This window comes from Nostoc sp. DedVER02 (assembly GCF_034530675.2).
GTDB lineage: Bacteria > Cyanobacteriota > Cyanobacteriia > Cyanobacteriales > Nostocaceae > Nostoc.
Window position 1 is genome coordinate 115,344 of record NZ_JAVRCP020000003.1, and the last position, 115,343, is coordinate 230,686.

The 115,343-nt window shown below is 40.6% G+C and carries 85 protein-coding genes (2 of these 85 cut by a window edge); 38 read left to right on the forward strand and 47 right to left on the reverse strand.

From position 1 onward, the window contains the following. From RMZ41_RS06135 to RMZ41_RS06195, 13 genes are all read right to left on the reverse strand, one after another. Positions 1–2,499, reverse strand: the 5' portion of a protein-coding gene (locus tag RMZ41_RS06135) for an amino acid adenylation domain-containing protein (protein WP_322643287.1). 981 nt of this gene lie to the left of the window's left edge; only the first 2,499 of its 3,480 coding nucleotides appear in the window; the start codon lies at positions 2,497–2,499; its stop codon lies beyond the left edge, outside the window. Then, on the reverse strand, positions 2,496–5,243 hold the full coding sequence (locus RMZ41_RS06140; RefSeq protein WP_322643288.1) for an amino acid adenylation domain-containing protein: 2,748 nt from the start codon (positions 5,241–5,243) through the stop codon (positions 2,496–2,498). Before RMZ41_RS06140 ends, RMZ41_RS06135 begins: the two co-directional genes overlap by 4 nt. Positions 5,244–5,301: 58 nt before the next feature. Next, a complete protein-coding gene (gene ectB / locus RMZ41_RS06145; RefSeq protein ID WP_322643289.1) occupies positions 5,302–6,552 on the reverse strand; it encodes a diaminobutyrate--2-oxoglutarate transaminase in 1,251 nt (416 codons plus the stop codon). Positions 6,553–6,614: 62 nt separating this feature from the next. Further along, positions 6,615–7,505 (reverse strand): cupin-like domain-containing protein, encoded by an 891-nt coding sequence (locus RMZ41_RS06150; protein ID WP_322643290.1) that lies wholly within the window; start codon positions 7,503–7,505, stop codon positions 6,615–6,617. A 205-nt stretch (positions 7,506–7,710) separates the two neighbouring features. Beyond that, the gene (locus tag RMZ41_RS06155) at positions 7,711–9,126 is read right to left on the reverse strand and encodes a condensation domain-containing protein (RefSeq protein ID WP_322643291.1); all 1,416 of its coding nucleotides are present in this window, start codon (positions 9,124–9,126) and stop codon (positions 7,711–7,713) included. An 11-nt stretch (positions 9,127–9,137) separates the two neighbouring features. Continuing rightward, positions 9,138–13,667 carry a polyketide synthase gene (locus RMZ41_RS06160; protein WP_322643292.1) on the reverse strand — a complete coding sequence of 1,510 codons (4,530 nt, stop codon included), beginning with the start codon at positions 13,665–13,667 and terminating at the stop codon, positions 9,138–9,140. Positions 13,668–13,810: 143 nt separating this feature from the next. Beyond that, the gene (locus RMZ41_RS06165) at positions 13,811–14,881 is read right to left on the reverse strand and encodes an HAD-IIIC family phosphatase (protein ID WP_322643293.1); all 1,071 of its coding nucleotides are present in this window, start codon (positions 14,879–14,881) and stop codon (positions 13,811–13,813) included. 3 nt (positions 14,882–14,884) lie between these two features. Beyond that, positions 14,885–16,069: an acyl-CoA dehydrogenase family protein gene (locus tag RMZ41_RS06170; protein ID WP_322643294.1), complete on the reverse strand. Its 1,185-nt coding sequence runs from the start codon at positions 16,067–16,069 to the stop codon at positions 14,885–14,887. A gap of 162 nt (positions 16,070–16,231) precedes the next feature. Continuing rightward, entirely contained in the window at positions 16,232–17,110 is an 879-nt protein-coding gene (locus tag RMZ41_RS06175) for a cupin-like domain-containing protein (RefSeq protein ID WP_322643295.1), read from the reverse strand. A gap of 61 nt (positions 17,111–17,171) precedes the next feature. Then, positions 17,172–17,423 (reverse strand): acyl carrier protein, encoded by a 252-nt coding sequence (locus tag RMZ41_RS06180; protein WP_322643296.1) that lies wholly within the window; start codon positions 17,421–17,423, stop codon positions 17,172–17,174. A gap of 16 nt (positions 17,424–17,439) precedes the next feature. Beyond that, positions 17,440–18,345, reverse strand: coding sequence for a 3-hydroxyacyl-CoA dehydrogenase family protein (locus tag RMZ41_RS06185; RefSeq protein ID WP_322643297.1), 906 nt, complete (start codon positions 18,343–18,345; stop codon positions 17,440–17,442). Positions 18,346–18,397: 52 nt separating this feature from the next. Beyond that, positions 18,398–19,801: an acyltransferase domain-containing protein gene (locus RMZ41_RS06190; RefSeq protein WP_322643298.1), complete on the reverse strand. Its 1,404-nt coding sequence runs from the start codon at positions 19,799–19,801 to the stop codon at positions 18,398–18,400. 31 nt (positions 19,802–19,832) lie between these two features. Continuing rightward, a complete protein-coding gene (locus RMZ41_RS06195) occupies positions 19,833–25,328 on the reverse strand; it encodes a non-ribosomal peptide synthetase (RefSeq protein WP_322643299.1) in 5,496 nt (1,831 codons plus the stop codon). A 615-nt stretch (positions 25,329–25,943) separates the two neighbouring features. Here RMZ41_RS06195 and RMZ41_RS06200 point away from each other — a divergent pair. Together RMZ41_RS06200 and RMZ41_RS06205 are read left to right on the forward strand one after the other, a co-directional pair. After that, complete coding sequence (locus RMZ41_RS06200; RefSeq protein ID WP_322643300.1) at positions 25,944–28,730, forward strand: TonB-dependent siderophore receptor; 2,787 nt, start codon at positions 25,944–25,946, stop codon at positions 28,728–28,730. 80 nt (positions 28,731–28,810) lie between these two features. Beyond that, a complete protein-coding gene (locus RMZ41_RS06205) occupies positions 28,811–29,884 on the forward strand; it encodes an iron-siderophore ABC transporter substrate-binding protein (protein WP_322643301.1) in 1,074 nt (357 codons plus the stop codon). A 399-nt stretch (positions 29,885–30,283) separates the two neighbouring features. On the opposite strand, the gene RMZ41_RS06210 is transcribed toward RMZ41_RS06205, so the two are convergent. From RMZ41_RS06210 to RMZ41_RS06225, 4 genes are all read right to left on the reverse strand, one after another. After that, positions 30,284–32,095: an ABC transporter ATP-binding protein gene (locus RMZ41_RS06210; RefSeq protein ID WP_322643314.1), complete on the reverse strand. Its 1,812-nt coding sequence runs from the start codon at positions 32,093–32,095 to the stop codon at positions 30,284–30,286. A gap of 253 nt (positions 32,096–32,348) precedes the next feature. Next, a complete protein-coding gene (locus tag RMZ41_RS06215) occupies positions 32,349–33,167 on the reverse strand; it encodes an ABC transporter ATP-binding protein (RefSeq protein WP_322643315.1) in 819 nt (272 codons plus the stop codon). A 91-nt stretch (positions 33,168–33,258) separates the two neighbouring features. Further along, positions 33,259–34,299, reverse strand: coding sequence for an iron ABC transporter permease (locus tag RMZ41_RS06220; RefSeq protein WP_322643302.1), 1,041 nt, complete (start codon positions 34,297–34,299; stop codon positions 33,259–33,261). Next, positions 34,296–35,327 carry an iron ABC transporter permease gene (locus RMZ41_RS06225; protein ID WP_322643303.1) on the reverse strand — a complete coding sequence of 344 codons (1,032 nt, stop codon included), beginning with the start codon at positions 35,325–35,327 and terminating at the stop codon, positions 34,296–34,298. The genes RMZ41_RS06220 and RMZ41_RS06225 overlap by 4 nt, the downstream gene beginning before the upstream one ends. 313 nt (positions 35,328–35,640) lie before the next feature. On the opposite strand from RMZ41_RS06225, the gene RMZ41_RS06230 reads away from it, so the two are divergent. Then, the gene (locus RMZ41_RS06230) at positions 35,641–37,749 is read left to right on the forward strand and encodes an acylase (RefSeq protein WP_322643316.1); all 2,109 of its coding nucleotides are present in this window, start codon (positions 35,641–35,643) and stop codon (positions 37,747–37,749) included. Between the two features lie 185 nt (positions 37,750–37,934). Here the strand turns inward: RMZ41_RS06230 and RMZ41_RS06235 are convergent, their stop codons facing one another. The 3 genes from RMZ41_RS06235 to RMZ41_RS06245 form a co-directional block, all read right to left on the reverse strand. Then, entirely contained in the window at positions 37,935–38,174 is a 240-nt protein-coding gene (locus tag RMZ41_RS06235; protein WP_322643304.1) for a hypothetical protein, read from the reverse strand. 48 nt (positions 38,175–38,222) lie between these two features. Then, the gene (locus RMZ41_RS06240; RefSeq protein ID WP_322643317.1) at positions 38,223–38,438 is read right to left on the reverse strand and encodes a DUF2945 domain-containing protein; all 216 of its coding nucleotides are present in this window, start codon (positions 38,436–38,438) and stop codon (positions 38,223–38,225) included. Positions 38,439–38,626: 188 nt separating this feature from the next. Next, positions 38,627–39,415: a M3 family metallopeptidase gene (locus RMZ41_RS06245; RefSeq protein ID WP_322643305.1), complete on the reverse strand. Its 789-nt coding sequence runs from the start codon at positions 39,413–39,415 to the stop codon at positions 38,627–38,629. Positions 39,416–40,495: 1,080 nt separating this feature from the next. On the opposite strand from RMZ41_RS06245, the gene RMZ41_RS06250 reads away from it, so the two are divergent. Then, on the forward strand, positions 40,496–41,056 hold the full coding sequence (locus tag RMZ41_RS06250; RefSeq protein ID WP_322643306.1) for a nitrate transporter: 561 nt from the start codon (positions 40,496–40,498) through the stop codon (positions 41,054–41,056). Between the two features lie 3 nt (positions 41,057–41,059). Here RMZ41_RS06250 and RMZ41_RS06255 read toward each other — a convergent pair whose 3' ends face one another. After that, positions 41,060–42,463, reverse strand: coding sequence for a collagen-like protein (locus tag RMZ41_RS06255; RefSeq protein ID WP_322734368.1), 1,404 nt, complete (start codon positions 42,461–42,463; stop codon positions 41,060–41,062). A 476-nt stretch (positions 42,464–42,939) separates the two neighbouring features. Here RMZ41_RS06255 and RMZ41_RS06260 point away from each other — a divergent pair, with 476 nt between their 5' ends. From RMZ41_RS06260 to RMZ41_RS06310, 11 genes are all read left to right on the forward strand, one after another. Further along, complete coding sequence (locus RMZ41_RS06260) at positions 42,940–43,653, forward strand: (2Fe-2S)-binding protein (protein WP_322640325.1); 714 nt, start codon at positions 42,940–42,942, stop codon at positions 43,651–43,653. Then, on the forward strand, positions 43,640–44,623 hold the full coding sequence (locus tag RMZ41_RS06265; RefSeq protein ID WP_322640324.1) for a xanthine dehydrogenase family protein subunit M: 984 nt from the start codon (positions 43,640–43,642) through the stop codon (positions 44,621–44,623). The genes RMZ41_RS06260 and RMZ41_RS06265 overlap by 14 nt, the downstream gene beginning before the upstream one ends. Further along, a complete protein-coding gene (locus RMZ41_RS06270; protein ID WP_322640323.1) occupies positions 44,620–46,833 on the forward strand; it encodes a xanthine dehydrogenase family protein molybdopterin-binding subunit in 2,214 nt (737 codons plus the stop codon). Before RMZ41_RS06265 ends, RMZ41_RS06270 begins: the two co-directional genes overlap by 4 nt. A gap of 151 nt (positions 46,834–46,984) precedes the next feature. Further along, positions 46,985–47,893 carry a cation diffusion facilitator family transporter gene (locus tag RMZ41_RS06275; RefSeq protein ID WP_322640322.1) on the forward strand — a complete coding sequence of 303 codons (909 nt, stop codon included), beginning with the start codon at positions 46,985–46,987 and terminating at the stop codon, positions 47,891–47,893. A gap of 429 nt (positions 47,894–48,322) precedes the next feature. After that, positions 48,323–49,393, forward strand: a complete 1,071-nt coding sequence (locus RMZ41_RS06280; RefSeq protein WP_322640321.1) for an aldo/keto reductase — start codon at positions 48,323–48,325, stop codon at positions 49,391–49,393. 419 nt (positions 49,394–49,812) lie between these two features. Next, the gene (locus tag RMZ41_RS06285) at positions 49,813–50,700 is read left to right on the forward strand and encodes an NAD(P)-dependent oxidoreductase (protein ID WP_322640320.1); all 888 of its coding nucleotides are present in this window, start codon (positions 49,813–49,815) and stop codon (positions 50,698–50,700) included. A gap of 33 nt (positions 50,701–50,733) precedes the next feature. Beyond that, positions 50,734–51,297, forward strand: coding sequence for a type 1 glutamine amidotransferase domain-containing protein (locus tag RMZ41_RS06290; RefSeq protein ID WP_322640319.1), 564 nt, complete (start codon positions 50,734–50,736; stop codon positions 51,295–51,297). A gap of 271 nt (positions 51,298–51,568) precedes the next feature. Further along, positions 51,569–52,234, forward strand: coding sequence for a DUF4142 domain-containing protein (locus RMZ41_RS06295; protein ID WP_322734370.1), 666 nt, complete (start codon positions 51,569–51,571; stop codon positions 52,232–52,234). Between the two features lie 267 nt (positions 52,235–52,501). After that, the gene (locus RMZ41_RS06300) at positions 52,502–53,821 is read left to right on the forward strand and encodes a Gfo/Idh/MocA family oxidoreductase (protein WP_322640317.1); all 1,320 of its coding nucleotides are present in this window, start codon (positions 52,502–52,504) and stop codon (positions 53,819–53,821) included. Positions 53,822–53,974: 153 nt separating this feature from the next. Further along, positions 53,975–55,129, forward strand: coding sequence for an XdhC family protein (locus tag RMZ41_RS06305; RefSeq protein ID WP_322640316.1), 1,155 nt, complete (start codon positions 53,975–53,977; stop codon positions 55,127–55,129). A gap of 207 nt (positions 55,130–55,336) precedes the next feature. Continuing rightward, on the forward strand, positions 55,337–55,963 hold the full coding sequence (locus tag RMZ41_RS06310) for a nucleotidyltransferase family protein (protein ID WP_322640315.1): 627 nt from the start codon (positions 55,337–55,339) through the stop codon (positions 55,961–55,963). A 61-nt stretch (positions 55,964–56,024) separates the two neighbouring features. Here the strand turns inward: RMZ41_RS06310 and RMZ41_RS06315 are convergent, their stop codons facing one another. Continuing rightward, positions 56,025–56,249 (reverse strand): hypothetical protein, encoded by a 225-nt coding sequence (locus tag RMZ41_RS06315; RefSeq protein ID WP_322640314.1) that lies wholly within the window; start codon positions 56,247–56,249, stop codon positions 56,025–56,027. A 358-nt stretch (positions 56,250–56,607) separates the two neighbouring features. On the opposite strand from RMZ41_RS06315, the gene RMZ41_RS06320 reads away from it, so the two are divergent. Beyond that, positions 56,608–58,950 carry a glycoside hydrolase family 31 protein gene (locus tag RMZ41_RS06320; RefSeq protein ID WP_322640313.1) on the forward strand — a complete coding sequence of 781 codons (2,343 nt, stop codon included), beginning with the start codon at positions 56,608–56,610 and terminating at the stop codon, positions 58,948–58,950. 254 nt (positions 58,951–59,204) lie between these two features. On the opposite strand, the gene leuS is transcribed toward RMZ41_RS06320, so the two are convergent. Beyond that, positions 59,205–61,823, reverse strand: coding sequence for a leucine--tRNA ligase (gene leuS, locus RMZ41_RS06325; protein ID WP_322640331.1), 2,619 nt, complete (start codon positions 61,821–61,823; stop codon positions 59,205–59,207). Between the two features lie 172 nt (positions 61,824–61,995). Between leuS and RMZ41_RS06330 the strand changes: the two genes are divergently transcribed. After that, positions 61,996–62,439, forward strand: a complete 444-nt coding sequence (locus RMZ41_RS06330) for a gamma-glutamylcyclotransferase (RefSeq protein WP_322640312.1) — start codon at positions 61,996–61,998, stop codon at positions 62,437–62,439. Between the two features lie 5 nt (positions 62,440–62,444). Here the strand turns inward: RMZ41_RS06330 and RMZ41_RS06335 are convergent, their stop codons facing one another. The 3 genes from RMZ41_RS06335 to RMZ41_RS06345 form a co-directional block, all read right to left on the reverse strand. Continuing rightward, positions 62,445–63,059, reverse strand: coding sequence for an anti-sigma factor family protein (locus RMZ41_RS06335; protein ID WP_322640311.1), 615 nt, complete (start codon positions 63,057–63,059; stop codon positions 62,445–62,447). A gap of 157 nt (positions 63,060–63,216) precedes the next feature. Next, the gene (locus tag RMZ41_RS06340) at positions 63,217–63,873 is read right to left on the reverse strand and encodes a sigma-70 family RNA polymerase sigma factor (protein ID WP_114082966.1); all 657 of its coding nucleotides are present in this window, start codon (positions 63,871–63,873) and stop codon (positions 63,217–63,219) included. A 368-nt stretch (positions 63,874–64,241) separates the two neighbouring features. Further along, a complete protein-coding gene (locus RMZ41_RS06345; RefSeq protein WP_322640310.1) occupies positions 64,242–64,394 on the reverse strand; it encodes a hypothetical protein in 153 nt (50 codons plus the stop codon). Between the two features lie 690 nt (positions 64,395–65,084). On the opposite strand from RMZ41_RS06345, the gene RMZ41_RS06350 reads away from it, so the two are divergent. Further along, positions 65,085–65,717, forward strand: coding sequence for a L,D-transpeptidase (locus tag RMZ41_RS06350; protein ID WP_322640330.1), 633 nt, complete (start codon positions 65,085–65,087; stop codon positions 65,715–65,717). Positions 65,718–65,792: 75 nt separating this feature from the next. Here the strand turns inward: RMZ41_RS06350 and RMZ41_RS06355 are convergent, their stop codons facing one another. From RMZ41_RS06355 to RMZ41_RS06365, 3 genes are all read right to left on the reverse strand, one after another. Then, positions 65,793–66,332, reverse strand: a complete 540-nt coding sequence (locus tag RMZ41_RS06355) for a late competence development ComFB family protein (protein WP_322640309.1) — start codon at positions 66,330–66,332, stop codon at positions 65,793–65,795. Positions 66,333–66,453: 121 nt separating this feature from the next. Continuing rightward, positions 66,454–67,389, reverse strand: a complete 936-nt coding sequence (locus RMZ41_RS06360; RefSeq protein ID WP_322640308.1) for a M23 family metallopeptidase — start codon at positions 67,387–67,389, stop codon at positions 66,454–66,456. A gap of 648 nt (positions 67,390–68,037) precedes the next feature. After that, positions 68,038–69,813, reverse strand: coding sequence for a pentapeptide repeat-containing protein (locus tag RMZ41_RS06365; RefSeq protein WP_322734371.1), 1,776 nt, complete (start codon positions 69,811–69,813; stop codon positions 68,038–68,040). 668 nt (positions 69,814–70,481) lie between these two features. On the opposite strand from RMZ41_RS06365, the gene RMZ41_RS06370 reads away from it, so the two are divergent. The 3 genes from RMZ41_RS06370 (at position 70,482) to RMZ41_RS06380 (ending at position 75,531) form a co-directional block, all read left to right on the forward strand. Further along, on the forward strand, positions 70,482–73,472 hold the full coding sequence (locus tag RMZ41_RS06370; RefSeq protein WP_322640306.1) for a zinc-dependent metalloprotease: 2,991 nt from the start codon (positions 70,482–70,484) through the stop codon (positions 73,470–73,472). Between the two features lie 1,056 nt (positions 73,473–74,528). Beyond that, positions 74,529–74,843, forward strand: a complete 315-nt coding sequence (locus RMZ41_RS06375; RefSeq protein WP_322640305.1) for an S-layer protein — start codon at positions 74,529–74,531, stop codon at positions 74,841–74,843. A 166-nt stretch (positions 74,844–75,009) separates the two neighbouring features. Next, entirely contained in the window at positions 75,010–75,531 is a 522-nt protein-coding gene (locus RMZ41_RS06380; protein ID WP_322640304.1) for an NUDIX hydrolase, read from the forward strand. On the opposite strand, the gene RMZ41_RS06385 is transcribed toward RMZ41_RS06380, so the two are convergent. Both RMZ41_RS06385 and aroB read right to left on the reverse strand, forming a co-directional pair. Further along, entirely contained in the window at positions 75,517–76,095 is a 579-nt protein-coding gene (locus tag RMZ41_RS06385) for a Uma2 family endonuclease (RefSeq protein WP_322640303.1), read from the reverse strand. The two genes, RMZ41_RS06380 and RMZ41_RS06385, sit on opposite strands and share 15 nt — an antisense overlap. Positions 76,096–76,188: 93 nt before the next feature. After that, the gene (gene aroB / locus RMZ41_RS06390; RefSeq protein ID WP_322640302.1) at positions 76,189–77,280 is read right to left on the reverse strand and encodes a 3-dehydroquinate synthase; all 1,092 of its coding nucleotides are present in this window, start codon (positions 77,278–77,280) and stop codon (positions 76,189–76,191) included. Positions 77,281–77,495: 215 nt separating this feature from the next. On the opposite strand from aroB, the gene petL reads away from it, so the two are divergent. Beyond that, positions 77,496–77,591: a cytochrome b6-f complex subunit PetL gene (gene petL / locus RMZ41_RS06395; protein ID WP_109007553.1), complete on the forward strand. Its 96-nt coding sequence runs from the start codon at positions 77,496–77,498 to the stop codon at positions 77,589–77,591. Positions 77,592–77,740: 149 nt separating this feature from the next. Here petL and RMZ41_RS06400 read toward each other — a convergent pair whose 3' ends face one another. After that, entirely contained in the window at positions 77,741–78,646 is a 906-nt protein-coding gene (locus RMZ41_RS06400) for an EamA family transporter (RefSeq protein ID WP_322640301.1), read from the reverse strand. Positions 78,647–78,747: 101 nt separating this feature from the next. Here RMZ41_RS06400 and RMZ41_RS06405 point away from each other — a divergent pair, with 101 nt between their 5' ends. Beyond that, on the forward strand, positions 78,748–79,242 hold the full coding sequence (locus tag RMZ41_RS06405) for a MarR family transcriptional regulator (RefSeq protein WP_322640300.1): 495 nt from the start codon (positions 78,748–78,750) through the stop codon (positions 79,240–79,242). A gap of 114 nt (positions 79,243–79,356) precedes the next feature. Here RMZ41_RS06405 and bioB read toward each other — a convergent pair whose 3' ends face one another. Beyond that, positions 79,357–80,364 carry a biotin synthase BioB gene (bioB, locus tag RMZ41_RS06410; RefSeq protein WP_322640299.1) on the reverse strand — a complete coding sequence of 336 codons (1,008 nt, stop codon included), beginning with the start codon at positions 80,362–80,364 and terminating at the stop codon, positions 79,357–79,359. Between the two features lie 325 nt (positions 80,365–80,689). On the opposite strand from bioB, the gene RMZ41_RS06415 reads away from it, so the two are divergent. Both RMZ41_RS06415 and RMZ41_RS06420 read left to right on the forward strand, forming a co-directional pair. After that, positions 80,690–81,265: a GNAT family N-acetyltransferase gene (locus RMZ41_RS06415; protein ID WP_322640298.1), complete on the forward strand. Its 576-nt coding sequence runs from the start codon at positions 80,690–80,692 to the stop codon at positions 81,263–81,265. Positions 81,266–81,513: 248 nt separating this feature from the next. Then, positions 81,514–81,972 (forward strand): hypothetical protein, encoded by a 459-nt coding sequence (locus RMZ41_RS06420; RefSeq protein WP_322640297.1) that lies wholly within the window; start codon positions 81,514–81,516, stop codon positions 81,970–81,972. A gap of 31 nt (positions 81,973–82,003) precedes the next feature. Here RMZ41_RS06420 and RMZ41_RS06425 read toward each other — a convergent pair whose 3' ends face one another. Further along, entirely contained in the window at positions 82,004–82,663 is a 660-nt protein-coding gene (locus RMZ41_RS06425) for an SMI1/KNR4 family protein (RefSeq protein ID WP_322640296.1), read from the reverse strand. Between the two features lie 130 nt (positions 82,664–82,793). On the opposite strand from RMZ41_RS06425, the gene RMZ41_RS06430 reads away from it, so the two are divergent. Together RMZ41_RS06430 and RMZ41_RS06435 are read left to right on the forward strand one after the other, a co-directional pair. Next, complete coding sequence (locus RMZ41_RS06430; protein ID WP_322640329.1) at positions 82,794–84,251, forward strand: protein adenylyltransferase SelO; 1,458 nt, start codon at positions 82,794–82,796, stop codon at positions 84,249–84,251. A gap of 425 nt (positions 84,252–84,676) precedes the next feature. After that, positions 84,677–85,870 (forward strand): toll/interleukin-1 receptor domain-containing protein, encoded by a 1,194-nt coding sequence (locus RMZ41_RS06435; RefSeq protein WP_322640295.1) that lies wholly within the window; start codon positions 84,677–84,679, stop codon positions 85,868–85,870. A 315-nt stretch (positions 85,871–86,185) separates the two neighbouring features. Here the strand turns inward: RMZ41_RS06435 and RMZ41_RS06440 are convergent, their stop codons facing one another. From RMZ41_RS06440 to RMZ41_RS06450, 3 genes are all read right to left on the reverse strand, one after another. Further along, complete coding sequence (locus RMZ41_RS06440; RefSeq protein ID WP_322640294.1) at positions 86,186–86,824, reverse strand: histidine phosphatase family protein; 639 nt, start codon at positions 86,822–86,824, stop codon at positions 86,186–86,188. Between the two features lie 488 nt (positions 86,825–87,312). Beyond that, positions 87,313–89,037 carry an ABC transporter ATP-binding protein gene (locus RMZ41_RS06445; RefSeq protein ID WP_322640293.1) on the reverse strand — a complete coding sequence of 575 codons (1,725 nt, stop codon included), beginning with the start codon at positions 89,035–89,037 and terminating at the stop codon, positions 87,313–87,315. Between the two features lie 810 nt (positions 89,038–89,847). After that, a complete protein-coding gene (locus RMZ41_RS06450; protein ID WP_322640292.1) occupies positions 89,848–90,066 on the reverse strand; it encodes an Hfq-related RNA-binding protein in 219 nt (72 codons plus the stop codon). Positions 90,067–90,136: 70 nt separating this feature from the next. On the opposite strand from RMZ41_RS06450, the gene dapF reads away from it, so the two are divergent. Beyond that, positions 90,137–90,976: a diaminopimelate epimerase gene (gene dapF / locus RMZ41_RS06455; RefSeq protein WP_322640291.1), complete on the forward strand. Its 840-nt coding sequence runs from the start codon at positions 90,137–90,139 to the stop codon at positions 90,974–90,976. A 322-nt stretch (positions 90,977–91,298) separates the two neighbouring features. Here the strand turns inward: dapF and RMZ41_RS06460 are convergent, their stop codons facing one another. Genes RMZ41_RS06460 through ada form a run of 3 tightly spaced genes read right to left on the reverse strand, consistent with a single transcriptional unit; the run spans position 91,299 to position 94,068 of the window. Beyond that, positions 91,299–92,300, reverse strand: coding sequence for a DMT family transporter (locus tag RMZ41_RS06460; RefSeq protein ID WP_322640290.1), 1,002 nt, complete (start codon positions 92,298–92,300; stop codon positions 91,299–91,301). 48 nt (positions 92,301–92,348) lie between these two features. Beyond that, a complete protein-coding gene (locus tag RMZ41_RS06465) occupies positions 92,349–92,999 on the reverse strand; it encodes a DNA-3-methyladenine glycosylase (RefSeq protein WP_322640289.1) in 651 nt (216 codons plus the stop codon). Next, the gene (gene ada / locus RMZ41_RS06470) at positions 92,965–94,068 is read right to left on the reverse strand and encodes a bifunctional DNA-binding transcriptional regulator/O6-methylguanine-DNA methyltransferase Ada (RefSeq protein WP_322640288.1); all 1,104 of its coding nucleotides are present in this window, start codon (positions 94,066–94,068) and stop codon (positions 92,965–92,967) included. Before ada ends, RMZ41_RS06465 begins: the two co-directional genes overlap by 35 nt. A 203-nt stretch (positions 94,069–94,271) precedes the next feature. Here ada and RMZ41_RS06475 point away from each other — a divergent pair, with 203 nt between their 5' ends. The 4 genes from RMZ41_RS06475 (at position 94,272) to RMZ41_RS06490 (ending at position 100,649) form a co-directional block, all read left to right on the forward strand. Further along, complete coding sequence (locus RMZ41_RS06475) at positions 94,272–95,363, forward strand: hypothetical protein (protein ID WP_322640287.1); 1,092 nt, start codon at positions 94,272–94,274, stop codon at positions 95,361–95,363. 526 nt (positions 95,364–95,889) lie between these two features. Beyond that, a complete protein-coding gene (locus RMZ41_RS06480) occupies positions 95,890–96,075 on the forward strand; it encodes a hypothetical protein (protein ID WP_322734372.1) in 186 nt (61 codons plus the stop codon). Next, a complete protein-coding gene (locus tag RMZ41_RS06485; protein ID WP_322640285.1) occupies positions 96,066–98,711 on the forward strand; it encodes a PAS domain S-box protein in 2,646 nt (881 codons plus the stop codon). Before RMZ41_RS06480 ends, RMZ41_RS06485 begins: the two co-directional genes overlap by 10 nt. A 63-nt stretch (positions 98,712–98,774) precedes the next feature. After that, entirely contained in the window at positions 98,775–100,649 is a 1,875-nt protein-coding gene (locus RMZ41_RS06490; protein ID WP_322640284.1) for an ATP-binding protein, read from the forward strand. A gap of 369 nt (positions 100,650–101,018) precedes the next feature. Here RMZ41_RS06490 and RMZ41_RS06495 read toward each other — a convergent pair whose 3' ends face one another. After that, the gene (locus RMZ41_RS06495) at positions 101,019–102,128 is read right to left on the reverse strand and encodes a sulfonate ABC transporter substrate-binding protein (protein WP_322640283.1); all 1,110 of its coding nucleotides are present in this window, start codon (positions 102,126–102,128) and stop codon (positions 101,019–101,021) included. 763 nt (positions 102,129–102,891) lie between these two features. Here RMZ41_RS06495 and RMZ41_RS06500 point away from each other — a divergent pair. From RMZ41_RS06500 to RMZ41_RS06515, 4 genes are all read left to right on the forward strand, one after another. After that, complete coding sequence (locus RMZ41_RS06500) at positions 102,892–103,248, forward strand: hypothetical protein (protein WP_322640282.1); 357 nt, start codon at positions 102,892–102,894, stop codon at positions 103,246–103,248. Between the two features lie 322 nt (positions 103,249–103,570). Beyond that, positions 103,571–103,930 carry a hypothetical protein gene (locus RMZ41_RS06505; RefSeq protein ID WP_322640281.1) on the forward strand — a complete coding sequence of 120 codons (360 nt, stop codon included), beginning with the start codon at positions 103,571–103,573 and terminating at the stop codon, positions 103,928–103,930. Positions 103,931–104,165: 235 nt separating this feature from the next. After that, a complete protein-coding gene (locus RMZ41_RS06510; protein WP_322640280.1) occupies positions 104,166–106,334 on the forward strand; it encodes a peptidase domain-containing ABC transporter in 2,169 nt (722 codons plus the stop codon). 38 nt (positions 106,335–106,372) lie between these two features. Beyond that, positions 106,373–107,746, forward strand: coding sequence for an HlyD family efflux transporter periplasmic adaptor subunit (locus RMZ41_RS06515; protein WP_322640279.1), 1,374 nt, complete (start codon positions 106,373–106,375; stop codon positions 107,744–107,746). Positions 107,747–107,987: 241 nt separating this feature from the next. Here the strand turns inward: RMZ41_RS06515 and RMZ41_RS06520 are convergent, their stop codons facing one another. The 6 genes from RMZ41_RS06520 to RMZ41_RS06545 all read right to left on the reverse strand — a co-directional run bounded on the left by RMZ41_RS06520 (position 107,988) and on the right by RMZ41_RS06545 (position 113,654). Next, positions 107,988–108,749, reverse strand: a complete 762-nt coding sequence (locus RMZ41_RS06520) for a class II aldolase/adducin family protein (RefSeq protein ID WP_322640278.1) — start codon at positions 108,747–108,749, stop codon at positions 107,988–107,990. Further along, positions 108,733–109,401 carry a hypothetical protein gene (locus RMZ41_RS06525; protein WP_322640277.1) on the reverse strand — a complete coding sequence of 223 codons (669 nt, stop codon included), beginning with the start codon at positions 109,399–109,401 and terminating at the stop codon, positions 108,733–108,735. The genes RMZ41_RS06520 and RMZ41_RS06525 overlap by 17 nt, the downstream gene beginning before the upstream one ends. 40 nt (positions 109,402–109,441) lie before the next feature. Beyond that, positions 109,442–109,657, reverse strand: coding sequence for an RRXRR domain-containing protein (locus tag RMZ41_RS06530; protein WP_322640276.1), 216 nt, complete (start codon positions 109,655–109,657; stop codon positions 109,442–109,444). Positions 109,658–109,790: 133 nt separating this feature from the next. After that, the gene (locus tag RMZ41_RS06535) at positions 109,791–110,912 is read right to left on the reverse strand and encodes an LLM class flavin-dependent oxidoreductase (RefSeq protein WP_322640275.1); all 1,122 of its coding nucleotides are present in this window, start codon (positions 110,910–110,912) and stop codon (positions 109,791–109,793) included. Positions 110,913–111,533: 621 nt separating this feature from the next. Continuing rightward, positions 111,534–113,216 (reverse strand): RluA family pseudouridine synthase, encoded by a 1,683-nt coding sequence (locus RMZ41_RS06540; protein WP_322640274.1) that lies wholly within the window; start codon positions 113,214–113,216, stop codon positions 111,534–111,536. Between the two features lie 135 nt (positions 113,217–113,351). Continuing rightward, on the reverse strand, positions 113,352–113,654 hold the full coding sequence (locus RMZ41_RS06545; protein WP_322640273.1) for an acylphosphatase: 303 nt from the start codon (positions 113,652–113,654) through the stop codon (positions 113,352–113,354). Between the two features lie 286 nt (positions 113,655–113,940). Here RMZ41_RS06545 and RMZ41_RS06550 point away from each other — a divergent pair, with 286 nt between their 5' ends. Both RMZ41_RS06550 and RMZ41_RS06555 read left to right on the forward strand, forming a co-directional pair. Further along, a complete protein-coding gene (locus tag RMZ41_RS06550) occupies positions 113,941–114,318 on the forward strand; it encodes a DUF1823 family protein (protein ID WP_322640272.1) in 378 nt (125 codons plus the stop codon). Between the two features lie 508 nt (positions 114,319–114,826). After that, positions 114,827–115,343 carry the 5' end (the start) of an alpha-amylase family glycosyl hydrolase gene (locus RMZ41_RS06555; RefSeq protein ID WP_322640271.1) on the forward strand. Its footprint extends 1,142 nt past the window's final position, so 517 of the gene's 1,659 nt are visible here — the first part of the coding sequence; the start codon lies at positions 114,827–114,829; the stop codon falls past the right edge of the window.

Below are 115,343 nucleotides of genomic sequence, written 5' to 3' on the forward strand. Positions count from 1 at the left end.
TGTAATGCCGTACATATTGACTAACTGGGGAATGCCATCGCCGTGACGCTCAAACCAAGGTCTTAAGCTTTCCAGTTGCAACGCTTCTCCACCAAAGATTACCAATCGCAGATTTAGCCCTTCGGCAGTTCCCAAAGATTCATCTACCTGTATGAGTTGAGAAAAAGCGGAAGGCGTTTGGTTAAGTACCGTCACTTGCTGCTTTAACAACAATTTGTAAAAGTCTTCCGGCGAACGACTTAGCCAGTAAGGTACTACAACTATTTTGCCGCCATACAGCAGCGCCCCCCAGAGTTCCCAAACGGAAAAATCAAAGGCTATGGAATGGAACAGTGTCCAAACATCATCTTGATTAAATTTATACCAGTCTTCCGTTGCTGCAAACAGACGAACTACATTGCTGTGATTGACTAACACGCCTTTGGGTTGACCCGTTGAGCCGGATGTATAAATGATATAAGCCAAGTTATCATTTGTACATCCACTGATTGGATTTTGCGGGCTTTGCTGAGTAATCCTTTCCCAGTCAGTATCTAAACAAACAACATTAGTTTGATATTGTGGCAAATTCTCTATGAAATGCTGCTGTGTTAGTAATACTGAAACCTGAGCATCCTGCAATATGAAAGCTAAACGTTCTGGTGGATACGCTGGGTCAAGTGGTACATAAGCACCACCCGCTTTGAGGATGGCTAATATTCCAATAATTGTAGATAGGGAACGTTCTACACAAATCCCCACCAATACCTCTGGCTTTACTCCTAACTTTTGCAAGTAATGGGCCAATTGGTTAGCTTTGGTGTTGAGTTCGTGGTAAGTTAACTGTTCATCTTCAAATACCACTGCTACTGCATCGGGTGTTTGTTCTACTTGCAGTTCAAATAACTCATGAAGACATTGCTGTTGAGGATATGCAACCTCTGTATTATTCCATTCCAGCAATAATTGATGTTTTTCAGGTTCTGTTAGGAGCGATAATTCTGAAACCCGTAGCTCTGAATTAGCAACAATACTTGTGAGCAAGGTCTGTAAATGCCCCACCATCCGAGTAATTGTGCTGTCATTAAATAAATCAGTATTATATTCTAAAGCTCCAACTAATCCCTCTTCCGTCTCCTTCATATCAAGCGTTAAATCAAACATTGCCGTGTTTGCGTGATTCTCTAGGAAATTCAAAGTTAAACCCGATAGTTCTAACGCAGACATCGGGGTATTTTGAAGAACAAACATTACTTGAAACAGAGGCGCATGGCTTAAATTTCGCTGTGGCTGCAATTCTTCAACTAACAAATCAAAAGGTATATCCTGGTGGCTGTATGCTTCTAAAGTTGTCTCACGTACACGTCTCAACAATTCTTTAAAAGTGGGATTGCCAGTAAAATCAGTACGTAGCACCAGGGTATTGACAAAAAACCCGATTAGTGATTCTATATCTTTGGAGTTACGATTTGCGATCGCAAAACCAACTAAAATATCTTCTTGACTGCTGTAGCGATGTAATAAAGTTTTAAACCCTGCTAACAAGGTCATGAAAAGAGTAGTATCTTGATTACGGCTGAGTGTCTTTAACGCCTCAGTTAAATCAGTGGATAAAGAAAATAATTGTCTTTTTCCTCGAAAAGTCTGAATTGGTTGTCGTGGATAATCTGTAGGCAATTGCAAGACAGGGAGATTACCACTAAGCTGTTTTTTCCAGTACGTGAGGAGATTGTCCAGAACTTTTCCCTGCAACCCTTGGCGCTGCCAAACAGCAAAATCTGCGTATTGAATAGGTAATTCTGGAAGCAGAGAAGGTTGATTTAGAGAAAATGTTTCATAAAGTGCTGCTATTTCCTGAATAAGTACTCCCATTGACCACCCATCAGAGATTATATGATGCATGGTAAACATGACTACATACTCTTCTTCAGCTAATTTCAAGAGAGTACATCGCAGCAATGGTGTTTGAGCTAAGTTGAAAGATAGTGAGGCTTCCTCAAGCATAAATCTTTTTACTTCAGCTTCTTGCTCTAGTTGCGGTAATTCTTGCAAATTAATAATAGGTAAACTTAAAGTCAAACTGGGATGAATGACTTGAATTGGTTGCCCTTGTTGTGAAATAAAAGTAGTTCTTAAAACTTCATGTCGTCGGACAATTTCATTAAGAGTATTTTCCAGTACCGCTATATTAAGTGAGCCTTTAATATGAAGTGCCGCAGGTAAATTATAAAAGTTACTATTTGGTTGCAACTGGTCAATAAACCAGAGTCTTTGTTGAGCAAAGGATAGAGGTAAATTACCCTCACGTGGTACTGGATTAATCAGTTGATTCTGAGAATTGATACCTACATTATTCTTACCAAGAAAAGCAATAATTTCTTCTTTACGTTCAGCTAACTCTGCTTTCATAGCTGATGTCAGCACATCTTTAGGAGCGCTACAACGCAGGCGGTTTTCTTCAACCCACAGCTTGATATCGAGACGACAAAGTTCAGATAAAAACTCTTCAATAGTTTTCATATTTCTATCTCCTCGCGCTCTTGGTGTACCGCATCCAGAGAAACTATCTGTAGCTGTTGAACTGTCAGCATTTTCTCGATTCGCTCTACCATTTCAGCTACAGTAGATCCTTCAAATAAACTCCGTAAAGGTAACTCTATCTTAAATACTTCTCGTAATCGAGAAATAACTTGAGTCGCCATTAAAGAATGTCCACCTAAATCAAAGAAGTTATCATGAATGCCTATATGCTCTCGCTTTAATATTTGCATCCAGATATCAGCAACTATTTGCTCCGTGGGAGTACGAGGTGCAACAAAACTGACTTCAAATTCATTCTGAAAATTTGGTATAGGTAATGCCCGACGATCTACTTTCCCACTTGGGCTGATCGGCAAAGCTTCAAGCGCTAAAATAGCAGAAGGAATCATATAAGCTGGTAGCTTTTGTTTAAGTAAATCGCGTAATTCTTGGACTAGTTCGCTACTGGTTTGCTCATTTTGATCCCACTCCTGACTAGGAACAACATAAGCCACTAAATATTTATCATTAGGATTTTCTTCTCTAACTACAACCACAGCTTCTCTAACAGCCTGGTGCTGACCGATAAATGTTTCAATTTCTCCAAGTTCAATCCGAAAACCACGAATTTTTACTTGATGGTCAATGCGCCCGAGAAATTCTATATTTCCATCAGGAAGCCATCTCCCTAAATCTCCAGTTTTATAGATTAAATCTCTGCGATTTCCTGGTAATTTCTGACTAGCATCTGTAAAAGGATTAGGAACAAAACTTAAATTGGTTTTTTCTTGATTTTTCCAGTATCCAGCACCTACACCAATTCCCGATACACAAATTTCTCCAGCAGCACCAATAGGTAATAGTTGCATTTGCTTATCAAGAATGTAGAGATTTAAGTTTGCTAATGGCTTACCTATTGGAACTGTTCGCTGATTTTCATCAAAAGGCTTGTCAACAATAAACTGGGTGATATCATCAGCAGCTTCAGTCGGGCCATAGGCGTTAACAATTTTGATAGAGGGGTATATCTTCAGCCACTTATTTACCCAACTAACCGATACTGATTCTCCTACAACCATCATCCATTTCAAATCAGGTAATTCTCTTTCGCTAATTGGTAGCTGGGAAGTATATTCAAGTAAGCTCCCAAATAATGCTGGTACTAATTCAACAACTGTAATTTTTTCTGATTTTAGTACTTGAAATAGCTTATCAGGAATGGCAACGGTTTCAATATCTACTATTACCGTCTTTCCCCCAATTAAAAGTGGGGCTAAAAATTGCCATACAGAAATATCTGTAGAAGCAGGAGCGCTTTGAAGAAAACAAAAATCTGACTTTAAATCTAACTCATCAAATTGGGCATAGATATGATTTACTGCACCATCATGTCTGACAATTGCCCCCTTTGGTAATCCTGTAGACCCTGAAGTATAAAGCATATAAGCTGGGTCAACAGCATCATTAATATGTTGGATGTTATCAATCGTTAAATTATCAAAATCAAGCTTATTATATACCTTTAACCCTGTTTTATTTATAGGTTTTATCTGGTCAGATAAAATATCATCTAAACAAATAATTGATTCTAATTTTAGACAATCCTCTACTAAGCCAGGTAATAAATTTATTAATGAGTAATCTGTGGCAATAAATCTAACTTCGCTATTAGATAGCATATATTTAATTCGATTTGGTGGGTAAGTACTATCAATGGGTACATACGCTCCACCTGCCTTATATATCGCCAGGATAGCAATGAGAAAATTGATATCTCGGTCTTTAAAAATTCCAACAAACTCTCCTTTTTGGACTCCTAATTTTCGTAAAAACTCTGCTAGCTGATTAGCTTTATTGTTAAGTTCCTGATAAGTAAATTTAGTTTCTTGATGAATTACAGCTATATTATTTTGATTTTGAGATACTTGTTTTTCGAACAACTCATTTATTGTCTGATCAACTGGATATGTTTTAACTTTATTGTTGTATTCTTTGAGAAGTTGATGCTTATCATCATCTTGCAATAAAGCAATATCCGATATTTTAGTACTAACATTATGAATAATATTTTCAAGCACATTAATATAATATTTACTCATCAATCTTATATTTTCGGCTTGAAACAGTTTTTCACTATATTCAATGGTAGCACTAATAACTTTATCATCAGCCTTAAAAGAAATTGTTATGTCATTATTGATATCAGATAAATCTGTTTGATAATGAATATTTTCTAATAAAATTACTATGTCAAAAATTGCAGAACGGTTAGGATTTTTTAGTATCTCTAACAAATTAATTAATTCATCAAAATCATAGTTTTGATGACTGTAAGCACCTATTATAGAACTTTGGACTTGAAAAAGAAAATCTTTGAATGAAATTTCAGGTGTAACCTGATTACGTAAGGGAAGAACCTTAGTATTTATGCCATTATTAGCAATTTTGTCTAATAAAGGTATTCCGATAATAACATCATCATTACCAGTATATTTTTGCAAAAATATATTTAATGTAGATACAAGTATTATATAGATTGATAAGTAAGAACCTTTACATAGCTTAATAATTGCTTGAGATAAATCCTTTGTTAACTCAAAGCTAAAAGATTGATTTTTACCACCATAAACTAAAGGTCTTACATAGTCGAGCATGAGATTTGTTTCTGGCAGTTCTCCCGATAGTTGGTTTATCCAATAAATTTTTTGGTTAAATAAGTTAGTTGGCTCTAAATCTCTGCTCATACCTTTCCTTAAATTTAATTTATTATCGAATGATAAATACTAGTACCTCAATATATTTTTATGCACATTCATTAAAAGCTCTTTCAAGAACTGAACAACCATTTTGTAATGTAGACATATCAATTACTAACGGAGGCAGTATTTTAATGACAGTATCATTTCTACCTGCTAATTCAACTATTAATCCTAGTTCAAAACAACGCGATGTTATGCTTCTAGCAAAAGTATTACCACCAAAATTTTTTACATCAATCCCCCAAATCATGCCGATTCCCCGGATTGTTATGTTCTCACTAATTGATGCTATTTTTTGAGTAAGAAAGTTTTTCAAAAAAAGCTCTTTATTTTTGACCTCCTGTTCCAGATTACTACTTTCTCTGTACTCTAAAGCCGCAGTCGCTCCAATAAATGCTAATTGATTACCTCTAAAAGTACCATTATGCTCACCCGGTTCCCATATATCACACTCTGGCTTAATTAATAATAGTGACATAGGAAATCCATAACCACTAATAGATTTAGAGAGTACTACTATATCAGGAACTATACCTGCTCTTTCAAAAGAAAAGAAAGACCCTGTTCGGCCACAGCCAACTTGAATATCATCACAAATTAATAAGATATCATGCTCGTTGCATAACTTTCTAAGCCGTTGCATCCATTCAATAGGAGCTACAACAACTCCACCTTCAGCTTGCACTGTTTCAAAGATGATTGCTGCTGGTTTTTCAATTCCCGAATTTACATCATTTAATACTGTTTCTATATATTCTATTGTGTCAAAACTTTCCATAAATCCATAGGGATAAGGCATGAAAGTTACATTACTTGCTGTACCAATTGCCCCTGCTCGAATTCCAGTATTGCCACTAATGGATAGGCTACCTAAAGTCATTCCATGATATGCCCCCATGAAGGAGAATATACCCGATCTTTGCTTAACTTTTCGTGCTAACTTTAAAGCTGCTTCAACCGCATTTGTTCCTGTCGGCCCACAAAATTGAATGCGATAATCTAATTTTTTAGAACTTAGTACTAACTCATCAAACTTAGCTAAGAATTTCTCTTTAGCTGAAGTATACATATCCAAGCCATGTGCGATTCCATCGGCATCTAAATATGACATGACTTTTTGTTTTATATAGTCATGATTATGCCCATAATTTAAAGCCCCTGCTCCGGCAAAAAAATCAATATACTCTTTACCTGAGTCAGAATAAATGATAGAACCTTTAGCTCTATGAAATATATCAGGAAAATTACGACAATAGCTTCTGACGTTGGATTCACACTTCTCAAATATATTCATGAGATTCTTTTATTGGAATTACAAATTGAGCATGTACGCTTCATATCTTTGGCATAGCCTTTTTAAGAAACATAATTTAGATAAGATTTATAGAATTTAAAAATAATCTGAGGAGGTACTTTGAATACTAAACCCATAGTTAGTAAAAAGTTATAGTATAAGTTTTGAACTGGCATACCTTTTGTGATAGCTGCTATAGCCTTCAACGAACTCTTTTTAGTATGCCAATCGATATTAAAAGAAATTGACATGTCTAAACTTCTAACATGGTGTAGCGTTCCAGGTGGCATATATAAAATATCGCCAGGATTTACAATAAATTTAATCGGATTGGCATTTTTATAGTCAGGATATTTATTAAATTCTGGATTTTCTGGATTCACCAAAAACCACCGCCAGCCTTTGCGATAACAATATTTACTATCTTCAGCTAGTAATATGGTAAATTCTTTCCGTCCAACAAGTTGAAAAAAGATATTATTAGTCAGGAGACAATCAAAATGTAGTGGAGTAAGGCTATTAGAAGCACCAATAAAAAATTGACAGTAACGCCACCATTTGTACCAATACCATTTTGGTAAATAATCTAAAAGGAATGGTTGAACATCTTCTATTAATGAAGGTATTAAGCTAAATAGTGGTAAGTCATGACAATAGGGTGGTAAATTAGTTTTTTGATTGCTTTCTTCATATTGTTTAATTAATTCTACATATTTTTCCATTGTCAAACTGCATAATTCAATTCCCTTCTTGCTACTGAATTTTTTTGCATATATTTTTAAATCAGGAGATAAGTTTTGGAAGTATTCTAAAGACCATTTATCAAAGCTCTCCCAATTTTTGATTGCTCCTGATATGACAACTGGTTTTCCACAGTTAACATAATTTGACTTAAATTCCTGACTTGTTAGCTTATATCTTCGCTCTATTTTATTTTCATTTGAGATGATCATACTTCCTATCTTTTCTTGGTTACAATTATTTAATTTGTGGCGATGCAAAAAAGAATATTATCTTAATACGGTTTAGTTAAGGGCTACTGGCAAAAACTTTGGGTTATTGAGACGCGATAAATCGCCGTCTCTACAAGTGTTTTGGTATTATCTGAAATTTATTGCTTTATTTCTTGAATTTATTTCAATGTGCTGGAATAATAATTTAATTTGATAAAACAAAAGCCCAATCAAATGATGCTTTTTGTTCTAAAAATGAAGCTATTTGCTGTTGCTCTGGTGTCAACAAAGGTAAGTTTTTAATTTTAAAGTGAGGGTTAGTTATCAACCCTTGCAGCAGCATTTCAATATCTTTGAGGATGCCAGTAATTGTTACAGTATCAAATCTTCTAGAATCATAGGAAATAGCGATTAATAACTCTTTGTTTGGATAGACAACTAAATTCAAAGGATAGTTATTTCGGTAATACAATTCTGTGTGTTGAAATTCTATATTTCCCTGCCAATCTCGGATGAATTCACTGACTGGGAAATTTTCAAGTACCACAATACTTTCAAATAAAGTTAATTTCTTAGGAATTTCACTCCACTGATGAACTTCTGTTAATGGAGTATATTCATAATCCCGTACTTCAACTAATTGAAGCTGAAAACGTTGTAACCATGACAAGAAAAGCTGTTCAGGATCTATATTTACATGGATGGGCAAAGTATTAACAAACATACCAACCATTGATTCCACTCCATGCAAATTTGCTGGTCGTCCGCTAACAGTGCAGCCGTACAATATATTATTGCGACAAGTATAGCGACTAAGAAGAATTGCCCAAATACCATTAATTATAGTAGCAAGGGTAAGACGGTTTTGTTTAGCAAAAAGCTGTAGGGCCTGTGTGTTGGTTGATGATAACTGAATTATTTCTTCACTATACCTTACTTCCTGATTAGATGATTGGTCAATTTCATCTATTTTTTCGATATAAGTCAAAGGAGTTGGTGCTTTGATACCCTGTAATGCTTGCCGCCAAAAAAGTTCGGCTTTCGATATATCCTGTTGCTGCAACCAATCAATGTAGTCCCGAAAAGGACGAGTAGGTGCTAAAGAAATTTCTTTATCTTGACAAAGCATTCCATAAGTTTCTACAAACTCTTGGAATACTAGCGAACCACCCCAACCATCAATAATGATGTGGTTAAAACTCCAAATATATATATACTTGTTATCCGTAGAACGGATTAAAGTATGACGCATCAAACATGGTTGGGAAAAGTCAAAACTTTTTTGGCGATCGCTAACAATAAAAGCGTCAAGTTGTACCTTTTGTTCAACTGAATTTATATTAGACCAATCATAAAAAGTTAAGGGCACTTTTACTTGATTATACACAATTTGTAGCGGATTTTCAATTTCTTCCCAATAAAATCCGGTACGTAAAATGGGATGGCGATCCATTACAAGTTGCCAAGCTTTTTCAAATGCCTTTATATTCAGATTGCCACTCACTGTAAAGACATGCTGGAAAAAGTATAAGGACAATTCACTATCAAATAAACAGTGAAATAGCATACCTTTTTGTACAGGTGTTAGTTCGTATATGTCTTCAATACTTTTTGTTTCCATTTAGGTGATTTTTACCTCTTTTGGTTAATTTTTAAAAGTAAATTATCCAATTGTTGTTGGTTCAATTTTGCTCTGGGGAAATCAGATGGTGTATATTTTTCTGATTCTACAGGCTGATCCTGAATCGGTGTAAGCTCTACCTCTTTTGTTCCTAAATCCTGTTCGGGTTTGATAGTTTCAGTAATACACAAATCTATTGCTAATTCAGCAATTGTCTGGTAATGAAAAAACTGTTGAGATGTTAATTTTAAACCTGCTTGGTTAGCTTTGGCAGCAATTTGAATTGTGTTGATAGAATTTCCTCCCAATTCAAAAAAGTTGTCGTGGATACCTATCTTGTCAATTCCCAAAATTTCTTGCCAAATATCAGCTAGCATTTGCTCGATTTCATTGTCGGGAGCAATGTAATCATTACCTAAATTCGGGCGGGGATGTTTGGCTTTAGAAAGATTGACTGTAGATAATTTTGAATCCAAAAACCTTAATTTCTCTTGTAAAGACTGGGGAGAATTATTTTGCTTAATTAAAGCTGGTAAATCTTGGGTTGAAACAACAATATGAGGTAGTCTAATTCCCAGAATGCGATTAAAAGCATCGATCCCTTCTTGAGGTAATATGCCTTTTTTTATACTTTCGGCACGTTCTTGTTTAAGATTATCTGGTAATACAGTTTCTACCGCAAACCCAACTTCTTGCCATGTATCCCAACTGATTGATGTTGTTAATCGGTTGGAGGTGGAATTATGACGGTAAGCATAAGCATCTAGAAAGGCATTGGCGGCACAATAATCTATCTGTCCAAATTCACCCAAAATAGAAGTTTTCGATGAACAAAGCACAAAGAAATCTAGATTTATATTCTTGAAAACCTCTTCTAATATGAATGTACCTTTGACTTTTGCTGCTAAAACATTGTTGGCTATGTCTCGTGTTTTGAGTTGGGTAACGCCACCACCAGCAATGCCAGCCGCATGAATTACACCATTAATTTCACCGAATTTTTCTAATGATTGAGTAACTACTAATTGCATTTGTTCAGAATTAGTTACATCAGCAGTTTTAACTTCCAACTCTGCCCCTAATTCCTCAAGCGATCGCACTTTTTGGATCTTCCGACTGATAGAATCTTGGCTATCATGAGTTTGTAGCCATTTTTCCCATTCACCGCGTTCAGGTAGTCCACCCCGCCCGATGAGGATTAACTTAGCTTTTAGTGTCTTTGCAAGATGTTCTGCTAATACAAAACCAATGCCCCCAAGTCCCCCAGTAATTAGGTAAACTCCGCCTGGTTTTAACTTAGTGTTTCCAGAAATGCACTCATCTAATGGTACTGCTTCAAAGCTTTGAATCCAACGATGAGATCCACGGTAGGCAACCATTTCATTAGTCTGTTGTAGTGTTAATTCTGCTACCAAATTATCTATAATTTTTTGGGATACAGGAGTTTGAGCAGAATGGATTACTAAATCGACACTACTACAATTAATATTCTGATATTCCTTGGAAATTACTTTGCATGGCCCTAATACCGTAGCTTTCTCTGGGCATAAATTTTCATCACCGATGACATCATGTACATTACTAGTTACAACCATCAGCTTGAGGGAATCCCAAATATCTTGTTTTCCTATTGCTTGTGCTAAAAATAGCAAGCTATAGAAGCCGAGATCCTGATAATCTGCAATCTTATTGTTGAGCAAAGAATCATTTGGTGTAACACTCCAAAAATGAGCGATTGCATTTGGCTTAAAATCCTGCTTTTGCAGTTCTTGAAGTAATGTATCGTAATCATCTGGTTGTTGCGGATTGATGATATACATCCGTTCATTGAGCTTACAAAACCGTTCACCCACTTGCACAGAGATCGCTTCTTGATGCTGTTGTTCAAGTCGTTGGATAAATTTAGTTCCTATTCCATAATCATCTACAAAAACTAAGCAGCGCAACTTTTCTGTAGGTGTTTCTTTTTCTTGAAAAAATTCAATGTTAATAGATTGTTTCCAAACTGGAATATAAAACCAGTCAGCAATATTTGGCTTTTTATCTAATGATTGCTGTGATGTTTTTTCAGAAGTAGATATGGAATCTAGTTCAATAGAGTAACGCTGGTTTTCAACGGGATGAATCGGTAAACTTTTATCTAATGGTATTGAGTCAATCCAGTAACTTTGACGTTCAAAGGGATAGGTTGGTAAGGGAAGACGATGACGGCGTTCGTTGCCGTAAAAACTTGACCAATCTATCTTAATTCCCAACATCCATAGACGACCCAAGGTGTTTAGTAAAAATGCTACATCTGAATACTGCTCGTAAGGTTGAGGTATTGATGTCAGCACAGTTAATTCTTCAGAGTTCCAAGTCTTTCCATAACCAATTTCTAGGAGAATTTGTTGATTGTCTTGGAGTAACTCTGGAATTTCTGCATTTAAATTTCTTGGTTGCTGTATTTGTGCCCAATAGTTAGGATCTATTGCTTCAGTTTGAGTAATCCAAGTGCCACTAACATTGGATATAAATGGAATTGTTGGAGGATTGAGTCTGACTTTTTTTAATAACTCCGTGGAAGACTCATTAGCCACTAATGCAAGGGCATCTTCAAGAGAAAAAACACCTGCTAAAGTCGCAACGACATATTCACCAATACCGTGCCCAATCATTGCTTGAGGAGAAATCCCCCAGGACATCCACAACTTAGCTAAAGCATACTCAATAACAAAGAGGGTACTTTGAGCAAAGCGAGTTTGTTGAAGTTTCTCTACTGCGGTTTTCTGCTCAGATTCGTTGGGATAAATTACGGAACGCAAATCTAACTCTAGATATGGTTTTAATATCAGAAAGCACTGTTCTACCTGCTTGCGGAACATCGGCTCAGTTTGGTAGAGTTCTTTGCCCATGTCTGCATACAGCGCACCAACTCCGGGAAACAGGAAAGTAACGGAACGAGTTCCTGAGTCTTGAAATTGAGTTACAACTCGTTCTGAGGCTGGCTGATTCAATCCCTTAATTGCATCTTGGGTATCGGTACAAACTAATATTTGCCGATAATTAAAGTCTCTACGTCCCACTTGCAAGGTATAAGCTACATCTGCAAGATTCAAATCGGGATGTAGCATCAGATGTTGGCTGAGATTCTGCCTGGCAGTTTCTAACGCAGATTCAGTTTTTGCAGAGATGACTAACAATTGCCAAGGACGAGAAGGGCTAGAACCTGGAAGCGTTGGGGCCTCTTCTAGAACTACGTGGGTATTAGTTCCACCCATCCCTAAAGAACTAACACCGGCACGGCGGGGAGTCGAGCCTGTTTTCCATACCGTTAGCTTGGTGTTGACGTAAAAAGGACTATTGGCAAAATCAATATCAGGATTAGGCTGTTCAAAGTTTAAGCTTGGCGGAATTAACTCATGCTTGAGAGCCAAAGCAGTTTTGATTAATCCTGCGACTCCGGCGGCGGCATCTAAATGTCCAATATTCGTTTTGACTGAACCAATGGCGCAGAAATTCTTTTTCTCGGTACTGGCACGAAAAACTTTAGTCAGTGCAGCAATTTCAATCGGATCTCCCAGCGCTGTACCGCTACCATGAGCTTCAATATAGCTGATTGTCTCCGGTTCTACCTCTGCTAACATTACCGCTTCTGCGATCGCTTCTGCTTGTCCATCTACACTAGGGGCTGTGTAGCCAACTTTCATCGAACCATCGTTGTTAATTGCCGCACCTTTAATCACAGCATATATGCAATCACCATCTGCGATCGCATCTCTGACTCTTTTAAGAACAACTATCCCTACACCATTACCAACAGTTGTTCCCTGCGCTGTAGCATCAAAAGCATGACAATGACCATCAGGAGATAGTGGCCCTCCTGGTTCATACAAATAACCAGTTTTTTGGGGCAATCGGATAGAAACTCCTCCCGCTAAAGCCATGTCGCATTGATAATTTTGCAAACTTTGGTACGCGAGGGTAATAGCAACTAATGATGTAGAACAAGCTGTTTGAACAGTAATACTTGGCCCAGTTAGATTTAATTTATAAGAAACACGAGTAGAGAGAAACCCTTTATCATTGCCAATCAACTTTTGGTATGATTGCGCTGACCCTAATTGCTCACTCTTCAAATTAAAGGATAAATAATTATTTAAGCTAGCACCAGCATAAACACCAACTCTGCTTTCACACTTAGTTGAGTCGTAACCAGCATTTTCCAAAGCTGACCAAGCGCATTCCAAAAACAGACGATGTTGAGGATCTGTTACTTCCGCTTCCTTTGGATTCAAGTCAAAGAAGGCAGCGTCAAATAGATCGATATTTTCTAAAACACCGCCAAGTTTCACATAATTACTATTATTAATAACCGTCGGAGGTACACCAGCATTGATTAACTCTTCATCTGTAAATAAGGATAATGACTCCACGCCATCTTGTAAATTTTGCCAAAAAGATTCTACGCCGGTGGCTCCAGGGAAACGCCCCGCCATCCCGATAATAGCTACTCCTTCCATTAATTCATAATTTTTTTCAGTATTATCTTGTTTATTCATATCATCAAACCTTTATTGTTTTCCCTGGGCTAAAAATCAAATACTAATTCTCTTCTCTCTTCCTCTGCGTTCTCTGCGCCTCTGCGGTTCGTCTAAGAGACGCGATAAATCGCCGTCTCTACAAGTGTTTTGGTTTTATCTTACTAATCTATTACTTGAAATTTTACATAAGCAGGAACAGCCTGAATTCGAGTTAGATCATTTTCAAAAATAACTGAATTGCCATTTTTCTCAACTTCCTTAAAGCCTGCAAACTTATAAGATATGTACATCATTCTATTGCGATCGTTTGGTACAAACTCAGCCAAAAGACGAACATCATTCTTTTGAGCCAGACTCATAACATGATTCAACATAATTGTCCCTACCCCTCTCGACATAACGCGACAAGACATCAGTAAAAGCTTTATCGTCCATGACTGAGGCTGGCATTCAATCAGAATTAAACCTATTTTTCCATAGCTTCCATACTTATCTTCCAAACTTGCAATTAGCAACTTATGGTTTTCTGATTGACGAAAACTATTGAGTTCGTCATAGGAGTAAGTATAACCAGTTGTGTTTAATTGGTTAGTTCGTAGTGTTAACTCTTCTGCACGCTGTAAATCTTCTTCCTGAGCAGAAGAGATAGTAAAATTCATATTGAGAGTAGCCAAGAATTCATCTGTTGTGCCAATGAATTCTTTCTCAGCATTTTGCCGCTCAATATCACTAATATACATTAATCTTCTAATCCGTGAATCTTCCGTAATAAAACGGGGATTCATGATTGGCATATCTAGAATATCGCCTATTTCATCTGCATTTATACACAGGATTTCTGGGCAGGTAAATTTAACTTCTTCTAGCTCAAATAGTTGATCGTCGATAAATGCGATCGCATCCATTCCAATATTCAGGGACTTAGCAATTTCTTGTAAAGAAGAAGCTTTCGAACTCCAATTAATCTGAGGATATAAAAAATACTTTGTTAAACCAAATTCTTCTAATTTAGTTATTGTTGTAGCGTAATCATTCTTACTAGCTATAGATTGCAGTATACCACGATTATCTAACGTGTGAATAAGATTTATTATATTTTCTCGCAAAGATACTTCCTGATCTTCCAGCAAAACTCCATGCCATAAGGTATTATCTAAATCCCATACTACACATTTAATGGATTTTTTGTCTTTTTGCTTAATATTTAAGTCTTGTTCTTGAATACTAATCATATCTTAAACTCTCTCAGCTAATTTATTACCGAAACCACTAGTAACACTTGCAAAAAGATAATCTTGATAACCTGACTCAGCAATAGTAATTTCTTGAATTTGAGTACTACCTTCAATAATTTCCATAATTTTAGAGTCTCGTAGATACCTTTCAACTGGGTACTCACTACTACAACCATTACCACCATGAAGTTGCACGGCATCATTAGCTATTTTGGTAGCTACTGTTGATGCAAAGTACTTAGCAATAGAAGTTTCTGTAATCGAATTTGGATCGTTAATATCTTTCAGATAACCAGCTTGATAACATAACAGTCTTGCTGCTTTTACTTGAGTTATCATCTGGGTAATTTTTTGACGAACTAATTGATGTTCTTTAAGGTAAACACCAAACTGTTTGCGTTCATTTGTATATTTTATACAAGCTTCTAAACAAGCTTGAGCAATACCTACAGAACCCGATGCCACGCTATATCTACCATAATCAAGGGCAGTGGAGGCAATGTAAGAAAACCCAAAACCTAATTTACCGACTAAATTTTCTTGAGCAATTTGACAGTTATTAAAGTGCAATTCTGCTGACATTGAAGCCCTAACACCTAAAATGCCAGACATTGCTTTTATCGAAAACCCTGGAGTACTTTTTTCAACTAAAAAAGCAGTAGGTTTACCCTCACATTTGGCAAAGACTAAAAAGATATCTGCTATTTGTCCATAGGTAATCCATTTTTTTTGTCCATTTAATATATAACTATCACCTGTAAGTGTTGCTGTTGTTTCTACACTTTTGGCATCGCTACCTACATTGGGTTCGCTTAATGCAAAAGCCGCGATGATTTCTCCAGATGCAAGTTTGGGAAGCCAATACTGTTTTTGAGATTTATTACCCCATTTACACAAAGCATGAGAAACCATGCTATGAACTGTCAGCAAACTCCTAATAGAAGAACATCCCCGGCCAATTTCTTCGTTAAGAATGCCATAGCTAATCATGTCCATTCCTATACCACCATATTTTTGGGGTAAGATGGCACCAAGAAAACCACGTTGAGCTATTTTCTGAATTATTTCTGGCGGCGTAAATTCTTTTCTATCCCATTCGCCAGCATTAGCAAATATTTCTTGATTAACAAAATATCTAAATTCAGCTTGAGCGTTTTTTTGTTGAACAGATAGTTCTAGTTTCATGTTCTGAAATCATTACAGCAATAAAAAATATCAATTTTCAGGCGTTTAAAACAAAATTTTCTAAACTATTTTGAAATTTTCTTTGTTGATTATTAGAATTTCTATTAAAAACAAAGTCAGAAATTAAGTTACCTTCAAAATATAGTATATAAAATATTAATACTATTTAATAATACCTTTAAAGAAATTCATAGTATGCATTATATCTCCAGAAGACATAGCATGAGAGAGATAATGAGGTGCGATGTTAAAAAAAACTGATAACATTTTCTTTTGTTGAAAAAAATCTTGAATTTTAACGTCGTACCAAAATGATAATGATATATTTTCATCTATTGCTGTAACATGATGCCACCAAAAAGGTGGTAAATAGAGCATTTCTCCCGGTTGAAGTACAACTTCTATTCTTTCTTGCCAAGGAAACTTGGGAAATAATTCCAAATTCAAAAGATCGGGATTTACTTTACTATTATGTCCTATACCAGAACTATCCTCAAGAGGCGGATAGAACGACAAGTAATTTGAAGGAGGAAATAAAAGAAATCTTTTCCTACCTCGAACTTGAACAAAAAGATTATGTATTCGATCAAAATGAAGTGTGCTAGGTGAAGTAAAGCTTTTACTTGAAAAACCATGCCACAAGTAAATATATGGTTTACTGCTGAAGTATTCTGGATAAGTTACATCTTCTGTAATTTCAGGGAAATACTTCTCAAAATCTGCTTCATATAAGTAACATCCTAAATCATCGTTATTATTTTCTATATACTCCTTGTATTTCATTTCTTTTAATGGAGCATAACCAACTTCATAAGCAAATTGCTTATAATCATTCAAAAAATCCTTTTTATAAAACTGTACATGAACGAGATTATCTCCACATTGCTTCTTTAGATAATCATTAGACCACTTTTTACAAGCATCCCACTTATCAACAACACCTTCAATTAAAAAAGGTTGATACTGCTTCCACATTTCTAAAAATTTTGTTGTGCTAGGATTGTGAATTCTTAATATTGATTTAGTAGCTTGAACTTGCATAAAAACTCCAAAGATTTACTTTCAAAAACTGAGGATTTAGAGATGTTTTATGTATCTTATTTTATTTATTAATTACGAAGGCTGTTTTACGCTCGATTAAATTGGCGATAGAGTTGATTGTGCGGAAGTTTTCAAATTCCAAATCTTCATTTTCAATAGCAACCTGAAACTCTTGTTCTACAAACAAAACAAGTTGCATAGCAAACATAGAATTTACAAAACCTAGAGCAAAAATGTCTTCATCTTGCTGTAAGTCATGATTGCCAAAAAATTTGGCAAGAAAAGTTTTGATCTTAGCTTGAATTTCGTTCATGATTGATATTTCCTATTTATCGATATACGTAAAATCCTTGGCCATTTTTCCTACCATGCAATCCGGCATCTACCATTTTTTTAAGTAAAGGGCATGGTCTGTATTTGCTATCGTTAAAGTTTTCATGCAATACTTCGATAGAAAATAAGATGGTATCTAGACCAATCAAATCTGCTGTTTCTAAAGGCCCCATTTTATGGCCAAAACAGCTTTTAAATATTTTGTCTATATCTTCTGCTGTCGCAACTTGATCTTGTAATAGAAAAATAGCCTCGTTAATAGTTAACATCAATACTCGGTTAGAAACAAAACCTGGTGAATCATTAACAACGATGCATTCTTTACCCATCTGAGTCAGCATTTGCTTTGCTGTCTCAATTGTTGTCTTAGAGGTATGATATCCCCGAATCATTTCTACCATCGGTTTCATGGGTACAGGATTCATAAAGTGAATCCCAACCACTTTATCGGCACGCTTGGTAACTGAAGCTATTCGAGTAATGGGAATTGCTGATGTGTTAGCAGCGAATACACAATCAGCCGGACAAATAGAATCGAGGAGCGGATATACTTCTCTTTTAATATCCCATTTTTCAGTGGTATTTTCTATAACAAAATCTGCATTCTCTAAAAACTTATAGTTTGTTGAAAACTCTATTTTCTCAATGATACTATCGGGAGACTCTTGACGATGCCTTTGGCTGGCTTCTCTACGAGAGGCTACGCCAACGCCTACGCTTTTATCACTTTTTTTGAAAAAACTCTGAAAGCGGATATTATTCCTGATTTCATGTTTAGCTTTCTCCAGAATATTTTCAAAAATATCTACCAGAATAACTTGATGACCAGTTTGAGCAAGGTTTTGTGCAACCCCTATTCCCATCACACCTGCACCAATAACACCTACTGTTTGAATATTCATAACTTCAACTAATCTCCACTTAAATATTTTTGTATTTCAGATAGTTTTTGTATTAAAAGAGATACGCAGGTAAAGGAATAAGATGACGATGTTCCTGTGCATAAAATCCCGCCCAATCTATTTGCACTCCTGCTAGCCAAAGCCTACCCAATGTTTTAAGTAAGAATGCTAAGTCTGGTTTGCGATCGTAGGAATATCTCAAAGAGGGTAAGATAATTTGGCTGACTGCGGGATTATTTTCTATACATTGCAGTGCAAAGCTACCTAGAGTTTGTCCAGGGCCGACTTCCAACAGAATTGGATACTCTTTTTTCCACAACTCTTGTATACCTGGAGCAAACAAGACGGGTTGACACAAATGCTTAACCCAATAGTCGGGATTTGTAGCTTCTGCTCCTGTTATCCAAGTTCCTGTAACGTTACTTATGTAGGGAATTTTTGGTGATTGGAGGTTAAATGTTGTTACCAAATCACGTAAGTCAGAGGTAGCACCCTCCATCAGATGAGAGTGGAAAGCATGAGAAGTTTCCAGACGGCGACAAGCTAAACCTTTTTGAGTCAACTGTTTTTCTAAAACTTCTATAGCTGTGGTTTCACCTGCGATTACTCCCATAGATGGGCCATTGACGGCAGAGAGCGAGAGTTTGTCATTGAGTAGAGGAAATATCTCTGCTTGCGAAAGTGGAACTGCAAGCATCGCTCCTCTTGGCAACTTTTGAATCATTTGCGCTCTGGCAGCAATCAGGGTTAAACCTTCGTCTAAAGATAAAACCTCTGCTAAAGTCGCTGCTACATATTCACCAATGCTATAGCCAATCATTGCCGCCGGACGAATTCCCCAGGATATTAATAGCTTTGCTAAGGCATATTCAATGACAAAAATAGCTGGTTGAGCGAGATAAGTTTGATTGAGTAAGGATGTTGCAGCTAATATTTTTGCATCGGCTGGTGTCTGACTGCGACCTAACATTTTTCGCAAATCTAAACCGGGAGAATTCTCTTGAGGAGATTGTTGGTATTGTTGGGTTCTGTGTGGATAAATTACATCTCGCAAATCTTGACCAAGAAGAGGTTTAAGAAATTCACAACAGTAATCAATTTGCTTTTGAAATAGGGGTTCAACTTGGTAAAGTTCCCCAGCCATATTGACGTAATTAGTACCAAGTCCAGGAAACATAAAAGCTACAGGACGTTTTTTGGTTTCTTGAATGTTGGTAAGTAGCCGTTTGGGATCTTCAAGGGCAATGAGAGCATCTTCTATATCCCGACAAACAACCATCCGCCGATGTTTAAAAGATTGTTGTTCGCATTGCAATGTATAAGCAACATCGGCAAGATTTAAGTCACAATTCTGTCTCAAATAATCTGCAAGGTTTACAGTAGCGGTTTTTAGTGCTGAGTCAGTATGAGCAGAAAGTAACAATAACTGCCAAGGACGAGAAGGGCTATTAAGCATTTTTGAAAAACTCCAAACTTTTCACTTCATCTTAGTGAGAATTATTTCGTGATTTCCTCATCAGTAATTGTTTTTTGATATTATTCGCTTCTCTTTGTTTTTGAATGCGATCGCGCATTGGTTCAAATACAGATTTATCTTCTGTTGTTTGACTTAAATATTGCGCTAATGAGTAAATAGTTGGGTTCTGAAACATGGTGACTACTGATATATCTCGCTGCAAAATCGTCCGCAGTTTATTATTTACTTTCAGCGTTAATAGTGAATGTCCACCAAGGTCAAAGAAATTATCATGAATACCTACTTGATCTAAATGCAGTACTTCTTGCCAAAACTTTGCAATCTGCTGTTCTATTTCAGACTGAGGTGGCTGAAAAGATGCTGTTAATTCTGGACGCAGTTTTTCAGGTGGTTTTAATGCACGACGGTCTATTTTGCCGTTGGGTGTCAAAGGTAAAGCATCTAATAGGACAAAGGCAGAAGGAAGCATATATTCGGGCAGTTTTTCTTTGAGAAATTCCCGTAGTTCATTTATTGAAGGTGTTGCATTTTCATGAGTAACAAGATATGCAACTAGGCGATAGTCATTTGGTATATCTTCCCTAGCTAATACTACAGTTTCTCTTACCTGTGGATGTTTCTTTAATAAAGCTTCAATTTCTCCTAGTTCAATACGGAAACCACGAATTTTTACTTGATGATCAATTCTGCCCAAAAATTCAATTTTGCCATCTCTTCGGTAACGTGCTAAATCTCCAGTTTTATAAAGGCGTTTTCCTGATTCAAATGGACTAGGAATAAACTTTTCTCTAGTTAATTCAGGTCTATTCCAATAACCTCGCGCCAGCCCCTCACCACCAATATGTAATTCACCTGGAACTCCTATAGGAACTAATTGCTGATGTGAATCTAAGATATAAAATTGGGTGTTGGCGATGGGACGACCAATAGAACTAACACCTTGCTGTTGTTCTTGAGATACCTTTTGTACTGCTGACCAAATAGTGGTTTCTGTGGGGCCATATAAGTTCCATACTTCTTGACCTCGTTCTAGCAACTGATGGGCTAGTGAAGAGTCAAGGGCTTCGCCACCACAAAGAATTTTCATGGTATTCGGCTTCTCCCACCCAGATGTTACTAGCATTCTCCAAGTTGCAGGTGTGGCTTGCATAACTGTTACACCATTGGAGACTAACTGTTTTAACAACTGGGTACTATCGGTGATTACCTCTCGATTAACTAATACTAAACGAGCGCCAACAACTAGTGGCAGATACAATTCTAGGGCGGCAATGTCAAAAGATAAGGTGGTGACAGATAGAAGAATATCTTCCTTTGCTAGTCCTGGAGTTTGACGCATGGTACTTAAGAAGTTAACCACTGCGCGATGGGGAATTTGTACTCCTTTGGGTTTTCCGGTAGAACCAGATGTATAAATCACATAAGCTAAATCTTCTGCGATCGCATTACTAACTACATTTTCTGGGCTGTAATCAGCAAATGCTATACTGTCGGTGTCGATACATACTACTTGCGCCGAATGTGATGGCAAGTCATTAACTAAATGCCTATGCGCTAACAATACCGACACCTGAGAATCTGCCAAGGTAAAAGCCAAGCGTTCTTGAGGATAGGCTGGATCTAGAGGCATATAAGCACCTCCTGCCTTCATAATGGCTAGTAATCCTACTACCATTTCAATAGAACGCTCTACACAGATACCAACCAGAACATCTGGCTTCACACCTAGCTGTTGCAAGTAATGTGCTAGCTGATTGGCTCGGTTGTTTAACTCTCGATAGGTTAATTGCCGATTTTCAAAGATAATAGCGATCGCATTTGGCGTTTTCTCTACCTGTGCTTCAAACAGTTGATGAACGCACTTATCTTGAGGATAGTCTGTTTTGGTATCATTCCACTCAACCAATAATTGTTGTACTTCAGATGGGGTTAGTAGTTGCAAGTTTGCTATAGGTTGTTGAGGATCGCTAACTACACTTTCCAGTAAAGTCTGGAAGTGTCCCAGCATCCGGGTAATAGTATCTGCATTAAATAATTCCGTGTTGTACTCGCAAGTTGCAACTAACCCTTGCTCGCAATGTTCCATGTACAATGTCAAATCAAACTTAGATGTCCCGTTGTAACCCTCCTCACAAGTAATAGAGACATCTGACAGTGTGGGATTTGATATTGGCACATTCTGGAGAACGAACATCACCTGAAATAGGGGATTGTAACTCAAGTCTCTATTTGGCTGTAGTTCTTCTACTAATTTCTCAAAAGGTAAGTCTTGATGAACGTAAGCCTCTAAAGCCGTTGACTTCACCCGCGCTAGCAACTCCAGAAAACTCAGGTCGCCAGAAAGGTCTGTACGCAGCACTAAAACATTGACAAAAAATCCGATTAATGATTCGGTTTCTGCTCTGTTTCGATTAGCAATTGGCGAACCGACTAAAATATCAGTCTGACCTGTGTAACGATACAGCAAGGTTTTAAAGGCTGTAAGCAAGGTCATAAACAGAGTTACTCCCTGCTGACGACTGAAATCCTTTAGTTCTTTTGTCAATTGATGAAGAACTAATTTCGCTTGAGCGCCTTTGAAAGTTTGAACTGGTGATGTCTGACGAGAAGAAGCAAAGCTTCGGCGCGGACGGTCAAATGGTAAATTTAATACGGTCAATTCACCACTTAGCTTTTGTTTCCAATAGGTAAGTTTTGGTTGAATGCGTTCGCGTAGCGTGCGCGTAGCGCTCTCGCTATCAAGCCATTTTCGTTGCCAATTAACAAAATCTCTATACTGGATGGGTAATTCAGCTAGTGGGGATTTACCTGTGGAGAATGCTTCATATAGGGCAGCTAGTTCTTTAATCAGAATGCTGATAGACCAACCATCTGCAATTATATGATGTAGTGTTACCAATAATTGATAATTCTTTTCATTTATTTTTAAAATTTTAGCCCGTAAAAGCGATTGAGCCGATAAGTCAAAAGGCTGTTGTGCTAATTCTATGGCCAAACGTTGTGCTTCTTGAGTGCGATCGCTATCAGAAAGAGAACCCAAATCCTCAACTACTAAAGTTAAGGGTACAGCTTGATTGATAACTTGAACAGGTTCGCCATCAACCACTACAAAGCTTGTCCGTAATACTTCGTGTCGTCTAATAATTTCGTTCAGACTATCTTGTAAGGCTGCTAAGTTAATGCAACCTTTGAAGGTAATAACTATAGGAATGTTATATGTAGGAGTATCAGGATTTAGCTGATTGATGAACCACAATCCCTGCTGGGCAAAAGATAGAGGCTGAATGGATGTGTTTTTATCTTGTTGGGTGAGGGATATTGATGGTAGTGCATCTGTTGTCAATTGAGCGAAAATCTTAGTGACAAGCTTAAGCAAACTCATCCCTTCAAAGAAGTCTAAAACAGACACTTCTACTTCTAAATCAACCTCAATCCGATTTTTCAACTCAAATACTTTTAACGAATCAAGTCCCAGAGTACTTAATGGTTTTTCAATATTGATATCATCTGGTGCAATGGAAAGTACTCCCGCCAGGAGTTCAATCAGATATGCTTCTAAAAGCGGCTGACACTCTTTTGGGGAAAGCGTCAAAAGTTCAGAACGTTGTAGTCGAGTTTCGTTTCTGGCAATATCACTAATTTTGAGAATATTGCTGAAAACTACATTCAGTTCACCATTCTGAAACTGAGTGCGAGTTGCACTTCGTTGAATCTTCCCACTGGAAGTTTTAGGGATACTACCTGGTTTAATTAAAATCACTGCATAAACTTGTACCTCATACTCCTCAGTAACTGCTTGGCGAATTGCACTAACAACTTCTGCTAAATTTGGCTTGGCACGAAACTCTAATTCTTGTACAATTACGAGCTTTCCTTCTTGGTTAACTTCTACTACAAATGCAGCACCAGCACCAGAACGTAAGGATGGATGACTGCGTTCTGTGGTTGATTCTATATCTTGTGGGTAAAGATTGCGACCGCGAATGATAATTAAATCTTTGGCTCTACCTGTAATAAAAAGTTCACCATTACTGAAAAAGCCTAAATCTCCCGTCCGCAGAAAAGGGCCTACACCTGTGTCAGCTAAATAAGCGCGGAAGGTTTCTGCTGTTTCTTGAGAACGATTCCAATAACCTTGTCCTACACTCGGCCCAGATACCCAGATTTCGCCAATTTCATTAGGCTGACAACTACTCAATGTTTCAGGATTGGCAATTACTACCTCTTGTTCTGGGATGATGCGACCACAACTGACAAAATGGTATGCATCCTCAGTATTCTGGGACTGGGTACTGGGTACTGGGTACTGGGAAAGAAATTCTTTTAAAGCCTCCACTTCACTGGGTTTTAATATTTGGTTGGGGCCTGAATCCCCAGTCCCTAGTCCCCAATCCCCAGTCCCCAGTTCAACAACTCGATTCAATTCTAATGCAGATTTCTGGACTGTTTTGATAATTGGCGATTTTGCTTTCTCAACACCTGAAACCATCAGAGTTGTTTCAGCCATCCCATAACAAGGGTAAAATGCCTCTTTACGGAAACCACACTCTGCAAAAGCTTCGGCAAATCGCTCTAAAGTATCATGACGAATCGGTTCCGCACCGTTAAAGGCTACACTCCAACTACTCAAGTCAAGAGTTCGTTTTTGTTCAGGAGTAATTTTTTGAGTGCATAATTCATAAGCAAAGTTTGGCCCACCACTGGTTGTACCTTTATATTTAGAGATAGCTTGCAACCAACGATAAGGACGTTGAAGAAAAGAGGTCGGAGGCATTAAGATGCAAGGAAAACCTCCATACAAAGGTTGCAATATCCCACCAATCAGACCCATATCGTGGTACATGGGCAACCACGTCACAAACTTACTTTCTGCTGAATGCTCCATGAATTGGTAAGTTGTATCAGCATTGTGTAGTAGGTTGCGATGACTGATCATTACACCCTTGGGTGTCCCTGTAGAGCCAGAGGTGTATTGCAAGAAAGCTAAAGTATCCCCATCAATAGAAGGTTTTTTCCAAGAATCTTCTATCCCAACAGCAAGATTATCGGTAGTCAACCACTGTAAAGATTCTAGTCCAGTCTTTTCTGTCATTAAAGACCGTACTGTAGATAGGATTTCTGTTGTCGTCAGAGCGATCGCTGCTTGTGCATCTGTGGCAATAGCCCTTATCCTGGGTGTATTGCGCTCATTTCGAGGAGGATAGGCAGTTACAGCTACAACTCCCGCATACAAGCAACCAAAAAAAGCAACTAAAAAATCTAGTCCTGCGGGATAAAGCAATAAGGCTCGTTCTCCAGTCAAACCCAATTCTTGTAATTGAGCAGCTATTCTACGCGCTAATCTATCTAATTCTTGATAGGTTAACGTTCCTTGTTCTGCTTCTCCATCTAGCAACCAGGTAAAAGCATCTCGATTTGGTTGGGTATAGCTTCTCAGGTTCAAGAGTTCAACAACTGTAGAACAGTTGCCAGAAGTCTCTAGGAAGCTATGAGAAAATTTATTCATAAATAGCTCAGATGCAACCCTGATAAACTTCCGATCTTTTTTCTCATTGCGATCGGATAAAAGTAGTGATTTTAGTTGGATAAATATCTACGTTATTGCGACTAACTTTTATTTACCCTTGATTACACTATCGAGAATAAGTTGCTTTAGCAATAGAATAAGTATAGACATTTAGTATCAAATAGACTTTATAAATAAGATTTGTTTATGGTTTATTTTTCCTTCTTTAGATAGGCGACAAAATTAAAACATCAGCAAAGTCTTGTATTTTATGTAAATTCATAAGTTATACTTAAGTCTACGTTAATCATCTCTTCCGTCTTATTTAGCGCAATTTAGTAGCAAAAAAAGCTATTTTGGCTCTTTTAATAGTTGTTAACAGTTGGTTTTAGCTACTAGTTCAATCTCTTAATTATGTGTCAAGCAAACATCTGGTTCAAGAATAATTCTTGCTTGATAGTTCAACTTAAATGAAAAAAGTTACTAATTAGCTTGTGTCTTGCATCACTTCATAATATGATTCAACTAAATTTAGACTTAAATGACAATTTTTGCAAAAAGCGTCATTGCGTCTTCAGGTACGGCAAAGTAGTGTGATTGAGTGCAAGCGGATAAATGAAGTTAGATAAGTTGTTTCAAAGCCTGCTGTTGACAGGTGCAGTTGTTGTTTTTATCAACACTTCTGCTACAGCCAAAGAAGTGCAAGAAGACAAACCTTCAGATGAGAATGTTGCTGTTAAAGAGCGGGAAGTTGCAAAGTCTACTTTGGGTGTAGCTACTGCCAAATCTCCAATATTCGCTCCAGATAACACCAAACCCCAACTCAAAGAGTCTCAAATTGCAAATTCCCTTGAAGTAACTAAGAATATTCTTCAACTAAGCGAAATCGAACTTCCCGCTACCAGCGCTCAAATGCTGGTGCAGACACCAACCACCCCCTCGAATCCAGAACAAAAAACTGGGGATCAAGTCGTACCAATCATCGGAGTTAAAGCAAACCCCACAGCCAAAGGTGTGGAGGTGATTTTAGAGACGACTCTTGGACAACAACTGCAAGTTACAAATCGCAGTAGAGGTAATAGTTTTATTGCAGATGTCTCTGGTGGACAATTGCGTTTACCATCGGGCGATACTTATACATTTCGTTCGCAGAACCCAGTTACGGGAATTACTGATATCACAGTTATTAATCTTGATGCAAATACTGTGCGGGTAACGGTGGTAGGTGAGAAAGCTTTGCCCACAGTTGAATTATTTGATGATGATGCAGGGCTGGTTTTTGGGATAAATTCTGCGGCAACGGCGATGCAACCACCGCAACAACCACAAACTCCAGCACCAACAACTGAGACACCACAGGAGCAACCAGCAGCACAGCCAGATGAACCGATTGAGTTGGTGGTAACGGGTGAGCAAGATGGGTATCGGGTGCAGAATGCTACGACTGCAACAAGAACTGACACACCTTTACGCGATATTCCCCAATCAATTCAGGTAGTACCGCAAGAGGTGCTTCGAGAACAACGAGCCACTCGCTTAGGTGATGCATTAAGAAACGTGAGTGGTGTTAACTCAACTAGAGGATCTGGTGACAGAGCGGATTCTTTTGTAATTCGAGGCTTCGAGATTTCTAGTGGGAACGTCCTGAATAACGGGCTACCCGATCGCACACTTACTGAAACTAGAGACTTATACAATGTTGACAGGGTAGAAGTTCTCAAAGGGCCAGCTTCAGTGCTGTATGGTTTAGGAAACCCCGGCGGCACAGTGAACATTGTCACAAAGCAGCCTCTTCGTGACCCTTTTTATGAGATAGAAACCACAGTTGGGAACTATGATTTGTATCGAGGTGCGATTGACTTCTCCGGGCCTTTGAATGATTCTAAGACGGTACTGTATCGTCTAAATCTTGCCTATCAAGATTCTGGTAGTTATATTGATTTTATTGGTAATCGTTCATTCTTTGCTGCACCTGCAATCAGTGTTGCACTCAGCAAAAATACAACCGTGACATTCGAGGCTGAATACTCCAATAAGACCATTGATTCTAGGTCAGTTGTTGTCCTACCAGCAGTTGGTACTGTGCTACCTGGCCCGGATGGTCGTCGGATTCCCCGCGATCGCACCGTGTATGAACCAGATGGTTATTCTGAAATCGAAACTACAAGGCTAGGGTATCGATTAGAGCATCGATTTAGCGAAAACTGGTTATTACGAAACGATTTTCGCGTCACTTTTGATCATTATAGTGATAACGATCAAACGTATTTTCTTGGTCTTGATGATGACGGTCGAACTGCAAATCGGAGTACTTATACTTCCAAGAGCGATGCTAATATTTATAACCTGACAACAGATATATCTGGACGCTTTTCAACTGGCTCAATTGAACATCAGTTGTTGTTTGGTATCAATTTGAGTCGATTTGATGAGTTTAACAATTTCGGAATCGATTTAGCGGAGCTTGCTCCACTTGATATCTACAATCCTGTTTATCGTCAGCCAACTGTTGGTCGGATTGATACGGTATACGATGATAGTTCTCGGATAACAGACACATTGGGCATCTATATTCAAGATCAAATTGCGATCGCTGACAACCTAAAGCTTTTACTCGGTGGTAGATTCGATTTGTTCACACAAAAGAATGAGAATTTTCTAGACAATACACAAGAAACTCAAGGGGGCGATGCCTTTACACCTCGTGTAGGGATTGTCTATCAACCCATTCCAGCCATTTCGCTGTATACCAGTTACAGTCAATCTTTTAACCCTACCCAAGGAAGGGCTGAAGATGGTAGTCTATTTGAACCAGAACGGGGTACTCAGTATGAAGTTGGTGTCAAAGCAGAGTTGAATAGCCGACTTGCAGCAACCCTAGCTTTTTATGATTTAACACGCTCCAATCTATTGACACAAGACCCCAACCCGGAGTCCCGTTTTCAGATTCAAACAGGTAAACAACGGAGTCGAGGAATTGAATTAGATATTTCTGGGGAAATCTTGCCTGGGTTAAATGTCTTTGCGGGTTACGCCTACACAGATGCACGAATTATTGAAGATAATCAGTTTGCAGATGGCAATCGTTTGACTAATACCCCTAAACATAGCTTTAATCTTTGGACAACTTACGAAATCCAATCTGGGGATCTCCAAGGACTAGGGTTTGGCTTAGGGTTATTTTATATTGGCGATCGCGCAGGAGATTTAGACAATTCCTTTGAAGTGCCTAGTTATTTACGCACCGATGCAACAGTTTTTTACCGAAAAGATAGGATGCGAGTCTCATTGAACGTGAAAAACTTATTAGATACAGATTATTTTGTATCTGTATCCAGTAGAGATTTTGTTCTGCGGGGCGATCCATTCACCATATCAGGCACAATTTCTTGGGAGTTTTAAATAGTCTTCTAGACAACCTGCCAAATATTAGTAAAAGAACAATATTCCTCACAATGACAAAGAGAGCCATTAGTACAATTATGCTATTGTTACTTATTGTTAAAGGTGTTTGCCTTTTGACTTTTGCTAAGTTTGTTTGGGTTGTCAAGACTGTTTTTTCTAGCTTGCGTATTTTATGGCAACCTCGACAGATTTCGAGCAGTTACAAATTTTTACCATTCTTTCTGACAATAGTTGTGGTTTTAGCGATCGCCGCTGCCTGTAACCACAACACACCGCAGCTAGAGAAAAGCCAAACAACGGAAAACTGTCGAATTGTACAACATGCAATGGGAGAAATTTGCGTTCCTAATTATCCAAAACGGATTGTAACTTTAAACCCTGCGGCCTTGGGCAATGCGATCGCGCTTGGCATTCAACCCGCTGGAAGTGCTACTGAAAGAAGTAATCAGTGGCCGCCTTATCTTAAAGACAAAATTGAGGGAATCAAGTTTATAGGTACTTGGGGAGAGCCTAACTTAGAGAGTGTTGCACTACTTAAGCCTGATGTTATTATTGGCTGGAAACATAATCAGCAATCAACCTATCCTCAACTGTCTTATATTGCACCGACAACTTTATATGACTGGGTAGTTAACATAAACCGTCCAGATAATTGGAAAGAGTATTTTAACTTTATGGCGAAAGTACTAGACAGAGAAGATAGGGGACAGCAACTTTGGCAGCACTACAATCAGCGCATTGAACAACTAAAAAGTGCAATAGGCGATCGCTATCAGAATAAAACAATTTCTGTCGTTATATTTCGTGCTGGCATGATTTACAGTGTGGGAGAGAATTCATTTATTGGCTCTATATTGAGTGATGTTGGGTTAAAGCGCCCAGAATCACAGAAATTTCCCCCAAATGGTTCTTTTAGCCTTTCTGAGGAAACTTTAGAAATGGCTGATGGCGATGTGATGTTTATTACAGACGTTGATGATAAACATAATTTAAGTATTCTCAAAAATAAGCCTCTGTGGAAGAAGCTGAAGGCAGTTCAACAGAATCATATTTTTTCTGTAGAATCTACTAATTGGGAATCATCAAGAAATCTATTAGCTGCCAATACTATCATTGATGACTTATTTAAATATCTTGTTAATACCCATTAAAGCTACGCTCTTAGAGTAGCTTTAATGGGTATTCTGAGATTATTTTATTTCTCCAAATTAATAATTATTCAATCTGCTTTAATATTTGCAGAACGTGGGCTAAATACAAAAGCAGTTACAAAAAGTTTATAAAATATGGAGTCTCGCTGCATAAATAGTTATGCAGAACTTATTTCTACAAATATAGCGTTTCCCATTTTAGATGCGTTACAAGATTATATTGCGGGGTGTAGGGGCACAGCAGTGCCCTTACGGGTGTACCTCACCTAAACGAGAACTGCTATAAATCAATACGCTTGGGTTAAGGACTACTGGTAAAAAATTTTGGGTTTTTGAGACGCGATAAATCGCCGTCTCTACAAGTGTTTTGGTCTTATCTGAACTGTATTGCGCTATAAATTATTTCACCCCAGATTGTACCCGCCATAAACCTGCATAAATTCCATTTTTCTCTAGCAATTGTTCATGGGTTCCCGACTCAATTAACTCCCCATATTCCATTACATAAATGCAATCAGCATTACGGATAGTAGAAAGACGATGAGCTATAGCTATGGTTGTTCGATTAATAGTAATCTTTTCTAAAGAACGCTGAATTGCTGCTTCGGTTTCATTATCCACTGCTGATGTAGCTTCATCTAAGACTAATATAGGTGGATTTTTGACTACAGCCCTAGCGATCGCAATTCTTTGGCGTTGTCCACCAGATAATTTTTGACCTCTTTCTCCAACTATCGTCTCATATTTTTGAGGGAGTCGCATAATAAAATCATGAGCTTCAGCAATTTTAGCAGCTTCAATTATTTGTTCATCGTTAGCATCAAAAGTACCGTAGGCTATATTCTCAGCAATAGTACCATGAAATAAGAATACATCCTGACTTACCAAGCCGATACTGCGACGCAAATCATGTAAATTTAAATCTTGAATATCAATCCCATCAATAGTAATCTTTCCAGAAGAAATGTCATAAAATCGCAATAGTAATTTAACTAAAGTACTTTTACCGGAGCCAGTAGAGCCAACAATAGCAATAGTTTGGCTCTGGGGAATATGTAAAGATAGTTTTTTAATTACTGGTTCTCTCTCTTGATAAGCAAAAGTTACTTCTTTGAAATTAATTTCACCACGGAACTGAGAAACATTTAAAGATATATCTCCTCTAATAATATTAATGGGAGTATCCAGCAAATTCATCACCCGATTCACAGAAGCCATTGACCTTTGATATTTGTCAAATATTTCTCCTAATGACACTAATGGCCACAATAACCTCTGGACTAAAACTAGTAAAACACTGTAATTACCAATCGATATAATCCCAGCAGATGTTGCCATACCTCCCCAAAATAGTAAGCCTGTGAACCCGATTAAAACTAGCATTCTAATTATGGGAATAAATGCAGCCGAAAGTTTGATTGCCTTGATGTTACTTTTTCTATATGCTTCACTTTCTTCGGCTAATCTAGCATTTTCATAAGCTTCGGCAGTGAAACTCTTAATTGTGTTAATTCCACTGAGATTATTCGCTAATCGTGAATTCAGAAAACCTACCTTATCCCGCACATCAGCATAACGAACTTCTAGGCGCTTTTGATAAATTAAAGAACCCCAAACAATAAAGGGCATTGGTAGTATTACTGCTAGGGTAATGGAGGGAGGTAAAACCCAGAAAGCACCAATAGTTAAAATTATTAGCGAGGTGCTAATCTGAATGATGTCATTGGCTCCGAAATTTAAAAAATCTTCTAACTGGTTGATGTCATCATTCAGAATTGACATCAAGTTTCCAGTGCTGCTGTCTTCAAAATAAGCTGAATCTAATTCTTGTACATGATTGTAAGTATCTAAGCGTAAATGATGCTGGATATTTTGAGCTAAATTACGCCACAGCCGATCGTAAGCATACTGAGAAAGTGATTCAAATACCCAAATAACAACAGTAATAAATGACAGCAATAAAAATTGTGAAAATATATCTTTAACTCCCCATTTTGCAATTAGGGAATCATCCTTCTTGACGAGAATATCTACCGCAGTACCAATCAACCACGGTGGTGCTAAATCTAATATCGTATTAATGATTGAAAATAATATTGCTTGCCAAGTTTGTTGGCGATAGCGTCTTCCATATTTCAGCACGCGCTGTAAAGGATGGGCTGAATTGCTAGCTTTATTAGACGCTATAGGAGATTTTGATTTTGATGTGATTGTCACGATTGTTTATTGTTTGTAGTTAGGTAATTGATTCAGAGCGATATAGAATTACTATTTGATTTTTGAACGAAATTAGGTATTGTAGTTAGAACGGAGTTTGTAACACACTATTATCATGGGTTGGATGCGTTACGCTGTCGCTAACACATCCTACGAATATTTTCATTAAATCAAACCGGATTCCTATATCTTTAGTACAATGTGAGCGAAGCTGGATTTATACCGTTTTGTATTAGTAGAAATTGCATCAGGAATTTAAGTAAATTGGTTTATTGTTTGCTTTTCCCTTGCGTCCTATAGGTAAACACATCGGTGTCCCTACAATAGGATCGAGGATAATCTGACACTCTAACTTAAAAACTTCTTGAACCATTTCTTGAGTCATCACTAGCTTTGGTTCCCCAGCAGCAAAAATTCTACCATCTTTGACTGCAACTAAGTAATCAACATAACGACACGCTTGATTTAAATCATGTAGTACCATTACCATTGTTCGTCCCTGAGTTTGGTTCAACTCATACAATAAATCCAAAATCTCTATCTGGTGCGCCAAATCTAAAAAAGTAGTGGGTTCATCTAAAAGTAAAATATCTGTATCTTGCGCCAACGCCATTGCAATCCAAGCTCGTTGTCGTTGTCCGCCAGATAAAGTATCTAATGCTCTATCTGCTAATTTCAACAAATCTGTAATTTCTAGTGCCTGCTGTACGATTTTTTCATCTTTTGTTGACCACTGCTGCAACCAATTTTGATAAGGGTAACGTCCTTGTGCTACTAAATCTCGCACTGTCAAACCTTCTGGTGCGATTGGCCCTTGAGGTAAAATACCTAACTGCTGCGCTACTTCTTTGGTAGAAAGATTAAAAATGGATGTTCCATCAAGATATACCATACCGCCACTAGGTTTGAGCAATCTAGCCAAACCTCGTAACAACGTTGATTTACCACAACCATTAGCACCAACTAAACCAGTAATTTTTCCGGGGGGAATTACTAAACTAAGGTCACGGATAATCGTAGCCCCATCGTAAGCTAAAAATAGACTTTTGGTTGACAGCCCTTTCATAAGTGAAACCATTTTAGATTTTAGATTTTGGATTTATGAAAACCTGATTTTGGGGTTGAGAAAATATCCTCTATCCCCAGTCTCTAGTCCTTTATTTTTTCCGGTTACGAATTAATAAATAAAGAAAATAAGGAGCGCCAATCGCAGCACTTACCACTCCACAAGGAAGCTCAATAGGTGCAAACAGTGTTCTTCCTAGCAAGTCTGCCATGACAACAATCACTCCTCCTAAGAGTGCGGAAGTAGGAATCAAGGCTTCATGGGTTGCACCTACTAACTGTCGTCCTAAATGGGGTGCGATTAAACCAATAAAACCAATATTTCCGGCGGTGGCGACTCCTGCACCTGCTAAGGCTACACCTACCACTATGAGCAAACCACGTTGCCATTCCACCTGACTACCTAGACTTTTTGCGACATCATCTCCCAAGTTTAAGGCGTTCAAATGCCTTGCTAGCGTCAAAGCCATAGGCACAAAAACAATTAACCAAGGTAATAAAGAAAATACTTGCTCCCAGGTACGGCCGTAAACGCTCCCAGCCAACCAAACTAAAGCATTACTAACGTCATTAATCTCTCCATAGGTAATCATCAAGCTGGTTATGGCGCTTGCGATCGCAGACAAGCCAATACCCATCAAAATTAATAGAATCGGAGAACTACCTTGATTCCACGCCAGGGAGTAAATTAAAGCCGCCATCAGCAAAGCACCACCGAAAGCTGACATAGGTAAAGTATAAATCGGCGCTGACGGCAACAGCACAATTACGATAACTGCCGCTAAACTCGCCCCAGCATTGATACCGATAATACCCGGGTCTGCCAAGGGATTGCGTGTCAATCCTTGAAATATAGTGCCAGAAATTGCTAGAGCTACTCCTACCATAAATGCTACAAGGGTACGGGGTAGACGCAAATTCTGAATTACGAATGCATGGTCTGGGTTTCCTGTATCTAAACCCAATACAGTTTTTACAATATCTAAAGGTGAGATTGGGTATTCACCCTGTCCTAGATTCACCACCATCGCCACTACAATCGCTACTGCCAAACATAGCAGTATGACTGGTACACGTCGGTCAATTCGGAAAGATATCGCCGGAGAACGAATGACTAGCCAATCAACCTTCATTTTTTCACCTTAGATTTAGCCAGATAGACAAAAAAAGGAGCGCCAATTATTGCTGTCATTACACCTACAGGTATTTCCTGTGGTTTGAGCAATACACGCGCAGCAATATCTGCGGTCAAGAGCAAAATAGCCCCCAAAACTGCACAATAAGGTAATATCCACCGATAATCAGCTTTAATGTAAAATCTCACTATATGGGGAACAACTAAACCAATGAAGCCGATTGGCCCTGCAAGGGCGACGGAACTTCCTGCTAGTAATACTACGGAGATAGCCGTCAATATTTTTATCCAAGCTGTCTGTTGACCCAAACCTTTGGCGACATCTTCACCTAAACTCATAGTGGTAATTTGTCTACCGAGGGTAAAAGCTATGATTAATCCTATAGCGACGAAAGGCAGTACTTGTAAGAATAAATTAAAATCTCGACCAGATAATGAACCAGCTAACCAAAATCTAACTTGTTCGAGTGTTTGTTGACTAATAATCAGGACACCGGTGGTAAGGGAAGAAATCAGAGCAGTTAAAGCTGCTCCTGCTACCGTCAGATTAAGTGGGGTGGCTCCTCCTCGTCCTAGAGAACCAAGAGTGTAAACTAATACTGCTGTCACTCCCGCACCCAAAAAGGCGACAAGGGCGTAAATACTTATGGATGAGCTACCAAAAACGGAAGTTGTAACAACAACGAAAAGGGCGGCTCCTGACTCAATACCTAAAATGCCCGGATCTGCTAAGGGGTTGCGCGTCAAACCCTGCATCAATGCTCCCGATACAGCCAGGGCTGAACCTACAAGGATAGCAATTAGCGATCGCGGTAATCTCACAGTCTGAATAACTAAGTGATCGTAAGAACCATCGAAGGCTATAAAAGATGTCAAAATCTTACCCAGAGGTATTTCTGCTGCACCTAGCGTCACACTGTATACCAAGCAAATTAGCAGCATACACAATCCCAAAACCAGACCAAATAAGGGCGATATTTGCGGTTTTTTCAATCCTCTAGGTGATACCGTAGTCGCTTTTATCATGATCCTGCCGTCACTTGAAAATATTACGCTCTACTGGTCGGTTGTTTTTTCAAAGCTTTTTAATCATGGTAAATTGATAATCTTTCTTGATAAATATATAGATTACATGATCCTGTAGACTTTTCCCAAGTTTTTAAACTGAATCAAGCATACTGTTTCAGTTTTGATATTATTTCTCAATAAAGTGGTATTGTCAAAAGGGAATGGGGAAGAAGCAAGGGGGCAGGGAGCAGGGGAGGCAGGGGGAGAAAAATTAATAACCCAATTCCCCAATTCCCAATTCCCAGCATTACATCTGGACATGGTGGTGTTAATGAGGATTGATATTTTACTTAGGGTTTACAAAAGAAAATCAATACGTCGTGTTTTACCCTTAATACTCAGTTTGATACTGGTTTTGTTTGTCGGAAAATGGACTATAGCTGTACCAACAAAATCTACGGAGATATTATGGGATACCTATGGTGTACCGCATATCTACGGAAAAGATGACCAGAGCGCATTTTATGCCTTTGGCTGGGCACAAATGCAAAGTCATGGAAATTTGCTTTTGCGTCTCTATAGTCAAGCACGGGGACGCGCGGCAGAATATTGGGGAGAGGAATACTTAGACTCAGATCGTTGGGTACAAACTGCTGGAGTACCAGAACGCGCTCGTTCTTGGTATCAAGCTCAGAGTCCCAGTTTCCGTAGTTATCTCGATGCTTTTGCTAAGGGGATCAATGCTTATGCTTCCCAAAATCCTAACTTGATTGATGATGAAGTTGAGGTGGTGCTACCGGTCAAGGCAGAAGATGTCATGGCTCACTTACATCGGGTACTCAATTTCACCTTCGTGGTCAATCCTGAAGAAGCATTAGACCTGAGCAAAGAAAAGTTACAAGTGGGATCTAATGGTTGGGCGATCGCACCAAGTCATTCTGCAAGTGGGAATGCTATGCTGCTCGCAAACCCCCACCTACCTTGGTCAGATTTATTTTTGTGGTATGAAGCCCAAATCACCGCCCCAGGCATTGATGCTTATGGAGCGACACTTGTAGGTGTTCCCGTATTAGCGATCGCTTTTAACAACAACTTAGGTTGGACTCACACAGTTAATACCTACGATGGTTGGGATGTTTTTGAACTTTCACTCGCGGGTAACGGATACCGCTTTGATGACAAAGTTCTTAACTTCCAGACAAAAACTCTTTCTTTAAAGGTGAAGCAAAAAGATGGCTCATTGCAAGAACAACCATTAGTAGTAAAAACCTCTGTCCACGGGCCTGTATTAACAGAGAAAAATGGTAAAGCCATAGCACTGAGAGTTGCAGGTCTTGATCGGCCAGGTGTACTCCAGCAGTGGTGGGATATGGCCCGAGCCAAAAACCTTAACCAGTTTCAAACAGTACTCAAGCGCTTGCAACTGCCGATGTTTACGGTGATGTATGCAGATAGAGAAGGGCATATTATGCACCTATTCAACGGTCAAGTTCCAGTACGCTCCTTTGGTGATTTTAAATACTGGCAAGGTCTAATTTCAGGGAACACATCTAAAACTTTGTGGACAAAAATACATCCTTATCAAGATTTACCGCGCATAGTTGACCCGAAGAGTGGCTGGTTGCAAAATACCAATGACCCACCTTGGACAACTACCTTTCCAACCGCGATTAAAGCAGATGATTACCCGCCTTATATGGCTCCTCGTTTCATGGATTTCCGCTCCCAACGTTCTGTAAGGATGTTGGCTGAGGATGACAAAATCTCTTTTGATGAAATGCTTACAGACAAGCATTCTACCCGGATGGAACTAGCCGATCGGATTTTGGATGATTTAATTCCGGCTGCACGCAAGTATGGTCAGGATTTAGGGCAAAAAGCAGCTAATGTCTTAGAAGCCTGGGATCGACAAGCTAATGCAGATAGTCGGGGAGCAGTACTATTTGCTTTTTGGGCGCAACAGATGGACTGGGATAAGACCTTTAGTAAACCTTGGAGTGAAAATTCTCCACGCACTACACCCGATGGTTTAGCCGATCCTGAAAGTGCAGTTGCAACTTTGCAAGCAGTTGCAGCAGAGGTAGAAAAGACTTATGGGGCGCTTGATGTGCCGTGGGGTAAAGTTTTTCGGCTACGGTTGGGTGATGTGGATTTGCCTAGTAATGGTGGGGATGGCAACCTGGGAATTTTTCGGACACTCGATTTTGCTCCCGGAGAAAACGGTCAGTTCCAAGCTGTTGCAGGTGATTCTTATGTTGCTGCAATTGAATTTTCTAACCCTGTACGGGCAATGGCACTCACTAGCTACGGCAATGCAACTCAACCCGGATCGCCTCACATTAGCGACCAGTTACAGATGTTCGCTAACAAAAAGTTACGTCCTGTGTGGCGCGATCGCTCAGATATTCTTGCCCATTTAGAAGTGCGTAAAGTATTCTAAAGCTAATAGTCTCCTACTCGCTGCCTTTGAGAGGATCGTGCTGTGTTAGTTATACTTTTCAGTTGTTAGTTATCAGCTGCTCATATCTCTTTGTATCAATGAAAAATAATTGAATACTCTTGTGCTATGAGCATCTTGCCCATCCGTGATTTTTTTGGACGGGCAAGAAAGAGATCCAAAGTTAATTATTGGTGGGTTTTAATTTCCTGAAGTAACGCCTCATCAGAGTATTCTTTTTCCCAGTTACCTTGTAACTTCAGCCGTACAGACTGTGCGCCGCCACTAGGAGTACAGACAACCCAGTAGGTATCTGGTTCTCCTTTAACTTCAGCTGCATCTTGAGCTTCTGAGTTATTAGAAAGTCCAGAAAATGCTTGAATACAACTCCATCTAATTCCATCAGAATCTTGAACTTCTCTTTCCATGTTTATTGTTAACTAAAGTAAAGTGGGTAAAATTTCTGGCTGATTATTTTATTCTTCAATTTTCTGAAGAGCATCGAATTTATGGGCTGCTTCTTTTCCAGTTTTATCGCTTTTCACCAGATATTGTGGATTATCCTTTGAGGCAGCAACATGATGTCCATTGATATCTATAGGTGAAGTTAATTTTTTCTCTACTTTACCAGTAGTTTCACCCTGTGACGTATTCCACTTCACCTTATCGCCTTTCTTTAAATCTTCAGTCACGATTTTTTTCTTGGCTATTTTATACTTACTTATTATGTTGGGGTTGCCAGTAAAATAAACCAACCAAACGATAGAAAAACGATTACAAGAAGCTATTAAGAGTTTGAAGAAGAGGCAAGGGAGCAGGGAGAAGAATTTAATTTTCCCCTCTGCACCCTGCACCCTGCCCCTCTGCCTCTTCGTTGAAATCAGCCAGTTTTCAAACTCTGACGCACTTTTTCAACGACTTGAGTCAGCGCACCAGCTTCAAAGGGAGAAATGAGATTTGCCGATCGCACTAATTCTCGAAAGGATGCAGAACCACCGCGATCGCATAATGCAATATACTCCGCTAATGCTTGCGAATAATTTTCTTCTGCTTTGGCCCAAAACTGCAAGGCGCAACATCCCGCCAAGGTGTAATCAATATAATAAAAGGGTGTACAGTAAATGTGTTGTTTTTCTTGCCAGAGTCCACCTTTGTTGAGGTAGTTCAAATCTCCGTATTTACGCCAAGGCAGATAACGAGCTTCCATTTGTTGCCACATAAGATGTCGTTCTTGCGGGGTTGCTTCTGGGTTGGCATATACCAAATGCTGAAAATGATCCACTGCTACACCATAAGGCTGAAATAGAATTGACCAAGCTAGATGCTGCCTCCGAAATCGCTCGGCTTGATCCCCGAAAAACTTTTCCATCTGGGAATAGGTGAGAAACTCTAAGCTCATGGAGTGAATTTCGCACGATTCTAGGGTAGGCCAGAGGTAATCGAAAACTGGTAAATGCCGACTTCGCCACATTTGGAAGGCATGACCGATTTCGTGAACAAACACCTGCACGTCGTTTTTTGTGCCATTGAAATTTGCGAACACGTAGGGAGCATCGTAGGTTGGGAAGCTTGTGCAAAATCCGCCTCCTGCTTTTGAGGGACGGTTTTGCAAATCCAGTAAATGTTGCTCAACCATCATCTTAAAAAAACCACCCAGCGATGGATTCATGGCATCAAACATTTCCCTCATTGATCGGACATTCAGCGAGCGGGCGAATTCTAAAAAGTTTTTATTTGGGAAAATCGCCAACTTTCGTTTTTCTAAAAAATTGTCATTACCAATCTAATTACATTATTACCAACTTCTAATCGTCTCGGATACAAGTAAGTGGGTCAAATTAAATATAAGACCTCACCCTAACCTACGGCTTCCCTCTCCAAAGTATCGGAGAGGGATTGAGGGTGAGGTTTGATTTTATATTTAATTACGCCTACCTACTTACTGCACATCTTTCATCTTTTGAAGTTCTATTTGGTTTTGCTGATTTCTAGCCAGTTGTAGAGCGGGAACTGAACTCAGTTGAATGCTGTATCAATCATGTAGAGCGGTTCTACAGCATTCAACTAACAACTGGCATAGCCGGGACATCAGAAGCGGAAAGTTTTACCTTATCCCTCGTACAACTTCTTCACTGTCCCGTTTTGTTGATATCTCTATTTAAACTGCAACCCGAAGGTATGAGATGCCAAATTGCCGAAATCGCTAAACTTAAGCGCTTCATCATCGCTGGTTGCTAACCCGCATTTCTCACAAGCTTCAGGCGTTTGATGGAGCAGAGGGGCAGAGGGGCGAAGGGGCAGAGGAGATTGAACTTAGCAATTGAACTCTCCCCTGCACCCCTGCTCCCCTGCACAAGCGCAGGCTTTGAGAGGTGTGGTGAGAAATCTGTTTTTGCAAGTGTTTCGGGTAAATAGTCACGCCTTCACATTGATAGTATTTACTATTAAATAATACTCAGCGTGATACAGCAGCCAGTTAAATCTGGAAATTGTATTTAATTTACTAATCACGATTTATTTTCCTGATAAAGTTTACTAAAGTCAAGTTTTACCTCTTCTTTGTATTACTACTAGCACATCGTAAGAATACTTAAATTCTTTTGATTAATCGTCAATGAGGAGGAAATATAAAAATCTTGTGGTCTTCAAAGAGAACTTGTAATTAAGTACAGTTTTCTCTTTGTTATTTGGTGTTATTGCCGCAGTATTTTCTAAATCTTTTCCATGAGAACTGAGGCAGAGATAATATATGTTTTTGGACATCTTAGCTAGCCTACAAAGGTTATTTGTGGGTTATATTCCAGCCGCCGTTTTAGGTAGTTTTGTCGGATACATAATAGGCATGAATAGCATGGTATATCAGCTATTCAGGCTGATATTTCAGATACCACATAGCATTCCTCCTATAGCTTTGCTGCCGATTGCATTAATAGTGTTTCAAGAAAGTGAATCAGCTGCTACTACAGTAGTTTTTCTAGGAACTCTCTGGACGATGATTATTAATACAGCAATCGGTATGCGACATTTTCATAGGCAGAATAATAACTTTAGAGTAGCTATATTCCATATATTTCATGCTTTGAAAGTTAGTATTTGGGTAGCCTGGTTTATAGTTATTGCTATAGAAATGTTAACCGGCCCAAAAGGACTTGGGTTTACCCTTTGGGAAGCTTATAAAGCTGGAAATGTTGATTATATAATCCAGGTGATACTTTATATTGGTATTATTGGCTTTTTGCTGGATCAGTTACTCGATTTTGCAGCCTATATTCTGTCGAAAATGGTTTCAGATGGGAAAAAATCTTCCTAAATTTTATCTGGGCTTGCGGATTGTACCCTGCCAGCTAATAGTTTGCTTGGCAGAACGTATTCCCAAAGAACGAGTTGCTACGACTTCAATATCAACGTTGACACCAGGGCGTAAAGCTTCGTCAGGAATTTTGAGCTTGCCCAAAGCTAGAGTAAAACGGTTGTAGTCACGAGTCACAAGTTCGCCCTGAATATCTCCTTCATATTCAGTTTTGTAGCTAGAAGAACTGTACAAGCTATCTTTGGCGCGAAATTTGACGCGAAACTGAGTATTAATAGCATCAGATTTTGCTGCCAAATCAACTATTTTTAAGTTGAGGTTTTGTCCTGATTCGGCAAATTCTGCTACGGCTAATCGGGTAACATCTTTTTGGAGAATGGCATGGTTAACGGTAAATTTTGTTAAGTTAACCTCACTTTTGATGCTACCATCAATCCATAAATCTTCGGCAAAATTAACTTCTACTTGTTTGTTGTCAGTTAAATTTAGTGTGACAGCTTGATTACCAAAGCTGCTAATAGGTTGTCTTTCTTGCCAAACTATTTGAAAAGCCTCTTCTAAACGCTGTTCAAACTCAAGGTAATTATCTGCGATCGCAGAACCAGGCGCAAGTAGAGAAGTTGCCCCAATGCGTTGATTCCACTTGTTCTTTGACAGGTTTACTGGTTTGTTTATCAGTTCTGAAATTGCTAGTTGCACTGTTGGATTATCAGCTGCCAAAGCTTCCTTACTATTGACAATACTTAAAGTTCCTAAGCGCCCTTGGCTACCATCCCTGCCATCGCTACCATCTCGCCCATCGCTACCGTCGCTACATCGATAAGTCTTATCAGTACACTTGTAATCGGGGCTACCGGGAGTACCTTTGCAAGTTTTCACTTCCCAACTTCGCCTGCGACAATGACAACCTTCTGTACCGTTGCCACCTCTACCGCCGCGTCCACTTTTCCCGCCAGTTGAGCGAACAGAAATATTTCGTAAGTCTGCCAAATTGCTGTAATAGACTGTGAGGGAACCACCATTTCCCCCATCTCCTCCTTTACCGCCGTTACCGCCATTGCCACCATTTGGTGCATTTATATTATGGCTGACACGACCGCGTTGATAACCACAATCAGGGCGATCGCCATGTTCCCCATCTTCCCCGTCTTCACCATCTTTACCCGACAAGTCAAGATTAACGGTTGAACCATTAACAAAAATATTTTGGTTGTCACCGCTACTACCATCTCTACCCGATCGCCCATCGCTTCCTGTGCGTCCATCTCTAGCATCATTTCTGGCTACTTTATAGTATTCGTCAGAGGCAACGGCTGGACATAAAACTGAACCAGAGGCAGGCAAAAAGCTCGTAAATAAGCAGAATGTCAGCAGTAGTGGCAGCTTACTTCTAAAACTATTATGCATTTAGTTATACCTAGAATTTTAAGTGAATTATCTACTCCTGACGCTAAATTTCAACAATTTGCTCCCTTTTGTTCAGTGGTGTCGTTTTGGTTGGGAAGAGATTTAGCAAATATCTTAGTACTCTCTGCCATTAGTGATCAGGGTTAAGAGAACGAACCGCAAAGGACGCATTCACGCAGCGTCTCGTCAGAGAAGAGCGCAAAGTTAAGAGGTAAAGAAGAGAATTTAAAAACTAATGGCATAAATCTTCTGATAGAGGGACGAGAACAAGATGAGATTGTATTCTGTTAAGAATGTCATTTTGAGGAAAATGTCTGCTTGTCAGAAAGAGTGGTTTTTATAAAGAATTTCAGTTAAGAGAATTATTCATAATTACTCAACCAGGACTTACGCAAAAATCGCCAAAAAGCTTAATTTATCCTTCGCGTAGCGTGCCGGAGGCATAGCACCAAGTCGCCTTCTGTACCAGACACTACGTGAACGCGCAGCGTCTCGTTAGAGAAGAACGCCGAGAATTTGTAGAGTATGCGTCAGTCCTATCAACAAAATCAGAATGGAGTAAACAAATGAAGTTTCGGCTAAAACGCCGCAGGTTGGGTCAATTCATGCTCGTTAGCACTGTAACGGCTACGCTCAGTAATTTTGTGGAGAAAACTATGGCAGAAACTCCGGTTAAAACAACTACTCCAATTCTGAAAAGTTCGATCGCTGAAACTATGAAGGTAACGCTACAAGTTAACGGCACGGCACATAGTCTACAGATTGAACCGCGTGTTACCTTACTTGATGCACTTCGAGAATACATTGGGCTAACTGGTAGTAAAAAAGGTTGCGATCGCGGTCAATGCGGTGCTTGTACGGTGTTGGTTGATGGGCGGCGCGTTAACTCGTGTCTGACTTTTGCGATTATGCACACAGACGCTGCCATTACAACTATTGAAGGTTTGGCGCAAGGAGAGAATCTGCACCCGATGCAAGCCGCTTTTGTTGCCCGCGATGCATTTCAGTGTGGTTATTGCACGCCAGGACAAATTTGTTCGGCAGTGGGTTTAGTCGAAGAAGGACACGCTAAGTCAGATACCGACATTCAAGAATTAATGAGCGGCAATATCTGCCGTTGCGGTGCTTATCCAAATATCGTGGCTGCTGTCCGCGATGTCTTAGAAGGAAAAAAAGATGCAGCCGTTTAACTATAAGAAAGCGGGACAAGCGGAAAATGCTGTGGCGTTGGTGGCTCCAGATGCAGAAATCTCATATCTTGCTGGTGGTACTAGCTTAATCGATTTGATGAAGCTGAATGTCGAAACGCCTAGAGAGTTGGTTGACATTAACCCATTGCCACTAAGCAAGATAGAAATGCAAGGTAACAATCTGCGGATTGAAGCAATGGCACGCAATAGCGATGTTGCTTACGATCCGATAGTTCAACAGCGTTACCCTGTGCTGTCTGAAGCCTTGTTGTCTGGGGCATCAGCGCAACTACGAAACATGGCAACGGTGGGCGGAAATTTACTACAGCGTACTCGGTGTTACTACTTCCGCGATACTTCCATGCCGTGCAATAAGCGCGTTCCCGGTTCCGGTTGTGGGGCGATTGAGGGTTACAACCGGATTCACGCAATTCTTGGCGGTAGCGATCGCTGTATTGCCACTAATCCTTCTGATATGGCGGTGGCAATGGTGGCACTCGATGCAGTTGTGCAAACACGCGGGCCCAATGGAGAGCGGAGTATTCCCCTTGTAGATTTTCATCTTATACCTGGTGAGACACCGGAACGAGAAACAGTTTTAGAACACGGAGAGTTAATTGTTGCCGTTGACTTACCTGCTTCACCATTTGCAGCCCGATCGCACTATTTGAAAGTCCGCGATCGCGCCTCTTATGCCTTTGCAATGGTATCAGTGGCGGCGGCGCTAGATATTCAAAATGGCATCATTCGCTCGGCGCGTATTGCTTTGGGTGGCGTAGGGACAAAGCCTTGGCGTGCTTACGATGCTGAAAAAGCACTTTTGAATCAGCCAGCAAATGAAGCAACGTTTCAAGCAGCAGCAAATACTGCCGTTGCTGGAGCTAAACCTTATAAATACAACGGGTTTAAGGTTGAACTGACTAAACGCAGCATTGTTAAGGCGCTGACAACGGTAGGAGGGATGGCATGAATACAGGGGATACAAATACAGTTGTTGGCAAACCGCTAAACAGAGTTGATGCACAGCTAAAAGTAACTGGAGTAGCACGCTACGCGGCAGAGTTTCCCATTGCAAAAATGACTTATGGAGTCACAATTCAAAGTACGATCGCTAAAGGGAAGATTGCCCAAATCGATACAAAGGCGGCGGAGCAAGTACCGGGTGTATTAGCAGTAATTACCCACCTCAACGCGCCCAAAGCTGATGGAGAAAAGGGCGGCGGTCGCAAGCTGCAAGTACTCCAAGATAACGTTGTCCTGTATAGCGGTCAGCACATTGGTGTCGTTGTTGCCGATACCTTGGAACGCGCCGTGTATGCTGCCTCGCTGGTGAAAGTTCGCTATGACGAAGAGAAACCAATCATCAGTATGAAGGATAATCTCGTTAAGGCATACTTGCCTAAAACTAAACTCCCTAGAGGGGACGATCCCGATTCATCTTCCGGCAATGTTAAGCAGGGACTAGCGGCGGCTGCTGTTCGCGTCGAGCAGACTTATACCACCCCAGTGGAAAATCATAATCCGATGGAGCCTCATGCCACAACAGCAGTTTGGCAAGGCGATCAAGTGCTGTTGTATGACGCAACTCAGGGAATCTTTTCGACTCAACAAAAAGTTGCTGGGGTATTAGGAATTGAGCCAGAGAAAGTCCGCATTATGTCTTATTTTGTTGGCGGTGGCTTTGGTAGCAAAGGCGCAGCTTGGTCGCACGTACCACTAGCGGCGATCGCAGCCCGCCACGTTAATCGCCCAGTAAAATTAGTTCTGGGACGGACACAGATGTATGGGCCTGTTGGCTTCCGACCAGAGACAATTCAACAGGTTTCTCTAGGTGCAACCCGCGACGGGAAATTAACTGCACTCCGACACGCTGGCACTTCCCAGACTTCAACCTTCGATGAATATATCGAACCTGTTGCTAAAAGCGCTCGGATGATTTACGCTTGCCCGAATATCGAAACTAGCCATCGTCTGGTTCAGATCGATCAAGGAACACCAACTTTTATGCGCGCACCAGGTGAAGCTCCCGGATCGTTTGCTCTAGAATCAGCAATGGACGAACTGGCTTATGCACTCGATATCGATCCGGTAGAACTGCGGCTGCGTAACCATGCTGATAGCGATCCTACCAAAGGATTGCCTTGGTCGAGTAAGTCACTAATTCAATGCTACAAGCTAGGAGCAGAAAAGTTTGGCTGGCAAAAGCGCAATCCTAAACCTCGTTCGATGCGAGACGGCAATTATTTGATTGGTTGGGGTATGGCAACAGCAACTTATCCTACCAATCGTTCTCCGGCATCGGCGATCGCTCAGATTATGGCAGATGGTACAGCAGTTGTGCAAAGTGGTTCTCAAGATATTGGTACGGGAACTTATACTGTGATGACTCAAGTTGCAGCTGACGCACTTGGTTTACCAGTTGAGAAAGTTCGCTTTGAATTAGGTGATACGAAGATGCCACAAACTCCCGTTTCCGGTGGTTCGCAAACCGCAGCTAGTGTGAGTTCGGCTGTACATTTAGCGGGGAATCAAGTTCGCAGTAAACTTTTGCAATTAGCAATTGCCGATGAGAAATCACCGCTTTATGGTTCAAATGCTGAGGATGCGATCGCTCAAAATGGCAGCTTTTTCTTAAAGAATAAAGCATCTGCAACCGAAACATATCAAGCAATCTTGGCACGGCATGGAATGGAAACGATCGAAGCGCGTGGAGATGCCAAGCTTACAGACGCAGAAGATAAGTTTTCAATGCACGCATTTGGATCGCAATTTGCCGAAGTTCGCGTTGAACCCGATTTGGGTGAAGTGCGAGTCACGCGCTGGGTAGGAACTTTTGGTGTGGGACGCATCCTCAACGCTAAAACAGCCAATAGTCAACTCATCGGTGGGATTGTCTACGGTATGGGTATGGCGCTGATGGAACACACAATAATAGACCAGAATTTCGGACGGGTTATCAACAATGATTTAGCTGAATATCACGTACCAGTGAATGCAGACGTTCCGAATATTGAGGTGTTCTTTGTTGATGAACACGATCCACATATCAACCTGCTTGGTGTCAAAGGGATTGGTGAAATTGGCATTACCGGCACTGCGGCAGCGATCGCAAACGCTGTCTATCATGCCACAGGTAAGCGCATCCGCGATTTACCAATTACACTAGACAAACTACTGTAGATAATTCATACCCAGCGATGACACCCTGTAGAGACGCGATGAATCGCGTCTTAATTTATCATCGCGTCTTAAAATACTCAAGATTGATGACCACTCAAGTAAAATTTGGTACTCTTAGTTCGGAATCACTGTAATTACGTCCGTGACTGAGATGAGTAGTCCAACAGCCCGATCCTACGCTTTCTTATCTATTGCAGCAGCAATCATTACTATTGCCTTAAAGTTTGGCGCTTACCTGCTAACCGGGTCAGTAGGTTTGCTTTCAGATGCTATTGAGTCAATTGTAAATCTCGTGGCAGCCTTGGTTGCTCTATGGGCATTGACCTATGCTGATAAACCAGCCGATGCCGAACACGCCTTTGGGCATTCTAAAGCCGAATACTTCTCCAGTGGTGCAGAAGGTGCGTTGATTGTAATAGCCGCTATCAGCATTGCTGTTGAGGCTTGGGGACGCTTGCTGCATCCAGAACCATTAACACAACTGGGATTAGGGTTGGCACTCTCCTTATTTGCAACCGCAATCAATGGCGTTGTTGCTTTTATTTTGCTACGAGCAGGGCGAAGGTTACGTTCCGTTACACTGAGGGCTGATGCTCACCACCTGTTTACCGATGTGATAACTTCAGGTGGTGTAGTAGTTGGAATCTTACTCGTCAAGCTAACAGGCGCTCTCGTGTTCGATCCAATTATTGCACTGATAGTAGCAGCAAATATTACTTGGACAGGATTTCGTATACTGCGGGAAACCAGTAGCGCCTTACTGGATGCAGCTTTACCTAAAAAAGAAATTGACGCAATCAAGAGCATCCTTAACGAGTACAAAGGTCAAGACATCCAGTTTCATGCCTTGCGAACCCGCGCTGCTGGAACCCGTCGCTTTGTTTCCTTTCATGTTCTTGTACCTGGATCTTGGACAGTGCAACAAGGGCATGATTTGTGCGAGGCAATTGAGCTTGCTATTGTTCGGGTACTGCCTTCAACCCACGTTACAACTCATTTAGAACCTGTAGAAGATCCAGTATCTTGGGACGATTTGGAGTTGGAGCGTCTGAGCAATTAGCAAATACAAGATATGAGCGCAATAACTCTCTAAAACTCTTATTACTTTGTGTCCTTCTCTGACGAGACGCTGCGCGAATGCGTCCTTTGCGGTTCGTTTTATTATGATTTTGCGTAAGTCCTAAAAATATTTAATGCATCGACTTACATTATGAATGCATCGGCTTGCATTATGAATGCATCGACTTGCATTATGAATGCATCGGCTTGCATTGTGAATGCATCGACTTGCATTGTGAATGTATCGACTTGCATTGTGAATGCATCAGCTTGCATTGTGAATGCATCGACTTGCATTATGAATGCATCAGCTTGCATTGTGAATGCACCTTGCGGAGTATGTTTCAAAACACACCTTAGTTAGAGACTTTGTGCCAGATTACCGTGCTACTATTCGGGCCATTCCTGTTGTTGCTTGAAGGAGACAATTATGGAAATCAGTAGACGCAGCTTGTTGAAAACTGCTTCTGCTTCGGGATTAGTGGCAGCAGGACTTGCAGTTTCGGAAGGATTTTTGCAGCCGCTTCTCGCCCAAACAGAACCTGTTGATGAAAAGACCCAACTGCTAACTCAAAATTCGACTACTCCAACTCGACGCGGCGAAATGTTGTATCGCAACCTCGGACGCACCGGAGAACAAGTATCTGTAATTGGCTTAGGTGGGTTTCACATTGGACAAATTAAAGAGGAGCAAGAAAGTATCAAGCTGATCCGCAGTGCGATCGATCGCGGCATCAACTTTATGGATAACTCTTGGGACTATCACAATGGACGTAGCCATCGGTGGATGGGAAACGCTCTTAAAAATGGTTATCGCCAAAAGGTCTTCCTAATGACGAAAATCGATGGCCGCAGTAAAAGTGCTGCCAAGATGCAGATTGATGAATCACTCAAAGATTTACAAGTCGATCATATTGATTTAATACAGCATCATGAAATACTTCGCTTTGAAGACCCCGATCGCGTCTTTGCTCCTGGTGGCTCAATGGAGGCAGTCGTTGAGGCGCAAAAGGCGGGCAAAATTCGCTATATCGGCTTCACAGGACACAAGAATCCCCAGATTCATCTTCAGATGCTAGAAACTGCTACACAAAATGGTTTCCGTTTCGACACTGTGCAGATGCCTTTAAATGTGATGGATGCCCATTTTAGAAGTTTTGAACGCCAGGTTTTACCTGTGTTAGTAAAAAACAACATTGGCGTATTAGCAATGAAAACCATCGGCGAGTCTTACATTCTTAGAAGTAATACGGTTAGTGCGATTGATTGTTTGCACTACGCAATGAATTTGCCAACGTCAGTTGTAATTACAGGCATCGATAGCATGGGAATTTTAGACCAAGCATTTGAAGCAGTTCGCACATTTAAGCCAATGGATCAAGCACGAGTTACAGCACTGTTAGCACGTACCCGTGAGGCAGCTACTAAAGGGCAGTATGAACGATATAAGACCACAAACCAAAATGACAGTACAGCGATGAATCCAGCTTGGTTGGGATAAATATTAATCATATACTCAACTATTTTTTATGCAAACAGTGATGTTGACGACGGTGCAAGAGATAAAAAACGAACCGCCAAGAGCGCCAAGTACGCCTTCGCGTAGCGTCTCGAAGAGAAGAAAGAAGAAATTAAGAGATTTGGTGCAGCTTTACAAAAAAACGGTATAAGCGATTTTGCAAGTGTAAGTTACCATCTATTGGATGCGTAAGGTACAGCTTTTCAAAATCAATTTTTGTGTCAATTGAATTGATGCATTTTTACAAAAAGCCAGGAAATTTATTGCTGTTGATTCTATCGATTGGAAGATGTATTTATCGTCAAAAATTTCATGATGTGAAAGGAGGGTAAAACTAAGTTAACTTCAACACACTTGTGTGCGTTAAAAGTATTGCAATTTCTTTAAAGTAAAACATCATTATGAAACGCATTGCGTATTTAGGACTCGGCATCATGGGCAGTGGTATGGCAACCAATTTGCTCAAAGCTGGTTACGATTTGAGCGTTTGGAATCGCAATCCAGAGTCTTGTAAACCTCTGGTTGAACAAGGTGCAACACAAGCACAAACACCAGCACAAGCCGTAGAGAATGCCGAGGCGATTATGTATTCGCTCTCAAACGACAATGCAGTTGAAGAGGTTGTCTTTGGGCAAGATGGCATTTTATCAAAGGTGCGATCGGGACAAATTGCGATCGACATGAGTACAGTTCATCCTGACACCTCCCGTAAAGAAGCCGCAGCTTATGCCGAAAAGCAAGTGGAATTTCTTGATGCTCCCGTTTTCGGTAGTAAAAACGAATCTGCCTCTGGGGGGTTGTGGATTGTCGTTGGTGGAAAACGGGAAGTATTTGAGCAAGTCAAACCGATTTTAGAGCCGTTGAGCGAAACAATCCATTATCTGGGCGACACTGGCAAAGGCGCGTCAATGAAACTCATCGGTAACTCCATTGTGGCAACTCAAATCGAAGCGTTAGGAGAAGCGCTGATTCTAGCAACTAAAGCCGGACTTCATCCACAAGATGTTCTTGATGTGCTGCATGTAGTAGATTTTCGCTCTCCGATATTTGACGGCATGGGCAAGATGCTAGTAAATCGGGACTTTACACCAAGTTTTGCGTTAAAGCATTTGCTCAAAGATGCGAATTTAATCGCTCGATTTGCTCAAGATTTAAATTCTCCAACGCCTGCTGCGGCAATTGTCAGAGAAACCATTAAAACAGCAGTTAATCAAGGATGGGGAGAAGAAAATGCATCGGCATTAATCAAAGCTTTGGAGTTAGAAGCAGGAGTAACTGTTGAATCATAACTACAAATTATTAAATAAAAGCTGGAGGCGATCGTGACTCAATTAACAAATTTACGAGTTGCAGTATTAGCAACTGATGGGTTTGAAGAGGCAGAACTCACAGAACCTGTAAAAGCACTCAAAGAAGCTGGCGCACAAGTTGAAATTCTCTCAACAAAATCAGGAGAAATTCAAGCGTTTCGGCATAATGACAAAGGCATAACTGTAAGTGCCGATCGAGAACTCGATCAAGCACAAGCAAGTGAATATGATGCAGTCTTGTTGCCTGGTGGCGCACTCAATGCCGATACGCTGAGAATGGGGCCAAAAGTGCAATCCTTTTTACAGGAAATGCAGCAAGCAGGCAAGCCATTCGCCGTTATTTGTCATGCAGCTTGGGAATTAATATCTGCCAACTTGGTGCAAGGACGCACATTAACAAGTTATTACACGATTCAAGATGACATTCGGAACGCAGGCGGTAACTGGGTGGATAAAGAAGTTGTAGTCGATGGAAACTGGGTAACAAGCCGTCAACCAGATGATATCCCTGCATTCAATCAGGAAATGTTGAATCTGTTTGCCCAATTTGCACCCGCAGCATCAGGTTCACATTAATTCGGTGTGGTTATCAAAATCGTAGCGATCGCATAGTTGGCCCAGATTTCTCACCACACCTCGAATGGAGGAGTAATGAGTAAGGAGTGCATAGTAAGAATGTACAAGTTCTTGCACTGGTATTGCGCCTGTTGCTCTTTTACTTATTACTCATTACCCATTACTTATTACTCATCATCAATCGCTTTGGAGCTTGTGAGAAATGCGGGTTGGGTGCGATCGCTATGATTCTGATTACAAAATACAGCTTTATCCAAGGAAAACGTTGATTATGCCTACCTTAAAAATATTTTCTACTGGTTTAGCAGCGATCGCTTTATCTGTAGCAACTGGTTGCACACCAACCACTCAACAATCTCAAAATACATCAGAAACTCCACTTGCTCAGTCTGTGCAAGCAACCGAGAGTCCATCACCAAATGCCTCACCAACTACATCAAGGCGAAATAACCTCAGTTCTTTAGACAGACAGTTTATCACTCAAGCTGCTCAAGATGGTTTAGCAGAAGTTCAACTAGGACAATTGGCATCACGACGGGGAACTAGCGCTACAGTCAAACAATTTGGACAGCAGATGGTTCAAGATCATACCCAGGCGAACAATCAACTCAAACAGTTGGCGGCTCGAAAAGGTGTTACCCTACCAACTACTATTGGCAGGAAAAATCAACAAGTGAGTCAACGCTTATCCAGGCTTTCTGGTACTAACTTCGATCGCCAATATCTAAATGAGATGCTTCAAGCTCATCAACAGGATGTCGCTGCATTTCAAAGAGAAGCTCAACAGGGGCAAGATCCAGATGTGAAAGCATTTGCGGCTCAAACACTGCCAACTCTCCAACAACATTTGCAAGAGGTTAGTTCCATTGTTAATCCTGGAACTTCAACTAGCAGTCCAACTTCAACTAGCAGCCCAACTCCAACTAGCACTCCCTAATCTGATATCCGGCAAATCACACGTAAATTAATTGCGAGTGAAAGGGCGTTCTTTCAGAGTAGGGAAGTAATCTCTACTCTGCAAAAACGTTAAGAGCTAACAATTGCAATGACAGTTATTCAAACGGACAAGTAATAGGACAAAAATATTTACAGTTATTGTAAGCGTTGGCGAAGAAAAGGAATACGCTCTATTTGCAATGGCATTGTGTAATTAATTCTGTCTGACTACTTAGAAAGTTTAAAGTTTCATCATTAAGGAACCACAATGTCTGAATTGTTTAAAGGAGAATTTTCTCGTCGTCAGATTCTAACTACTGCTGGATTAGGAGCCATTTCAGCCGCCGCACTTGGTAGTATGGGCGAAGAAGTTGCTGCCCAACAACCGAATCAGCAAGCCACCCCACACGGAGGAACTTTGCCGCCTCAGATTCAGTTTCCGCCGATCTCGGAAAAGACTGAGGTCGATACAGGTGGGCCGCCGACTGCATTACCTCCAGAGCGACGCTTAGGATTTGCGATCGTTGGACTCGGCAGACTTTCATTAGAAGAAATTATGCCTGCATTTGCAGAATGTAAGCTAGCAAAGGTAACTGCATTAGTTAGTGGTGATGCTGCCAAAGCAAATCAAGTTGCCCAGCAGTATGGCATTAAACCGCAGAACATTTACAACTATCAGAATTACGACAATCTCCGCAACAATTCAGATGTTGATGTGATCTATATAGTCCTACCCAACAGTATGCACCGAGAATATACGGTGCGTGGTGCCAAAGCCGGGAAGCATATCTTGTGTGAAAAGCCAATGGCAACCACGGTTGAAGATTGTCAGCAGATGATCGATGCGTGCAAACAAGCTAATCGCAAGTTGATGATTGCTTATCGCTGCCAGTATGAGCCGCACCATCGCGCCATGATTGGGATGATTCGCAGCAAAGAATTAGGAACTGTGAAGGTGATTCAGGCAGATAATGGACAAAACCAAGGCGGAGACTTAAACCAGTGGCGATTAAAACGCGCTCTAGCCGGAGGTGGATCTTTACCAGATGTGGGAATCTACTGCTTGAATGCAACTCGCTATTTGACGGGAGAAGAACCGATCGCAATTAGCGCCCAAACTTTCAGCACTCTTGGCGATCCGCGTTTCAAAGAAGTGGAAGAAAGTGTTACCTTTCAATTGCGGTTTCCCAGTGGCGTGCTAGGAATTTGCTCTACTAGCTACGGTTTTCACGAAGGGCGGCGGTTTCGCGTCTTCGGTTCTGATGCTTGGGGACAACTCGATCCGGCATTCTCTTACCACGGTTTGCGGATGATGATTTCGCGGAAATCGCCAACCAATAGCATGGCAGAAAACATTAGTGAAGTGCGGATAGGTGAAAAAAACCAGTTTGCTTTAGAAATCGATCACATGGCAGATTGTGTGATTGGGAATAAGCAACCGCATACACCTGGGGAAGAAGGTTTGCAAGACCAAAGACTAATAGCCGTGATTTACGAAGCCGCACAAACAGGCAAAACGATCGCTCTACCTCGTGTGTCACCAAAATTGGATGTCACTCGTGGCCCCGCTCCGAGAATGCTTCAATAAAAAATGCAGAGGGATGGATAATGTAATTTATTTAAACGCAAAGTCACGCAAAGGAAAGCGCAAAGTCACGCAGAGTATTAAGAGAGGGAGTTCTCGGCGTGACTCTGTGTTTACCTCTGCGCCCCTTTGCGTTAAAAAAATATAATCAATCAAATGAACGAATTACAAGCAATCTTAGAAGGTTTTGAGTCCAGTAAAAAAAGTGGTGAAATTACTTTTCTTGCCACTGTCGTTAAAACTCAAGGTTCAACCTATCGCCGACCGGGTGCTAAAATGCTGATGACAAATACAGGTCGGATGATTGGCACAATCAGCGCTGGTTGTTTAGAAAACGACGTATTTGAATATACTCAACAACGAATGTCGGATGGAAAACCAATTGTTGTTACTTACGATCGCACCGCCTCGGAAGATATTCTTTGGGGCTTTGGTTTAGGGTGTGATGGGATAATGCAAGTTCTCATCGAACGGCTTGAGACAGAGAGCATACTCAATGCGATCGCTTTTACACAAGAGTGCTTTGATCAAAAACATTTGGGTATTATTGCTACAGTCTTTGCTTGTGAAGGCGGGATAGATGTCATTGGGTCGCGCTTACTGCTGTATCCAAACGGTAAAATTGTCACTGATATTAAAGATTCAAATTTAATTAAATTTTTGAGTGCAGATACACAAGCAGCCTTTACTAATCAAAAGTCAAGGGTAAGCAACTATCAGCTACCTTTAGGTAATGTAGAAGTTTTCATCGAAGTTATCCAACCACCGACACCTTTAGTAATATTTGGTGCAGGTTATGACGCTTTACCCGTAGCCCAGTTTGCTCAAGCATTGGGTTGGGACGTGACTGTAGTCGATTGTCGAGCTAATGAGGCAACTAGAGCGCGGTTTCCTCAACTTTGTAATGTGATTCTTAGCAATCGAGAGATTATAGATAAACAGGTTTTTATAAACGATCGCACTGTAGCTGTGGTGATGACGCATAATTATCTTGACGATCTAGAAATTTTAAAGATGATGCTTCCATCTCCTGCGCGCTACATTGGCATTTTAGGGCCAAAGCATCGGACAGAAAAATTACTTCAAGATTTATCAACTCAAGGAATAGCTTCTACTAGCGAACAATTGAATAGATTGTATAGTCCTGTTGGTATTGATATTGGCGCAGATACACCACAAGAAATAGCGATCGCCATCATTGCAGAAATTCAAGCAGTGCTGACAAACCGCAAGAGTAATTTTTTGAAAAATCTGAATCAACCAATTCATCAAACTTATCCAAGCAACTGCAATCTGTTATTAACGACATAGTATTATCGGAATCCAGTTTGATTTGGAGAAAATATACGTAGGATGTGTTAGCGACAGCGTAACGCATCGAAACTGTGATAATAGTGCGTTACGAACTCCGTTCTAACACAACGCCAGTTGCTACAACGGAGGGAACCTCCGCAACGCACTGGCTCCTCTACAATACTTAATTTTGTTCAAAAATCAAATAGTAATCCTATATCTGTTATGGTATCGACCACCGAGCAAATAGAAGCTGAAAAAGCAAGCATAGCTATTATTATTCTGGCGGCGGGCGCATCTACCCGTATGGGTACACCAAAACAACTGTTGCTTTATCAGGGACGGAGTTTTGTACATCATATTGCAGAAATTGCGATCGCTTCAGTTTGTAAACCTGTGGTAATAGTACTTGGAGCAAATGCAGAACAGATTTATCCCCAAGTTAAGCAGCTTCCCGTTGAAGTAGTTAAAAACCTGGATTGGGCTTGTGGAATGAGTACTTCCATCAAAAGGGGTCTTGAATTCTTAAATAATCTTCCGCAAAAAATCGAAGCAGTAGTGATTACACTTTGCGACCAGCCATTCGTTTCTACCCAAATTATCAATCATTTAGTTGATGCATATTATTCAAGCCAAAAACCAATCATTGCTTGCGAATATGCAGGAACATTAGGTGTACCGGCTCTATTCAACCAAAGATTTTTTTCAGAGCTTGCTGCTTTAAAAGAGACTTCAGGAGCAAAGAAAGTTATTAATAATAATCTCAATGAAGTATTTCCTCTTCAGTTTCCTTTAGGAAATATCGATATTGATACACCAAAAGATTACGAACAATTGCTATCAAATGCTTAAAATAAACTTGTACTTAATTAGAGGTTATTTTAAAAATGTTTTGTTGTGATTTTAGGCGCTTTTAGATTCCCCCTAACCCCCTTAAAAAGGCTACAGTGTATACACAAGTGTCTTGACCATACAATGGTATTGCATCGACTGACAATCGCATTGCATCAACTAACAATGGTATTGCATCGACTGACAATGGCATTGCATCGACTAACAATCGCATTGCATTGACTGACAATCGCATTGCATCAACTAACAATGGCATTGCATCGACTGACAATGCTATTTTTTTCATTCCCATGCTGTGTATGAGAATGAGGAAAGTCTCATCAAGCTAGGTTTTTAGGACTTGTGTGTACACCGTAGCTAAAAAAGGAGGAAGAATCAAAGTCCCCCAATTTATTGAGAAGGGGAAGGGGGAAAGGGGAAGGGGAAAAGGTAAAAACCTCGCCCGATGTTAAGCGAAATAATCCTTGTATCATGGGGAAGGTAAAAACCTCGACCGATGTTAAGCGACCTGTATTCATCCCTTTTCCCTTTTCCCTTTAACCTTTTCCCTCGCATTTATACGCTATGCCTAAAGATACACGCTTTTTAGCAGTAGTTTATGTGAGTCTCTATTGGGGAAAGTAGTTATCTTTGAATCAGGAATTATGCCACAATACTTTGGACAACTGCACACAGAAGAAGCGCCTTGGTCAATCCTGGGAGCAGTAGAAGCAATACAACAGAATGAGCGCCATATCCTCTTGCTGTGCGGCGGCCCCTGTCTAACAGTTAGTGTCTTAGCACCAAACTTAATTCGGGTACGGATGACACCAAGTGGTGAATTTCTCTCCAGGCGATCGTGGGCTGTAGCACTTGCGGATGAAGAATGGCCTGCTGTACCCTTTGAAGTTGAAGAAAAAGCAGAAACTATAGAAATTAAAACTGAGCAATTGTCTATTGTCGTGTCCCGCAATCCTTGTCGTATCCAGTTCTTTAACTCAGCAGGACAACCCTTTGCTCACGATACAGACTTAGGCATGGCGTGGCGCACTGGTACTGTCGCTGGGTGGAAACGAATTGAATCTGACGAACATTTCTATGGTTTTGGCGAACCGACTGGTTTATTAGATCAGCGATCAAAAGTCAAAACCAACTGGACATCAGATGCGATCGATTACGGCATCATGACAGACAGTATGTATCAGGCGATTCCCTTTTTCATCGCGTTGCGTCCTGGATTGGGATACGGGCTTTTTTTTAATACTACTTATTGGAGCCGATTCGATCTAGGCGCACAGCAACCTGGAGTCTGGCAGATGGAAACTCAGGGGAGTGAACTAGATTACTACATTATTTATGGGCCTGAACCTGCAAAAATTATCCAGACTTACACCCAGCTAACCGGACGGATGCCCTTACCACCTCGATGGTCATTAGGTTATCACCAATGTCGCTGGAGTTACGAGTCACAAGATATAGTCAGCAAACTAGCTAACGAATTTCGTCAGCGTCGCATTCCCTGTGATGTTATTCATTTAGATATTGATTATATGAATGGCTACAGGGTTTTTACCTGGAGTCCGAAGCGATTTGCTAACCCTAAAGAATTAATCCAAAATCTTAAGCAAGATGGCTTTAAAGTAGTAACTATTGTTGATCCGGGAGTCAAATACGAACCAGAAGCAGATTACAAAGTCTTCGACGACGGATTAAAAAACAATTATTTTGTGCGAAAAACTAATGGTCAGTTATTTCACGGCTATGTTTGGCCAGATAAAGCTGTTTTTCCTGATTACCTAAATCCTGAAGTTAGAGATTGGTGGGGAAATTGGCAAAACAGTCTAACTGATATTGGTGTTGCCGGTATCTGGAATGACATGAATGAACCCGCACTCGATGACCGTCCATTCGGCGACCCCGGTAACAAAATTTCCTTTCCTCTTGATACACCCCAAGGGCCAACTGACGAGAGAACCACCCACAAAGAAACTCACAATCTTTATGGGCTAATGATGGCAAAGGCATCTTATCAAGCAACTAAAATATCTCGTCCAACTGAACGTTCTTTTGTATTAACACGCTCTGGATATGCTGGTATTCAACGCTGGTCAGCTATATGGACAGGAGACAATCAATCTTTGTGGGAACACTTAGAAATGTCCATACCAATGCTGTGTAACCTGGGTTTATCGGGTGTTGCCTTTGTCGGAAGTGATATTGGGGGGTTTGCAGGGAACGCAACGGCGGAACTATATGCGCGTTGGATGCAGCTAGGAATGCTTTACCCCTTGATGCGTGGGCATTCAGCATTAACTACTGCACAGCATGAGCCTTGGGTATTTGGCGATCGCGTCGAAAAAATCTGCCGCGAGTATATTGAACTCCGTTATCAACTACTACCTTACATTTACACTCTTTTTTGGTTGGCTGCAACTACTGGCGCACCAATTCTTCGCCCACTTCTCTATCATTTCCCCAACGATCCCAAAACCTTTGCTCTGGCCGATCAAGTAATGCTAGGCCCCTCCTTACTAGCAGCACCAATTTACCGTCCAGGTGTTGAACATCGCGCCGTCTACTTGCCTGAAGGTTGTTGGTACGATTGGTGGACTGGGGAAGCATTTACAGGGCCAACTCACATTCTTGCATCCGCACCACTGGAGAAAATGCCATTATACGTTCGTGCTGGCTCAATTATTGCGATCGCCCCAATAATGCAATATGTAGATGAACATCCCATAAACCAAATGAAATTGCGAGTCTGGAAAGGCATTGGTGAGTTTACTCTTTATGAAGATGATGGTCATACTTTTGAGTACCAAACAGGAGCCTTTTGCACCACAACTTACCGCGTTTATTCTGAGGAGCAAACAACCATTGTTGAGATTGCAGCCAGAGAAGGCGAGTTTTCACCTGTAACCCGTGAAACCATTGTGGAATTAGTCGGCGTTGGTGAGCAGAGTTTTCTAGATGATGGTACTGCCCATCGGTTGGAATTTTCTACTTAGGCAGCATTTTTTTAAGCGATCGCACCTGCAAAATTGATAAAAAACTCTCATCAATGTACTATTGTCAATCAGTTAAAATACTTAAATAATTCTTATTGAGTAAGAATTATTTAAGTCATACCAATTTGAAAAAAGAATGCGAAAAATAGACCATTTGTAGAGACGCGATGAATCGCGTCTTTACTTCTTTGATAAAATCGGTAAGCGATAATAGCCTCTTTTTCACATCCGATAATCTTGGCTTTCTTCTACTTTTAACTGACTACAAAATTTACCAACTTTCCAGGCACAACAATTACCTTTTTAATCTCCTTGCCTTCGATATAACGCTGGGCAATTTCTGATTCACGGGCGTATTTCTCCAACTCTGCTTTATCTGCTTGTGCTGGTACTTGAATCGCACCGCGAGTTTTACCCATAACTTGAATCACCAAAGTAATTTCATCGGCTACCAAAGCCACAGGGTCAAATGATGGCCAAGTTTGAGTATGAACTGAATTACTTTCACCCAACAAATGCCACAATTCATCAGCAATGTGTGGCGCAAAAGGTGCGAGTAACATCACCAAAGTCCGAATACCTTCTGCGTAAATTGGTGAATTTTTCCCATCGGCATCAGTTAAAGCATTACTCAACTTCATCAATTCGGAAATAGCTGTGTTGAATTGATATTCGTCTTCCACATCTTCTGTCACCGCTTGAATCGCCGTATGAATAGCCCGCCGCAAATCCTTTTCTGCCTTAGTTAAATCAGCGAGTTGGGCTTGCTTACGGGATACTCCAGCAGCAATATAATCTGTCACCAAACGCCAAACCCGATTTAAAAAGCGGAATTGTCCTTCCACATCGGCTTCATCCCATTCCAGGTCTTTTTCTGGCGGCGCTTTGAATAAGATGAACATCCGCGCTGTATCTATACCGTATTTGGAAATTACATCTTCTGGCGCGACACCATTGCCCTTTGATTTAGACATGGTGGCGTAGAGACGTTGCAAAGGTTCGCCTGTCTGAGGGTCGCGGGGGTCAGCAGAATTGACCAGATTAGAAGGAATCCATTTATCTTTACCGCCTTTATTGGGATTTAGGTAAGTTAAACCCTGTACCATCCCTTGAGTTAACAGACGTTGGAAGGGTTCATCAAAGTTTAGTAATCCTCTATCCCGCAGAACCTTAGTAAAGAACCGCGAATACAACAAATGTAAAATCGCGTGTTCAATACCACCCACGTACTGATTCACTGGCATCCAGTCGTTAACTTTACTGGAATCGAAAACTTGTTGTTCATTCTTAGCATCAGGAAAGCGCAAGAAATACCACGAGGAATCTATAAAAGTGTCCATCGTGTCAGTTTCTCGCTTCGCCGGAGTGCCACAAGTTGGACAAGGCACATTTACCCAGCTTTCCAACTGAGTTAAAGGTGAACCACCACGTCCAGTAAATTCCACCTCTTCTGGCAACTGGACTGGCAAATCCTTGTCAGGTACTGGCACTATTCCGCAGTTGGGACAATGAATTACAGGTATCGGTGCGCCCCAGTAACGCTGCCGTGAAATTAACCAATCCCGCAAGCGATACTGCACCCGCACTTTACCAAAACCTTGTTGTTCGGCGTATTCAATTATCGCTTGTTTAGCATCTGCGGAAGCCATACCAGTAAAAGTCCCAGAATTAATTAAAATTCCTGGTTCAGTATATGCCTGCTTATAGTCAACTTTTATGAGTTGTGATTCACCAATTGCTGATGCTGGAGTTAAGTCAAAACCTACAACATCATCTGGGGAAGCGATGACAAAATTAACTGGCAAATCGTAATTTTTAGCAAACTTAAAATCCCGAACATCGTGTGCTGGTACACCCATCACTGCCCCAGTACCATACTCATACAGTACATAGTCAGCAATCCAAATCGGCACTTCTTCCCCTGTAAATGGGTTAATTGCCACCCCACCAGTAGGGATACCCCGCTTAGGTTTGTCTTCAGAAGTACGTTCCAACTCACTTTGATTGGAAACTTCTTTAATAAAAACTTCTACCTCTGCTTGTTGTTCTTTTGTAGTGACGCGCTTTGTTAAGGGATGTTCTGGTGCTAATACTAAGTAACTGACACCATAAACTGTATCTGGGCGCGTGGTATACACGGCAATTTTTTCATCTATCCCAACAATGGGAAATTCTAAATAAGCGCCTGTAGATTTACCAATCCAGTTTGCCTGCATCAATTTGACCCGTTCCGGCCAACCTGTCAACTTATCCAAGTCATTGAGTAATTCTTCGGCGTAGTCGGTAATCTTAAAAAACCACTGCCGCAACAATTTGCGCTCAACTATTGCCCCACTGCGCCAAGAACGTCCTTCATTATCAACTTGTTCATTTGCCAATACAGTTTGGTCAATAGGATCCCAGTTTACGGCTGCTTCTTTTTGGTAAGCTAACCCTGCTTGCAAAAACTGCAAGAAAATCCATTGTGTCCACTTGTAATAATCTGGTGAACAGGTAGCAAGTTCACATTCCCAGTCGATGGATAAACCAAGACGCTGCAATTGCTGCCGCATTTGGGCAATATTTTGATAAGTCCACTTTGCTGGCGGTACACCACGGTCAATGGCGGCATTTTCTGCTGGTAAGCCAAAGGCATCCCACCCCATTGGGTGTATTACCCGATACCCTTGCATTCGCTTGAGGCGGGCAATCACGTCGGTAATCGTATAATTACGGACGTGACCCATGTGTAGGCTGCCCGATGGATAAGGGAACATGGATAAAGCGTAAAATTTTGGCTTTTTGCTAACTGAAGGTGTCTTATCTAAGCCAAGTTCTACCCATGTTTTTTGCCATTTTTCCTCAATTGCTGCTGGGTTATATCGGGAATCCACCAAAAACTCTCCTAATGGGTCTGTCTGGGTTGACATAGCAGGTCAACCTCTTAGGTTAACCTATATTGTAGGTCAACTACTCACGGATTTATATAATTGAGCATCAGCCAAATTATGCCTGAACTGCTAGTGTTTCAGGTATGGTGATAATCATTTCAATAAAATGTATTAGATGGTTGAATCAAATAAAAAATTTTCTGATTTGGTGCAGGTTTTTGTCTACGGCACACTCAAACCTGGTGAAGCTAACTATAAAAAATATTGTGCTGGCAAGGTAATAGATGCCAAATTAGCTCTTGTACAAGGTAAATTGTTTGCTTTGCCAATGGGCTACCCAGCAATGACGCTAGGGGATAGCCAAGTTTACGGATATTTAGTTTCTTTTTCTAGCTCAAATATTTTAAATGAGCTAGATGTGCTGGAAAACTACCAGCCTACTAGACAAGCATCAGAAAACCTCTATAATCGTCAAATTATCGAGGTTTATGAACCACAGTCGCTTTCTTATAGTTGGGCTTGGGTTTATTTCATGACTCTAGAGCGAGTTGAGCAATTAGGAGGATTCCTCCAACCTGACGGTTGGTGGAGTGGCTGCGGTTTAACCGTGAATTGTTAATCCAATTAATTTATGTCCTGTTTAGAGTCGCGGCTTTGCGGCTGTACCGGATAGATTGGATTTTTTGGAGACGCTACTGCTGCTTTAGGAATTTCAATAACTGGGTTATTTAGTCCCACCATCAAAGGGGAAGGTGGAATTATAGACGCTGAGGACGTTTGAATCGGCTCTTTTTGTGGTCGTTGCGCCAGTTGCGGCACATAAAAACTACCAGGTATTAAGCTAGATACTGCACCGATGACGCAAGCAGCAACGGCTGCACCTCCCGCCATCCAGTTTAAACGGGAACGGCGGCGCAAACGTGTCAATACTTGCCCAACTGTTGCTTCTGTTGACTCCTGGGCTGTGGGCACTGGGAGAGTCCGCAAGCCTTGGCGCAGCTTTAACAATCGAGCATACAAGCATTGAACGGAGGCATCATTTGCCAGCCATTCTTCTACTTGCCTGCGTTCTATAGCGGTGACTTCACCATCAAGGTAAGCACTTAATAATTCGAAGCGATCGCGCTTCACCATATCCATAAGACCCGTTGATTCATTGGTATGCTTGGCCATTCCATCTGAAAAATCTTGAGGAAGTTGCAAAGAAGAACGGTCGTAAAACTGAGAATCAGTAGTCATCTTAACATTATTACCAATTCATATACGGGTAAAGTGGGCAGAAATTTCGGGAAAATTAGCCATTTTTCCTTCTCAGGATACAAGCGATCTACGTCTTTGGTGTAATTCTTAATCAATACTTAAATTCTGCCTAATGGCAGAGGCAAGATCCTGTAAATTATGAATCTAGATAATTCTGCAAGTGGGCTTGCAGTCTCGATCTAGCTCTGGCTATTCTTGACTTCACAGTTCCTAGAGAAACTCCAGTGATTTCAGCAATTTCTTCATAAGCCATACCTTCGATTTCTCTCAGGACAATGGTTGTACGAAAAACTTCTGGTAAATCCGCGATCGCTTCCCGCAATTGCTCGTAAAATTCTCTAGTTGTCAGTTCTTCTTCAGGGCCTGGGGTATCGCCGGCGATTTCCCAATCCATCTCGCCGTCCTCTAACGAGCGGGGAGCATCCAGTGATAAAGGACTAACTACCCGCTTGCGTTTCCGCAACTCATCGTAAAACAAGTTGGTGGCAATGCGGCTTAACCAGCCCCGAAATTTAGCAGGCTCTTGTAATCGGTTAATATTCCGATACACTCGAATCCAAACTTCTTGAGCTAAATCGGCCCTGTCAGACCAATCTGGAGCCAGGTGGTATAGAACTCTATCAACCTGACTTTGATAGCGGCGTAATAACTCTGAAAATGCAACACGATCTGGCCGCAGTCCCGCTTGACAGCGCAAAATTAAATCGTGGTTAGGGAGTTTGTCAACTTGCACTGATGCTTCTGGATACTTTGCATCAACCGTTGACCAGGATACAGTAATCGACTGACTCATAGATCGTACTGGCTCTAAATCATCCCTATCTATTAGACCTGCTAATGGAACAGAAGTTCCATACTAAGGTGACGGATTTATGACTGGAACACGGAAGCAGACAATTTTGGATACATTTGTAGCAATAAGGAGAACTACTTTTTCCTTATACTGCTGACATAGTTGCCCAAGACTCATCAACTAACAAAGGCGCAGCAATATGCACATTTAAGTACTTTTAGCAACTGGGTATATACGCTTGATAAAAATAATTAAATCTGGTTATTAAGGATGAAGATCAAAATTTTGTAATTCTAACTTCTTGATACCTTTAAAATTCAGGTAATAATTTTTGGGAGTTCGGTTGTTGCGGTTACTATAATGGTGATTTATTTTTTTGATTTTGTTACCAAAATAGTTGCTGATTGTTCTAGCTGTAACCCGTAAGTAGCACCAGTGTTATGTTGCTCTGGTACGCGAACTTGAAAAAACAAATTCAGAGAGAATGTAATTGTGACTGCTAGCAATAGTTTTTCAAACATGATTTTTCTCCCACCTACACCACTAATCATTGATTGCTACATTGCAAAAGTTCCGCTAGAAAGTCCAAGTATTGGCTTACAACCCCCAGAACTTTGGAGAAATGAGGTTGCTCACTTGGAGTTCTCTTGCTGGGACAATTTGCATAGTCTTAGTTTGCCCAGAGGTGTTGGCAGATTTATATCGGAAATGATAAGTATTGATAAATTTTTGATAATCGGATGATGAACCCATCCAAATACTCGGCTGGATATGTCAGGGATAAACAATAGGCGATGGCAATGGTAAGAAACGAATCTGTAGGGCGGATGGTAATGTTGCTCTGTTTTGGTACAGCATTTTTATCTTTAGCTGTCCATTGGCGGATTACTACGGCACAAGGACAATTTGAAAAGTCTGCATCTACTTCGATGCGGCGAAATTCCACCCTCATTAATCCGAAGGGAAGCCGCTCAGAGGAAGTCTACAAGAATCTGTCACAAGTGAGTTTAGGAGAAATTGCGCTGGGTGGATCTGTGCCACCTGGTGAAGTGGTACAAGGCTCAAATGTCCAGAGGGCGGTTACACCAAAGTCCTCTGCTATTAAGCCTCGAACTAAGTCAAAAATAATTAATAAGAATGTAGTAAAAGCAAAGACTCGGAAGGTTTCTACACTTAAATATTCTGCTATTAAGTCTGAAACTAAGTCGAAAATAATTAAGAAAAATGTAGTTAAAGCAAAGACTCAGAAGGCTTTTACACCAGAGTCTTCTACTATTAAACCTCAAACTCAGCCGAAAACAATTAGGAATAATGTAGCTCAAGCAACTGAACCACCAATTAATATGCAGTTGGTGGCGCAAGCAGAAAAACAAAATTCAGTTGCAGAGGGTTGGCCCAAAGGTCTATGGTCTCAGGCTTCAGCCCAACAAGTACCATCTAGTAGGGTAGCAGATGGCAAGACACAAGTAGTAGTTGATTTAAGCGATCGCCGCACTTATGTATACGCAGGAGATGAAGTGATAGCCAGCTACCCAATTGCTGTAGGTAAGAAAGGTTGGGAAACACCCACAGGTTCTTTCCAGGTGATCCACATGCGACACTATCCAATTTGGCGACACCCAATTACAGGTAAAGTATTTGAGGCTGGTACGGATAGCCCCTTGGGAGACAGATGGATTGGCTTTTGGTCAGACGGACGGAATGAAATTGGCTTTCATGGCACGCCAGATATTGACTTGGTAGGAACGGCTGTATCCCACGGCTGCTTAAGGATGCGTAATTCTGATGTCAGAATGCTTTATGAGCAAGTGAATATAGGGACAACAGTACTTGTACGTAATTAATCGATTAAGCCATTAGTCATTAGTCCTTTGTCCTTTATTTAAAAACAAATGACAAATGACCAATGACTTTTGAAATTATAATTTTTGCTCGAAATTAGGCGCGTATGTCTGGAGTAAAGCACTAACTTGACGTACAACCTCATTACCACTGTTTTTACCCAAGGCTTGCCGTTCTGGGAAGAAATTGGGTCGATCCAGGTAACGGTTAATCGCCTCACTTATCTGCTGAGAAATTAATTCTTGCAGTTGGGCGATCGCGGTTTGGCGCTGGAAGCTAGCACCCTCTTCTGTAGTAGCATACAAAGGTGGTAGGCGATTGAGAGCGTAAGCAGCAATATCACCGACATCTAGAGAACTTTCGCTGGTCGCTTCAATTTCTGCAACTCTGGCGATCGCTTCTGTCAGTACTAATTCTTCCATAACGTTAATGAATTGTTTGCGAGGTACCGCCACTACCTCACCAGTCAATAGCGCTCCCATCAGCCGATCCAACGCCATGTACTCTTCAATTGAGAGTTCCGAGGCGTTGTCACAGATTCTACCGACTTCTGCTTCCATTGCTGGTGTCAAATAACCATCCTGGAGAGCTTGTTCTACAATTTTTTCGATACTCATAACACTTATCATCATTTATGTTAGCCAAGCAAGGTAGGGACGGTATCAATCCAATTTATTTTGCCTAATTCTCAGCAAAAAAAACACAAATTATGCACAGACGCGATCTATTCCGCCTCTACTAGTTAACGACCTTAGTTCGCCAAGGTGTTGGATCAACAGATTGTCCGTTGACATACAGACCCCAGTGCAAATGTGGCCCCGTGGCAGCACCTGTTGAACCAACTGCGCCAATTACTTGACCAGCTTTCACAAAATCACCCTCTTTGACGTTGATACGACTCAGGTGCATGAAAATACTGGTTACTCCTTGGCCGTGGTCAATGCCAACTACGTTACCGTGTATCCGAAACCCTTGGGATACCCTACCTACCAAAGCAACTCGCCCAGAGGCTGGGGCAATTACCGGAGAACCAGCAGCACCAGCGTAGTCAAGACCACGATGATAGTAGTCCTTAGCAAATGTACCATTATAGTAGCGACGTACACCATAGTTTGTACTCATCCGCCCTACATTTGGTTTCAGAAATACTCCATTCCAATACTTTTGTGGTGTTTGTAGTGCCTTGAAAGCTGCTACACGCTTAAGTTCGTATTCTGTGGCATCCACTCCGGCTTTGCCAGGTGGCAAAGTGATGCGTTGTACGGGGAACTTGCGATTAAGTACATTCACTGCCAAGTTTCGCACTTGACCATCCCCTGCTACCCGAAGTGTTCTAGTTCCAGGTTTTTCTAAGGGAGTTGTGGGAACTAAAGCCCGATACTGATTGGGGGCAATTTCAAATGCAGGGTATGTATTATTACCACTAGCTACTGTTGGATTTTTAGCATTTTCTGGATTATCTAGATTAATCTCCACTGAGAGAGTATCCCCTAATTTCGGATTAGTTGGAGTCAACTTTACTTGTAAAGCATCTACAGGCAATGCCAAGGTGATAGGGAGAACAGCAAATATTCCCTTTAATGCATTGATTAGACAGTGATTGACTGTAAAACTTTTGACATCAAAACCGAGCAACTTCTTGTTTGAACTACTAGCGCTATTCTCAATAATCATAGAGCTACAAAAATTCCTTGCTTGTATTGGAAAATAGACTAGCTTATTTCTACTTGTGTTTCTTGTTTTCAGTAGATGTTGTTGAAACCCATAAATTTTGGGAACCTCTACAGAAACTTATAGACAGCAGAGGTACAGGAGTGGGAGATAAGGCAGAATGATTTGTAACTGTAGTTTAGGAATTGGTGTTAATTTAATAACTAAGTTGTATGACATTGGCAATAATATTAAAATTTAACTAAATTGATGGTAAAGACGCTTTTGTGGTCTGTATAGTAAATATCGATCAGTTGTTAGGCAACAAAAGAAACTAGTTGAAATTATAGCCATTACATAATAATACTTGAAGGAAATCTTGGAATCAACTGGACACTTGTTCAACTGGACACCCATACTACACTGTTAATTTAAAATTGGTGTAAGTAAATCACGCAAATCAAATGAATCAAAGGCAAAGTGTCATAAATAACTCCATAAAACTTGGGGATAGCTCGATTTAGTAAACTGTCGAGTATTTAATTTACACAAGCAGGGTGGGAATCTTGCCATTAGCGTCAAGTTAAGAAAAATTCCCTGCCCAAAGTGAGGAAATAAAATCATGGTTGATTTAGCCTCAAGAGCAAGAACTAAAGATGTCTCCAGGTCTTTTCAATTTAATCCCAGTTCTTCTTTCAATGCCTCCGGCACATTAACTGCTGTCTCTAATCCCCGCACACCCTCCCACTGCTGCTTTTTGCCCCAGGTCATTTTTTCCATATTGGCATCGCTGAGGTCTGCACCACCAAGAATGGCAAAACTGAGGTCACTGTTGCTGAGATCCGCGCCATTGAGGATGGCACCACTGAGATTACTGCCACTGAGATTAGCACTGTTAAGGTTGGCATAACTGAAGTCTGTGCCGAAAAGGATAGCGTCGGTGAGGTCAGCACCACTGAGGTCGGCTTCGCTAAGAATCACCCCACTGAGATCGGCTTCATTGAGAGTCACCCGACTTAGGTCTACGCCACTGAGGTCTGCACCTAAGAACATTGCACCGTTAAGTTTAGCATTGTTAAGTTTTGCACCATTAAGTTTGGCATAGCTGAGGTCAGCAGCGATGAGGATGGCATTACTAAGGTTGGTACTGAAAAGAATTGTGTCGCTGAGGTTAGTACCGTTGAGGATGGCATGACTCAAATCAGCACCACTGAGGTCGGCGCGGCAGAGGTCAGCATGGTTAAGGTTGACGCTGTTGAGGTTAGCTTCACTGAGATTTGCACCGAAAAGGATGGCATTACTGAGGTCAGCATGGCTTAGGTTGGTGCTGCTGAGGTCGGCGCGGTTGAGGTCGGCGCGGCTAAGGTCGGCGCGGCTAAGATCAGTGCTGCTGAGGTCGGCGCGGTTGAGGTCGGCGCGGCTGAGGTTGGCACAACTGAGGTTAGCACCACTAAGGTTTGTGCTGCTGAGGTCGGCACCACTGAGGTTTGCACCACTGAGGTTTGCATCGCCGAGGTTTGCACCGCTAAGGTTAGCACCGATGAAGTTTACGCCAGTTAAGTTAGCATCGCCGAGATAAGCAAGGCTGAGATCGGCACCGCTAAAGTCTGCCCCGGTGAGGTTGGCATCGCCTAGGTAAGCACTGCGAAAGTTACCACCTTTGAGAAATTGCCCAACTATACTGCTAAAGTTACCAATCTCTAGGGCATCGCTATAGTTGACGATCCGTAGTAGTTGGGATGTGAAAAAATTGTCTGTATCGGGTTGGGCTGATGGATAAAAGGTGATTTTTTGTTTGAGTTCATCTTGTTCTTGGGCATAGCGGTGTAACTCTAACAGTAAAATCAGTACGTTCAGCCCTGTATATATGTCTACCTGTCTCAACCCCAGAGCAATATTTTGTGCCGCTAGTTTTAACCTTGTTTTCTGAGGTAGATTATCATCTGGTGTCCCATCTATAAATTCTCCTTGACACCAACGACGATAAAAATCTTCTAGCCGCCAGAAAAGTACTTCTAGGCTAATTTTTTGATTAGACACAACAAATTGAATTATTTGTTGGACTATTTCTGGTTTGAGCGCTCCATTGCTTAGTAAATCATAAATCTCTGTATGCATCTGGCGATGTCCACTACGGGCTATGCCTACGCACACTTTCATATAGAACTCTGATGGTAGCGTGTCTAATGTGCGATCGCCTATCTTAGAAGTCCAATCGCTCCTTGATATTGTCCATTTTTCTAAGCTTTCTTGTAGTCTTTGAAACCATAAATCTTCATACAAATTATCTTGAGTACATTTACTGCTTTTGTCTAATTCTTTAATGCTTTTTGTTAGGGGTAAAACTGCTTCAGTTTCCACAGATGTCGTCTTTGGCATCTCTTGTAACCTTACATCCCTTACATAATTTCTCAGCAGTTGCCAAACTTGAGATAAATATGTTGACATTTCCGTGTCCGTTGTTACATTTTAATTACTGTTTTGATAATTTGGAACTAAAAATTATTCTGTGCTAGTTTGCTTCTCATTGCCAAAAATAAATAGTATCAATAAATACTACACGAAAAATATCATGGGTTGGGACATCTACGATGGGCTACACAAACGGCATTCTTGGACAATACTTGTCGGTTAAAGGGAAAAGGGGAAGGGGAAAAGGGAAAGAAAAAACCTTTAACCTTTACCCTTTAACCTTTTCCCCAAATCCAATTCCGAGTTAAAAATGCTTAACCGAGCAGTATGGCATTCTTGGATGTAGGCTTCTGCCTAACCCATAGTTAGCTCAAGCTTCTTCTCTTGATGCAAGTAAAGTGCATCGGAAAAAATCTTTCAAAAGTCAAGTAATTGTTCTACTTTAGTTAATTTGTTATACTTTTTTTCCCAGATATTTACTAGTCTGGTGTAAAAATAATACTTACTCTTTGTAAAAGACGCAATTGTTAGGAAAAATCATTCGGCACAAAGGCGTAACAAAGGTAGAAAAATAGCAACTAAAACTGAAGTCTAAGGTTTGCTGATTCATATAAAGCAGATGACAGAATCGGCAAAAGGCAGGCTACATAGCTTCGTAAAAGTTAAAAGTTAACTACGGTATCTTTATCGGGGAAATTGATGCGATGAACAACAGATTAACCTTTTATATAATTTTGTTACATGGTTTGTTTTTAGGAATAGCAACGGCTAACGCCAAGTCCCTAGCTGTGAACGGAGTTGATACATTGTCAGCGAACCATAAGGGTGTGCGGGTTTTAGAAGCTGTAGTTAAAGCCGATAGTCAGTTAACGACAGAAATTCCAACTAATATCTCAGCATTATCATTAAATAATATCAATATTCTTCAGAGACAGAGGCTAGCTTCAAGGCAAGTTTGGGTGGTTAATCAAAATAAACACGCACAGCCTCAACCGTTTATTTGGGTAGTAAAAGATCCTAAAAAGGCATCTGAACAACCATTTTTACAAGTTGCAAAACCCGCAGAAAAGCCTAAACCTACTAAAACACCAACAGCAAAGGATGAGTTAGAGGCGTTTGATGAAGTAGTGAAAGGAACCCAAAAGTCAGGGGGGTTATTTACCCTTTATCGCAATAAAGAAAAGAATAAAATTTATTTAGAGATTAAGCCAGAGCAACTTAATAACAATTATCTAGCTACGGCAACGCTGGAATCGGGCATTGGCGAACGAGGTATTTACAGTGGTATGCCTCTGCAAGATTTTTTATTTTATTTCCAACGGGTAGATGATAAATTAAACTTTGTTATCCGCAACGTCAATTTTCGCACTCGTGAGGGAGATCCGCAAGTGCGATCGCTAGCCCGGTCTTTTAGCGATTCCGTTCTCTATAGCATTGCTATAAAAAGCATTCATCCACAACGCAAAACTATTCTCGTAGATTTGGGCGATTTATTGCTGACAGATTTAGGCGGATTAGCTGCAAGTTTAGGAGTCCCAACAACTACAGACCAGTCCTATTTTGGCACTGCTAAAGCTTTTCCTCAAAACTTAGAAATTGAGTCAGTTTTAAATTTTTCTGGTGGCGCTAGCGGTGAAAGCGAAATAGCCAACTTTGCATCGCTAGCTGACAACCGTGGTTTTACCTTGCGTGTTCATTATAGTCTCTCCCAACTACCTGATAAAGATTATCGACCGCGCATTGCTGACGATCGCATTGGCTATTTCATCACCGCCTACCAAGATTTATCCAAAGACGATCGCGGCGATTCTTTTGTCCGCTACATAAATCGCTGGGATTTAGAAAAACAAGACCCTAAAGCATTAATTTCTCGTCCCAAAAAACCGATTGTCTTCTGGATTGATAACGCTGTGCCTTTAGAATACCGCGATGCGATGAAAGAAGGTATCCTAATGTGGAATAAAGCCTTTCTCAAAGCGGGATTTAAAGATGCAATTGAAGTTCGCCAGATGCCAGATGATGCAACATGGGACCCAGCAGATATTCGTTACAACACAATTCGCTGGATTAACACAGTCGATGGTTATTTTGCAATGGGGCCATCCCGCGTTAACCCCTTGACTGGCGAAATTTTGGATGCAGACATTCTCGTAGATGCCAGCTTTATCCGGGCACTTAAGAGTGAGTATCGCAAAATTGTCCAACCCAGCCAAACACAAAGCCAGACTACCTTATCAGCTTTGATGCAAAATCGTCTACTTTGTGCAAATGGTTTAAATGCCAAAAATAATGGTGTACCCCAGCAGATGCAAGGGCAACAAGGGTTGTTGAATAGTTTATCTAAAATGGCAGGAGAGTACGATTTATGCTATGGGATGGAAGCTGCTAACCAATTTGCCTTTGGTTCACTAGCGATGTCTTTACTGCCAGATACGATGGCCACTCCGGATCAAGTCAAAGAATATATCAATCAATATTTACGTTTAATTATCGCTCACGAAGTTGGACATACTCTTGGTTTACGGCATAACTTCCGTGGTAGTACTCTGTTAGCTCCCCAGGAGATGAATAATACGGAAATTACCAGAAATAAAGGTCTGACAACTTCCGTAATGGATTATATTCCCCCAAATATTGCCCCTCAAGGGACAAAACAGGGAGATTATTTTCCTAGTATGGTGGGGCTTTATGATGAATGGGCGATTAAGTACGGCTACATCCCAATTCAGACATCAACCCCCATTGCCGAAAAGCCAATTTTGTCAGAAATTGCTGCACAATCCTATAAGCCAGAGTTGAGTTATTCTACAGATGAAGATGTGTATGACCTTGACCCAACTGCTGATGCTTGGGATAACAGTAGCAATGTGCTGCTTTATTCCCAGTGGCAGTTAAATAATTCGCGGGTGATGTGGGAACGTCTTGATAAGCGTTACCCATTGGCTGGTGATAGTTACAGCGATGTCAGCGAACGTTTTAGCACAGTTTTGGGTAACTATTTTCAGCAAATATACTACACCACTAAATACATTGGGGGACAGTCTTTTTACCGTATTCACCCTAGCGAGATTCCCTCTGGAGTTGGGCAACAGCGATTACCATTTCAACCAGTACCAGTTGAAGAACAACGGCAAGCTTTAGAGACGCTGCAAAAATATGTGTTTGCAGAAGATGCCTTGAGCTTTTCACCAGAACTACTGAATAAGTTAGCACCTTCTCGTTGGCGACATTGGGGAAGTTATCCGCAAGTTGGGCGTTTGGATTTTCCAATTCATGATTTGGTGCTACTTATGCAGGGTTCTGTGCTGCGAGATTTACTCTCTGGCGATCGCCTCTCTCGCCTCAAGGATATTGAACTTAAAACTAAACCCGAAAATGCACTGACTTTACCAGAGCTATTTGACACTTTACAGTCTGGTATTTGGACAGAGGTAATCAAACCAAAAGGTAAACCAATGAAGATTGCCAGCTTACGGCGAGGCTTGCAGCGCCAATACCTGGACATTTTAACTGCTATGGTGTTGCGAAAAGAATATGTCCCAGAAGATGCTCGGACTTTAGCTTGGTATAAACTCAAACAACTAGATGAGAAACTCAAAGAGGCTAATTCCGAGGATGAATATACTAAAGCGCACTTACTAGAAACACGCGATCGCATTGAGAAAGTATTAAATGCTCCGTTGCAAGGAAATTAAAAGAGTTGGAAATGCGATTAATCGCGTCTGTAGAGGAGTTAGGAATAAAATTCTTAATTCCTCTTCCTCTTCTGGATTTTGGCAAAATATATTCATAATGCCTACACAAGATTCGCTGTAATTCTCTCAACTGAAATAATACAGATATATTGCGATTCATTATGTCTTATTTGTTGCACCATTATTTCCCTATCATTTCACTGTTAATTGTGTCTATCTTCAAGTCTAGATAAATCATGAGTCAAAGTGAAGCATCATCTGCATTTAAGTAGTTGTTGATTTGAATAACACTTACTTTTATATAGGAATCATACTTGATTTCTGAAAAATCTAAGTATTTGTAGGGTGTGTTAGTAACGCACCATTCTTAAGGCTTTGGTGCCGTACTCTCCGCGCTAACGCAACGCCAGTGACGCTCCTGCGTCGCTACCGCTACGAAGGAACTCAAGTCGGGAAACCCGCCCACGCGACTGGCTCCTCTACGTATCTTTTCAAAAATCAAATAGTAGTCCTATACATGGTTAAGCAAACATTAAGAATTCTCTCAAAATTACCAAATTTTTAAGTGTAAACAGTTACGTATGGCAAAATAAAGTTAAGCATAAACAAATATCTTTTTGTAAAGTTTTGTTCATTTTTTAAATCAGTAATGCTTTAGCGTGAATTGGGGAAACCCAGCTTTTTAAGCATGAGATTATAACAAAGACACCGAATTTAAGAGCGCTAAACGTCTCGAAAAATATCTTTTTTAAAGTAGGCTTTTAACCCATAACTAAAGTTTCTATAACAATTCCCAATTCCAAACTGAAAGGTTTTGCGAGTTTAATAAAAATTGGAGGTTATAAGATGGCAATTCGGAATAACTTAGTTAACAATTTCTGGCAAAGAGTACAAAAAGATTCAGTCAGTTGGGGATCGTTAGCTCTTTGGATCGGTGCATTAACTGTTCTATTAGTAATGCTTACCATGTTCTCTAACGCTTAGGTTATTCTAGTTCCTGGGCCATAGCCTGGGAACTAACATCTGGGAGACTTTCATCCCTAGAAAACTCAAATTATGAACTACAAACTTTTGGTAACAGTTGTAGTGCTAGCTACTACTAGCTTTGTTACTCCTGTAAAATCTCAAGAAACTACTACCGACACTCCAGCAAAATCGAATCAAGTATTGAATGCTTGTATTCAAAATCAAGCAGAAACTTTGCCAAATCCCTTTACTGATGTGCCAAAAGACCATTGGGCTTTTAAAGCAGTTATGACTATGCACTACTGTGGCGCATTCCGTAAAGCTACGCCACCAGCTTTATTTAATAAATTGCAACCAACAAATAGCCAGCAGCAACCGCAGAAAGAACCGCAGTTTGAAAAATAAAATAGGAGTCTTATAAATCAGGACTTACGCAAGAACCCTCTAAAACTCTTATTCCTTTGTGTCCTTCTCTAACGAGACGCTGCACGAATGCGTCCTTTGCGGTTCGTTTTATCATGATTTTGCGTAAGTCCTATAAATAATATATTAAATAGCAGAAATTAAGCCAATGAGTGAGAAGGATTGCAGAAAGACTGTCATCCAAACAGGGCAAAAAGTCAATTTTGTAGATATTGGCAGTTCATTTTTGCCTGCCTTTGAAAAGATAACGAGTGTTCTAGTTGTACCTTTTACTAAGGATGGTTTAATTGTATGCGCTCTCCTTGACCGTGGTATTGACCTCCCTGGGGGACACGTACAGATAGGCGAATTGACTTTTGAGGAAACTGCAAGACGAGAAGTTATGGAAGAGGTAAAAGTAACTCTAGGAGAATTAAAACTTGTAAAATTCATCCAGTCTGATTTTTACGGTAGTCAACCTGAGCAGCTTACATACCTTGTAGTCATGACTGGATTTGTTGAGGAAATAATCTCTAACAATGGCTACAACGATCTAAGTTTATGTACACATGAAAGTATGGGAAGACATATTATAGATATTGATGAATTCATCTCTCAATATCAAGCAGGCGATAAAAATGATATGCGTCAAATTGTGCTAGACGCAAAAAGTGTGCTATTCGGCATCTAATGGTATTTTCGCTTTTTGAAACACTTGCTCAACAGTAAATTCCAGTCCCTCTAATAAAGAATCTGTGAGTAATTCTTCTCCCATATAAGTTTGTGGTGCTGCATCTGGATAAAAAACAGTAATACTTCTGGCTTTACTATCTACCACCCACACCCGTAGAACTTTAGCATCCAAATAGTTTTTGGCTTTAGCTGCCATTTGTCCAAAAGTTTGTCCGGGCGAAATAATCTCAATCACCAAATCAGGAGGAACAGAACATACTCCTTCTTGATCCCAGTCAGGGGGTAAACGTTTATTAGAAATATATAAAATATCCGGTATTGGTGCCCAATCTCGTCCTCGCCGAGTTAATGCGACAGCTAATTCTGGGTAAACTTCTCCTTTTCCCTCACAGCATTGCTCAATCAAATTGAGAAGTGCGCGAGTAAGTTTAGAGTGAAATTTTTTTGGTGACATTTTAGGAATTGCTTGACCATCAACAAGCTCATAAGTTATATCTCCTTCACCTGGTGAAAGATTTAGGAAATCTTGCAAAGTTAATTGATTTTTGGCTTGGAGTATCATAGGTGGATAATTCGTAATTCGTAATTCGTAATTCGTAATTGAAGAATAAAGCAACTAATTTGAATTCTGGCTCCTGAATTATCTTGAAATTGTTTACATTGCCCGCAACACTTGCCGAATAATATCCGATGCCACTTCATCGGTAACTGTAACTACACCAATCTCTGTTGGTAAAACAAATCGCACTTTTCCGGCTTTGACTTTTTTATCTAACTGCAACGCATCAATAATTGCTTCAATATCCACCCCAGATGGTAACTGAGTCGGTAAACCCGTTTTTTGAATTAAAGCATTTTGACGTTCAGTTTCTTCTTTTTGCCACATTCCCAATTCCACGGCAATTTGACCGGCTGCTACCATGCCAATAGCCACCGCTTCACCGTGATTTACTAGACGATAACCTGTCAAGCTTTCTACTGCATGACCAATGGTATGCCCATAGTTGAGAATTGCGCGTAATCCGCCTTCTTTCTCATCTTTGCCAACAACATCAGCCTTGGCTTGACAAGAGCGAGTTAATATGGTGTTTATTAACTCAGGTTTTACATAGCGAAGCTGGTCAAGCCGTTTACTTGCTTCCAACTGGGCAAATAATTCAGCATCCCAAATTACACCATACTTAATAACTTCTGCCATCCCTGCCCGGAATTCGCGCATCGGAAGAGTTTTTAAAACATCTGGATCAATTAAAACCAAGCGCGGTTGATGGAATGCCCCAATTAAGTTTTTGCCATGAGGATGATTTACGCCAGTTTTGCCACCAATTGCCGAATCTACCATTGCCAAGAGAGTTGTAGGCACTTGCACAACATTAATGCCGCGCAACCAGGTTGCAGCTGCAAAGCCAGTCATATCGCCAATCACGCCTCCGCCCAAAGCCACCATAGTTGCAGAACGTTCTAGGCGGTTTTCTAAGGCGACATCGTAAAGTTTTTGGATGGAATTGAGGTTTTTGTAGCGTTCACCAGGTGGTAAGGTGCAGCTAGCAACTTCAAATCCAGCAGATTTCAGGGATGTAATTGCTCTTTCGCCAAAATGCTTAAAAATCGTCGGATTAGAAACCAGCAGTACCTTCTTGCCTAGCTTCAGATTGGCCATCTGTTGACCCAGTTGATCTAAATTCGCAGATGCGATCGCAATCTCATAAGATTGCTCTGGTAAATTTACATTAATTACAGAAGTCATTGCTCAACCCCAAAGAAGCGCCCGTGGGCTGTATTCTATCGCAATCTGGGGAAGAAGCAAGGGGGCAGGGGGCAGGGGGCAGAGGAGAAAAGAAGTAATAGTAATTTTAATTCTTCTCCTTGCCCAATGCCCAATGCCCAATGCCCAATTCCCAATGCCCAATTCCCAACAACTAATGATTCAATAGATTTAGGACGTATTGTGGAGAAAAATAAATGTTTGCAATTGCAGCTTACATCGGCTTTTTAGCTTTGTTTTTTGGTTTGGCTGTCGGTCTGTTGTTCGGTCTGCGGACTGCCAAGATAATTTAATCAAGAGACAGATCGAACTTATCGACCTATAAATTTTGAGGGACGGGGATTCTACCTGTCCCTCAATATACTGGAATACTGGAAAATAGCCTCTAAAAATTGCCGATAAATCTATTGAACTTAACTAATCAACAGCAAATTCTGTTGAACTAAAGTAATTTTGAAGATGATACTTTGTGGGTAGTAGAACGATCGCTCAATAGATTAGTTTGTTGCCCCACTAAAACACTCACTAGTACGATCGCTCCTCCAATCAGTTGAATTGGCATTAATGTTTGATCTAATACAATAAATCCCATCAGTGTTGCAACTACGGGACTCATCAATCCCAAGGAAGAAACAGCTGTTGCTTTTAATCGCTCAATTCCGCGAAACCAAAGCATATAAGCTAACCCAGTTCCCACCACACCCAAATAGACAAATCCCAAAAGGTTTGTTGCACTCAGGTTAGTCAATGGTTTTTCCACAATTAGGGCAATGGGTAAAAGAATCATCCCACCGATCACTAATTGCCATGCCGTAAAGACTAGCAGAGAAACTGGACGTTTCCAGCGTTTGGTCAATGTCGTTCCTAAACCCATTGTTACTGCTCCCGCGATCGCAGCACCAATTCCGATCCAATCAAGACGAGCCGCAGGACTGAGAACCAATAACCCAACGCCAATAAATCCGGCAATGGCAGCCATTATTGAGCGTTTTGATGGTTTATCGCCCAGTAAGAACCACGAAAATATCACCACTAACAAAGGTTGAATGGCTCCGGCTGTTGCTGCTACTCCACCAGGAAGACGATAGGCTGCTACAAATAACAAGGCTTGGAAAATACCAATATTCAACCCTCCCAGCAGCAAAATGCGCCACCACCAAACACCTTTGGGGAGTTGCCGCAAACTTGCGGTTAACAAAATACCGATGGGTAGCGATCGCAAAGCTGCAACTAACAACGGATGATTCGGTGGCAAAAGTTCCGTTGCCACAATGTACGTAGTTCCCCAAATTGCTGGTGCTAAGGCTGTCAGCCAAATATCAAACCTTCCAGCAGTCTTTAGCTTCATAAAATTTATCTCGACATCAAGATACTTGATATCGAGATTTTAGCATTTATCTTGATGTTAAGATATTTGATATCAAGAAACTTGCATAAGCAATCAGTAGAATGGCTTCCGATTCAGTCGATATGATTTTGGCGCAATGGCAACGTGAGCGTCCTGATTTGGACGTATCGCCAATGGGAGTAATTGGGCGTATGGGACGGGTAGCCAAGCATTTTGAACACGCAATTCAAGACACGTTTTCTCAGTTTGGACTGAATCTTGGGGAATTTGATGTGTTAGCTACCTTACGTCGCTCTGGCGAGCCTTACCAGCTTTCACCAACGGCATTGTTTAACACTTTGATGGTTTCATCAGGCACAATGACCCATCGCATTGACCAACTTGAGCAAGCTGGGTTGGTAAAACGAATTCCAGAACCGAGCGATCGGCGCGGCACTTTAATCACATTGACAGCAGAAGGTTTCAACTTAATTGAGAAAGCCGTAGAAGCTCATGTTGCCAATGAACATCGCATTCTCAGTGTTTTGCAGCAATCAGAGCGGGAATTACTTATTGGGCTGCTAAGAAAGCTCTTAGTTTCATTTGAAGGAGAATAGCAGCAACCTTGTTATTGAAGAAGAATTCAGAAGTCAGAAGTCAGAATTCAGAACAAAAAAACATTTAGTCTGGATTTAAACCCTTGACTAAATGTTTTGCACAAAATCAAATATTTATCCTACAACAGCCGGACTTTCTAACTTCTCCTGTCTTTGGGAAGGTGGACGCATCCCCAAACCAAGCAAATTCAGCATTTCTCGATCGCTATCGTAATCTGGACAGGGAGTTGTCACGGTCAACATTTTGTTGTCGTCGCTGGAAAATATAGAATTGGCTCCCGCCATAAAGCAGAAAGCTTGTTCAACTTCAGAAAGTCTAGCCCTACCAGCACTTAGACGCACATCAGAAGCTGGCATTAAAATTCTGGCTGTGGCAATCATCCGCACAATATCCCAAATGGGGACATCGGGCTGATTTTCTAAGGGTGTGCCTGGTACTTGTGAAAGAATATTAATTGGCACTGACTCTGGATGCGGATGTAAGTTTGCCAGAGTGTGTAACATCCCAACCCGGTCATCGACAGTTTCGCCTAAACCCAAAATGCCGCCAGAACATACGGTAACATTAGTCTGACGGACATTATCGATTGTATTTAAGCGATCGCTATAAGTTCTCGTGGTAATAATTGTGCTGTAATATTCCTGCGAGGTATCTAAGTTATGGTTGTAAGCGTAAAGTCCTGCTTCTTCCAATTTCTTGGCTTGATTTGCCGTCAACATCCCCAGAGTGCAGCACACTTCTAAACCCATTGCGGTTACATCCTTAACCATTTCCAGGACTTCCTCAAATTGTGAGTTATCCCGCACTTCGCGCCAAGCAGCACCCATGCAAATGCGACTAACACCAGTTTCTTTAGCTTTCTGGGCGATGTTAATTACCGTTTCCTTCTCTAGGAGTGCTTGCGCCTTTACCTCTGTTTTATAGCGCGAAGATTGGGCGCAGTAGCTACAATCTTCTGGACAACCCCCCGTTTTAATGGATATAAGCTTACAAACTTGTATTTTTGTTGGGTCATGATATTGGCGATGCACGCTAGCAGCTTGATAAATAAGCTCTAGCAATGGCGTATTGTATATCGCCCGAATCTCTAATTCCTGCCAATCGTAGCGTATTCCCACCACATCACTATCCTTCTTGTAGACTGGGTTAAATCTTGAGCTTTATTTTGGTTGAATTTCCTGCGGTACAGCGTTTGGGCAAAGCGATTTTATCGAAGTTATGCCGCGTACTGTGCATTATCACCCATTGGCTCTCAATCCTTCCGCTCTAGATATTAGACATCAGCTTATCAAGATTTTGGTGGAATGGCAGATTACCAGTAAAAATACTCAGGGTTGGGAATTGGGGATTGGGCATTGGGCAATTTTATTGCCCTGGCTGCTAAACCGTAGGTATGAGAGAATTTATAAACTTTAGAGAATGTGCTGGAAAGAGATCCCGTCGATTATGATATCAGAACTGCCACTAATTGCTAGCGATCGCCTATTATTACGAGCGGGGATTCATGAAGATATACCCCAAATTCTTAAATACTTCATTTATAACAAAACTTATCTCACCCCATTCTACCCCCTATGGGCTGATGGTTTTTTCACTGATGAATATTGGCAATATCAGATAGAGAATAGTTTTCTCGAATTTCTTAATGGACAATCTTTAAAGTTATTTATTTTTACCAAAAAAAATCCTACTGTAATTATTGGAACTATTAATTTCAGCAATTTTGTCCGAGGAGCCGCTCATTTTTGCTATGTGGGATATAGCCTTGCTGAAAATAAACAAGGTAAAGGATATATGACAGAAGGGCTAAAAGCCGCAACTGAATATCTTTTTCAGGAGTTAAACTTTCACCGAGTCATGGCTAATTATATGCCTCATAATCGGCGGAGTGGCAATGTCTTAAAAAGGCTCGGTTTTGTCATTGAAGGATATGCTAGAGACTATTTATTAATTAATGGGCAATGGGAAGATCATATTATGACAAGTCTGACAAATACTAATTGGCAACCATCAAAGTTTTAAGCAGATATTTTTTAGCAGTTTATAGATACCGAACTTCTCAAACAAGCCCGGTATTTTTGTATTATGTTTATTTGTATACAGCAAATTAGCAAATTTGAGATATGAGTTTGCAAGCATCGAGAAATTCATCATAAATCCATAATAAATACACAACAACTCCACAAGCAGATGCGAGAGTAATATCTGTTCGCTCTCTGGCTTATGAGCCAATGTGTGTACTTTTTTAAAGTATTGAGGAGTTTTTCAAAATGTCTATTAATTCTATAAAGCGCTTATCTGTATTTTCTGCTATCTTCGCTTTTGCTACTATTTTACACGGAGTTGTTTTGGCAGCACCAGTTCCAACTTCTCCCACCACACAACCAGCCTCAACAACTCAGAATAGTCCTACAGCACATCAAAAAATTAAACTCACAAGCCAACAGCGTCAACAAATCGAAGTGGCCCGTCAGCAAAGAGATAAGGATATTGAGGCTCTATTAAACCCATCCCAAGATACTAAATTTAAGGCAGCACTGCAATCCCGTCAGAGAATCAGAATGGTGTTAAAAACTTTGGATTTAAATCAAGCTCAACAAAAACAAGTTCAATCAATTTTGCAAACTTATAACCAGCAAGTAAAACAAATTCTATCTTCACAGGCATCACAACCAACATCAAACTCAGTCGGAATTACTCAACCAGCATCACAACCAATTAAAAAGTAAAAAACTCAGTTTGGTTTAATTAAGATTAAATTTACGAAGACTGGCGGATTTGATGCAAACTTCGGTTAAGCCAGTCTTCATACCAATCATAAAAACTCAAAGGCTGCTCCTCATCGTTATTTGGATGCAAATCATCAGGGTCAGCATCATGAAAAGCATGACAAAAACTCAAAGAAGCAGGATATATCCCATTATCATTAGTCCGGTCATCTATCCAAATTTTTCCTGACTCTTCTCCAGTAATAACTAACATCCCATAAATTCCACAACCATAATTTGTAATGGTGAGAGTGCCCTGAATCAACTTATCATCGAAGTAAGCATCGTTATTGGCAACAAAATCCGTATTATTTTTGACAATTAAATCCAAATCATTCCACGCTTTTATTAAAGGAAATGGTTTAGAGAGAATTTCGTAGTTCTCTTGGTATAGTTCCGGGATGACCTCTTCATATTCAATCCCTGATAATCCGTATCCTGGCCCCGCACCGCCATTACCAATTTCCAACAGAAACTTTTTATATTCACTTGGTAGCGTAACATTGTATCTGGATTCAAAAACTTGAATATCTTTGTCACTCAAGCAAGGTTTTAATTGATATTGGTGTGATTCTGAGCCGAAAACCTCAAATGTAGCGTCTAAAATAGCTAGTTGAGTTAATTTTTTCTTTAATTGCAAAACTTTATTCATTATCCGCTCTAGGTTTTTGATGGTAGCGCTGCCATATTATTAGATATGGGTCGCTTTTTGCGTCTATGCTGATGCTGATGCTGAAGCCAGAGGTAGTATTAAAGGAAGAATGAATTATGCTTTGCTCGTAATGACTCTGGCTGAAACTCCAAACTACAAAAATTCTAGCAATCCTTTTCTCTCCCTCAACTACGAAAGCGCCTTACAATCTCTAGGCGATGACTACTACGACGAGGTTGCAGCAGAGGAATTTCCCCAACACCTCTTGCGCTGGCGTAACGATGCCCTATTACCTCTTTTGGGTCTAGACCCCGAAGTAGTCAAAGACGAAGATTTCATCACAGCATTTGGGCAGTTTCAGGGGCGCAAACCCTTGTTAGCACTACGTTACCACGGCTATCAATTTGGTGAATATAACAGACAGTTGGGTGATGGTAGAGGCTTTCTCTATGGGCAAGTACGTGCCACTGATGGCGAATTATACGATTTTGGCACAAAAGGTTCTGGGAGAACGCCCTACTCTCGTGGTGGCGATGGTATGCTCACCCTTAAAGGTGGGGTGCGGGAAGTTCTGGCTGCGGAAGCATTGCACCACTTAGGTGTACGTACCTCGCGCTGTTTGAGCATGATTGAAACAGGTTTACCCCTCTGGCGGGGCGATGAACCTTCACCTACCCGCTCATCTGTGATGATTAGAATGAGCCGTTCTCATATTCGGTTTGGTACTTTTGAGCGGCTGCATTATTTCCAACGTCCAGATTTAACTAAGAAGTTATTAGACCACGTAATTGAGCAATATTATCGACACTTAAGTAGCGAACAAGATAAATATGTCCTGTTTTACGCCGAATTAGTTAAACGGGTTGCAGAACTAGTGGCGCAGTGGATGGCGGCTGGCTTTTGTCATGCAGTCCTGAATACTGATAATATGTCGATTACGGGAGAGAGTTTTGACTATGGGCCTTATGCGTTTATCCCAACTTATAACCCATCCTTTATAGCTGCATATTTTGACTATTATGGACGCTATTGTTACGGTAATCAACCAAGTATTTGTCATTTGAATTTACAAATGCTCCAGGAACCTTTAAAGGCGATTATTGATAAAGTCGAAATGGAAGCTGCATTAGAAAGGTTTGCTGAATATTATCAAGCTGAATACAGTTCTTTGATGTTGAAAAAGTTAGGTTTTGCGGAGTTACCGCATCCACAAGCTGGTGAATTGTTGAATCTAACGGTTGAATTTTTGAAGGAGAGCCAGGTTGGTTATCACCAGTTTTTTTATGAGATGGCTCAGACTTTTTCATCGAAATGGCGAGATGAGCCAGGTTTTGTGATGAATAATTCTGATATTGTACCAGTACCGGGTGCGTCAGGAATTTTTGATGATTGGTGTATATTATACCATAAAATATTGAACGATTTTGATAGTGAGAATACCGATGTAATTGCCCAAACTTTAGCTGTTAATAATCCCAAAACGGTATTATTAAGACCTGTGATTGAGTCTATTTGGGAAGCAATTGCTCAAGAGGATAATTGGCAACCTTTTTATGAGTTAATCCAGGCAATTCAGTCTAGTAAATAGTAGAATTACAGCTATTTTCTTTTTTATAAAGATAGACTGTTGACACGAGGAATAATCTAATAAGAGACGTTGTAATGCAACGTCTCTCTGATTTCTGCACGATTTAGGAAGTAACTAACCACAGAGGCGCAGAGAACCCAGAGAAATGAGAGTTTGCGAGATATCTTACCTAAATCATAGCGTCTACAAACAATTTTAAATTTAATTGCGAGAAAATACGTAGGTCAGTCATCAAATATAAAAGTAAAATCACGTCTATACAGAGTAAACTATAAAATTCTGATGGACAGAAACCTCGCTTCAGTTTTATTTTTGCCTGCGTGGATTATTTTAAGTCCGCACAGGTAGGTTTTGTTTGTGTAGTAGAGAATTCTATTCACTCATTGTTCCTAAATTTATCTATAGCATCTAAGAAAATCTCAAAAATGAACCAAATATACATATCCTATGCATGGAAAGATAACAAGAGTGAATTAGGCAGTAAGCGTGAAGAATTAGTCGATAAAATTTGTGCTGCACTTATTTCAGAACGTTATAACTTAATTCGCGATCGCAGCTATTTAACACTAGGTAAGAGTATACACGACTTCATGCAGGAAATCGGGCGAGGAAACTATGTAATTGTAGTTGTCAGCGACAAATATTTGCGATCGGAATACTGTATGTTTGAAGCTGTTAAAATCATGAAATGCAAGGATTATGAACAAAAAGTTTTTCCAGTTGTTTTACAGGATGCTAATGTATATACCAAAGAAGGTCAGAGCGATTACATAAATTACTGGAAGCAACAGAAAGAAAAACTCAAAGAACTCATCGGTTCAGAAGTATCTCCTAATGGATATTCAGCAATGCATAATGTTGCTGAAAAAATTATAGAAATTTCCCAGAAGATTGATGAATTTATGTTTTTTATATCGGATAAATTAAGCATCGATCCATCGATTGATTTTAATGGATTTATTAATCAGCTTACTGATGCTATTAAAGATGATGCTGTGAAACTAAGAAGCAAAAAGAGCATTTTAGTTGCAGGAACAGGAGGCTTTAATATTCCCAATGAAATCAATTGGTGCGCTCAAAAGCTTGGTGAAAAAATAGCAGAATATAACTATAACTTGATAACAGGTGGATGGGATGGGGTTGATTATGTTGTAGCTGATAAGTTTGCTGAAAAAATTACCCAACAAGATATCCGCCTAACCGATAAGTTAACACACGTTGTTCCGCGAGGAAAACAACCTGTTTTTAAGGGTGGAAAAGTCGAATACACAGAGTCAGGGATTAATGAATGGCTCGATTGTTTGCGGTATTCAGATTTAGTGATTCTTTTGGGAGGTGTTGGCGGAACTTATAATACTTATCTGTATGCTAAACAAGAAAAAATTCCGGTGATTCCTATTGTATGTACTAATGGTGATGCCAAAAGAGTATTCGACGAGATGCTAGCAAATTGGGATAGTAAATTAATGGCAAATATCTCACCAGAAAAGTTTAAGTCACTGAATCAATATATCAACGATCCATCAACAGCAGAAGATGTAGTCAATGATGTTATGGATATTGTTAACGAAATTATTTTTGCAAAAACCATGCTAAATACTCAGGATAAGCTCATTTAATTTGGTATAAAGTTAACTTGACAAATTAAAGAAGATGAGAAGGCAGATAAAAACGCACTTGATAAATGAGCAATAGAAATGGGAAAACTTCAATGCTGTTGTCACCAATATCAGGAGTCAGGTTGATGTCACTTCCGCTATATCTGCCCCCAATACGGTTCGGTTAAAGGGGAAAGGTTTTGAATACATCCTTTACCCTTTCCCCAGACCACAAGGAAAATGAAAAATGCTTATCCGAACCGTATTGGCTGCTATCCTTTCTTTGCAAGTCATGTCAAAGGCTTGCATCCCACTGATAACAAAACTTTTTGCTAATTATGTTCCCGGACGAGAGCGAATACAATCGGGTATATGATGGCGATCGCCTAATATTTCTAACAATGGGCCATTAACGTCAAATTTAACCATACTTACCGACGCGACCAAAATATTCACCCGATAGCGATAGCGTCCTAAATCAATTCCCAGTAAACTGCAAAGCATAATCCGAATCGTGGCTTTATGCGAAACTATTAAAACATTACCTTGGGAATGTTTTTCTTGAATTTCAGCAATTACAGGCATAGAACGGTTAGCAATATCTACCGCAGTTTCTCCACCTATTGGTGCATTCCAAGCGGGTTCTGTCAACCATTTTACATAATTTTCTGCGTAATTCTCTTGGACAAAGGATTTACTCAAAGTTTCCCATTTGCCGTAACTACCTTCTCTAAGTCCATCACGCAACTGCATATCCATACCGATAGCATCACAAAATGGCTTGGCAGTTGCAATTGTGCGCTTCATCGGGCTAACATACACAGCCTCCCATTTCAATTTTTGATAAACATCGGCAAAACCGGATGCCATCTGCATCCCCTCTGTTGTCAACTCCGCATCAGTTTCACCGCAGAAATTACCACTCTGACTAAAAGTAGTTTCTCCATGTCGCAGGAAATATAAATTGAGTGTCATAGGTTATATGGCGGTTGGGATAAAGGAGTTAGTGCAAACATAAAGTATCATCAATCTCGGAATCGATTATGTGACACCAGGACAAAGTAATCAACCAAAAAAGTCAATCAAAGACAAACTTTTGAAATTGAAAATAAAAGTAGCGGTTTAAACTAGTACTAGGATAGTGCGTTAGCCTCCGGCATAACACACCCTACAAAATGAGTTTAGGGTAATTAAATTATTTGTGTGTACACCGTAAGACGCAGAGAGAGGAAAGAGGATTAACAATTCAAAATTCAAAATGACGCTCGCGGACTCGCTAACGCTGCGCTAACAAAATTCAAAATTAAAGAAAATTTCAGGCGGGGATTTAAACCCGGACTGAAACTGGGGCTGCCTGTAGAAGTAGGGGTATTAAACCTTTTTATTTACGATAATTATGATACAAAATTTTCAATTTATTAAGTTTAGGTATTAAGGTTTTCAGTTCTACTGATTCCCTACCTTTAACTAAATTGCTGGGCATAAAACCGCGCGTAACGATGCTCTAGAGCTAATAATTCTTCATGGGTTCCTGATTCAACAATTTGTCCCTGTTCGAGGACTAAAATACGATCGCACCTTCTCACGGTCGATAAACGGTGAGCAATAATAAATACTGTGCGTTTTTCCATCAATCTTTCCAGCGCTTCCTGTACCAGTGCTTCTGACTCGGAATCTAATGCTGATGTCGCTTCATCAAGAATCAAGATTTGGGGATTGAGGAGAACAGCACGAGCGATCGCAATTCTTTGTCTTTGTCCCCCTGATAAGTTTACCCCACGTTCGCCCACCCAAGTCTGATAACCTTCTGGCAGTTGGCTAATAAATTGATGAGCATTAGCAATTTTCGCCGCCTCTTTCACTGCTTCCATGTCAAAAACTTTTTGTCCAAAGGCGATATTTTGGGCAATTGTCCCCGAAAACATGATGGTTTCTTGAGGAACAATCCCAATTTGTCGCCGGAGACTATGTAGTTTCACATCTCGAATATCAACACCGTCAATGAAGATTTGACCAACTTCGGGGTCGTAAAAACGGGGAAGAAGGTTGACAAATGTGGTTTTACCAGCACCAGAAGCACCCACAAGAGCGATCGCTTCACCTGGGGATACCAATAAACTGATATCTTTTAATACGGGTTCACCTGGCTTATAGGCAAAGGAAATATGACGATATTCTATTTTGCCTTTGACTGGAGGCAGAGCGATCGCATTTGCTTTTTCGATTACCGTTGGCTGAATTGCCATCAATTCAAAAACGCGGTCAACTGATGCCTCACCCTGCTTAAATTCGTTGTAGTTATTAGTCGTGTGACCAATAGGATCAATTAACAGCGCCGCCGCCGCCATATAACTGAAAAAATTCGCCACTGTCAAATTACCTTGGGAAATTTGCCACGTTCCCACAATCAGTAACGATAACGCACTTAAGGCTTCCAGAAATCCCACAATGGGAATTTGAATCGCTTTGAGGCGTTCAGCTGAGTATTTGGCTTTGAGACTGCGTTCTGCTTCATGGCCAAAGCGGGCGATTTCGTAATTTTCGGCAGCAAAAGCCTGTACCAAACGAATACCGTTGAAAACTTCTGCAAGAATGGCTGATAAACCGGACACGCGATTTTGACTTTTTAAGGAATACTTACGTAACCGTTCGCCAAACCAGCCGACTAAAATACCCATTAGGGGCGCAACTATGACTGTTGCTAGTGTTAATTGCCAATTCAGATAAATCATGTAAATCGGAATTGCTAGCAACTGCAAAATACAGGGGATAAAGTCGTGAAATCCTTTATTTACGACTTCGCCAACGCGGTCAACATCTTCGGTGAGGCGGTAAGATAAATCACCTGCTTTTGCAGTTTCAAAAAAGCTGAGATTTAGCTTTTGCAGATGCGTGTAGACTTGCTGGCGGAGATGAAAAGCAACTCGCAAGGAAGCTTTTGCCATGTACATATCTTGTATGGACTGAAACAATCCTCTGACAAGAAAGATTAAGGCACAACTACCAGTTATTTGAGCGATCGCTACTACATTACCCTGTGCAAAGGGAATTGCCAATTTACCGGCAAGATTTATCAACACTAATGTCGCTAGCACGTATCCGAAGATCCCAATAAGTCCCTTAGCAATAGTTTTCCACTGGAGGCGGATATAAGGCAGCAGTTGCCAGTAATTAGAACCAGTTTTCAAGCTCGAAAGTCCACAACGATATTTATCCTTTGTTTGACGCTATCAGTTTTTGGTGAGTTTCTGAACAGTTCACTAATTAGTTACAAACTGTTTTAGCGACTATGGCTAGTCATTAATAGACCTCTTGCATAAATCAAAAATAAAACAGGAGTCAGAATACAGAACGGGCTAAACGCCTCGCTACCGCTAACAGAATTGGTGAATACTCTACCCATAAAGGGATATAAGGCGAGAATAGACTTCTTGCATAAGTTGGGAAAAGGGTAAGGGGAAAAAGTTCTGTATCGTCCCCAACCCCAGTAACCTTTACCCTTTTCCCTAAGAGTGCAAAAAGCACTTTTGCAAGAGGTCAGGTCTAATATTTTAATTTTTTTCGCTTGACTTCGGGCGAAAGCGTGTAGTGGAGCGTTCGCGGTAGCGTCTTGTAGAGTTGCCAGATTTTAACCTCTATTCGTCACCTACTCGTACAGAATTAATACCTGAGTTCTCAATTCTTCTTATAAAGAACCCCACCCCGCAAGCCTACGGTGTACATACAAGTCGAAGTAAACTACTAGGGGAAGAGATTTGAGAGTGGAAAATTCAATGAGAATTCATGCTCAACGCTGGGAAGGAAAAGCATTTGGCGACCCCAGGTTGATAAAAAGGGGGCAGCATTGTACGGATGTTTGGGAAAACATCAATCAGTCAGGATTGCTGAGAGCGGCATTAGCGCTACCCAGCAATAAAAGGGTTTTTAGGCAACTAACGCCAAAGAGTAATTTCATCTTTTAACCAGAAGCGATCGGTTGTGATTTTTCTGCCTCACTCCTAACTCACTTTCGGCTTGATGTAGGCGATCGCTTGTTTCCAAATAGTGGTTTGCTGAGTGTTTTCATCGGCAATACACATACATTGTGGATCTTGCCATAAAATCTTTCCTGTAATCACATCACCAGTCAGCAGCTTTAATTCCACTGGCGTTGTTTGTTTAATCAGGTTTTGGACTTGTATAATACTGGGCAAAGTGGTGTCAAATTCGGTAAGCATTTTTTAGTAAAGATGAACCTACAAGGCAAAATAAAGAGTAACTAATCCTTGATAATTCATCCTTAAAGAAATGGCAATCAGATTTACTAAGTATCATGGTCTGGGCAACGACTTTATTCTGATTGATAATCGCTCGTCATCTGAGCCTGTAGTGACTCCAGAGCAAGCCATCAAGTTGTGCGATCGCCATTTCGGTATCGGTGCTGATGGTGTTATTTTTGCCCTACCGGGAGAAAACGGCACTGACTACACGATGCGGATCTTTAATTCCGATGGTTCAGAACCAGAAATGTGTGGCAATGGAATTCGCTGTTTAGCTGGCTTTTTGGCAGATTTAGAAGGCGAATCCCGGAATCAAGATTCATATCGCATTCATACTTTGGGTGGTGTAATGACTCCCCAACTCTTATCTGATGGTCAAGTAAAAGTAGACATGGGTTTACCCAGATTACTCGCTGGCGAAATTCCTACTAATCTTGCACCCGCCCAAGAAAAAGTAATTTCTCTGCCGTTGCAGGTAGCGGGGCAAACTTGGAATGTTACCTGTGTAAATATGGGAAATCCTCACTGCATTACTTTTGTAGAAGATGTAGCAGCAATTGAGCTAGAAAGCATAGGCCCAAAATTTGAGCATCACCCAGCTTTTCCTCAACGCATAAATACCGAATTTATTCAAGTGGTGCGCCGTGACTATTTGAAAATGCGGGTATGGGAACGAGGTGCTGGAATTACATTAGCTTGTGGGACTGGTGCTTGCGCTTCCTTGGTGGCTGGAGTGTTAACCGGGAAATGCGATCGCACTGCCACTATAGAATTACCAGGTGGCCCCTTACAAATTGAATGGTCAGAAATCGACCAACGGGTTTACATGACAGGCCCGGCTGAAAAAGTATTCACGGGTAAACTGTAACCAACTTATCGATTCTATAGGACTACTATTTGATTTTTGACACGCCAGTAGGGTGCGTTAGCGACAGCGTAACGCACAATTCTTAAGGCTTTGGTGCGTTTTCACTTTAAGGTTGGTACAAATAGGGAGCAGGGGAGCAGTGGGGAAAGAATAGAGATAAATTATTTGTATCAGGTATTTCGTGAAATGGTATAACACGCCCTACAAATACTTAGATTTTTTAGAAATCAAATATGATTCCTATATTTTCGGTGCGTTATAACTAACGTCCATAACGCACCGAAAATCTAGGATGGTGCGTTAGCCTTTGGCATAACACACCCTACAAAACTTCACTTTCTTCTGAAGATTGAATAGGCAGATTAACACGAGATTTAATCGATTCTTGATTAGAAATTCCTAGATATATACCCCCTAAAATTAGAACCAAGCCTAGCAAGTTAAAAATACTCAATTTTTCCGCGAAAAGTATCCAAGCAAGAATAGCAACAATCACTGGATTGAGTAGCAAAAGTAAAGAGATGAATCCTGAAGAAAAAGTTTTTAGGCTGTATACAATTAGCCCATGACCCAAGGCTTCGCAAATAGCAGCTAGTGCAAATATTACTAACCACCCCGACAAAGAAACCGGGAAAACTTGTTTTTCAAAGATTAGTACTACTGGAATCATCAATGAAGTTGCAATAATACAGCGCCATAGGAGGATGGTAATAATTGAAAATTTATTGCGAATCTGCTCGATAAGTAAAAAGTTGGCTGCATAAAATATCGATGAGAAGAGGGCAACAGCATCACCTGTAAAATTATTATTAGAACGTAATAAATCTTCAAATCCAACTGCGATCGCGCCAATCATTGCTAATATCAAACCGATGAGAAATTTACGCCCAAAAATTTGATTAAAAAATAGCCATCCTCCTAATGTAGTAAATAGCGGATTGAGACTACCTAATGCATTAGCATTAGCAGCACCCGTCTGAGTTAATGCCCAAGTCCAAGATAATCGACCTAAGACATGAACTAGACCTACTGCTATTAAGAAAGCTATCTCTTTGAGCGGATAAGGTTGCTGTGGTAATAGAGGTTTGTCATCTTTAATCTGAATCCATGCTTGATTAACTCCACTCCATAATCCAAAGATAATAGTTGCTATCCATAAGCGATTAAATAATATAGTAATGGCGCTCATCTCGTTAATAGCAATCTTAATGAATATTGCTGTTGAAGATAAAGCTAATAATGCAATTATTACTATTATTATTGGTACAATATTTAAAGTTTTTTGGGATTTTTCTTCTGTTAGTTTTAATTGATTTTCTACCATTTACTTTATATTGATTAAACAAACCGCCAAGTCGTTAAGGAAGAAAGATCAATTATTAAGTGCAAGTTTAGTATTACTCAAATAGTAGTGCCATAGAAGTCTTGCAGCTACCGCCCGCCACGGTCGCCAGTGCTGTGTCATTGCTTCTAATTGTGCCGGGGTTGGACGTGTCGGCAAGTTTTTGAGTTTTTGTAGAGCGATCGCGATCGCTAAATCGCCTTTAGGAAAAACATCAGGGCGTTGCAGCGCCATGAGCAAATAAATATCAACTGTCCAGTCTCCTATGCCTTTAAGACGCTTTAACTCAGTTCTGATAGTCGTTTCGTCCATTTTTTCGAGCTTGCTGAGGTCAAGCTGACCAGTTGCGATCGCATTCGCCAACCCACGACAGTATAAAATCTTTTGCCGACTGAATCCAATCCCTTTCAATTGAACATCATCCAATTTCAGAAAGTTTTCTGGTGTGATTACAACAACCCCAGATAGTCGGTTAAATATAGCTTTTGCAGCTGCTAAAGAAACTTGCTGTTCTAGAATGATGCACAACAGTGTTGCAAAACCTGGTTCTCTTTGCCACATAGGTGGAGGTCCCAGTTTATCTAAAATCTGAGCCAAATCGCTGTCAAGATTGGCAAGCACCATTAAACCACGGGTCAAACTTTCTTCAGTCAGCGATTCTAGTTCTGGTGTTTGAGTCATCTTTGAGTAATTGCGATTCTTGTATAAGCAGTTTTTGTTTGCGCTCAATTCCCCAGTGATAACCACCAAGACTGCCATCACTCCGTAGCACCCGATGACACGGTACAATCAGTGCGATGGGATTAGCTCCACAAGCATTTCCCACGGCGCGGACTGCGTGCGGCTTGGCAATATCACGAGCGATATCGGTATAGGTGCGGGTTTGGCTATAGGGAATTTTTTGTAATGCTTGCCAAACCTGTTTCTGAAATGCTGTCCCACGGACATCAAGTGGTAAATCAAGATGTGTTTCATCTCCCGCAATCAAACCGAGGATTGCTTGTATCCATTCTTTGTGTATGTCATCATCACGCACGATCTGCGCTTGGGAAAATTCCTGGTTTAAAATGTGTTCCAGCTTATCTGCTTCATCACCTAGTTTAACGGCACAGATACCCTTGTCTGTTGTTGCCACCAGTAAATATCCTAGCGAACATGGAGCGATCGCATAAACAATGCTGATTGTCTTTCCGGCTTGCTGATAACTTTTTGGTGTCATTCCCAGTTGTTTTGGTGCTTTCTCATAGAGTTGGCTACTTGAACCATAACCCGTTTCGTAAACTGCATCAGCAATTTCTTCCCCTGACTGAAGACGCTGCTTCAATCGTTGGCTACGCAGCGCATCTCCATATTGAAAAGGGGATACGCCAATGATTTGCTTGAATACCTTTTGCAGATAACTGGGACTCATTTCCACCTGAGAGCATAATTCTAAGAGAGTTGGGATACGATCAACTTGTGCTTCAATGTATCGACATACTGCTAAAACTTTCGCCTTAGAGGGATTTGGAACTGTTTCAGACTGTGGCTGACAGCGCTTACAAGGTCGAAAATCGTCAATTTCAGCTTCTTGTGCCGATTTAAAGAAACAAACTTGATTGCGATTCGGTCTGCGGCTAGGGCAAATTGGTCGGCAATAAACGCCTGTGGAGCGAACACCATAGAAAAGCTTACCTTCAAAATTAGGATCTCGATTGAGGACTGCCTGCCAAAGAATTTCTTCCAAAAGTTGTGTCTGTTGTAATTGCATTTACGCCTCCTTGGATGTGTTGCAAAATATTCCCACTTTGGAGTAGCCGTTATTAGCTTTTGCCTTTAGGTAAAACTAGATTAAATGTATCGATAAACTGCTTTCTATCTGATTGTTGCGATCAATGTACCAACTTTCTGAAGGGATGTTCACTGCTCGATGAAACCGGGAACCTTAAATTAGGTCAACACAAGGGAATTTTTATGAGTGGTGGTATTTACCTAATTCACGATAATTGTCAATTAGTTAAAATGAAGGAAGAACCCTATGAATCAGAGGATAAGCTACAAAAGCTACTAGCTGATTATCCGAGTTTGTTAGCAGGAGAACAAATAGATAGTGCTGCACCAAGACGGTGGTTATTAATCTCACGAGAGATAGCAATACCTGATAGCGAAGACAGTGCTGGACGTTGGGCACTCGATCATTTATTTCTCGATCAAGATGGAATTCCTACTATTGTAGAAGTTAAGCAAAGCAGAAATACTCAGATTCGGCGAGAAGTAGTTGGTCAGATACTTGACTATGCAGCTAATGCAGTACTTTTTTGGTCAATTGAAAAAATCCGTGCCCAGTTTGAAGCTAATTCTAATGCTGAACAGCTATTAATAGACTTAATAGGCAACGAAGAGGCCGATTTAGAGAAGTTTTGGCAACAAGTAAAAGTCAACTTGCAATTAGGTAAAGTCCGTCTCGTCTTTGTGGCTGATAAAATTCCTGCCGAACTTCAAAGGATAGTCGAATTTTTAAATCAGCAAATGAATCCAGCACAGGTGTTGGCAGTAGAGATTAAACAATATGTAGGTCAGGGGTTGAAAACTTTGGTTCCTAGAGTAATTGGTCAAACCAAAAAAACTCTTATACCTCCCTTAGAAAAAAGACAATGGAATGCATTATCTTTCATGAAAGAAGTTGAGATAAAATATAGCCCTGAAGCCGCTAAGGTCGCCAGCCTAATTATAGAATGGGCAACTCTTCAAGCATTGCAGATTCAATGGGGTACAGGTAGAAGTCATGGTTCTTTTGTTCCTAAATTTAATTACAAGGGAAAAAATCGTACTTTTTTCCGAGTTTGGAGTAATGCCACTGTAGAAATTTGTGCCTACGAGCCACCATTCGATTTAGGAGAGAAGAAAGCAGAACTTCTAACTCGATTTCAGTCTGTTGTAGGAACAGCAATTTCTATTAATCCTTATTGCTGGTATATTCCCTTCTCTGCTCTGAATGATGAGATGGTTCTCAGGCAGTTTTTAGAGGTACTTGTCTGGGCTATTCGTGAAATTAAATTATCATAACTTTGTAGTATTGTAACACAATAATCTTATTTTGTTTGTGATAATTACAACTTCCAGATTTCCAAGTTCGTAAAATTTGCTGAGGTCTTTAATTACGAATTTCGAATTGGTACTATTATTTCAAACTCAGGTAGAGAATTTTTAGGGGCGCATAGCTATGCGCCCCTACCTTGTAACTTACTAGAACGAGAAATGCTATATGCTTTTTAGTTCCATATATAACATATAACAATACGCTTGAGTTAAGGCTTTGATTCTCCCTAATCCCCTCAAAAACGAAGATAATTAGAGCAAGCACGTTATTCTTTGAAGGAAAGCCAAGCAAAAGATCGTTTCTAGCTTTTTTGTTTCCATATAGAAAAGAACAACAGAAAAACTAAGTACAACTCAAAGAGCCTTATTGTCTGACTATGTAAAGCATGATGATGCAACTTGATTGATGATTCGCTTAGTGTTCTGAAGAGGATTGAAATCCCTCCCGAATACGAGCAACTGAATTAAGAGATTCAATCTGGATCTTAAAGCTTTGCTTCAACTTTACTTAGCACGGGCGATCGCTAATAGTAATTGTGAATTCATTGGCTTTTGGACAACTTGTTCACCCGATTGGGTGAATGCGATCGCGGCATCCAGAACTACTCTGAAAGTAGAGGGACTTTTTCTGCTGTTAGTGATAACGCCGACAGTCAAAAAACTCTTAAAATGGCTATGATTGCCTTGAATATTATGCCAATTGCTTATATATCAAAGGGTCTAAGAGTGGATGAAATTGTAAAATCACCCCATAAGCCAGATGTCCCACCAGAGAATATCACTCTGCTGGAAACAATTGCTGCCAATTTACCGGGGATAATTTTCCAAATTCTGCAACAGCAGGATGGTTCTGTGTTTATCCCTTATATTAGTTCTGGTTGTGAATATTTGTATGAATTAAAACCAGAAGCTTTACAGGCAGACTTTCAGCTGATATACAAACTGATTCATCCACAAGATATAAAAACTTTTACAGAATCTATTACTCTTTGTAGTACTACTTTTAAACCTTGGCATTGGGAAGGTCGGATTATTACGCCTAGTGGCATTAAGTGGATTCAAGGTACTTCGCAACCAGAACGACAAGAAGAAGGCAATTTTCTTTGGAATGGCTTGATTTTAGACATTACAGACCGAAAACAAGCCGAAGAAAAATTACTTGAGAGTGAGGCACGGTATCAAGCAATTTTAGATGCTATTCCTGATTTGATGTTTCGCATCAGTCACGATGGCGAGTATCTAGATTTGAAAAGTGAGGGTGCAAATGTCATTCTTTCGAGAGAAGAAATAGTTGGGAAACATGTGCAAGAGTTATTGCCTAGTGATGTTGCAGCCATTAGCCTAGAAGCGATCGCTAAAACTTTAGATTCTGGAACTTTGCAAACTTGCGAATATCAACTACCAACGCCTTTGGGAATCAGAGATTATGAGGCACGATTGGTAGTGAGTGGTGAAGATGAAGTACTAGCAATTGTGCGAGACATCACAGAACGCAAACAAGGAGAAACCGCCTTACAAAATCTGGCCCAGAAATTTGCCAAAGCTTTTAGTTGTAGCCCCGATTCAATTACCATCAGCACGCTGCAAGAAGGGTGTTTTATCGAAGTTAACGACAGTTTTGTAAAGCTTTCCGGTTATGAGCGAGATGAAGCAATTGCTAAAACTTCCTTTGAGTTAAATCTTTGGATAGACGATCGCGATCGCTTAAATTTGTTAAAAGAGTTGCAAACTACAGGAGTTGTTCGCAACTTGGAAGTTGAATTTCGGCAAAAGTCTGGCAAGATAATTACAACGCTACTTTCCGCCGAAGTGATTGATTTGGATGGTGTTCCTTGCATCTTAGCTGTCCATCACGACATTACAGAACGCAAACAGGTAGAAGCGCAATTTCGTCTAGCAGCACAACGCGATCGCTTATTGGCAGAAACCTTGGTGCGAATTCGATCTTCCCTTAACCTTGAAGAAATTCTGCAAACCACCGTGACGGAAGTCAGACAATTTCTGCAAACAGATCGAGTTTTTATTGGTTTAAATAATGCCAAGTTAGGAGTCAGAACTCTTGCTGAATCAGTAGATCCCAAGTATCCATCAGTCTTAGGTTGGTCTACTAATGATGAAGCTTATTTACAAGAAGTACGAAACTTACTAAAAGATAATCTTGTGCGTGTCGTTGAAGACATCACAGAAATGTCAGTATCTCCCAAAGTCCAAGCGCACTGTCAAAAATTTCAAACGCAGGCTAGCTTGGCTGTACCAATTATGCTAGGTAATGAATTATTTGGGGCGTTAATTGCCAATCAATGCTCAGGTTCGCGTCATTGGCAGCCAATAGAAATTGATTTGTTAAAGCAGATGTCAGAACAAGTAGCGATCGCCATTCAGCAAAGCCAAATATACCAAAAACTCGCAGAACTAAACACTAACTTAGAACACCAAGTAGAAGAACGAACAGCACAGTTGCAGCAGAAAATGCAAGAAGTTGAAACATTGCATCGTGTCAAAGATGTTGTTTTGCACACAGTTGCCCACGATTTACGAACTTCAGTCATGGGTAACTTAATGGTGTTAAAGAATTTGTTAAACCAGGGAATGGGGAGTAGAGAAGCAGGGGAGCAGGGGGCAGGGGGCAGGGAGCAGGGAGCAGGGAGCAGGGGGGAAATAATCAATTCCCAATTCCCAATTCCCAATTCCCAATTCGCAATTCACAATTCTCAATCCCCAATTCCAGTATCTCGCTCAATAATCGAGCGGATGATTCAAGGCAACGATCGCCAACTGGCAATGATTAACTCATTGTTGGAAATTAATTCTGGTGAAAAGTCGGGTATGGATCTCAAACCCGAACCTGTGGACTTTAGCATCCTACTAGGAACAGTTCTCACCCAGTTGCAACCCATGCTGACACAAAATCAAGCAACTTTGAAGAATTTAGTTCCCGCCGATTTACCGTTAGTGATGGTAGATGTAAGTCGCTTGGATAAATTTTTGGCACATTTATTAACACATAGCCTGCAAAATAATCCACCAGGATTAAATTTTATTTTGAGTGCCACTGTTGAGGGCGGAATGCTTCGCACTCAGATTCAAGATGACGGTGTGGTAATGAGTAAAGTAGAGTGCGATCGCCTTTTCGATCTCCATGTCCGCGATCCTCAAGACTGTTGTTCTACAAGCATTGGCTTAAAAATGTATCTTTGTCGCAAATTTATTCAGTCACATGGCGGCGAAATCGGTGTTGTTAGTAACCGCAAGCGTGGGTTAACTTTCTGGTTTACATTACCTTTAGCAACTTCATCCGCAACAAATCGCCCATAAATCACCAAAAAATGAGAGGGTGTTATTTATAGCAATGTTGAGTAAGGAAAACACCCTCAAGGTATGGGCAAAGTTGCTCGGATGCTAATGGCTACTCAATTTACAACAGTGCAAAGGTGGTGGAGACAAACCTTTTCTGCACCAACGAGAGATGAAACTACTACTCTCTATAGAGTTTGGCGTAACCGTTTTTTGTGGCAGAGATTGCGTTTATGGTTATGGCTGGCGTTGATTTGTTTGCTGTCTTTTGCTTTGCGAGACATTTACGGCTTTTTTTTCCCATTTCAAGAGTTGCAGCAACTACCAGAAGCACTTAGAACTCAACGCTTTGTAATCAATATTACAATGGTGCTAACTATACTAATTTGTATTGCCTTACATAAAACTAAATTAGGCCGTCATCGTCCAGATTTATTGTTTTTAGGGTCTTCTTGGGCGATTAGTCTAGCATCGCAGTTGTTTGCCACCCTCAGAGGTTTTGCACTACCCGATGCTATTGGTTGGTCGTTGCTGTTCTTGAGCCAAGCTGTATTAATGCCAGTCTGCTGGATTGTTCACTTGCTATCTCAAGTGGGTGTGCTATTTTACTATTTCGCTGTAAATACTTTACTTGGGCTAAAGACACCAGTCCCCGAACACCCAGAAATATATAGTGTCACATTTATTTTATACATCTTTTGGTTTTGTGCTATATGTGACATTGGTGTTTATCTATACGATCGCCTGCAACGTTCTGAGTTTTACGCCCGTCAAGAACTGGAATCTGCATACCAAAAACTCAAGGTTGCAGAAACTAAATATCGGAGCATTTTTGAAAACGCTGTTGAAGGGATTTTTCAAAGCAGTCCCGATGGACATTACATTACAGCAAACCCTGCTTTAGCACGCATTTATGGCTACTCCTTAGCTGAGGAGGTGACGGCAAATTCCACTGATATTGAACAATTGTACGTCGATCCGAACCGCCGCGCAGAATTTGTCCGCCTGATGGAAAAGTATGGCAGCATTTCGGAGTTTGAATCCCAAATTTATCGCCGAGACGGAAGCATTGTCTGGATTTCTGAAAAGGCCTACGCAGTGCGTGACGAACAGGGAAAACTCCTTTATTACGAAGGTTTGATTGAAGACATTACCCAGCGCAAACAAACTGAAGCAGAATTACGAGTATTTTTTCATGCAGTTTCTCACGACTTACGCAACCCAGTACTGGGTACTTTAATGGTGCTGAGAAACTTGCTTAACAGTGGGGGATCGGGGAACTCGGGGCCCCCTCTGGGGATTAGGGGCGATGGGGACTGGGGACTTGGGACTGGGAATCAAGGACAAAGAGGAAAAGAGGGAATTATTGAAGAAGCCTCTTCCCAATCCCCAATCCCTGTTTCCCGCTCAATTTTAGAGCGAATGATTCAAAGTAGCGATCGCCAACTAAACTTAATTAATTCGTTGATGGAAGCTCATGTCAGCGAAATTCAAGGTGTTGTTTTACAACGTCAGCCTGTACAATTACTGACAGTTGTGGAAGCTGCGATCGCAGATTTAGAGCCATTGCTAGAGCAAAATCAAGCCAAGCTGACAAACTTGGTATCCGCATTGCCATTAGTGAATGCAGATCCCACGCAACTATGGCGAGTTTTTTCTAACTTAATTGTCAATGCCCTCAAACATAATGCCCCCGGTTTGCTCTTGACAATTAATGCTACCCGTGAGGGTGAGATGATTTATTGTACTGTTAGTGATAATGGCGTAGGCATTAGTCAACAACAAAGCGATCGGCTTTTTGACCTTTACTTTCGGGGTACAAATATCCGCAATTCTGTAAGTTTGGGATTGGGCTTATATTTATGTAAGCAAATCATCAATGCTCACGGCGGCGAAATTGGGGTGAATAGTGCATTGGATGCAGGGGCAACTTTCTGGTTTACATTACCTATTGGCTGAACCCCTCCCCGTATTTCTTGGCTACCGTGTACACTTTCTAAAAATCTGTGCAACATAATGAAATCAGTTGTAGAAGTTTACACCCCTACAGCCGATTTATAAGAAGAATTCAGAAATCAGGAGCGGAGCCGGAGACGCTCCGCCTCCGGTCAGAATGGGCTAAACCTTAGCTATTCGCTAACAGCATGAATTCTGTACGAGTGGTTAATGAATATTCGTTAAAACCGTACTTCGTCCCGCTACACGCTTTCGTCCCTGGTGGGCGAAAAAATTAAAATATTCAACAAGCTAAAACTCTATCCCTTTATGGGTAGAGTATTCTGAATTCTGAATTCTGGATTCTGACTCCTGTTTTATGATTTTCGTCTACTAAATCTTCGGTGAAAATGCAGCATATTGCTCTTTCGTTAACACACCCTTTTTAACATCAACTTTGTTAGGAATCAGTTTTAACTGATAATATGTATCAGCGACTTTTTGTTGCAAACCGATCAAATTATCATCAATTGGCACAATCCCAAAATTCCTCCTATTCGTAGCTATTCTCATTGTTGCTATGTCAATTCCTAATACTGATGATAGAGTTTGTGCTACCTCTTCTCTATGCTGTTTAGACCATTCTTCTAAGTTTTTAATTTCTTCTAAAACTGCCTTCACAGTTTGAGGATTTTCCGTGACAAATTTACGGGTTCCCAAATAATATCCTCCCTGTTTATTAATTCCTGTTCCATCAACTAAAACTCTGGGTTTAGTTGCCTCTTGAGCGGCTGCATAAAAAGGGTCCCAAATAACCCACGCATCTACACTACCCTTGACGAATGCAGCGCGGGCATCAGCAGGTGGTAAATATTTGGGTTGAATGTCTGTATATTTTAACCCCGCTTTTTCTAAAGCTTGGACTAACAATAAGTGGGCACTAGATCCTTTTTGAAAAGCAACTTTTTTGCCTTTCAAGTCAGTAAGTTTTTGAATTGAGGAATTCTGAGGAACAAGAATTGCTGAACCAGCAGGACTAACAGCAATACCAGCCACATAAGTTAATGATGCTCCTGCTGCTTGGGCAAATACTGGTGGTGATTCTCCCACATGTCCGAAGTCAATACTACCAACATTCATGGCTTCTAACAATTGTGGCCCTGCTGGAAATTCGATCCATTGTACAGATATTCCATCTGGTGACAAACGCTTTTCTAAGACACCTTTGGTTTTCAGCAAAATATTCGATTTTTGATAGCCAAATCTTAATACTGTGGCTTTACTAGAAGCAGAATTACTAACAGGTGTAGCACTGGGATTAGACGAATTAACAGTTGATGGTGATGAGCAGGCAGCAAATAGCAGGCTCAGACACAGCCCTGTAACAAAAGCCCCAACAATTGGAAAAGAAGAGAATAATTTATTTTGGTTCTTAAATGAATTCCTGATTTTGATCGAGGACATCCACTTAGCGATTAAGCGGCGAAAGATATGGTTAACCATTAAAATCATCCTTTTGAACATATTAATACTATAAGTCTATAGGACTACCGTAGTATATTTATTGGGCATCCCTTTGGCTTACCTCGACTTCTCTGCGAGACGCTATGCGTAGCTTGCTTACGATCAGAGCAAGTAGGGATTGTGAATCAAAGGTCTACGGGGGCTGGGATAGCTGCAAAATGAGGCACATTGTAAAGTTTTGTAATGCAAAGAAAGCAAACCCCTGATATACAGTTGTTTCAATACCAAACTTTACTTAACTCCTCCAGTTAGAAACCATTTATGTATTTATAAAGTAAATCTTAAGTAGGTTATATTAGGCACTTGCATCATATTTTTCGTGGCAAATAACCTTTAAATACGCGCCTAATACACTGCGGGAGAAAGAATAGGAGAGATGGTTATAGAGGGTTTTTCCGATTCTGTGAAAAACAAAAGAAAAAATAAAATTTATATAATTCGTATTTATAAATTTTATTTTCCTCATATAGTATGAATAGGCGAGTTAATCATCCCCCTCTCGAAATAAATCCTGACACAAAAAAGTTAACTCCTATCTCTCTTAAGAGAGATGACTTTTGTTTTTTGCCTTTATGTCTACTCTGCAAGAAAGACTACTGTCTGGGAACTACTAGTCTTCTATGACATTAAGGGTAAATGCCGTATAGGTGAGATTTACATATCTATCAGGAACGCCTAACCTATCGGCGTTTATATAATATTGAGCGTATTTCCTAAACACCAACTTTTAGGAGAAAATCAAATGGCTATGACAATGGAAACAGCCCAGTTAAATAACCAAAGCATTTTGGAAAGTTTTGGTTTGGTTGAAGAACTTAACGAACAAGCTGCGGAAATAATTTCTGGTGGTGTCATTAATTTTACAGTTGAAAACGCCACAAGCCGCTTCGTCTGGCACAGATTAAATAATTCTACGAATGTAATAACACCAGGTGAAAAACGGACATGTGCTAGCAATACAAATCCAGGAATAATTGAATTTGATGCTAATCCTCGACTTTTCGGCATTCAGCTTACATCTAAGGAGGTAGTTGCTGGGGGAACATATAAATTTCAACCCAAAGCTACCGATCCCAATCTGATCGAACTCGTCGGTTAAAGTCTAATTATTAGGAACTGTAATACCATTTCTATGTATAGATTTGGTTGAGCGACAGCAAAACCAAACCAACATTATCAAGGATTTTGTCGGGTATCGTTCCTCAACCCAACCGACCATATAACTTTTGTTTTTTGCCTTTATGTCTACTCTGCAAGAACGACTACTGTGTGGGAACTGCTAGTCTTCTATGACATTAAGGGTAAACGCTGCATAGGTGAGATTTGCAATATTATCTACCAGTAACACCTAACCTATCGGCGGTTATCGGTTATAAATATTGAGCGTATTTCCTGAACACCAACTTTTAGGAGAAAATCACATGGCTATGACAATGGAAAAATCCCTGTTAAATAACCAAAGCATCTTACAAAATTTTGCTTTGGTTGAAGAACTTGATGAACAAGCTGCGGAAATAATTTCTGGTGGTACAAACAAAAGCAAAAGGTTTACGATTAAAAATAATACAAATGTTGGCATTTTGTACACACTGGATGGTGTTGTTTGGTATATAGACCCTGGCAAAACACAAAACTTCAACACCAAATATGATGGGAAAATGTCTTTTGATAAAGATATTCGAGAGCCTGAAATAAATGTGCAAAAAGAGTCCTTAAAAGATGGTAAAGCATATCAATTTATATCCAGTGCTGGTAATTCCGATATGATTGAACTCGTCTAAAGTCTAATCATCGAGAGTGGTAATACCATTTCTGTAGGTAGGGTTGAGTAACAGCAAAACCCAACCAACATTATCAAGGATTTTGTCGGATGTCGTTCCTCATCCTAACCGACAATATCACTTTTTCACTTGTAGAGACGTTCCATGTAACGTCTCTACATCTAATTCATACTTCAATGATGTAACGCCTCAATTTCTTTCACTGTAATTTTCGCCCCAAAAATCGCGCTTGAAAATGAAATACAAAATTGTCCTTCAACACAGTGAAGAAGATTGTGGTGCAGCCACTTTAGCTACGATTTCCCAACACTACGGACGCACATTTACCCTCAACCGCGTGCGGGAAGCTGTTGGTACTGGGGCGAGAGGAACTACTCTATTGGGATTAAGGCGGGGTGCAGAAGCCCTGGGATTCCATAGCCGGCAAGTTAAAGCCACTCCTCAACTCATCAACCAATTAGATCAAACTCCTCTACCTGCGATTATTCACTGGAAAGGCTACCACTGGGTAGTATTATACGGGCAGAAAGGGAAAAAATATGTAATTGGCGATCCTGGTGTTGGTATCCGTTACCTGACTCACGAGGAGTTAATTAAAGGTTGGAATAATGGGGTGATGCTGCTACTCCTTCCCGATGAAAGCCGCTTTTATCAACAAGAATCAGATAAAATTGGCGGTTTTGGGCGTTACCTGCAACGGGTTTATCCCTATCGGTTTATTTTAACCCAAGCGATCGCCATGAATATCGCTATTGGGCTGCTTTCTCTAGCATCACCCTTCATGATGCAACTACTCACCGATGATGTCTTAGTGCGGGGAGATACACAACTATTAACCACTGTCGCTATTGGCGTAATCACTCTGAACTTAATCAGAAGTGCCATTAGTTTTGTACAATCCCACCTGATCGGTCATTTCAGTCAAAGATTGCAATTAGGACTAATTCTAGAATACGGGCGCAAACTTTTACATTTACCCCTATCTTATTTTGAAGGACGACGCAGTGGGGAGGTAGTGAGCCGCATTGCTGATGTTCACGCTATCAATAACTTAGTTTCCCAAATTGTCCTCGGATTACCCAGTCAATTTTTTGTTGCTGTAATCTCCTTGGGCTTTATGCTTTTTTACACTTGGGAGTTAACTCTAGCTTCTATAGTTGCATTTCTCATGATTACGGGTGTTAACTTACTTTTCTTACCAGCACTGCGACAAAAAACCCGCAATATGATTGTTTCTGGTACAGAAAACCAAGGTTTTTTAGTAGAAACATTTCGGGGAGTACAAGTCTTAAAAACTACCCAAGCTACACCCCAAGCCTGGGAAGAATATCAAGGAAATTTTGGTCATCTGGCTAACTTAGGCTGGAGTACCATGCAGCTAGGACTTTACAGCAGCACAATTACAATTATTCTTTCGACATTTATTAATATTGGTATTCTTTGGATTGGTAGCTATTTAGTAATTAATCGCACCTTAACAATCGGACAATTAATTGCCTATAACGGCATGAGTAGTAATTTTATCGGCTTTTTGAGTTCTGTCATTGGCTTAGTAGATGAGTTTATCACTTCCCAAATAGTTATTCAACGGCTGACAGAAGTTATTGATGCTACTCCAGAAGATGAAAACGATGTCAAGAAGCAGTGGGTAGAAATTCCTGCTAATGCAGATATTAACTGTACAGAAATTAATTTTCACCACACAGGTAGAGTTGATTTAATACAAGATTTTTCTGTAACTATTCCTGGCGGTAAAGTAATTGCTCTAATTGGTAAATCTGGCTGTGGTAAAAGCACTCTAGCAAAATTGATTCCTGGTTTATATACAATTCAATCAGGAAATATTCGCTATGGTTTTTATAATCAGCAAGATATATCTTTAGAATGTTTGCGGCAACAGGTAGTTTTACTACCACAAGAAGCTCATTTTTGGAGTCGGTCTATTTTGGATAATTTCCAATTTAGTTATCCTCACCTGAGTTTTGCAGACATTGTTAGAGCTTGTCAAATTACTGGTGCTGACGAATTTATCAGCGAACTACCTGATAAATATCAAACTGTCTTAGGAGAATTTGGAGCTAATCTTTCTGGTGGACAAAAGCAACGACTAGCTATAGCTAGAGCTATAGTTACTAACCCACCCATCCTGATTTTAGATGAGTCTACCAGCGCACTCGACCCAGTGAGTGAAGCCCAAATATTAGATAGGCTTTTAGACCATCGCCTGGGGAAAACTACTATTTTGATTAGTCACCGTCCTAGAGTGATCCAACGTGCAGATTGGATTGTATTTTTAGAACAAGGACGGTTAAAAATTCAAGGTAAACCAAATGATTTACGGCAAGTTATAGGGGAGCATTTAGACTTTTTGGATGATGTGATTTTGAGCATGAATTTGCGTTGATCTCTTTACCTGCCTGGGAATTTTTAAGTGGTCTAACTATGGTTAACAACACAGATTTTTTACACCCAATTCAAACAGATGAATTTCTCCCACCAATTAGTCGTTGGATTACCTTTGGTGGACTGTTTGTTCTTTGCGTTTTGGCACTAGCGATTCCCGTCGCCACAGTCACCAAATATAAGGTGACAGTCAAAGGACAAGCAGTTGTGCGTCCAGTTGGGGAATTGCGAATTGTGCAGGCGGTAACTGAAGGCGAAGTTATGCAGATTCATGTCAAAGAAAATCAAATTGTCAAAACTGGAGATGCGATCGCTATCATTGACGACTCCCGCTTACAAACTAAAAAAAGTCAACTGCAAACTAATATTCAGCAAGCTAAGTTGCAGCTAGTGCAAATCAACGCTCAAATTCAAGCTTTTAACAGTCAAATCCGTGCCGAAACTGCTAAAGTTAACCGAATTATTACTGCTACCAAGGCTGTATTAAGCGATCGCCAGCGCCAATATCAGGATAAAAAAATTACCGCTGTGGCTGAATTCCAAGAAGCTGAAGCAAATCTCCATTCTACTGAGGCAGCTTTGAATGCAGCGAAGTTAAAGCAAAAGCGATATGAGAGTATAGCGGAAGCATTGTCTAGGGATAAATTAGAGGAAGCACAGTTAGCTACAAAACAGCAAGAACAAGCAGTATATGCTGCGATCGCTAAAATGCAACGTGCAAAAGCCGCCTTAAATCCCAGTTATGCAGAAGTAGAAATTGCTATTGAGCGCATAGCCCAAGAAAAAGCCGTAGGTGAAAGTAACAATGCAGCTTTAGATAAAGAACTGCAAGGAATGATTAAGCAACGGATTGAAGTAGAAAAACAGCTAGAGCGCGATACTAGCGAACTCAAGCAAGTGGAAATTGAACTTCATCATACCACTATCATTGCTACTGCTGATGGGATAATTTCTCAGATAAACTTGCGTAACCCCGGTCAAACTGTGCATCCTGGCGAAGAAGTCTTGCAGATTGTTCCCAGTCATGCAAAGCAGATTGTCAAGGCAGTAGTGGCATCTGAAGAGAAAAGTAAGCTCAAAATTGGTCAAAAAGTTCAAATGCGAGTTAGTGCTTGTCCCTACCCAGATTACGGTACTCTCAATGGTAAGGTAGAGGCGATTTCTCCCGATGCCATGACTCCCTCAACAAATAGCACAAATGGATCTCCTCCTCATACCAATATCACTCCAAAAGCGGCTGTCCCAGGTGCTTTTTATCAGGTGACTATTGAGCCAGAAAGTCTGTTTTTAGGTAAAGGCGAAAATCTGTGTCAGATTCAATTGGGAATGGAAGGCAGAGTCGATATTATTTCCCGTGAAGAAACCGTACTGCAATTTTTCTTGAGAAAAGCGAGGTTAATTGCAGATTTGTAATTTTATCAAAACAGAATTCAGGAGTCAGAATTCAGGTGTCAGAATTCAGGAGTCAGAATTTAGAATGAATTGGAGTCCGACTAGTGAATAGCGCAGCCTAAAGCTTACGGCACAACTTCTCTACGAGATGCCATGCCCAATGCCCAATGCCCAATGCCCAATTCCCAATGCCCAATGCCCAATTCCCAATGACTAATTCCCAATGACTAATGACTAATGACTAATGACTAATGACTAATGACTAATTAAGCAAATCAGGCTCCTCACGTACAATTCTGTCGTAAAGGGGCTGGAAACCAAACCACCCACTTGTACGCGATCCAACTTGAGTTTGTGTTAAACGGGCTGTTTCGTGTTTGATAATAGTAGGTCTACCCGCAGCTTCTGCCAGCAGTTGGGCTTGGCACGATCGCTCTAAACTAATGTACCAAAAGGCAGCTTCATCTACCGTCTGTCCCACAGTTAAAATACTATGGTTACGGAGAATTATCGCTTTCTTGGGCCCCAAAGCTTCTGCCAGTCGCAGACCTTCAGAAGTTTCTAAAACCACACCTGTGAAATCGTCAAATAGGGCATGATCTTCGTAAAAAGCACAAGAATCTTGTGTCAAGGGGTCAAGGAGACGACCTAAACTAGACCAGGCTTTACCATAAAGAGAATGGGCGTGAGCCGCCGCAATTACATCAGGTCGAGCTTCATGAATCTGAGAATGGATGGCGAAAGCGGCTCGATTTACCTCAGCATCGCCTTTAACCACCTCACCTTCTCTATTAACTAAGATCAGGTCAGAAACTCGGATATGACCGAAATATGTACCTAATGGATTGACCCAAAAATGGTCTGTAAATTCTGGATCGCGAGCCGTAATGTGCCCTGCGATTCCTTCGCTGAAACCAAATTTACCAAACAGGCGAAAAGCTGCGGCGAGGCGTTGCTTGCGGTGCAGACGTTCGTCTTCAACTCGCTCGAATCTAGGGGGTTGTGGTCTATCGTACCTGGGCATGTTCTTTTTCTTCCTCTTTGCAGGGAGCGTTGGAATATCCAGAGCGAAAGGATTTGACGCTATGAGATTCTGGAATGAACTGGTGACGCAATATGCAGCCAGTATCATTACCCAGAATATGAATAGATACAGATGCGCTCTGGGATGTAGTTTTGACGGCGTGGATATCACCATCTGGGGGTAAGAGGCGGTAGATATCCCCTACTTGAAGCCTACGCACTTCAGTTATTTGTAATTGTGCGTGTCCTTCAGCATCACCGCTATCTACACGACGATAGACTGTTTCTTCTTGATTGCCTTTGTATAAACCAATCAATCCCCAGGCTAAATGGTCGTGGACGGGAGTTGTGGAACCTGGGGGAATCACCAAACTAAAGACTGAGAGGGAACGGTCTTTAGCGCGATAAAGTAGCCACTGACCTATACCGCCCCCCATCTTGCTTTCAGGATTAATTTGGGCGAACTTTTCCGGTAGCCATTCCTGTTGGGCAAGGAGTTCTTGAAAATAAGGTTCTAATCTAGCGAGAGTTTGTGGGCGATCGTCAGCAGCGATCGTGCTAATTTCTCGCACTGTTGCCACAAAGGATCGTAGTTCCTGGCTCTCAATAAACCATTGGTCTTCTGGCAATGGTTCCAAGATAGTGTGCGTCATCTATATTCCTCGGTTTTGGAGGCGACTAAAGATTAACTAATTATGAATTACGATTACGAGTTATTTTAATGTCAGGGTGAATTTTGAAGCCAAGTTGCTCAAGTTTTAGATGAGATAAAGACTCCTTCAGAATTATAGTAAAGGGATATCGCTGGAATACGGTAGCTTTACCTTGTGACAATAGCAGCCTAGCACGGCTGATGCGGACTGGATACAACGGTTGTTGGTTGGCATCGAGAATGAATACTTTAGTCATGCGATTTTGAAATAATTAAATTATTTACAACAGCTTTCAAATATTTGAGTGCTGAATAGTGAGTAGTTAAATTGTTTGAAAAGACTCTGCTTACCTTGCGTTTTGAAATAGTAAGATTTTACGCTAAGCTGTATTAAGCAATAACAGCTGCTTGTCGCTCCCGCCGTTGCACTTCTGCCCGCACTAAGGGAATCAAATCACGACCGTAAGCGATCGCATCTTCTAATGGATCGAATCCCCGAATCAACAGAGTTGTTACCCCCGCATCATAGTAATCCACAAGGGACTCTGCTACTTGCTCCGGCGTACCAACGAGAGCGGTAGTATTACCATAAGCACCAGTCGCGGCAGCAATTGGAGTCCACAAACGCTTATCGAAAATTTCACTTTCTTGGGCAAACTGTAATAAACGACTCGAACCTACTGCTTGCGGACGCGCTGAATTCAAGTAGGGAGTTAACGATGGTTGATTTTCTGTTTTTGCCGCCCGAATTTCCTTAACACGCGACAGAATTGAGTGCGCCCGTTCCCAAGCTTTGGCTTCAGTATCACCCAAAATTGGCCGCAAAGATACACTGAAGCGTGGCGATCGCCCCGGTGGTGTTACAGCTTTTACTTCACGTATCCGCTCTTTAATTGCTGCAATGGGTTCTCCCCACATAGCGTACACATCACTGTGCTTTGCACCTACGGGTACTGCTGCACCAGAAGCACCACCAAAGTACACGGGTATGTGCGGTTGTTGCAAAGGCTTCACATCTGAGTAAGCATCTTTCACCCGATAGAATTCGCCCTCGTAGTCGAAGGGAATATCACTAATCCATACTCGGCGTACAATGTCAAGATATTCATCTGTACGGCGATAGCGAGTATCGTGGTCAAGCCAATCACCATCGCGTTGCTGTTCAGCATCGCTACCACCTGTAATAATGTGTACGGCGATGCGACCATTAGTAAAATGATCCAAAGTTGCACTCTTGCGTGCAAAGAGCGTCGGAGCCACAAAACCAGGGCGATGAGCAATCAAAAACTTTAACCGTTCTGTCGCTGCTGCCGCGAATGATGCCACAGTTAAGCCATCGGGCCCAGTTGAACCATAACCAACTAGCACGCGATCGAAGCCACCGTCTTCATGTGCCTGAGCAAATTTGCGAACATAAGGGGCATCTATGGAACCACCTGTGATTGCAACTCTCGACCCATCTAATTCAGATATTTGTCGCGTTCCAATCATTCCAATAAATTCAATCGGCATGGTGCATTTCCTTAAAATTACATTGGGAATTGGGGAATGGGGAATTGGGATTTTTCTCGATTTCCCCTTACTACTTAGCTATTTGGAGGTAAAAAGACACAGTGAAATTTCTGTTTCGGAATATTCTCTTTTTCCAATACTTTTAATAACAGATGCTTGCTTGCACCAGCCAGATTTACAGCAAAATTTTTACATATAAGTACGACGATTTACCCATAGAAGAGTCGCTATGCATTGACGCGGAAAACTCTAATTAATAAGATATTAAGGGGTTGGATTCAGTGTTATGGCAATAAAAATAACAACTTTTTTATTACTCCTTTGATTAAATAAAAGATAAGAATGAGAGTCTAAAATTAAACTCTAGGACTCTCATTCTTACCACTCGCTAGGGATTTCCAAGGAATAAATCATCCAACCTTGTGAAGTAATCTCACAATAATTCGTTGGATATTTTTATTGGGAAGTCTTTTAACTATGATATTTATTTCCTTAAGTACGGTAAATCGATAGTTTAACCGTTGAATTAACTACAAGCAAAAAATATCACATTCAAATAAAAAAAGCAATAGGCTAGCTTTTAGGACAGACAAAGCTATACTTTGATTCTTGGGGATTTCTTCAAAAAGGCGTAATTGCTTTTAAATAAAAGGTTTTTTTTAACTGTGGATGCTCAAAATGAAGTTCTCTAGCGTGCAGATGTAAGCGACTGGTAACTGCATCGCATCCATAAAGGCGATCGCCTAAAATAGCAATCCCAAGTCCTCGCGCATCAGCTGCATGAACCCTCAATTGATGGGTGCGTCCTGTTAGTGGCGTAAATTCTACGCGGGTGTAGTCTCCTTCTCTCGCTATTATCTGAAAGTGTGTCAAGCTGGGTTTACCGTTTTGCCAATCCACTTTTTGATAAGGGCGATTTTCAGGATCTCCCCACAATGGCAAATCAATTACACCTTGTTCAGCGATCGCAACACCGGAAAGTATGGCTTCATAAACCTTGTGAATCTGGCGTTGCTGAAACTGCTGGCTGAGTTGCCGATGGGTTTGGCGATCGCGTGCTAACAACAAAATCCCAGAAGTTTCTTGATCTAGGCGATGCACAGATACAAGCATCATCCCATCTGGTAACAGATGACGTAAGCGACTCAAAACACTATCTTGGCGATCGCTATAACGCCCAGGTACTGAAAGTAGTCCAGCAGGTTTGTCTACAGCAATCAGCCATTCGTCTTCATAAAGAATAGGAATTTCTGATTTAGTAAGAGAAAGTGCGCTAGTTGGGTGAAAATCTCTATTAGGGATTGAAATAGGTTTTAAGCCAGAGAGTAAAAACCCCATTAATGGCTGACATCGTTCAACACACGCGCCATAAAATTCTCCCTGAATTTTATCTTGATTTACTGAAGATGCACCCCACCAAAACTCCGCCATTGCTAGCGGTTTTAAATTATGTGTTGCCGCATAATGCAGTAACTTTGGGGCGCAACAATCACCAGTGCCAGTGGGCGAACCTCCCGGCATCAATTGCTGTAATGATAGCGATCGCCCCGAAAAATTAGTCAGGCTGTAGCTAGCGTGCATCTGAGCTTGTAATTGACGGGATAACGCTTTACGCTGTTGTTTCAGTTCGCTAATTCGCGCATCTGTTGCTGCAATTAACTGCTGGAGGGGTTGTAATACTTCATTTTGCTGACGTTTAAGTTGTCGTCGCTCAATTCCCTGCTGACGACTTTCTTCGTCGAGTTTCTCAAGGGCAATCGTGAGTGCTTCTGAAGCGAGCGTATTGCAAATATGCTGACGTTTCTCCTGTCTTTGATGTTTGCAATGACGATGGCGATCGCTCATTGCTTGCAATTGTTGCTCAAATTCATTAGACAAGGTTTCATATTGCTGGCGTTCGGTTAGTTGCTTTAGGCTAAGAATTTCCTGTTTAATCGCGTCCAACTGTGCTAGAGTGCGGGCTTCCTCCAAAGCAACTTCGTCCCGTCCTGGAATTGGTGGAACCCAACCTTCAACTACACTGCAACCATTTAAAAGACCGGAGAAAGCTTTTAGTATTCGTTGTTCCCCATTAGGCAATTCAACCAATAGTATTCCAAACATCTTGCCTTCACGAGAATAACACTCATTGTTTGCAAGCTGTTGCATTAGTCCGTGGGCGATCGCTTCAGACATCGAGGTGCGGGGTAATTTTAGGCAATGGCCACTTTGGAGACAACGCCCTTCATACCAATAACTCGGAGTTGAATCGCTGACAGCAAAATCGCAGTCGATGAAATCTGAGAGTGCGTGCAGAACTACCATACAAAGTATGATTGCAAATTTAGCCGATCCTAATATTGTAATTAGCGATCGTTTAAGAGCTAGTACAGAGCTTCTTAATCTTTCATTTAATACGAATTTTCGGAATTATCAGTGCTAAAACCTACTCCTAACTTCCTACTCAACCCGTTTAACTTCAAATCCCCGTAACCCTTCCGGCACTTCATATTCAACCACAACATCTTTAACCACAGCAGCAGGTGGCCCAGAGTGACACCAGCGAACCATATTATCTACAACCTCTCGCGCCCCTTCAAAAACTGCCTCTACTCGACTATCGGGGAGATTCCGCACCCAACCGGTTAATCCTAACTGTCTAGCTGTATCCACAGTGGAATAGCGATATCCCACTCCTTGAACTCGGCCAGAAATGAATACATGGGCACGGATAATCTTTGGTAGTGCTGTAGAATTCTGCATAAACTAGTCTAATCTTTACGATTCCAGTCTACCTAGTTTAGGTATAGCAGTCTGCTTTAATTTCTGAATTTATTTACGTGCGTGATGCGCTATAGGCAGTCATTCACACAACAACCAATTTTTAAGTTGTAATTTTAAGTTGTAATTTTGAATTACTATAGGATTCATCTTTAATTTTTGAAAAAACTCATTACCAGATAAAGAACCTTCTTTCTCGTTGCCTGTTACTTCTTACCTGTTCCCTTTTAAACTAAATTAATCCAAAAATCAAAGCGGATTCCTAGATATGCCTAACCTGCCACCACTAAATACAGAAACAATTTGGGCAATTATTAATGATGAACTTGATGATGCCACAGTTAATCAATTGCTATGGCATTATTTAGGATATCGCTATGATTCCTCAACTGCACAATGGGACACTAGCCAAGTTGCACCGGAATGGCAAGATGAGTACCCACAACCACCAGATTTTATAGAATCTCGCCCTGCAACAGTCAAATTGACTCGTTCCATTCCTGCTGAAAATAAACAAATGCTAAAAGAAAAACTGGGTTTCAAAGGATACAAAATTGGTGAATTTGGGCCTCGGCAAACTCGCAGAGCAACGGCGGCAAGTTGGTTTTTAAGTTATTTACAACAAACTAACGGCAAAATTGAGTAATCCGATCCGGCAGATGTTTAGCAAAAAATATCTTATTTTTACTGAATATCTGCAATTAAATAATTTAATAAAACTATTAGTCTATTTGTTGAATTTTTGTATTGTTATGCAATATTTTTAATATTTTAGGCAATTTTTGGAACTTAAGCGTTCTAAGCCTGATTTTAAAGTCCAGTTTTGAAGTTTAACTAATAAATAATTTGGCATAACAGGTACTGATACCAATTTTATGTGAGGCTGCACTTTATTTAGGGGAAAACCCATCCAGTCGGTAATTTTGCATCATTTTTATAGGCGCATCTTCAAACAGAAATCGTATGAAGAACCTAAAAAATCAATGCGAAAAACAGCAAAAAACTCTAGAAACAGTAATTATTTACAAAATTATTTGTAATTTCATCCTTAAGATAGAAGCGCTAGTCATATAATTATTTCTATAGAGCGATTTGCAAATTCAGTTGAGCATCAGAGAATACTTCTATCAACCCTTGATATTACAAATACTTCTATGGCAAAGCCAATTGAATTTAATTTATTTGCACCTTACAACAAAGGAGCCGCATTAATTGGTTCTTTTTCTGATTGGCAAGAAATACCAATGGAAAAAGGTGATGATGGTTATTTTCGTACAAGTGTTGAACTAGAAGATGGTGTTTATAAATATAAATTTCGTGTCCAGTCAAATTCATGGTTTTTTGAACCAGAACAATGGGTTGATGTTACAGATCCCTGTGCAACTGATATAGATGAATTGAGTGGAAAAGATGATGGTGTTGTTTATGTAAAAGACGGTGAAAGAATTACTGATACTTATATTTGGCAACATGATGATAAACCTTTACCTGCTGACCACGAATTAGTAATTTATGAATTGCACGTTGGTGATTTTTCTGGTGGTGAAGATGATCCTTATGCACGAGGCAAATACAAACACGTCATTGAAAAGTTAGATTACTTATGTGAACTTGGAATCAACGCTATTGAGTTGATGCCACTTAAAGAATATCCTGGCGATTATAGTTGGG

Excerpts from the sequence above, each read along its gene's own strand:
- RMZ41_RS06460 (WP_322640290.1), bottom strand. The coding sequence starts at position 92,300 with ATGGTAGAAAATCAATTAAAACTAACAGAAGAAAAATCCCAAAAAACT.
- RMZ41_RS06235 (WP_322643304.1), bottom strand. The coding sequence starts at position 38,174 with ATGGAAAGAGAAGTTCAAGATTCTGATGGAATTAGATGGAGTTGTATT.
- RMZ41_RS06195 (WP_322643299.1), bottom strand. The coding sequence starts at position 25,328 with ATGAATAAATTTTCTCATAGCTTCCTAGAGACTTCTGGCAACTGTTCT.
- RMZ41_RS06330 (WP_322640312.1), top strand. The coding sequence starts at position 61,996 with ATGGTTGAATCAAATAAAAAATTTTCTGATTTGGTGCAGGTTTTTGTC.
- RMZ41_RS06310 (WP_322640315.1), top strand. The coding sequence starts at position 55,337 with ATGGTATCGACCACCGAGCAAATAGAAGCTGAAAAAGCAAGCATAGCT.
- RMZ41_RS06450 (WP_322640292.1), bottom strand. The coding sequence starts at position 90,066 with ATGCTTACCGAATTTGACACCACTTTGCCCAGTATTATACAAGTCCAA.
- RMZ41_RS06280 (WP_322640321.1), top strand. The coding sequence starts at position 48,323 with ATGGAAATCAGTAGACGCAGCTTGTTGAAAACTGCTTCTGCTTCGGGA.
- RMZ41_RS06540 (WP_322640274.1), bottom strand. The coding sequence starts at position 113,216 with ATGGTAGTTCTGCACGCACTCTCAGATTTCATCGACTGCGATTTTGCT.
- RMZ41_RS06220 (WP_322643302.1), bottom strand. The coding sequence starts at position 34,299 with ATGAAGGTTGATTGGCTAGTCATTCGTTCTCCGGCGATATCTTTCCGA.
- RMZ41_RS06340 (WP_114082966.1), bottom strand. The coding sequence starts at position 63,873 with ATGAGTCAGTCGATTACTGTATCCTGGTCAACGGTTGATGCAAAGTAT.
- RMZ41_RS06215 (WP_322643315.1), bottom strand. The coding sequence starts at position 33,167 with ATGAAAGGGCTGTCAACCAAAAGTCTATTTTTAGCTTACGATGGGGCT.
- RMZ41_RS06475 (WP_322640287.1), top strand. The coding sequence starts at position 94,272 with ATGAGTGGTGGTATTTACCTAATTCACGATAATTGTCAATTAGTTAAA.
- RMZ41_RS06500 (WP_322640282.1), top strand. The coding sequence starts at position 102,892 with ATGGCTATGACAATGGAAACAGCCCAGTTAAATAACCAAAGCATTTTG.
- RMZ41_RS06520 (WP_322640278.1), bottom strand. The coding sequence starts at position 108,749 with ATGCCCAGGTACGATAGACCACAACCCCCTAGATTCGAGCGAGTTGAA.
- RMZ41_RS06175 (WP_322643295.1), bottom strand. The coding sequence starts at position 17,110 with ATGCAAGTTCAAGCTACTAAATCAATATTAAGAATTCACAATCCTAGC.
- RMZ41_RS06160 (WP_322643292.1), bottom strand. The coding sequence starts at position 13,667 with ATGAATAAACAAGATAATACTGAAAAAAATTATGAATTAATGGAAGGA.
- RMZ41_RS06360 (WP_322640308.1), bottom strand. The coding sequence starts at position 67,389 with ATGATTATTGAGAATAGCGCTAGTAGTTCAAACAAGAAGTTGCTCGGT.
- RMZ41_RS06155 (WP_322643291.1), bottom strand. The coding sequence starts at position 9,126 with ATGGAAACAAAAAGTATTGAAGACATATACGAACTAACACCTGTACAA.
- RMZ41_RS06270 (WP_322640323.1), top strand. The coding sequence starts at position 44,620 with ATGAATACAGGGGATACAAATACAGTTGTTGGCAAACCGCTAAACAGA.
- RMZ41_RS06230 (WP_322643316.1), top strand. The coding sequence starts at position 35,641 with ATGAGGATTGATATTTTACTTAGGGTTTACAAAAGAAAATCAATACGT.
- RMZ41_RS06200 (WP_322643300.1), top strand. The coding sequence starts at position 25,944 with ATGAAGTTAGATAAGTTGTTTCAAAGCCTGCTGTTGACAGGTGCAGTT.
- RMZ41_RS06425 (WP_322640296.1), bottom strand. The coding sequence starts at position 82,663 with ATGAATAAAGTTTTGCAATTAAAGAAAAAATTAACTCAACTAGCTATT.
- RMZ41_RS06225 (WP_322643303.1), bottom strand. The coding sequence starts at position 35,327 with ATGATAAAAGCGACTACGGTATCACCTAGAGGATTGAAAAAACCGCAA.
- RMZ41_RS06505 (WP_322640281.1), top strand. The coding sequence starts at position 103,571 with ATGGCTATGACAATGGAAAAATCCCTGTTAAATAACCAAAGCATCTTA.
- RMZ41_RS06245 (WP_322643305.1), bottom strand. The coding sequence starts at position 39,415 with ATGAATCCATCGCTGGGTGGTTTTTTTAAGATGATGGTTGAGCAACAT.
- RMZ41_RS06430 (WP_322640329.1), top strand. The coding sequence starts at position 82,794 with ATGACTCTGGCTGAAACTCCAAACTACAAAAATTCTAGCAATCCTTTT.
- RMZ41_RS06140 (WP_322643288.1), bottom strand. The coding sequence starts at position 5,243 with ATGAGCAGAGATTTAGAGCCAACTAACTTATTTAACCAAAAAATTTAT.
- RMZ41_RS06385 (WP_322640303.1), bottom strand. The coding sequence starts at position 76,095 with ATGATACTCCAAGCCAAAAATCAATTAACTTTGCAAGATTTCCTAAAT.
- RMZ41_RS06550 (WP_322640272.1), top strand. The coding sequence starts at position 113,941 with ATGCCTAACCTGCCACCACTAAATACAGAAACAATTTGGGCAATTATT.
- ectB (WP_322643289.1), bottom strand. The coding sequence starts at position 6,552 with ATGAATATATTTGAGAAGTGTGAATCCAACGTCAGAAGCTATTGTCGT.
- RMZ41_RS06170 (WP_322643294.1), bottom strand. The coding sequence starts at position 16,069 with ATGAAACTAGAACTATCTGTTCAACAAAAAAACGCTCAAGCTGAATTT.
- RMZ41_RS06205 (WP_322643301.1), top strand. The coding sequence starts at position 28,811 with ATGCTATTGTTACTTATTGTTAAAGGTGTTTGCCTTTTGACTTTTGCT.
- RMZ41_RS06300 (WP_322640317.1), top strand. The coding sequence starts at position 52,502 with ATGTCTGAATTGTTTAAAGGAGAATTTTCTCGTCGTCAGATTCTAACT.
- RMZ41_RS06400 (WP_322640301.1), bottom strand. The coding sequence starts at position 78,646 with ATGAAGCTAAAGACTGCTGGAAGGTTTGATATTTGGCTGACAGCCTTA.
- dapF (WP_322640291.1), top strand. The coding sequence starts at position 90,137 with ATGGCAATCAGATTTACTAAGTATCATGGTCTGGGCAACGACTTTATT.
- RMZ41_RS06420 (WP_322640297.1), top strand. The coding sequence starts at position 81,514 with ATGTCTATTAATTCTATAAAGCGCTTATCTGTATTTTCTGCTATCTTC.
- RMZ41_RS06150 (WP_322643290.1), bottom strand. The coding sequence starts at position 7,505 with ATGATCATCTCAAATGAAAATAAAATAGAGCGAAGATATAAGCTAACA.
- petL (WP_109007553.1), top strand. The coding sequence starts at position 77,496 with ATGTTTGCAATTGCAGCTTACATCGGCTTTTTAGCTTTGTTTTTTGGT.
- RMZ41_RS06275 (WP_322640322.1), top strand. The coding sequence starts at position 46,985 with ATGAGTAGTCCAACAGCCCGATCCTACGCTTTCTTATCTATTGCAGCA.
- RMZ41_RS06190 (WP_322643298.1), bottom strand. The coding sequence starts at position 19,801 with ATGCTTAATAGCCCTTCTCGTCCTTGGCAGTTATTGTTACTTTCTGCT.
- RMZ41_RS06295 (WP_322734370.1), top strand. The coding sequence starts at position 51,569 with ATGCCTACCTTAAAAATATTTTCTACTGGTTTAGCAGCGATCGCTTTA.
- RMZ41_RS06315 (WP_322640314.1), bottom strand. The coding sequence starts at position 56,249 with ATGAAAAAAATAGCATTGTCAGTCGATGCAATGCCATTGTTAGTTGAT.
- RMZ41_RS06545 (WP_322640273.1), bottom strand. The coding sequence starts at position 113,654 with ATGCAGAATTCTACAGCACTACCAAAGATTATCCGTGCCCATGTATTC.
- ada (WP_322640288.1), bottom strand. The coding sequence starts at position 94,068 with ATGCAATTACAACAGACACAACTTTTGGAAGAAATTCTTTGGCAGGCA.
- RMZ41_RS06405 (WP_322640300.1), top strand. The coding sequence starts at position 78,748 with ATGGCTTCCGATTCAGTCGATATGATTTTGGCGCAATGGCAACGTGAG.
- RMZ41_RS06495 (WP_322640283.1), bottom strand. The coding sequence starts at position 102,128 with ATGGTTAACCATATCTTTCGCCGCTTAATCGCTAAGTGGATGTCCTCG.
- RMZ41_RS06515 (WP_322640279.1), top strand. The coding sequence starts at position 106,373 with ATGGTTAACAACACAGATTTTTTACACCCAATTCAAACAGATGAATTT.
- RMZ41_RS06435 (WP_322640295.1), top strand. The coding sequence starts at position 84,677 with ATGAACCAAATATACATATCCTATGCATGGAAAGATAACAAGAGTGAA.
- RMZ41_RS06320 (WP_322640313.1), top strand. The coding sequence starts at position 56,608 with ATGCCACAATACTTTGGACAACTGCACACAGAAGAAGCGCCTTGGTCA.
- RMZ41_RS06255 (WP_322734368.1), bottom strand. The coding sequence starts at position 42,463 with ATGCATAATAGTTTTAGAAGTAAGCTGCCACTACTGCTGACATTCTGC.
- RMZ41_RS06165 (WP_322643293.1), bottom strand. The coding sequence starts at position 14,881 with ATGATTAGTATTCAAGAACAAGACTTAAATATTAAGCAAAAAGACAAA.
- RMZ41_RS06510 (WP_322640280.1), top strand. The coding sequence starts at position 104,166 with ATGAAATACAAAATTGTCCTTCAACACAGTGAAGAAGATTGTGGTGCA.
- RMZ41_RS06185 (WP_322643297.1), bottom strand. The coding sequence starts at position 18,345 with ATGAATATTCAAACAGTAGGTGTTATTGGTGCAGGTGTGATGGGAATA.
- RMZ41_RS06355 (WP_322640309.1), bottom strand. The coding sequence starts at position 66,332 with ATGAGTATCGAAAAAATTGTAGAACAAGCTCTCCAGGATGGTTATTTG.
- RMZ41_RS06285 (WP_322640320.1), top strand. The coding sequence starts at position 49,813 with ATGAAACGCATTGCGTATTTAGGACTCGGCATCATGGGCAGTGGTATG.
- RMZ41_RS06180 (WP_322643296.1), bottom strand. The coding sequence starts at position 17,423 with ATGAACGAAATTCAAGCTAAGATCAAAACTTTTCTTGCCAAATTTTTT.
- RMZ41_RS06530 (WP_322640276.1), bottom strand. The coding sequence starts at position 109,657 with ATGACTAAAGTATTCATTCTCGATGCCAACCAACAACCGTTGTATCCA.
- RMZ41_RS06250 (WP_322643306.1), top strand. The coding sequence starts at position 40,496 with ATGTTTTTGGACATCTTAGCTAGCCTACAAAGGTTATTTGTGGGTTAT.
- RMZ41_RS06415 (WP_322640298.1), top strand. The coding sequence starts at position 80,690 with ATGATATCAGAACTGCCACTAATTGCTAGCGATCGCCTATTATTACGA.
- RMZ41_RS06380 (WP_322640304.1), top strand. The coding sequence starts at position 75,010 with ATGAGTGAGAAGGATTGCAGAAAGACTGTCATCCAAACAGGGCAAAAA.
- RMZ41_RS06485 (WP_322640285.1), top strand. The coding sequence starts at position 96,066 with ATGGCTATGATTGCCTTGAATATTATGCCAATTGCTTATATATCAAAG.
- RMZ41_RS06375 (WP_322640305.1), top strand. The coding sequence starts at position 74,529 with ATGAACTACAAACTTTTGGTAACAGTTGTAGTGCTAGCTACTACTAGC.
- RMZ41_RS06440 (WP_322640294.1), bottom strand. The coding sequence starts at position 86,824 with ATGACACTCAATTTATATTTCCTGCGACATGGAGAAACTACTTTTAGT.
- RMZ41_RS06535 (WP_322640275.1), bottom strand. The coding sequence starts at position 110,912 with ATGCCGATTGAATTTATTGGAATGATTGGAACGCGACAAATATCTGAA.
- RMZ41_RS06465 (WP_322640289.1), bottom strand. The coding sequence starts at position 92,999 with ATGACTCAAACACCAGAACTAGAATCGCTGACTGAAGAAAGTTTGACC.
- RMZ41_RS06370 (WP_322640306.1), top strand. The coding sequence starts at position 70,482 with ATGAACAACAGATTAACCTTTTATATAATTTTGTTACATGGTTTGTTT.
- RMZ41_RS06335 (WP_322640311.1), bottom strand. The coding sequence starts at position 63,059 with ATGACTACTGATTCTCAGTTTTACGACCGTTCTTCTTTGCAACTTCCT.
- RMZ41_RS06265 (WP_322640324.1), top strand. The coding sequence starts at position 43,640 with ATGCAGCCGTTTAACTATAAGAAAGCGGGACAAGCGGAAAATGCTGTG.
- aroB (WP_322640302.1), bottom strand. The coding sequence starts at position 77,280 with ATGACTTCTGTAATTAATGTAAATTTACCAGAGCAATCTTATGAGATT.
- RMZ41_RS06365 (WP_322734371.1), bottom strand. The coding sequence starts at position 69,813 with ATGTCAACATATTTATCTCAAGTTTGGCAACTGCTGAGAAATTATGTA.
- RMZ41_RS06305 (WP_322640316.1), top strand. The coding sequence starts at position 53,975 with ATGAACGAATTACAAGCAATCTTAGAAGGTTTTGAGTCCAGTAAAAAA.
- RMZ41_RS06345 (WP_322640310.1), bottom strand. The coding sequence starts at position 64,394 with ATGTTTGAAAAACTATTGCTAGCAGTCACAATTACATTCTCTCTGAAT.
- RMZ41_RS06490 (WP_322640284.1), top strand. The coding sequence starts at position 98,775 with ATGGGCAAAGTTGCTCGGATGCTAATGGCTACTCAATTTACAACAGTG.
- RMZ41_RS06525 (WP_322640277.1), bottom strand. The coding sequence starts at position 109,401 with ATGACGCACACTATCTTGGAACCATTGCCAGAAGACCAATGGTTTATT.